The 115,343-nt window shown below is 60.3% G+C and carries 81 protein-coding genes, 5 tRNA genes and 1 other RNA gene (2 of these 87 only partly in view); 37 read left to right on the top strand and 50 right to left on the bottom strand.

Annotated elements, in window-relative coordinates; translation table 11 throughout:
- The 13 genes from AB4P97_RS05220 to uvrB all read right to left on the bottom strand — a co-directional run.
- Nucleotides 1-1,776: the 5' portion of a DUF805 domain-containing protein gene (locus AB4P97_RS05220; RefSeq protein ID WP_395602143.1), read on the bottom strand. Its footprint begins 930 nt before the window's first position; only the first 1,776 of its 2,706 coding nucleotides appear in the window; the start codon lies at nucleotides 1,774-1,776; its stop codon lies off the left edge, out of view.
- Nucleotides 1,773-2,468: a DUF1266 domain-containing protein gene (locus AB4P97_RS05215; RefSeq protein WP_042558598.1), complete on the bottom strand. Its 696-nt coding sequence runs from the start codon at nucleotides 2,466-2,468 to the stop codon at nucleotides 1,773-1,775. The genes AB4P97_RS05220 and AB4P97_RS05215 overlap by 4 nt, the downstream gene beginning before the upstream one ends.
- 182 nt (nucleotides 2,469-2,650) lie before the next feature.
- A complete protein-coding gene (locus AB4P97_RS05210) occupies nucleotides 2,651-3,097 on the bottom strand; it encodes an Hsp20 family protein (protein ID WP_042558597.1) in 447 nt (148 codons plus the stop codon).
- Between the two features lie 121 nt (nucleotides 3,098-3,218).
- Nucleotides 3,219-4,178 (bottom strand): tRNA-dihydrouridine synthase, encoded by a 960-nt coding sequence (locus tag AB4P97_RS05205; protein WP_042558596.1) that lies wholly within the window; start codon nucleotides 4,176-4,178, stop codon nucleotides 3,219-3,221.
- A 79-nt stretch (nucleotides 4,179-4,257) separates the two neighbouring features.
- Nucleotides 4,258-4,701, bottom strand: coding sequence for a thioesterase family protein (locus AB4P97_RS05200; RefSeq protein ID WP_042558595.1), 444 nt, complete (start codon nucleotides 4,699-4,701; stop codon nucleotides 4,258-4,260).
- Nucleotides 4,702-4,748: 47 nt separating this feature from the next.
- Nucleotides 4,749-5,582: an alpha/beta fold hydrolase gene (locus tag AB4P97_RS05195; RefSeq protein WP_210703912.1), complete on the bottom strand. Its 834-nt coding sequence runs from the start codon at nucleotides 5,580-5,582 to the stop codon at nucleotides 4,749-4,751.
- A gap of 30 nt (nucleotides 5,583-5,612) precedes the next feature.
- A complete protein-coding gene (locus AB4P97_RS05190) occupies nucleotides 5,613-6,152 on the bottom strand; it encodes a TetR/AcrR family transcriptional regulator (protein WP_042558593.1) in 540 nt (179 codons plus the stop codon).
- Between the two features lie 181 nt (nucleotides 6,153-6,333).
- Nucleotides 6,334-6,409: transfer RNA gene (locus AB4P97_RS05185), tRNA-Glu, on the bottom strand.
- An 81-nt stretch (nucleotides 6,410-6,490) separates the two neighbouring features.
- Nucleotides 6,491-6,566, bottom strand: a tRNA-Ala gene (locus tag AB4P97_RS05180).
- Nucleotides 6,567-6,619: 53 nt separating this feature from the next.
- Nucleotides 6,620-6,695 (bottom strand) — tRNA-Glu (locus AB4P97_RS05175).
- 79 nt (nucleotides 6,696-6,774) lie between these two features.
- Nucleotides 6,775-6,850 (bottom strand) — tRNA-Ala (locus AB4P97_RS05170).
- Between the two features lie 249 nt (nucleotides 6,851-7,099).
- Nucleotides 7,100-8,581, bottom strand: a complete 1,482-nt coding sequence (gltX, locus tag AB4P97_RS05165) for a glutamate--tRNA ligase (RefSeq protein ID WP_042558592.1) — start codon at nucleotides 8,579-8,581, stop codon at nucleotides 7,100-7,102.
- 152 nt (nucleotides 8,582-8,733) lie between these two features.
- Nucleotides 8,734-10,749 carry an excinuclease ABC subunit UvrB gene (gene uvrB, locus AB4P97_RS05160; RefSeq protein ID WP_042558591.1) on the bottom strand — a complete coding sequence of 672 codons (2,016 nt, stop codon included), beginning with the start codon at nucleotides 10,747-10,749 and terminating at the stop codon, nucleotides 8,734-8,736.
- Nucleotides 10,750-11,085: 336 nt separating this feature from the next.
- Between uvrB and AB4P97_RS05155 the strand changes: the two genes are divergently transcribed.
- The gene (locus AB4P97_RS05155; RefSeq protein WP_042558590.1) at nucleotides 11,086-12,282 is read left to right on the top strand and encodes an amino acid aminotransferase; all 1,197 of its coding nucleotides are present in this window, start codon (nucleotides 11,086-11,088) and stop codon (nucleotides 12,280-12,282) included.
- A 221-nt stretch (nucleotides 12,283-12,503) separates the two neighbouring features.
- Nucleotides 12,504-12,704 carry a hypothetical protein gene (locus AB4P97_RS05150; protein ID WP_042558589.1) on the top strand — a complete coding sequence of 67 codons (201 nt, stop codon included), beginning with the start codon at nucleotides 12,504-12,506 and terminating at the stop codon, nucleotides 12,702-12,704.
- Here the strand turns inward: AB4P97_RS05150 and AB4P97_RS05145 are convergent.
- A complete protein-coding gene (locus tag AB4P97_RS05145) occupies nucleotides 12,701-12,931 on the bottom strand; it encodes a hypothetical protein (RefSeq protein WP_042558588.1) in 231 nt (76 codons plus the stop codon). The genes AB4P97_RS05150 and AB4P97_RS05145 overlap by 4 nt on opposite strands.
- Before the next feature lie 219 nt (nucleotides 12,932-13,150).
- On the opposite strand from AB4P97_RS05145, the gene AB4P97_RS05140 reads away from it, so the two are divergent.
- A tRNA-Asn gene (locus AB4P97_RS05140) sits at nucleotides 13,151-13,226 on the top strand.
- Nucleotides 13,227-13,430: 204 nt separating this feature from the next.
- On the opposite strand, the gene AB4P97_RS05135 is transcribed toward AB4P97_RS05140, so the two are convergent.
- Nucleotides 13,431-14,957 carry a nucleobase:cation symporter-2 family protein gene (locus AB4P97_RS05135; protein ID WP_042558587.1) on the bottom strand — a complete coding sequence of 509 codons (1,527 nt, stop codon included), beginning with the start codon at nucleotides 14,955-14,957 and terminating at the stop codon, nucleotides 13,431-13,433.
- A 255-nt stretch (nucleotides 14,958-15,212) separates the two neighbouring features.
- Between AB4P97_RS05135 and AB4P97_RS05130 the strand changes: the two genes are divergently transcribed.
- Both AB4P97_RS05130 and AB4P97_RS05125 read left to right on the top strand, forming a co-directional pair.
- Nucleotides 15,213-15,497 carry a BrnT family toxin gene (locus AB4P97_RS05130; protein ID WP_047300442.1) on the top strand — a complete coding sequence of 95 codons (285 nt, stop codon included), beginning with the start codon at nucleotides 15,213-15,215 and terminating at the stop codon, nucleotides 15,495-15,497.
- A gap of 3 nt (nucleotides 15,498-15,500) precedes the next feature.
- Nucleotides 15,501-15,836, top strand: coding sequence for a BrnA antitoxin family protein (locus AB4P97_RS05125; protein WP_395602142.1), 336 nt, complete (start codon nucleotides 15,501-15,503; stop codon nucleotides 15,834-15,836).
- A gap of 3 nt (nucleotides 15,837-15,839) precedes the next feature.
- On the opposite strand, the gene AB4P97_RS05120 is transcribed toward AB4P97_RS05125, so the two are convergent.
- The 4 genes from AB4P97_RS05120 to AB4P97_RS05105 form a co-directional block, all read right to left on the bottom strand.
- Nucleotides 15,840-16,667 carry an arylamine N-acetyltransferase gene (locus AB4P97_RS05120; RefSeq protein ID WP_395602141.1) on the bottom strand — a complete coding sequence of 276 codons (828 nt, stop codon included), beginning with the start codon at nucleotides 16,665-16,667 and terminating at the stop codon, nucleotides 15,840-15,842.
- Nucleotides 16,668-16,767: 100 nt separating this feature from the next.
- Nucleotides 16,768-17,562, bottom strand: a complete 795-nt coding sequence (xth, locus tag AB4P97_RS05115; RefSeq protein ID WP_047300440.1) for an exodeoxyribonuclease III — start codon at nucleotides 17,560-17,562, stop codon at nucleotides 16,768-16,770.
- Nucleotides 17,563-17,667: 105 nt separating this feature from the next.
- Nucleotides 17,668-19,110, bottom strand: a complete 1,443-nt coding sequence (locus AB4P97_RS05110; RefSeq protein WP_261737083.1) for a mechanosensitive ion channel family protein — start codon at nucleotides 19,108-19,110, stop codon at nucleotides 17,668-17,670.
- Between the two features lie 196 nt (nucleotides 19,111-19,306).
- Nucleotides 19,307-20,173 (bottom strand): pirin family protein, encoded by an 867-nt coding sequence (locus AB4P97_RS05105; RefSeq protein ID WP_047300438.1) that lies wholly within the window; start codon nucleotides 20,171-20,173, stop codon nucleotides 19,307-19,309.
- A 368-nt stretch (nucleotides 20,174-20,541) separates the two neighbouring features.
- Here AB4P97_RS05105 and dkgB point away from each other — a divergent pair, with 368 nt between their 5' ends.
- A complete protein-coding gene (gene dkgB, locus AB4P97_RS05100; protein ID WP_042558581.1) occupies nucleotides 20,542-21,345 on the top strand; it encodes a 2,5-didehydrogluconate reductase DkgB in 804 nt (267 codons plus the stop codon).
- Nucleotides 21,346-21,362: 17 nt separating this feature from the next.
- On the opposite strand, the gene AB4P97_RS05095 is transcribed toward dkgB, so the two are convergent.
- The 9 genes from AB4P97_RS05095 to AB4P97_RS05055 form a co-directional block, all read right to left on the bottom strand.
- Nucleotides 21,363-24,581: a transporter substrate-binding domain-containing protein gene (locus AB4P97_RS05095; RefSeq protein ID WP_395602140.1), complete on the bottom strand. Its 3,219-nt coding sequence runs from the start codon at nucleotides 24,579-24,581 to the stop codon at nucleotides 21,363-21,365.
- 10 nt (nucleotides 24,582-24,591) lie between these two features.
- Nucleotides 24,592-25,218: a response regulator transcription factor gene (locus AB4P97_RS05090; protein WP_042558579.1), complete on the bottom strand. Its 627-nt coding sequence runs from the start codon at nucleotides 25,216-25,218 to the stop codon at nucleotides 24,592-24,594.
- 135 nt (nucleotides 25,219-25,353) lie between these two features.
- Nucleotides 25,354-25,776, bottom strand: a complete 423-nt coding sequence (locus AB4P97_RS05085; RefSeq protein WP_115147592.1) for a chemotaxis protein CheY — start codon at nucleotides 25,774-25,776, stop codon at nucleotides 25,354-25,356.
- An 85-nt stretch (nucleotides 25,777-25,861) separates the two neighbouring features.
- On the bottom strand, nucleotides 25,862-27,070 hold the full coding sequence (locus AB4P97_RS05080; protein WP_395602908.1) for an EAL domain-containing protein: 1,209 nt from the start codon (nucleotides 27,068-27,070) through the stop codon (nucleotides 25,862-25,864).
- Nucleotides 27,071-27,164: 94 nt separating this feature from the next.
- Nucleotides 27,165-27,554, bottom strand: coding sequence for a hypothetical protein (locus AB4P97_RS05075; protein WP_115147593.1), 390 nt, complete (start codon nucleotides 27,552-27,554; stop codon nucleotides 27,165-27,167).
- Nucleotides 27,555-27,740: 186 nt separating this feature from the next.
- A complete protein-coding gene (locus AB4P97_RS05070) occupies nucleotides 27,741-28,457 on the bottom strand; it encodes an MgtC/SapB family protein (protein ID WP_042558576.1) in 717 nt (238 codons plus the stop codon).
- Nucleotides 28,458-28,511: 54 nt separating this feature from the next.
- Nucleotides 28,512-31,211, bottom strand: a complete 2,700-nt coding sequence (gene mgtA, locus AB4P97_RS05065) for a magnesium-translocating P-type ATPase (protein WP_395602139.1) — start codon at nucleotides 31,209-31,211, stop codon at nucleotides 28,512-28,514.
- Nucleotides 31,212-31,914: 703 nt separating this feature from the next.
- The gene (locus AB4P97_RS05060) at nucleotides 31,915-33,249 is read right to left on the bottom strand and encodes a lysine N(6)-hydroxylase/L-ornithine N(5)-oxygenase family protein (RefSeq protein WP_395602138.1); all 1,335 of its coding nucleotides are present in this window, start codon (nucleotides 33,247-33,249) and stop codon (nucleotides 31,915-31,917) included.
- A gap of 132 nt (nucleotides 33,250-33,381) precedes the next feature.
- Nucleotides 33,382-33,864 carry a sigma-70 family RNA polymerase sigma factor gene (locus tag AB4P97_RS05055; protein ID WP_395602137.1) on the bottom strand — a complete coding sequence of 161 codons (483 nt, stop codon included), beginning with the start codon at nucleotides 33,862-33,864 and terminating at the stop codon, nucleotides 33,382-33,384.
- 322 nt (nucleotides 33,865-34,186) lie between these two features.
- Here AB4P97_RS05055 and AB4P97_RS05050 point away from each other — a divergent pair, with 322 nt between their 5' ends.
- The 3 genes from AB4P97_RS05050 to AB4P97_RS05040 are packed head-to-tail and all read left to right on the top strand — an operon-like array spanning nucleotide 34,187 to nucleotide 38,726.
- Nucleotides 34,187-35,350 carry an efflux RND transporter periplasmic adaptor subunit gene (locus tag AB4P97_RS05050; protein ID WP_210703896.1) on the top strand — a complete coding sequence of 388 codons (1,164 nt, stop codon included), beginning with the start codon at nucleotides 34,187-34,189 and terminating at the stop codon, nucleotides 35,348-35,350.
- Nucleotides 35,351-37,324, top strand: coding sequence for a MacB family efflux pump subunit (locus AB4P97_RS05045; protein WP_150601406.1), 1,974 nt, complete (start codon nucleotides 35,351-35,353; stop codon nucleotides 37,322-37,324). It begins immediately after the preceding gene.
- Nucleotides 37,325-37,331: 7 nt separating this feature from the next.
- On the top strand, nucleotides 37,332-38,726 hold the full coding sequence (locus AB4P97_RS05040) for an efflux transporter outer membrane subunit (RefSeq protein WP_395602136.1): 1,395 nt from the start codon (nucleotides 37,332-37,334) through the stop codon (nucleotides 38,724-38,726).
- A gap of 189 nt (nucleotides 38,727-38,915) precedes the next feature.
- Here AB4P97_RS05040 and AB4P97_RS05035 read toward each other — a convergent pair whose 3' ends face one another.
- A complete protein-coding gene (locus AB4P97_RS05035) occupies nucleotides 38,916-40,541 on the bottom strand; it encodes a PvdJ/PvdD/PvdP-like protein (protein ID WP_395602135.1) in 1,626 nt (541 codons plus the stop codon).
- 208 nt (nucleotides 40,542-40,749) lie between these two features.
- Here AB4P97_RS05035 and pvdM point away from each other — a divergent pair, with 208 nt between their 5' ends.
- The 5 genes from pvdM to AB4P97_RS05010 all read left to right on the top strand — a co-directional run bounded on the left by pvdM (nucleotide 40,750) and on the right by AB4P97_RS05010 (nucleotide 48,682).
- Complete coding sequence (gene pvdM / locus AB4P97_RS05030) at nucleotides 40,750-42,120, top strand: pyoverdine-tailoring dipeptidase-like protein PvdM (RefSeq protein ID WP_395602134.1); 1,371 nt, start codon at nucleotides 40,750-40,752, stop codon at nucleotides 42,118-42,120.
- Nucleotides 42,117-43,403, top strand: coding sequence for an aminotransferase class V-fold PLP-dependent enzyme (locus AB4P97_RS05025; protein WP_395602133.1), 1,287 nt, complete (start codon nucleotides 42,117-42,119; stop codon nucleotides 43,401-43,403). Before pvdM ends, AB4P97_RS05025 begins: the two co-directional genes overlap by 4 nt.
- Before the next feature lie 37 nt (nucleotides 43,404-43,440).
- Nucleotides 43,441-44,328 carry a formylglycine-generating enzyme family protein gene (locus AB4P97_RS05020; RefSeq protein WP_042558566.1) on the top strand — a complete coding sequence of 296 codons (888 nt, stop codon included), beginning with the start codon at nucleotides 43,441-43,443 and terminating at the stop codon, nucleotides 44,326-44,328.
- Between the two features lie 108 nt (nucleotides 44,329-44,436).
- Entirely contained in the window at nucleotides 44,437-46,086 is a 1,650-nt protein-coding gene (locus AB4P97_RS05015; protein WP_395602132.1) for a cyclic peptide export ABC transporter, read from the top strand.
- A 115-nt stretch (nucleotides 46,087-46,201) separates the two neighbouring features.
- A complete protein-coding gene (locus AB4P97_RS05010) occupies nucleotides 46,202-48,682 on the top strand; it encodes a TonB-dependent siderophore receptor (RefSeq protein WP_395602131.1) in 2,481 nt (826 codons plus the stop codon).
- Nucleotides 48,683-49,360: 678 nt separating this feature from the next.
- On the opposite strand, the gene AB4P97_RS05005 is transcribed toward AB4P97_RS05010, so the two are convergent.
- The 7 genes from AB4P97_RS05005 to AB4P97_RS04975 all read right to left on the bottom strand — a co-directional run bounded on the left by AB4P97_RS05005 (nucleotide 49,361) and on the right by AB4P97_RS04975 (nucleotide 77,156).
- Nucleotides 49,361-50,317 carry an alpha/beta hydrolase gene (locus AB4P97_RS05005; RefSeq protein ID WP_042558563.1) on the bottom strand — a complete coding sequence of 319 codons (957 nt, stop codon included), beginning with the start codon at nucleotides 50,315-50,317 and terminating at the stop codon, nucleotides 49,361-49,363.
- Nucleotides 50,318-50,392: 75 nt separating this feature from the next.
- Entirely contained in the window at nucleotides 50,393-62,719 is a 12,327-nt protein-coding gene (locus AB4P97_RS05000) for a non-ribosomal peptide synthase/polyketide synthase (RefSeq protein ID WP_395602130.1), read from the bottom strand.
- Nucleotides 62,720-62,732: 13 nt separating this feature from the next.
- The gene (locus AB4P97_RS04995) at nucleotides 62,733-70,562 is read right to left on the bottom strand and encodes an amino acid adenylation domain-containing protein (RefSeq protein ID WP_395602129.1); all 7,830 of its coding nucleotides are present in this window, start codon (nucleotides 70,560-70,562) and stop codon (nucleotides 62,733-62,735) included.
- Nucleotides 70,559-73,960, bottom strand: a complete 3,402-nt coding sequence (locus AB4P97_RS04990; RefSeq protein WP_395602128.1) for an amino acid adenylation domain-containing protein — start codon at nucleotides 73,958-73,960, stop codon at nucleotides 70,559-70,561. The genes AB4P97_RS04995 and AB4P97_RS04990 overlap by 4 nt, the downstream gene beginning before the upstream one ends.
- Before the next feature lie 188 nt (nucleotides 73,961-74,148).
- Nucleotides 74,149-75,132: a TauD/TfdA family dioxygenase gene (locus AB4P97_RS04985; RefSeq protein WP_273877091.1), complete on the bottom strand. Its 984-nt coding sequence runs from the start codon at nucleotides 75,130-75,132 to the stop codon at nucleotides 74,149-74,151.
- A 39-nt stretch (nucleotides 75,133-75,171) separates the two neighbouring features.
- Entirely contained in the window at nucleotides 75,172-75,912 is a 741-nt protein-coding gene (locus AB4P97_RS04980) for a thioesterase II family protein (protein ID WP_395602127.1), read from the bottom strand.
- Between the two features lie 71 nt (nucleotides 75,913-75,983).
- Nucleotides 75,984-77,156 (bottom strand): MFS transporter, encoded by a 1,173-nt coding sequence (locus AB4P97_RS04975; RefSeq protein WP_273877092.1) that lies wholly within the window; start codon nucleotides 77,154-77,156, stop codon nucleotides 75,984-75,986.
- Between the two features lie 242 nt (nucleotides 77,157-77,398).
- Between AB4P97_RS04975 and AB4P97_RS04970 the strand changes: the two genes are divergently transcribed.
- The 3 genes from AB4P97_RS04970 (at nucleotide 77,399) to AB4P97_RS04960 (ending at nucleotide 80,661) form a co-directional block, all read left to right on the top strand.
- On the top strand, nucleotides 77,399-78,199 hold the full coding sequence (locus AB4P97_RS04970) for a glucose 1-dehydrogenase (RefSeq protein ID WP_395602126.1): 801 nt from the start codon (nucleotides 77,399-77,401) through the stop codon (nucleotides 78,197-78,199).
- The gene (locus AB4P97_RS04965; RefSeq protein ID WP_395602125.1) at nucleotides 78,192-80,018 is read left to right on the top strand and encodes a glycoside hydrolase family 15 protein; all 1,827 of its coding nucleotides are present in this window, start codon (nucleotides 78,192-78,194) and stop codon (nucleotides 80,016-80,018) included. The genes AB4P97_RS04970 and AB4P97_RS04965 overlap by 8 nt, the downstream gene beginning before the upstream one ends.
- A gap of 253 nt (nucleotides 80,019-80,271) precedes the next feature.
- Nucleotides 80,272-80,661 carry a hypothetical protein gene (locus tag AB4P97_RS04960; protein ID WP_395602124.1) on the top strand — a complete coding sequence of 130 codons (390 nt, stop codon included), beginning with the start codon at nucleotides 80,272-80,274 and terminating at the stop codon, nucleotides 80,659-80,661.
- 39 nt (nucleotides 80,662-80,700) lie between these two features.
- Here the strand turns inward: AB4P97_RS04960 and AB4P97_RS04955 are convergent, their stop codons facing one another.
- The gene (locus tag AB4P97_RS04955; protein WP_395602123.1) at nucleotides 80,701-81,696 is read right to left on the bottom strand and encodes a GlxA family transcriptional regulator; all 996 of its coding nucleotides are present in this window, start codon (nucleotides 81,694-81,696) and stop codon (nucleotides 80,701-80,703) included.
- 89 nt (nucleotides 81,697-81,785) lie between these two features.
- Here AB4P97_RS04955 and inhA point away from each other — a divergent pair, with 89 nt between their 5' ends.
- The 3 genes from inhA (at nucleotide 81,786) to AB4P97_RS04940 (ending at nucleotide 85,176) form a co-directional block, all read left to right on the top strand.
- Nucleotides 81,786-82,472 (top strand): isonitrile hydratase, encoded by a 687-nt coding sequence (inhA, locus tag AB4P97_RS04950; protein WP_261735646.1) that lies wholly within the window; start codon nucleotides 81,786-81,788, stop codon nucleotides 82,470-82,472.
- Nucleotides 82,473-82,717: 245 nt separating this feature from the next.
- Nucleotides 82,718-83,509, top strand: a complete 792-nt coding sequence (locus AB4P97_RS04945; protein WP_047300414.1) for a CPBP family intramembrane glutamic endopeptidase — start codon at nucleotides 82,718-82,720, stop codon at nucleotides 83,507-83,509.
- Between the two features lie 101 nt (nucleotides 83,510-83,610).
- Nucleotides 83,611-85,176 carry a PAS domain-containing methyl-accepting chemotaxis protein gene (locus tag AB4P97_RS04940; RefSeq protein ID WP_042558549.1) on the top strand — a complete coding sequence of 522 codons (1,566 nt, stop codon included), beginning with the start codon at nucleotides 83,611-83,613 and terminating at the stop codon, nucleotides 85,174-85,176.
- Nucleotides 85,177-85,449: 273 nt separating this feature from the next.
- On the opposite strand, the gene AB4P97_RS04935 is transcribed toward AB4P97_RS04940, so the two are convergent.
- Together AB4P97_RS04935 and AB4P97_RS04930 are read right to left on the bottom strand one after the other, a co-directional pair.
- Nucleotides 85,450-85,815 (bottom strand): DUF6124 family protein, encoded by a 366-nt coding sequence (locus AB4P97_RS04935; RefSeq protein WP_200610490.1) that lies wholly within the window; start codon nucleotides 85,813-85,815, stop codon nucleotides 85,450-85,452.
- A gap of 962 nt (nucleotides 85,816-86,777) precedes the next feature.
- Nucleotides 86,778-87,458 carry an alpha/beta family hydrolase gene (locus tag AB4P97_RS04930; RefSeq protein WP_395602122.1) on the bottom strand — a complete coding sequence of 227 codons (681 nt, stop codon included), beginning with the start codon at nucleotides 87,456-87,458 and terminating at the stop codon, nucleotides 86,778-86,780.
- Nucleotides 87,459-87,552: 94 nt separating this feature from the next.
- On the opposite strand from AB4P97_RS04930, the gene ccoN (AB4P97_RS04925) reads away from it, so the two are divergent.
- The 8 genes from ccoN (AB4P97_RS04925) (at nucleotide 87,553) to ccoP (AB4P97_RS04890) (ending at nucleotide 94,449) form a co-directional block, all read left to right on the top strand.
- A complete protein-coding gene (gene ccoN / locus AB4P97_RS04925; RefSeq protein ID WP_042558546.1) occupies nucleotides 87,553-88,977 on the top strand; it encodes a cytochrome-c oxidase, cbb3-type subunit I in 1,425 nt (474 codons plus the stop codon).
- A 10-nt stretch (nucleotides 88,978-88,987) separates the two neighbouring features.
- Nucleotides 88,988-89,596 carry a cytochrome-c oxidase, cbb3-type subunit II gene (ccoO, locus tag AB4P97_RS04920; protein ID WP_042558545.1) on the top strand — a complete coding sequence of 203 codons (609 nt, stop codon included), beginning with the start codon at nucleotides 88,988-88,990 and terminating at the stop codon, nucleotides 89,594-89,596.
- 3 nt (nucleotides 89,597-89,599) lie between these two features.
- Nucleotides 89,600-89,797 (top strand): cbb3-type cytochrome c oxidase subunit 3, encoded by a 198-nt coding sequence (locus AB4P97_RS04915; protein WP_042558544.1) that lies wholly within the window; start codon nucleotides 89,600-89,602, stop codon nucleotides 89,795-89,797.
- On the top strand, nucleotides 89,794-90,744 hold the full coding sequence (gene ccoP / locus AB4P97_RS04910) for a cytochrome-c oxidase, cbb3-type subunit III (RefSeq protein WP_395602121.1): 951 nt from the start codon (nucleotides 89,794-89,796) through the stop codon (nucleotides 90,742-90,744). Before AB4P97_RS04915 ends, ccoP (AB4P97_RS04910) begins: the two co-directional genes overlap by 4 nt.
- Before the next feature lie 483 nt (nucleotides 90,745-91,227).
- A complete protein-coding gene (gene ccoN, locus AB4P97_RS04905; RefSeq protein ID WP_042558542.1) occupies nucleotides 91,228-92,670 on the top strand; it encodes a cytochrome-c oxidase, cbb3-type subunit I in 1,443 nt (480 codons plus the stop codon).
- Nucleotides 92,670-93,278, top strand: a complete 609-nt coding sequence (gene ccoO / locus AB4P97_RS04900) for a cytochrome-c oxidase, cbb3-type subunit II (protein WP_042558541.1) — start codon at nucleotides 92,670-92,672, stop codon at nucleotides 93,276-93,278. Before ccoN (AB4P97_RS04905) ends, ccoO (AB4P97_RS04900) begins: the two co-directional genes overlap by 1 nt.
- Before the next feature lie 5 nt (nucleotides 93,279-93,283).
- Nucleotides 93,284-93,469 (top strand): CcoQ/FixQ family Cbb3-type cytochrome c oxidase assembly chaperone, encoded by a 186-nt coding sequence (locus AB4P97_RS04895; protein WP_003175465.1) that lies wholly within the window; start codon nucleotides 93,284-93,286, stop codon nucleotides 93,467-93,469.
- Nucleotides 93,466-94,449 carry a cytochrome-c oxidase, cbb3-type subunit III gene (gene ccoP, locus AB4P97_RS04890; protein WP_042558540.1) on the top strand — a complete coding sequence of 328 codons (984 nt, stop codon included), beginning with the start codon at nucleotides 93,466-93,468 and terminating at the stop codon, nucleotides 94,447-94,449. Before AB4P97_RS04895 ends, ccoP (AB4P97_RS04890) begins: the two co-directional genes overlap by 4 nt.
- 72 nt (nucleotides 94,450-94,521) lie before the next feature.
- Here ccoP (AB4P97_RS04890) and AB4P97_RS04885 read toward each other — a convergent pair whose 3' ends face one another.
- The gene (locus tag AB4P97_RS04885) at nucleotides 94,522-94,899 is read right to left on the bottom strand and encodes a hypothetical protein (protein ID WP_395602120.1); all 378 of its coding nucleotides are present in this window, start codon (nucleotides 94,897-94,899) and stop codon (nucleotides 94,522-94,524) included.
- Between AB4P97_RS04885 and ccoG the strand changes: the two genes are divergently transcribed.
- The 6 genes from ccoG to hemN all read left to right on the top strand — a co-directional run bounded on the left by ccoG (nucleotide 94,876) and on the right by hemN (nucleotide 101,913).
- Complete coding sequence (gene ccoG, locus AB4P97_RS04880) at nucleotides 94,876-96,291, top strand: cytochrome c oxidase accessory protein CcoG (protein ID WP_042558538.1); 1,416 nt, start codon at nucleotides 94,876-94,878, stop codon at nucleotides 96,289-96,291. The two genes, AB4P97_RS04885 and ccoG, sit on opposite strands and share 24 nt — an antisense overlap.
- 11 nt (nucleotides 96,292-96,302) lie before the next feature.
- Complete coding sequence (locus tag AB4P97_RS04875) at nucleotides 96,303-96,842, top strand: FixH family protein (protein ID WP_150596845.1); 540 nt, start codon at nucleotides 96,303-96,305, stop codon at nucleotides 96,840-96,842.
- A gap of 129 nt (nucleotides 96,843-96,971) precedes the next feature.
- Nucleotides 96,972-99,422: a heavy metal translocating P-type ATPase gene (locus AB4P97_RS04870; RefSeq protein ID WP_395602119.1), complete on the top strand. Its 2,451-nt coding sequence runs from the start codon at nucleotides 96,972-96,974 to the stop codon at nucleotides 99,420-99,422.
- A 22-nt stretch (nucleotides 99,423-99,444) separates the two neighbouring features.
- Nucleotides 99,445-99,657 (top strand): cbb3-type cytochrome oxidase assembly protein CcoS, encoded by a 213-nt coding sequence (gene ccoS, locus AB4P97_RS04865; RefSeq protein WP_042558535.1) that lies wholly within the window; start codon nucleotides 99,445-99,447, stop codon nucleotides 99,655-99,657.
- Nucleotides 99,650-100,333 carry a sulfite exporter TauE/SafE family protein gene (locus AB4P97_RS04860; RefSeq protein ID WP_042558534.1) on the top strand — a complete coding sequence of 228 codons (684 nt, stop codon included), beginning with the start codon at nucleotides 99,650-99,652 and terminating at the stop codon, nucleotides 100,331-100,333. Before ccoS ends, AB4P97_RS04860 begins: the two co-directional genes overlap by 8 nt.
- Before the next feature lie 197 nt (nucleotides 100,334-100,530).
- Nucleotides 100,531-101,913: an oxygen-independent coproporphyrinogen III oxidase gene (gene hemN / locus AB4P97_RS04855; protein WP_042558533.1), complete on the top strand. Its 1,383-nt coding sequence runs from the start codon at nucleotides 100,531-100,533 to the stop codon at nucleotides 101,911-101,913.
- Here hemN and AB4P97_RS04850 read toward each other — a convergent pair.
- Nucleotides 101,910-102,392, bottom strand: a complete 483-nt coding sequence (locus tag AB4P97_RS04850; RefSeq protein WP_042558532.1) for a hypothetical protein — start codon at nucleotides 102,390-102,392, stop codon at nucleotides 101,910-101,912. The two genes, hemN and AB4P97_RS04850, sit on opposite strands and share 4 nt — an antisense overlap.
- Before the next feature lie 154 nt (nucleotides 102,393-102,546).
- On the opposite strand from AB4P97_RS04850, the gene fnr reads away from it, so the two are divergent.
- Nucleotides 102,547-103,281 carry a fumarate/nitrate reduction transcriptional regulator Fnr gene (fnr, locus tag AB4P97_RS04845; RefSeq protein ID WP_042558531.1) on the top strand — a complete coding sequence of 245 codons (735 nt, stop codon included), beginning with the start codon at nucleotides 102,547-102,549 and terminating at the stop codon, nucleotides 103,279-103,281.
- Nucleotides 103,282-103,359: 78 nt separating this feature from the next.
- Nucleotides 103,360-103,908, top strand: coding sequence for an adenine phosphoribosyltransferase (locus AB4P97_RS04840; protein WP_028621413.1), 549 nt, complete (start codon nucleotides 103,360-103,362; stop codon nucleotides 103,906-103,908).
- Nucleotides 103,909-104,042: 134 nt separating this feature from the next.
- Here AB4P97_RS04840 and AB4P97_RS04835 read toward each other — a convergent pair whose 3' ends face one another.
- The 5 genes from AB4P97_RS04835 to dnaX form a co-directional block, all read right to left on the bottom strand.
- On the bottom strand, nucleotides 104,043-105,191 hold the full coding sequence (locus AB4P97_RS04835) for an acyl-CoA dehydrogenase family protein (protein ID WP_042558530.1): 1,149 nt from the start codon (nucleotides 105,189-105,191) through the stop codon (nucleotides 104,043-104,045).
- A gap of 280 nt (nucleotides 105,192-105,471) precedes the next feature.
- Entirely contained in the window at nucleotides 105,472-106,074 is a 603-nt protein-coding gene (gene recR, locus AB4P97_RS04830; RefSeq protein ID WP_042558529.1) for a recombination mediator RecR, read from the bottom strand.
- A gap of 66 nt (nucleotides 106,075-106,140) precedes the next feature.
- Entirely contained in the window at nucleotides 106,141-107,175 is a 1,035-nt protein-coding gene (locus AB4P97_RS04825; protein ID WP_042558528.1) for an NADP-dependent oxidoreductase, read from the bottom strand.
- Nucleotides 107,176-107,466: 291 nt separating this feature from the next.
- Nucleotides 107,467-107,805: a YbaB/EbfC family nucleoid-associated protein gene (locus tag AB4P97_RS04820; RefSeq protein WP_042558527.1), complete on the bottom strand. Its 339-nt coding sequence runs from the start codon at nucleotides 107,803-107,805 to the stop codon at nucleotides 107,467-107,469.
- Between the two features lie 68 nt (nucleotides 107,806-107,873).
- Nucleotides 107,874-109,943 carry a DNA polymerase III subunit gamma/tau gene (gene dnaX, locus AB4P97_RS04815; RefSeq protein ID WP_042558526.1) on the bottom strand — a complete coding sequence of 690 codons (2,070 nt, stop codon included), beginning with the start codon at nucleotides 109,941-109,943 and terminating at the stop codon, nucleotides 107,874-107,876.
- A 145-nt stretch (nucleotides 109,944-110,088) separates the two neighbouring features.
- Between dnaX and AB4P97_RS04810 the strand changes: the two genes are divergently transcribed.
- Nucleotides 110,089-110,838 carry an ABC transporter substrate-binding protein gene (locus AB4P97_RS04810; RefSeq protein WP_042558525.1) on the top strand — a complete coding sequence of 250 codons (750 nt, stop codon included), beginning with the start codon at nucleotides 110,089-110,091 and terminating at the stop codon, nucleotides 110,836-110,838.
- A 209-nt stretch (nucleotides 110,839-111,047) separates the two neighbouring features.
- Here AB4P97_RS04810 and ffs read toward each other — a convergent pair.
- From ffs to zipA, 4 genes are all read right to left on the bottom strand, one after another.
- An RNA gene (gene ffs, locus AB4P97_RS04805) (signal recognition particle sRNA small type) lies at nucleotides 111,048-111,144 on the bottom strand.
- Nucleotides 111,145-111,332: 188 nt separating this feature from the next.
- Nucleotides 111,333-112,499: a putative zinc-binding metallopeptidase gene (locus tag AB4P97_RS04800; RefSeq protein WP_210622368.1), complete on the bottom strand. Its 1,167-nt coding sequence runs from the start codon at nucleotides 112,497-112,499 to the stop codon at nucleotides 111,333-111,335.
- Between the two features lie 182 nt (nucleotides 112,500-112,681).
- A complete protein-coding gene (gene ligA / locus AB4P97_RS04795) occupies nucleotides 112,682-115,030 on the bottom strand; it encodes an NAD-dependent DNA ligase LigA (RefSeq protein ID WP_395602118.1) in 2,349 nt (782 codons plus the stop codon).
- A gap of 86 nt (nucleotides 115,031-115,116) precedes the next feature.
- Nucleotides 115,117-115,343, bottom strand: partial view of a cell division protein ZipA gene (gene zipA / locus AB4P97_RS04790; protein WP_042558522.1) — the 3' end only. Its footprint extends 634 nt past the window's final position; 227 of the gene's 861 nt are visible here — the last part of the coding sequence; its start codon lies off the right edge, out of view — the gene reads right to left on this strand; the stop codon is at nucleotides 115,117-115,119.

The following is a 115,343-nucleotide window of genomic DNA, read 5'->3' as shown; positions in this document are numbered from 1 at the left end:
GCCCTCGCAGTTACCCTGTTCACGCAGTAAGCGTTGCAGCAACGGCTGCAACCGGCTGAGCGGATGGGCCGGGTTAAAAGGCAGTTGCTCCAGCCATCGCGCATCGATCAATGGCAACCAACGCTCGGTTTGCCCCAGCAATGCCAACAGGAACAGCGTTTGAGCGTGCCATTGCCATAGCGCCTCTGCCTCCCCCGGCGGCGGCAACTGCACATCGCCCTGGCTCAGTTGCAGCAGCAGCGCCAGCTCTGACAAATCGAGGGTGGCGTGCGCATCGTTCAGTTTGAAATCTTCGGCAATGCGCTCGAGCGCGGTGCGACTGTAAGGACGCAATCTGCGTAACCAGAGTCGGCAGAGGCTGTGCGCAAAACCTTCCTTCAGGGCTTCGGGCAGTTGGGGCGAATCCGCGTTCGCATCGGTGTAGGCGCTCATCGCCAACGGAATCGGTGCTTGCGTCAACCAACGCACATGCTGCTCAGCCTGTTGCTTGAATCCGCTCAGCACCAACGCCTCAAGGGCATCCACCGGCAACGGTTCGTCGAGCATTTGCTGTAACAGCGGCACGTCACCGCGATGCAGTGCCCAGGCATGTCGATAGAGTCGCTGTAACCTTGGGTCGTCATGATTGCCAAGCAACAGTGCCAGCAACGGCAGCTCATCGTCGCTCATGCGCCAGTCGACGAAGGCCTTGGCCAGACCCTGAAGTTCGAGACTGCCAATGCCCATCCATCGCGCCAGGGTTTCCGGCCTTTGTGAAGGACTGCCATATTGCTGACTGACATGGTCGAGGTCGCGGGACCAGTCACTGAAAACCTGCGCTCGATCAAATGCCTGAATCAGCAGCGGCAGAAAGTCCGGCTGACGTTCTGCGCACATTGCCATCAAGTGGCTTTCGGCCGTCGGATGACGATAGTCCTGCCAGAGCCGGATCCAGCACGGCCACGCCTGATCGTCCAGGCCCAGTAGAGTGCTTTGACAGGCGAGCAGGTAGAGCCAATCGACATCCTCAGGGTTTTTGCCCTGCTGCTCTTCGCAACATTGCAGCAGCCCTACCCCACCCATGCCCGCCTGAGTGAACTGCGTCACGAGCCGTTTGATGTACATTTCATCGTTCGGCAACGGCAGGCAGGTGTGCCGACTGGCAAAGTCGACGAATTCATGGAGCGGACGGTGGGCGAAGATAAAATCGAGACTGCGCGCGTACCACAGGGATTCGGTCTGCGCGGCTTCTGACCAGGCGCTCATCAGATCCGTATCGAACGGATCACCCGCCTTGATCCGTTGCAGAAATGCTTCAACACGCTGAGCGTCGTCAAACGACAGATCCAGCAACTGTTGGTCCCAGGCCATGCGCTCGGCCAACAGGTTTGCGCAACGATAGGACAGCGGCCCGGCGTCAGCCAGCCGATGGTACAAGCTCCAACTGAGGTCATCGAGAGACTCGAGAGGCAGTTGATCCAGACCTCGGATAAACGACTGCCAGGCTGCGAAGTCGAAGCGCCGTACAGGATCGTCAAGCAACTCGCAGAAATCCACGAAGGCCTGCGGCACCTCGATGATTGTCTGTTCCGGCTCTTCGTATTCCTCGAATTCTTCTGGTTCTTCTTCATCGCCTTCGCGTGCCAGACGAAGCGCTTTTTCGTAGGCCATGCGCAGCGCCTGAAAACCTTCGGGATCGCTCTCCGGGTGATGTTCCGGCAGGCGCGTGCGGTAGGCGTTGCGAATGAGGGTTTCGTCGGTGGTGGGTTCGATGCCCAAGCGGATCCAGCAACTCATGACCAGTCGAACTCCTTGAGCGATTCGGGACGTTGCGACAGATCAAGCGCCATCTGCCAAGGCAAGTCCGCGAGGAACTGCGGGATGTTCCGGTCGAGCCCACGGGCAATCAGCAGGTTATGCGAACTCTGCCCTTGTCGATCCAGTTCAAACGCCAGCTCATCGTCACTTTTACTTAAGCAACACCAGAAGGAACGGCCGACAAGGAAGCCATTGAAGTAAGCCATCCAGCTGCCGTAATGGTATTGCGCTCTGACGGCCAGACGACCATGCAACCAATTGCTTTCTACCAGATCGATCCACTGGTTGCGCACGGCGCAACGCAAGAGAAACCCCATCCGCCCGTAGTCCCAGGACAAGATCCCACCCGGCCCGCAACTGCCAAACGTGCGACTGGCAAACTCATGCAGGATGCGCTCTCGCGGTTCGAGGCGCTCAAGCAATGCCTGCCACTCACCCGGCAGACAACGCTGCCACGCCCGATAAGCCGCTTCGAGGTGCGTGGCATGGCCGTCATCGGCCATGCGCTCGATCATGTCGAACAGCTGCTGCCGGTTGTCGATGCCCCAGCTGTCTTTAAGATCGATGTAGTTGTCGTCGCAGAAAGCCGGATCGTCGTACCCGGCTCCAGGATTGAGCGCCGCCATCGGTGCAGACAGGGCACACAGCCAACGCTGTTGAATCTCATCCATGAAAAAGGCTCCAGGCCGACCGAGTGAGTAATAGGAGGTCGGCAAAACTGCGGCGGATTGTAGAGAAACCGCCGCCGGGCGGCAAAGCCGGTTTTCAGCGCGCACAAAAAAGGCCCCGACGTATCGGGGCCTTCGTTCAGCGGCTCATCGCTTGTTCAGACGATTGTGTGTCTTCGCGTGAATCAGTGCTGCAGAACCGGTTTTTGCGTCCCGTTGATCGGGATGCGTTTGGCCTTCGCCTCTTCCGGGATCACTCGCAACAGGTCGATGCTCAGCAGACCGTTGCTCAGATCGGCAGCCTTGATCTCGATGTGATCGGCCAGACGGAAGGACAGCTTGAAAGCACGCTGGGCGATGCCCTGGTGCAGGAAGGTCACGTCTTCGTTGGCGTCACGCTTGCCGCCACTGATGGTCAACACGCCCTTCTCGACTTGCAGCTCCAGGTCTTCTTCCTGGAAACCGGCGGCGGCTACGACGATGCGGTATTGATCGTCACCGTGTTTTTCCACGTTGTAGGGTGGATAGCTGCTGCCTGGTTCGTTGCGCAGGGCCGTTTCGAACAGGTCGTTGAAGCGGTCGAAACCTACCGAGGAACGGAACAGTGGCGCGAGGGAAAATGCAGTACTCATGGTTCAAATCTCCTGAAAACAATCAGCAAGGTTTTTTATCTCCGCGACCCGAATTCGGCATCGCGTAACCCTTAGATAGGGACCGCTGATTTGATTTCAAGAGAGTATTTGCAGATTTTTTTCAGGCCACTTCGGCGACCGGCAGACCAAGTAAACGCGAGACGTGATCCAGTTCCGTCTCACGGCGCAGCACGGTAAACAGCTCGGTGGCTTCAGGGTAATTGCGGGTCAACATGGCCAGCCACTGCTTCAAACGGCCCGGCGATTGACGTGCGGTCATCTGCGCTTTGGCTTGCAACCAGAAATCCTGGATCAGTGGCAGCAGCTCGGCCCAGGTCATCTCGACCACCTCCTCACCGGCGCGTGCAGCGGCGATTTGCCTGGCCAGATCCGGCCGAGAAACCAGACCACGGCCGAGCATGATGTCTTCCACGCCGCTGATTTCGCGGCAACGACGCCAGTCCTCGACGCTCCAGATATCGCCATTGGCGAACACCGGCACCTTGACCACTTCCTGCACACGCGGGATCCATTCCCAGTGCGCGGGCGGTTTGTAACCGTCCATTTTGGTCCGGGCGTGCACCACGATGTGCTCGGCGCCGCCTTCGGCCAGTGCCGTGGCACAGACGAGCGAGCCATCCGGGCTGTCGAAGCCCAGCCGCATCTTGGCCGTGACGGGAATGTGCGCAGGCACGGCGCGACGCACGTGCTCGACGATCTGGTTGAGCAGTTCGGGCTCTTTGAGCAGCACCGCACCGCCACGGGATTTATTGACTGTTTTGGCCGGGCAGCCGAAGTTGAGGTCGATCACTTCGGAGCCGAGTTCGCAGGCCAACGCAGCATTTTCCGCCAGACACACCGGGTCAGAACCCAACAGCTGCACACGCAACGGCACGCCGGACGCGGTGCGGGCACCGTTGAGCAGTTCCGGGCCGAACTTGTGGAAGTAGGCTGGGGTGAGCAACTGGTCATTGACGCGAATAAATTCGGTCACGCACCAGTCGATGCCGCCAACGCGGGTCAGCACGTCGCGAAGGATGTCGTCGACCAACCCCTCCATGGGCGCCAGAGCAATTTGCATGGGGAAAACACTACTTGAGGAAAAACGTGCGGCAGTTTACTGGATTGCGCAGGTTAAACCCACGACCACCTACAGGGATTCACGCTGATTCTGGGGTTTGGATGGCCGGGCCGTAGCCTTCGATGAACTCCGCCGGCATGCGCTTGGGCTTGCCGGTGGACAGTTCGATGCAGACGAACGTGGTCTGGGCGCGCAGCAGCGTCGCGTGGTCGCTTGGGCGGATCAGCTGGAAATGCCGGGTCATTTTCAGACGTTGATCCCAATCGACGATCCAGGTCGCCAATTGCAGCTCGTCGCCTTCATAGGCCGCCGCCAGGTAATCGATCTCGTGGCGCACCACGGCCATTGCGCGATCCAGCCGCCGGTACTCGACCAGATCCAGCCCCAGACGCTGCGAGTGGCGCCAGGCGCAACGTTCGAGCCAGGTCACGTACACCGCGTTGTTGGCGTGCCCCAGCCCGTCGATGTCCTCGGCGCCCACTTGCAGATCAATGGTAAACGGCGTCGCCCGATCCCAGCTCATGCCCCACTCCCGGTCAGATTATTCAACCGGGGCAGTGTAACGGATGCTCACGCCGATTGGCGCGCCTGAAGGCTGCGACCGGTCAGCAGTGATAACACGCCATCAATCACCCGAGGGTCGGCCAGCACGCGTTGATGACCACCGCTTTCGAGGCGCAACAAGCGGCTGTCGAACCAGGATTCGTGGATCAATTGCGATTCCTTGACCGAGACAAAATTGTCGTCCTCGGCATGCACGATCAGCCCTGGCATATCCAGTTGATAGTGCGCGACGTCGAGGGTGGCGGCGCGCATGCCGACATCTTGCTCGACCTGGCGAATGAATGCGGAACGCGCTCGGGGCGGCATCCCCACGTAGCGGGCAAATCCGCGCAGCACGCCAAGAATGCGGGCGGGAGCGGCAATGCTGACGAGGGTTTCGGTGCGCAGGCCCAATTGCACGGCGAGCATCGCACTGGCGCCGCCCATGGAGTGACCGATAACAGCCTGCAAGGGCGGCAGCTCGGCAGCAGCTTCAAGCATGGCGCGGGCAAACAACACAACGTTGGCCTCACGCCCCGGCGACCGACCATGGGCCGGGCCGTCGAGTGCAACCACCGTGTAACCGGCGTCGACCAGAGCGGTGATCAGCGCAGCAAATTGAGTGGGTCGCCCTTCCCAACCGTGCATCAGCAGCACCGTCGGACCGTGCCCCCAACGCAGCGCGGAGAGGCCGAAGCGCAAAGTGATCCGTTCTGAGCTGGCCAGCAGCGGCAACTCCCAATCGCGCAGTGGCAGCGCGCGCGGCGTCATGAACGCCAGGCGCATTTTGCTCGCCACCCGTTGCGGTGCAATCCAGCCCAAGGTGCCATTTACGCCACGAACCCACTTCAACGTGTTCATCGCTCTCTCCTCAGGCGTGCTGCCTTCAGGTCAACGCACCGCCGACTTGGCGGCGCGCAGCAATCGATCGGATAAGTCTCCCGGGCCGAGCGCTCTTGCGAGTGCCAGACCACCCACCATCAAGGCCACGTCGGCCAAGGCTTTGTCGGTGTCCTCAGGGCTGGACGCCAACTGCGCAATCATTAATTCCAGGTGCTCGTTCAGCGCGGTGCGGAACGACTCCGGCAAACGACCCAGTTCGCCAATGGAGGCAGGAATCGGACAGGCCGATTCGCTGGAATCGCGGTGCTTGCGCGACAGGTAGAACGCAGCGACCAGCGCGCGGCGCTCTTCGCCAGTCAATTCGGTGTCCATGTCGGCAATCAGGTCGCGACGCCGGCCCAGCAACTGCTTGAACGCTTCGAGCATCATCGCGTCCTTGCTTTCGAAGTGCGCATAGAAGCCACCGACCGTCAGGCCGGCTGCGCCCATCACTTCGCCCACGCTTGGGTCTGCCGGGCCGCGCTGGATCAGTGCGGCGCTGGCAGCCTTGAGGATGCGTTCGCGGGTTTGAGCTTTTTTATCGTTCATCGTCGCCTCCGAATATTACGACTAGAATATTATTCTCATAATAATATTCTGCAAGTCAAGGATATGACCGCTGGTCTGAAGCACAGTGTAAGGAAAAAGGAGAGTTGGCCAAACGCCAGACAAACAAAAGGGCCATTCAATAATTGAATGACCCTTATAAATCCCGCAGAGCGGGTAATCGTGGCGTCCCCTAGGGGACTCGAACCCCTGTTACCGCCGTGAAAGGGCGGTGTCCTAGGCCACTAGACGAAGGGGACACAAACCCTTCTATACAACTGATCAGTGCTGAGAGCTGATCGATTCAAGGCCGGTGTGGCCAGACCTTGAACTTGTAAAATTGGTGGAGCTTAGCGGGATCGAACCGCTGACCTCCTGCATGCCATGCAGGCGCTCTCCCAGCTGAGCTAAAGCCCCGGATTTTTCGCCTCGCGGCGGAGTGACATCTTGCAACATCACTTCTGTAAAACTGGCGTCCCCTAGGGGACTCGAACCCCTGTTACCGCCGTGAAAGGGCGGTGTCCTAGGCCACTAGACGAAGGGGACGCAAACCCTTCTATACAACTGATCAACGCTGAGTGTTGATCGCTTCAAGGCCGGTGTGGCCAGACCTTGAAGTGTAAATTGGTGGAGCTAAGCGGGATCGAACCGCTGACCTCCTGCATGCCATGCAGGCGCTCTCCCAGCTGAGCTATAGCCCCTCATCGTTGATGTCATCGCTGAGGACGGGGCGAATCTTAATGGCGCTTCGGAGGGCTGTCAAACTTATTTTTAAAAAAAATCAAAGTTTTTTGCCGACATAACAATCACTTACCGCCCTCCCCCCGTAAATTCGGGAGGTTTACAACCTGCGCAGAAGGGTAGGAGCTGCCGAAGGCTGCGATCTTTTGATCCTGTTTTTAAAAACCAACGTCAAAAGATCGCAGCGTGCCGCCGCGCCAACAGGGGAATCAGGCGATGGCGCCCAGCAGTTTTTCCCACTCTTTGTTTTCTTTCTTCGACACGCCGCCCAGCAGGTCGATCGCCTGACGCAGACGGAAGCGGGTCAGGTCCGGCCCGAGGATTTCCATCGCATCGAGCACCGACACCGAACTCGCCTGCCCGGTGATTGCCGCGAACATCAACGGCATCGCATCACGCAGTTTCAGCTCCAGCGACTCAACCACCGCCTGAATCGTCGCAGTGATGCTGTCCTTTTCCCACTGACGCAGGCTTTCCAGCTTCCACAGAATCAACTGCATCAACTGCCGAACCTGATCACCCGAGAGCTTTTTCGATTCAAACAGCTTGGCATCCGGATTAACGCCGCCGGCAAAGAAGAACCCGGCCAACGGTGCGACTTGGCTGAAGGTTTCAACACGACCCTGCACGTGCGGCGCGATCTTCATCATGTATTCCGGGTTCAGCGCCCAGGTCTGCAAACGGCTGGCGAACTCTTCGACCGGCAGATCACGCAGCCACTGGCCGTTGAGCCACGACAGTTTCTCGATGTCGAAGATCGGTCCGCCGAGGGACACACGCTTGAGGTCGAAGTTGTCGACCATTTCCTGAAGCGAGAACTTCTCGCGCTCGTCCGGCATCGACCAGCCCATGCGGCCCAGGTAGTTGAGCATCGCTTCCGGCATGAAGCCCATGCGCTCGTAGAACGTCACCGAGGTCGGGTTCTTGCGCTTGGACAGCTTGCTCTTGTCCGGGTTACGCAGCAGCGGCATGTAGCACAGCTCTGGTTGTTCCCAGCCGAAGTACTCGTAAAGCAGGATCAGTTTTGGCGCCGACGGCAGCCATTCTTCGCCGCGCAGTACGTGGGTGATGCCCATCAAGTGATCGTCGACCACGTTGGCGAGGAAGTACGTCGGCAGGCCGTCGGTCTTCATCAGCACTTGCATGTCCATGCGGTCCCACGGGATCTCGACATCACCACGCAGCATATCCGGCACCACACAGACGCCTTCGCTCGGCACTTTCATGCGGATCACGTGAGGTTCGCCAGCGGCCAGGCGAGAAGCGACTTCTTCTTTGGACAGCAGCAGCGCGCGGCCGTCGTAACGTGGAGTTTCGCCACGCGCCTGTTGCTCGGCGCGCATCTGGTCCAGCTCTTCTGCCGTACAGAAGCACGGGAACGCGTGACCCAGCTCAACCAGTTGCTGGCAATATTTCTGGTAGATATCGCCGCGCTCGCTCTGGCGATACGGGCCGTGCGGGCCGCCGACGTCCGGGCCTTCGCTCCACTCGATGCCGAGCCAGCGCAGGGCGTCGAAGATCTGCTGTTCGGACTCGCGGGTCGAACGCAACTGATCGGTGTCTTCGATCCGCAGGATGAACTCACCGCCATGCTGCTTGGCAAAGCAGTAGTTGAACAATGCGATGTAAGCGGTACCTACATGGGGATCCCCGGTAGGCGATGGCGCGATGCGAGTGCGGACGGTGGTCATGGCATGTCTCGAAAAGAATGAAAAGCAAAGATCAATAAGCGGCGAATGGTAACAGGCGACACCCGCCCCGCTCCAGCGGGCAGGGTATTTAAGCCAGGTTTGTGTCCGTCAGGTCCGTTGGCCGCGATGAGGGCGGATAGCTCACCGCACAATTACACAGCCAAAAGACGCTCGCGCAGCTTGGCAATTTCATCACGCATCTGCGCCGCCGCTTCAAACTCCAGGTCCCGAGCAAGCTGATACATCTTCTCTTCCAGCGCCCGAATCCGCTTGGTGATCTCGCTTGGCGAGCGCAATTCGGCCTCGTACTTGGCGTTTTCTTCGGCGGCCTTGGCCATGCCCTTGCGCTTCTTGCTGCGCGAGCCAGGCACCGTGGCGCCTTCCATGATGTCGGCAACGTCCTTGAACACACCCTTAGGCGTGATGCCATTGGCCAGGTTGAAAGCGATCTGCTTCTCGCGACGGCGTTCGGTTTCGCCAATCGCGCGTTCCATCGAACCGGTAATGCGATCGGCGTAGAGAATCGCCCGGCCATTGAGATTACGCGCCGCACGGCCGATGGTCTGGATGAGCGAGCGCTCGGAGCGCAGGAAGCCTTCCTTGTCCGCATCGAGGATCGCTACCAGCGACACCTCCGGCATGTCCAGGCCTTCACGCAACAGGTTGATCCCGACCAGTACATCAAAGGTGCCGAGGCGCAGGTCACGGATGATTTCAACCCGCTCGACTGTGTCGATATCCGAGTGCAGATAACGCACACGCACGCCGTGGTCGGCGAGGTAATCGGTCAAATCCTCCGACATGCGCTTGGTCAGCGTGGTGACCAACACGCGCTCTTCCAGCGCCACACGCTTGGTGATTTCCGAGAGCAGATCATCAACCTGAGTCAACGCCGGACGGATTTCGATTTGCGGGTCCACCAGACCGGTCGGACGCACCAGTTGCTCGACAACGCGACCGGCGTGCTCCGCCTCGTAATTGCCCGGCGTGGCCGAGACAAAAATCGTTTGCGGGCTGATGCCTTCGAATTCGTCGAAACGCATAGGCCGGTTGTCCAGCGCCGATGGCAGACGAAAACCGTACTCCACCAGGGTTTCTTTACGCGAGCGGTCACCTTTATACATCGCGCCGACCTGCGGCACGCTGACGTGGGATTCGTCGATCACCAGCAAGGCGTCGGCCGGCAGGTAGTCGAACAAGGTCGGCGGCGCCTGACCGGAGTCGCGACCCGAGAGGTAACGCGAGTAGTTTTCGATACCGTTGCAGTAGCCCAACTCGAGAATCATCTCCAGATCGAAACGAGTGCGCTGCTCCAGACGCTGGGCTTCCACCAGCTTGTTGTTGCTGCGCAGGTATTCGAGACGCTCCTGCAACTCGACCTTGATGCCCTCGATGGCGCCAAGAAGGGTTTCGCGCGGCGTCACGTAGTGGCTTTTCGGGTAAAACGTGAAGCGCGGCATCTTGCGGATGACTTCGCCGGTCAGCGGATCGAACGCGGAAATACTCTCGACCTCGTCATCGAACAGCTCGATGCGGATGGCTTCCAGATCCGATTCCGCCGGGTAGATGTCGATCACATCGCCGCGTACGCGAAAGGTCGCGCGGGCAAAATCCATGTCATTGCGGGTGTATTGCAGATCGGCCAGACGCCGCAGCAGCGCACGCTGATCAAGTTTGTCGCCGCGATCGACGTGCAACACCATCTTCAAATAGGTTTCCGGGCTACCCAGACCATAGATGCAAGACACCGTGGTAACGATGATCGAGTCCTTGCGCTCCAGCAGCGCTTTGGTCGCGGAAAGGCGCATCTGTTCAATGTGGTCGTTGATCGACGCATCCTTCTCGATGAAGGTGTCGGACGACGGCACATACGCTTCGGGTTGGTAGTAGTCGTAGTAGGAAACAAAGTACTCGACCGAGTTGTTCGGGAAAAACGCCTTGAACTCGCCGTACAGCTGCGCGGCCAGGGTCTTGTTCGGCGCCAGCACCAGAGTCGGGCGCTGAATTTGCGCGATGACATTGGCGATGCTGAAGGTCTTGCCCGAGCCGGTCACACCGAGCAGCGTCTGGTGCGCCAACCCGGCCTCGATGCCCTCAACCAACTGGCGGATGGCTTCCGGCTGATCGCCGGCGGGCTCAAAGCGGGTGACTAGCTGGAATTCGGACATACACACCTCTGGGATCGCGGGGTTCCGAGTAAAGCGGAACACCACGGGGACGACCGCAAACGACCGATGTCGCGCAAGAAAAATCTGGATTGTGCTGAATGTGGTGGCGATTGCCTTGGCTTTCAAGGCAAACGTCCTACATCCGGTAAAAACTCTGACACGTTCAATCGACTAACGGTCAAGAAATAATCGGAAAAACTTACCCTAAAAGCCGAATCGCCTGTCGCCATCGCTCGGTGATGGCCTCTATACTAGCTCCCCGTTTGTGCACCGCTCTAGTGCATCCGGCTGGAGCGCGACACGTCCCTCCACTCTCCATTCAGAGCCGCCGCAAAAATGAGCCTGTTCTCCGCTGTCGAAATGGCACCCCGCGATCCAATCCTGGGCCTCAACGAAGCATTCAACGCCGATACCCGGACCACGAAGGTCAACCTGGGCGTAGGTGTTTACTGCAACGAAGAGGGGCGAATTCCACTTCTGCGCGCCGTTATCGAAGCCGAAACGATCCGCGTCGCTCAACACGCTTCGCGCGGTTACCTGCCGATCGATGGTATCGCTGCCTACGACCAGGCCGTGCAAAAGCTGCTGTTCGGTAATGATTCGCCGCTGATCAGCGCCGGTCGCGTCATCACCACTCAGGCCGTCGGCGGGACCGGCGCACTGAAAATCGGTGCCGACTTCCTCAAGCAACTGCTGCCGAACGCGGTTGTGGCGATCAGCGACCCGAGCTGGGAAAACCACCGTGCGCTGTTCGAAACCGCCGGTTTCCCGGTGCAGAACTACCGTTACTACGATGCTGCCACCCACGACGTGAACCGTACTGGCATGCTCGAGGACCTCAACGCCCTGCCAAACGGCTCGATCGTTATCCTGCACGCCTGCTGCCACAACCCGACCGGTGTCGACCTGACCCCGGCGGACTGGAACAACGTGCTGGAAGTGGTCAAAGCCAAAGGTCACGTGCCGTTCCTCGACATGGCTTATCAGGGCTTCGGTGACGGCATCGACGAAGACGCCGCGGCTGTGCGCCTGTTCGCAGAATCGGGCCTGACCTTCTTCGTTTCGAGTTCGTTCTCCAAGTCGTTCTCGCTGTATGGCGAGCGCGTGGGTGCACTGTCGATCATCAGCGAGTCGAAAGAAGAAAGCGCGCGCGTGCTGTCGCAAGTCAAACGCGTGATCCGCACCAACTACTCCAACCCGCCGACCCACGGTGCAAGCATCGTCGCCGCCGTGTTGAACAGCCCGGAACTGCGCGCGCAGTGGGAAGCCGAACTGGCGGAAATGCGCCTGCGTATTCGCGGCATGCGCGAGCAAATGGTCAGCCTGCTGGCAGAAAAAGCACCGCAGCGCGACTTCAGCTTCGTCGGCCGTCAGCGTGGCATGTTCTCCTACTCCGGCCTGACCACTGAACAGGTTCATCGCCTGCGCAACGAGTTCGGCATCTACGCCCTGGACACCGGCCGCATCTGCGTGGCGGCTCTGAACCAGAGCAACATCAAGGCTGTAACCGATGCGATTGTTCAGGTCATCTGATTTCGCATTGTTATGAAAAACGGGAAGCCTTCTGGCTTCCCGTTTTTATTTGTCCCGGCAAACAGTCCACACCCTCTAAACTGCACACAGATTTAACTGTGGGAGCGAGCCTGCTCGCGAAAGCGCTGTGTCATTCAACTTATTGTCGACTGACACAAAGCCTTCGAGCAGGCTCGCTCCCACAGGGTATGAGTCAACCCGAGAATTCTGCGAGAGCCAACATGAAAAACGACAACCTGCGCGCCGACCGTGACGAAATGGATGATTTCATCCCGCGCGCCCCGGCCAAACGCGAAAAAAGTCTGGTGCTGCAAGTGGCGGCCGGGGTGTTTCTCGGCGGCCTGGTCTTGTGGCTGGTGCAACTGGCGACCACCGCGGCTTACGCCAAGTTGATGATGGGCACCATCACCTTCGGCAGTTAAGCCAGTTCGCTCGCACGCTGGCTGGCCGCATCGTCATAGACAACGTACAGCGATTCGGCAATCTGGCTTTTGATGGCCTTGGCAGTTTCCAGGCCGAGGACAAAACCCTCAGCCTTGCCGCCAGCGCGGTTCAATTCTTCAGCGGTGCTGGCCTGAGTGATTGCATCGAAGAGTTTTTCGGCGTGCGGGCCGACGCCTTTTGGCAGGCTGATTTGAGCGGTGGTCATGCGAGCACCTCGATGTACAGTGATGTGTGATTCATGGCGCGTACCTTTTCGGCGAATGGCCGGCAGCGCGTGTGACCACTTCCGGGCGGCCATGGTAGACCCCTGAGGCGATTCTGGTAACCGCCAATTGCCGGTAAACCACCGTCCGTCCTGACGAATTGCAAAATTCAACAACAGACGCTTGACTTCTCTTTTTGAATCAGTAACATACGCACCAATTCCGCAATAGCTCAGTTGGTAGAGCAAGTGACTGTTAATCACTGGGTCCCTGGTTCGAGTCCAGGTTGTGGAGCCAAATAGCAAAGCCCCTGAATCGAAAGGTTCAGGGGCTTTTTTGTGGGCGCTCGGAAAGATCAAAAGATCGCAGCCTGCGGCAGCTCCTACAGTTTGAATGCATTCCCCCTGATGGAGTTGCCGAAAGCTGCGATCTTTTGATCTCCACGAAAACGAAAAGGCCGATCTGTCTTCCGACAGATCGGCCTTTTTATTCGATCAGCGATCAAACATGCTCGCTGCTTTTCATCTGCACCTTCGGTGCACCGTGACCATGGTCGTGATCCGTGTCCACTTCGATCACCGGCACTTCCTTGCCATCGCAGTCATGCAGTTTGCCGTCGCTGAAGTAGTCACCCTCACGCAGCGCCGCCAGATCGCGATAGCGCAGAGTTCGCTCCTCCGCCACCGCAAACACCGACTGCTGGTCAGAGTTGCCGGTAGTGAAGTGGTTGAACGCCAGGTTAAGCAGGATCGCCATGATCGCCGACGAGCTGATGCCCGAGTGGAAAATGGTCGCGAACCAGCTGGGGAATTGATCGTAGAAGCTCGGCGCAGCAATCGGGATCATGCCGAAACCAATCGAGGTCGCAACGATGATCAGATTGACGTTGTTACGGTAGTCAACCTTCGACAACGTACGGATACCACTCGCGGCCACGGTGCCAAACAACACAATACCTGCGCCGCCGAGTACCGAGGTCGGCACTGCCGCGATCACTCGGCCCATGAATGGCAGCAGGCCGAGGACCACCAGAAACAGACCACCGGTGGCGACCACAAAGCGACTCTTGATCCCGGTCACCGCCACCAGCCCGACGTTCTGGGCGAAAGCGCTCTGGGTGAACGAGCCGAAGATCGGCGCAAACATGCTCGACAGCATGTCCGCGCGCAGTCCATTGCCCAGACGTTTGGAATCGACCTTGGTGCCGATGATTTCACCCACCGCGAGAATGTCCGCCGAGGTTTCCACAAGCGTCACCATGACCACGATGCACATCGACAGAATCGCTGCGAAGTGGAAAGTCGGCATGCCGAAATGGAACGGCGTCGGGAAGCCGAACATCGGGCCGGTGGTGACGCCAGAGAAGTCGGCCATGCCAAGGAACACGGCCAGCACCGTGCCGATCACCATAGCCAACAGGATCGACAAGCGCGAGATGGTCGAGCTGCCGACCTTGCTCAGCAGTAACACCAGCACCAGCGTGACCGCCGCCAGACCAATGTTCTGCATGCTGCCGAAGTCCGGCGCCTGGCTATTGCCGCCCATGGCCCAGCGCGCGGCCACCGGCATCAGCGTGAGGCCGATGGTGGTGATCACAATGCCGGTCACCAGCGGCGGGAAGAACTTGGTAATGCGCGAGAACACCGGGGTAATCAACAGACCGATCAGCGACGCGGCAATCACCGCGCCAAGCACCGACTGGAAGCCACCCTCCCCGCCGCTGCTGACGATCGCGACCATGGTCGCAACGCCGGAAAACGACACACCCTGTACCAGCGGCAACTGACAGCCGAAAAACGGTAGACCCAGGGTTTGCAGCAGTGTCGCCAGCCCCCCCGCAAACAATGAAGCAGCAATCAACAAACCAATGTCTGCGGGCGACAGCCCGGCCGCCTGACCGATGATCAGTGGCACCGCGACGATACCGCCATACATGGTCAGAACATGTTGCAGGCCGTAAGCCATATTCGCGCCGACCCCGAGGTTTTCGTCCTCGGGCCGTTGGTGTGAAACATGGGGCGTTTTCATGGTGGGGGGGTTCCCTGGTTTTTGTTATGCGCACACTGTATTCAATACTCGTGACAAATGTCCATAGAGTTGTATACAACTTATCAGTCAGATAATGGATAGGTAGCCACCCAAGCTTCTATCCCGCAGCTTCCATCCCCCACAAATCCGGCAACACATCCCCTCCTGCCCCTGCTCTATCTACCACTAGGCTGAAGTGTCCATGGCGACCGACGGTGCGGTCGCGCCCTTTTTTATACATATAAAGTATGCATAATGAAGTCATTCGACATTCAGTACGACAAAAGCAAGAACGCAGCCAATAAACTCAAGCACAGGGGTGTCAGCCTTGCAGAGACTGAAGCGGTTTTTCACGATGAACGCGCACTGACCATTGAGGACAACGACCATGACGAACAACGCTGGATCACCCTCGGCCTCGATGCCAGGGGACGTTTATTGGTCGTTGCGTACAGTTACCGCGAAGCGAATGTCGTACGCGTTATTTCTGCACGTTTCGCCACCCCGAGCGAACGTTGCGAGTATTTTCTGGAGGCTTGACCGATGAAAGATGAATATGACTTCTCTCAGGGCAAACGTGGCGCAGCGGTGTCCACCAAGGGCAAAACCCGCATCACCATCATGCTCGACGATGCCGTTATCGACGCCGCGCGCACGGTGGCGGAAAACGAGGGGTTTGGTTATCAGACAGTGATCAACAACACCCTGCGCCATGCGCTGCTCGATAGCGCTGGTGATAAGGGCCAAGCCGAAGACTCGGCCCATTCCGGGCAGTTCAAGAAAGGCATCACGGCCGCCGACCTCAAGAGCCTTGAGAAGAAACTGTCGGCAGCGGTAGGGGAAATTCGCCGGGTATTGGAGCCGGATGCGAAGCCATAGGCCTCAGCCCGGGACAATCAACCGCGCCAAGGTGTCGCGCACATGCGGCCGCTCAGGCAAATGTAGATCGAACTCCTGCAGCAGCAACTCAATCAGTTCATCGACGTCGATGACATCACGCCGCTCGCTCTCGGCACCGATGCGGTGGATCGCGAAACTGCCATTGTTCAATGTGCGCCGCCAGCCATCGCCAGTACGCGCAACCATCAGGCGATTGGCAAACGGTGATTGCGGATGCGTCGAGACGTACCAGTTGCCGATGGTGAAATCGATGTCTTCCTGGCGTTGCAGATCGAACAGGTACATCGGCCGCCATTCGCCCCCGACATTGGCGCGCAGCATGTAGCCATCGGGTTGTTTTTCGATCCGATAAGGTTCGTGCGGTGTGGCTTGCTCGGCCTCGGTATCCAGCATCAGCGGTGCGGTCGGCACCATGCCGCCGAAGCCGACATCGGTGACGTAGCGCACGCCGTCGAGGGTGACCAGACTCAAGCGGTGGGTGCGCGCGGTCCAGGTGCCTTCGGGCTGATTCATGACCACTCGCCCGCTGATGGCACGAACGTCGAAGCCCAATTCAAGCAACAGGGCAAAAAACAGATGATTGAGTTCATAGCAGTAACCGCCGCGACCACCGTGCAAGACCTTCTGCTCAATCGAGGCAAGATCGATCAATACCGGGGCGCCGGTGACCGTTGCGAGATTTTCAAAGGTGAACGCGCCGGTATGGCGCCATTGCAACTCGCGGAGGGTTTCCAGGGTCGGCGGCGGTGGCGCCTCGAAACCCAGGCGTTGCAGGTATTGTTTCAAATTCGTCAGACGTGGCTCACTCATTGCTCAGTCCTTATGCATGGGGCCGCAAGTCACTGCGTTGATGGTCGCCAGGTATACGGTATGGGGCGTTGAATTCGACAATTGATTTCACCAATCGCCTCTAGCGTTTTTTCCGTGATCCGATGCGAATCCATGTCGGTGCATGGTCGCTGGCGTGCGGTTCATTGCGCACCCAGGCATCTACGCCGGCCTCGTGCAGGTAAGGGCTCAGCGCCGGATTGAGTAACAGATGATCGATGCGCAGGCCGGAGTTGCTTTGCCAGTGCTGGCGGAAGTAATCCCAGAAGGTATAGAGCCGCTCTTCGGGATACAGATGCCGCAGCGAATCGGTCCAGCCCTGATCCAGCAATCGCTGATAACACTCGCGGCTTTCGGGTTGCAGCAACGCATCCTTCAGCCATGACCGAGTGTTGTAGATGTCCATGTCGGTGGGCACGACGTTGTAGTCGCCGGCCAGCACCACGGGGTGATCACTGCTTTGCAGGTCTTTCGCATAGGCGATCAGCCGTTCGAACCATGCCAGTTTGTAATCGAATTTCGGCCCCGGCTGCGGGTTGCCGTTGGGCAGGTACAGGCAACCGACCAACACGCCGTGCACCGCCGCTTCCAGATAACGGCTGTGCTTGTCCTCGGGATCACCGGGCAAGCCGCGCCGACTCTCCAGTGGTTGCGCATCGCGGGCGAGGATCGCCACACCGTTCCATGCCGCCTGACCGTGCCAGATCGCGCCGTAACCGGCCGCTTCCAGTTCGGTGGCGGGGAACGCGCTGTCGAGCGATTTGAGTTCTTGCAGACAAACGATGTCCGGCTGCTCGCGCTTGAGCCACTCCAGCAGATTGGGCAGCCGCGCGCGCAGGCCGTTGACGTTGAAGGTGGCGATCCGCAGGTTTTTCATCGTCCGGGGCTCGTGTCAGAGGTTGTGAAAAATCTGACCTGATCGCCCCCGCACTGGTTGCATTGAATCGTTCCGCGACGGCGTGCGACAACAGCGCTCAAAGGCTCAGGCGCGACTGCGCAGCCACTGCAAAAAGCCTTTCTTTGGCACCACCACCGGCGCTTCCTCGGTCAGCGATTGCGCCTTGTGCAGACGGTAATCAAACAGCGCCGTCATTGCATCGTTGATGTCGTGCCGCGCATCGAGACACGGCTTGAGATAGGACTTCTCGATGCGATACAGGGCGCAAAAGGTTTTTGCCGTGAAATCCGCCGGCAACGACGTATCGGCGAGAATTCCGGCCTCGCCGATCACTTCCCCCGGGCCCATGCGCCCGGACTCGAACGGTGTGCCGTTACGTTTCAATGTCACCGAGACCACCCCCGACTCGACAATGAACAAGTGATCGCTGACCTCCCCGCCCGCCAGAATCACCTCACCGGCGCGGAAAGTTTGCAGGACCATGTTCTGGCTGAAGGTGTCCTTTTCTTCCTGGCGCAACGTCGAAAAGATCGGTGAGCTGTCGAGCAACGCACGCGGTCGCGACGAATGGGTCGGTGCGTCACCTTCATTGCTCGACAGCAGATTGACCCCGGATGCCTGCAAGTGCCGATACGCCAGATCAAACAGCTGATTGCGTACCAACCGCTTCTCGCTCATCGAGGCAACGAAACCGCTGATCTCGTATTCGGCGCCACTGCTGCCAGAGCTTTTCAACGCCACGCTCGGTGCGGGCGTGTCGAGCAGTTGCCGACAGCCCTGCATCGCCCGCTCCAGCGCGTCGATCACCGAATGGGGCCGCGCATTGGGGCTGACCTGCACGCTGACCGATACGCCGAACATATTGCTCGGCCGACTGAAGTTGATGATCTTGGCCTTGGCCGCCAACGAATTGGGAATCACCGCCATGCTGCCCTGACTGGTTTGCAGACGCGTGGCACGCCAGTCGATATCAGTGACGCGGCCTTCGGTGCCGTCGATGGAAATCCAGTCATCCAGCTGATACGGCTTGGTGGTGTTGAGGACAATGCCGGAAAACACGTCGCTCAGTGTGCTCTGCAAGGCCAGACCGACGATGATCGCCAGTGCGCCGGACGTCGCCAGCACTCCTTTGACCGGCAGATCCAGCACGTACGCCAATGCCGCGATGATTGCGATCAGGAAAATCACCGCGCCGAGCAAATCCTGGAGCAGCCGCCCGGTGTGCCCGACCCGCTGCATCATGACCGCACCGATCAACACCGTTAGCGTGCGCGCGCCGAATAACCACCAGCCGATCTGCAACCCGGTCGCCGCCAGGTGCAGAGGAACGTTGTCGGCCCATGGCGCAGGCTCCATCGGATTGAGCCCTTCGTTGAACAGCAAAAGGCTGAACACCGCGAAAATCAGCACCCGCACCAGCAGTTTCCATTCACTGCCATGGGAGCTGATCAGACGCCAGAGTCCGAGATCGAGCAGGATCAGGATAAACGCGCAAAACAACGGATGTTCAGTCAGCAGAGACAGCATCAAACAACTCCGACGAAGGCTAATCGCGCGAAGATCGCACAGATTGGGGACAGTGTAGGAGTAATTGATTCCAACCCTCGCAAAAACAAAAAACCCTGTAGGAGCTGCCGCAGGCTGCGATCTTTTGGTCTTTAAAAACCAGATCAAAAGATCGCAGCCTGCGGCAGCTCCTACAGGGGGTGTGGTGTGGCTGGAATTACCCGTGCATTCGGCCAAAACGCCCGGACTGGAAGTCGGCGAAGGCCTGGTGGATTTCCTGCTCGGTGTTCATCACGAACGGGCCGTGACCGACGATCGGTTCGTCGATCGGCTCGCCGCTCAGCAGCAACACCACGGCGTCGGTTGCAGCTTTGAGAGCCAGTTGACGGCCGTCGCGCTCGAACAACACCAGTTGCCCCTGCTCCGCCGATTCTTGTTCATTGATCTGCACCGAACCTTTCAACACCACCAGCGCAGTATTGCGTCCTTCGTGCAGATCCAGCGCCAGCAACTTGCCAGCGTTCAGGCGCAGATCCCAGACATCAATTGGCGTGAAGGTGCGCGACGGACCTGTATGGCCGTCGAACTCACCGGCGATCAAACGCAGGCTGCCGGCATTGTCCTTGAGCGCAATGCGCGGGATGTCACGATCGAGAATTGTCTGGTAACCCGGCGCGGCCATCTTGTCCTTGGCGGGCAGATTGACCCACAGCTGAACCATTTCCAGCTTGCCACCGGTTTTGGCGAAGTTTTCCGAGTGGAACTCTTCGTGGAGTATTCCGGAAGCGGCTGTCATCCATTGCACGTCGCCCGGGCCGATGGTGCCACCGCTGCCCGTGGAGTCGCGATGCTGCACCTCACCATCGTAAACAATCGTCACGGTTTCAAAACCACGATGCGGATGCTGACCCACGCCGCGCTGCTCGGTGGTCGGCGTAAATTCGGCAGGTCCCGCGTGATCGAGCAGCAGGAAGGGGCTGATGTGTTGGCCGAGGTTGTCGTAGGAAAACAGTGTGCGAACCGGAAAACCATCGCCGACCCAATGGCCGCGAGGGCTGGTGTAAATACCGATGATGTTTTTCATGATTGGCTCCAAAGGTGTGGATGACGCAATGGATTAAGCTTAATTGCATGACGATGATTGCACTAGACGGCAAAAATCAGCTTCAGCGTTCTATCTGGAGGACAGTGAACTTCGGCAGCCTCAAGACCGAGTCGCGGCAATCGCAGGCAAGCCAGCTCCCACAGGTTTTCGGGATGTAAATACAATTCAACACCAACACAATTCCCTGTGGGAGCGATCTTGCTCGCGAAGAGGCCAGGCCAGACATCACAAGTCTCGGAATTGATTCATGATTTCTGATCAACAATGCTTTGCGCTACCAACGGTTTTTCCCACGAAAGCAAACGCGGATACTCCCGGCCATTCCCACTGCAACCCCTGGAGTCTTCATGTCTGTTCCCGCTTTCGGCCTTGGTACGTTCCGCCTGCAAGGCCAGGTGGTCATCGATTCAGTGAGCACCGCCCTCGAACTCGGCTATCGGGTCATCGACACTGCACAGATCTATGAGAACGAAGCCGACGTCGGCCAGGCCATCGCCGCTAGCGGCATTCCGCGTGAAGAGCTGTTTATCACCAGCAAGATCTGGGTTGCCAACTTCGCCAAAGAGCGCCTGATCGACAGCCTCAAAGAGAGCCTGCAAAAACTGCAGACCGACTACCTCGACCTGACGTTGATCCACTGGCCATCGCCGGACGATCAAGTGCCCGTCGAAGAGTTCATGACGGCCTTGCTGGAAGCCAAGCGTTTGGGCCTGACCCGGCAGATCGGTATTTCCAACTTCACCATCGACCTGATGAAACAGGCGATTGCTGCCGTCGGTGCCGACAACATCGCGACCCATCAGATCGAGCTGCATCCGTACCTGCAAAACCGCAAAGTAGCCGGGTTCGCCCAGAGTCAGGGCATCCACATCACCTCATACATGACCCTCGCCTATGGCGAAGTGCTGAAAGACCCTCTGATCCAGCAGATCGCCGAACGCCTGCACGCCACCCCGGCGCAAGTCACTCTGGCCTGGGCCATGCAGTCGGGTTATGCGGTGATTCCGTCATCGACCAAACGCGCCAACCTGCAAAGCAATCTCGGCGCCACGACCCTGACGTTGAGCGATGCCGACATGGCGCAAATCGCCACACTGGATCGCGGCCATCGCCTTACCAGCCCGAAAGGCATTGCGCCTGACTGGGATTAATCAGCGCGATTGAATGCTCAGCCCTGAAGACGCTGCGCGAGACCATTCATGGCCTCGCGCAGCGTATGGATCGCCATGACCACGGTATCGGCTTCGGCCTCGATACACGCCTGTTCAAGACCCGCGCAAGCTGCCACCACACGCGCTGCGCCCACCATCTGCGCGCCGCCCTTGATGTGATGGGCCAGTTCGCGCAACCCGTCGCTGTCATGCTCGTGGTTCAACTCGTCGAGGCGTTGCAGATCGTGATGCAGGCTGCGCAAAACTTCTTCACGCAGGTGATCAATCATCGAGTGATCATCGCCGGCCATCTGCTCCAGCGCGCTCAGGTCGATTTCTGTCAGGGCCATGTCTTCGACCGGTTCGACACCACTGTCGCAATGGCTGGCCCCCGTCAACGCCTGCTGCAAATCGTGCAAGCGAATCGGTTTGAACAGGCATTCGTCCATGCCGGCATCGAGGCAACGAACCGTCTCCTCGACCTGAGCATTGGCGGTGAACCCGATCAACAGACAAGGCGCGCGGCCGCTCGCGGCTTCTTCGTCACGGATGGCCCGCGCCAGTTCATAGCCGTTGCGCCGCGGCATGTTGCAGTCGGTGATGACCACGTCGAAGGGCTGTGTCCGCCAACGTTCCAGTCCTTCATGGCCATCTTCGGCGGCAATCGTTCGATGGCCCAGCTCACTCAACTGCCAGCACAGCAACAAACGGTTCACCGGATGATCATCCACCACCAGAACGCTCAGTGGGCACACAGGCATATCCTGCGTCAGCGGTGTTGCCGGGGCATGCGCGATACCGGCCAGCAGCGGCAGTTCGAGGTTGACCTGCACTTGCGTACCGCGACCCGGCTCGCTGTCGAGGTGCAACCAGCCGCCCATCATTTCGCAGAGGCTGCGACTGATCACCAAGCCCAATCCGGAACCACCGCGCGCCGATTGAGCGTTATTGCTCGCCTGTACGAAAGGGCTGAACAACCGTTGCCGATCCTGCGCACTAATGCCAATCCCGCTGTCTTTGATGACCACTTTCACGGCCAGTCGCTCAGCCGACACCGCTGTCACTTTCAGCCACAGGCTCACCTCGCCGTCTTCAGTGAACTTGATCGCGTTGCTGAGCAAGTTCGACAACACTTGTTTGAAGCGCGTCGGGTCAATCAATACATCGACGTCACTGTGCTCACCCAACTCGACGTGCCACAACAGGCACTTCTGTCGCGCCAGTCCTTCAAACACCCGGCACACCGACACCACCAGTTCCCGCAGGTTGGCCCGCTCGGGAGCCAGGGACAAATGCCCGGTTTCAATACGCGCGATGTCGAGGATGTCGCCGATCAGTGCCAGCAACTGTTGCCCGGCATTGGATGCCACCTGAATGGCCAGGCGATCGGTCACGCCCTCATCGGCACGTTTGAGCGCCAGCTCGAGCATCCCGATCAATGCATTCATTGGCGTACGAATTTCATGGCTCATAGTCGCCAGAAACGTGGTTTTGGCCCGATTGGCGTCGTCCGCGGCGTCCTTGGCCTGCTGCAATTGTTGTAACCACTGCTGACGCTGACGGATCTGTCTGCGCTGCAAACCGATCCAGATCAGCGCCGCCAACAGCAGGCTCGCCGCCCCTGCAAAACCCAGCAGAATCTCGCGGCGATGTCGTAGCCAATAGCTCTCTTCCACCACCACATCATGACTCCAGCGTGCAACCAGTTCGTCCATCTGTTGCGGAGCGATGCTCAGCAATGCCTTGTTCAGGATCGAGTGAAGCATCGAAGATTGTGGCGCGGTGGCCAGGGCAATACGGGCCGGTTGATCGCCAATGGTGCTGGCAATACGCAGACGCTCGCGATGCTGACGGGCAATCACAAATCGCGCCACCAGCAACGAACTGACGGTGGCGTCTGCCTGCCCCCTGGCAATCAACGCTATGCCTTCGGCGGGGCTTTTGACTTCGACAAAACGTAATGCCGAGACCCGTTCCTGCAAATAGCCGCGCAACGGGTGGCCGCGATAAATCGCCAGCCGTTTACCCACCAACTCATCGAGGTTGCGCGGGCTTGCCTCGGTTGTCGCACTGACCAGCACAAACGGATTGCTCATGTAGGCCCGAGTGAATCGCAGTTCGTTTTCACGCTCGCTGCTGGGCGTCACCACGGGTAGCACGTCAAGCTCACCGACCTGCAGTTGCTCGATCTGTCGATCCAGCGACTGCCCGCGCACGACCTCGAAATTCAGCCCGCTGCGCTGACTGATCAGGCTCAACAGTTGCGCCGCCAGCCCACTGAAACGCCCATCTGCGTCAAAAAAACTCAGCGGGGCAAAATCTTCGACACCGCCTACCCGCACCACCGGATGTTGATCCAGCCACTGCTGCTCTGCGGCACTGAGCTGCACCCGTGTTTGTTCAGCCATCTCGGCAAGACCGACGCTCCAGCGCTGTTCGATACGTTGCCGATGCTCCATGGGAATCGCCGCCAACGCGTTGTCGACGAGACGTTTGAGGCGCACATCGCTGCGCATCAGCGCAAAGCCGAACGGGTTGGCATCAAGTCCCGCGGGCCCTGCCAATTGCAGGTCATTTCGATAATTGGTGTTGATCAAGTAACTGGCACTGATGAAATCGCCCAGATAAACATCATCCGCACCGAACGCCACGGCTCCCAGTGCATCCATTGCCGAGGCGTAAAGTTGCACGCTCGCTTCAGGGTAGAACGCCTGCACCGTCGCCAGCTGCATGTAATCCTCGACCATGGCGACACGCTTGCCCGAGAGATCCATCGGCATGGATTCTTCGAGCCGGGTAACCAGCATTGGCTGATCTTCAGCATAGGGTCGGGACAGAACGATCGCAGGGTCGGCGATCTCAAAACTGTTGGATGTCCCCAATACATCGAGATCGCCACGTTTGAGTGCCGCCATCACCGCATCCCGGTTGGCAAAACGCCGGACTTCGACTCTGAGGCCCAGCAGTTGCGCCAGCAGGTCGGCGTAATCGGCTGTGAGCCCTTCCAGTTCATGCTGATTGCGGGTGATCTCGAACGGTGGGTAATCGCGACCTGAAATGCCCATCCGCAACACCGGATGCTGACGCAACCATTGGCGGTCTTGTTCGTCCAGACGGATCTGGACATTATCCAGCCCGGAGCGAGTCAGCACCTCGAGAACCTGCGGCGCTTCACTCGCCCAGCAAGAGGTAACAAGGCTAAGCCACAGCCAAAAGGCACGCCCTCCCTGGCTCATGTCCGGCTACTCAGATCAAATGATTGCGCTTGGCGAAATCGCGCAAGTGCACCGCTGTACCCATCCCGAGCTTCTTCATCAGTCGGGTTTTATATGTACTGACCGTTTTATGGCTGAGGTGCATGTCCTCGGCAATTGTCTTGTTGGGCTTGCCCTGCGCCAGTTGCACGAAAATGCTCAACTCTCGATCGGAGAGCTGATCGATCATCTGTTTTTCCGTGGTTTGCACTGCATTCAACACGCTGAAGTTGTCCGGCATCGCGGAAAAATAGGTGTAGCCCGCCATCACTGCCTGAATGGCTTTGTGCAGCTGTTGCAGTTGATTGGTCTTGGTGACGTAAGCCATCGCCCCAGCGCGCAGACACCGCTCCTGGAAAAACAAGGCTTCGTGAGTACTGAACACCAGAAGTTTGCACTTAAGGTCGTTGGCCTTGATTCGAGCCATGACGTCCAGCCCGTCGAGTGCTGGCAGACCCAAGTCAAGCACGACCAACCGGGGCTGGTGCTCGCGGATCATTTGCAGCACCTCGTTGCCACTGGACGCCTCGTGAATCTCCTTGAAACCCTCGGATTGCAGCACGATTCGGATGGCGGCGCGCACCACTGGGTGGTCGTCGACGATCAGCGCTGACTTCATTTCCACTCCCACTAAAAAATCTGGCAATAAGATCACCGGGATCGGCTGATCCAGACTCAATGGCTGCGCAGCGACTGTTGCACGCAATGGAATGGAAATCACCTGTCAGATCTGACAGTTGCGGCGCGAGTATTTTTATGCATAGGCCCGACGCTGCTCAACCACGGCCTGTTTCCACTGGGGTGCGTCGACCAACGCCATCAAGTGCCTGATTGCCTGTTCATTGGGCAGCGCCGCATGACTGATCTGCACGTTCTCCTGCGCGAAACCTGATTTCACCTGCAACGGCGCCGAAGGTTCGTTGTAAATCAGCGCATGCCGCACCTGGGGGTTGTCGAGAAAAAACCCCAGCAGATCCAGCGACCCCATCGCCAGTTCAGCGTTGATAACCACCACGTCGAACGGTTCGCAGCCGTAGTCCACCAGCGTCAACAGCTCGGCGATACTCTGCACCGGGGCAACGCGGTAGTAGTTGAGGCCGTTGAACAGACGCTCGACTTTCATCCGGTGAAAATGCTGCGGATCGGCGATAAGGATACGCAGGGCTTTATTGATCATGGTCAATCTCCCGGTGATCAGGTTTTTCAGTGCGGCAAGACTACGCAACCTCAACGGCAGGTTCTGTAGGACATTTCCTAAAAAGTCATTCGCCCGAGATCTGCCGATAACTGCGCCGTTGCAGCCAGTTCAGCAAATCGGTTCCGGCCATCGGTCTTGCGTACCAATACCCCTGCCCTTGCGTGCATCCCAGTGCCAGCAGCTCGCGGCGCTGCGCATCGGTCTCGATGCCCTCGATCACCACGGTCATGCCGAGGGTTTCGCCAAGCGCCAAGGTGCTGCTGATTGCTGCCCGGCAACGGGGTTCACGCTCAAGGTTACGAATGAAATCAGCGTCAAGCTTGATCTCGTTGAAGGGCAACTGACACAAGCGTTGCAGCGAGGAAAACCCGGCCCCGAAGTCGTCGATCGACAAGCGACACCCCATCATCCGCAACCGCACCAGGCTTTCCAGGCTGGTAGCCGGCGCTTCCAGCAAACCGCTCTCGGTCAGTTCAAAGGTCAGGCCCGCGCCTTGAGCGGCGTGGCGCGCCAAAATGCCTTTGAGGGAGGCGGTCAGCTCAGCGTTGGCCAACTGCACGGCTTGCAGGTTGAACGCCAGATTCAGGAAGAAACCCTGCTGCCGGGCGCTTCGCTGAATATCCAAAGCCTGATCGAGCTGAGAGAACAGCAACGCGTCGAGCAGGCCACAGCGTTCCAGCACCGGCATGAACAGCGCGGGCGAAATAATGCCGCGGGTTGGATGCAGCCAGCGGCAGAGCACTTCTACACCGCAGACTTCACCACTGCGCAGATTGAATTTTGGCTGATACCAGGCGTGCAACTGCCCATCGGCCAGTGCCCGCCGCACGGACACTTCACTCGCCAGAGTGACGAACGCAGGCGCAGCCTCGAGAAGGCTCGGCCGCTCAACATATTTGTCCAGCAGATCACCCAGCACCTGGGCATGCAGTGGTTTGCCGACATCGCCCAGCAGGTCCAGACCTAGCAGCGTCACCATTTGATGCACCGCGCGGCGCAGATCGGCCGACAACGAGCTGCTGATGATGACCGACTTTACCTGCCGGGACGCGCCTACGCGTTGCAAGAACTGCAGGCCGTCCATGCCCTCCATTTGCAAGTCGCACAGGGCAATGTCTACGCAGCCGATGTCCTTCAACAGGGCCAGTGCCTGCGCGCCGTCACTGGCTTCGTAAATCTGCCGGAACCCCAGGCTTTGCAAGATGCTGACCGCAACCGAGCGTTGGAACGCGTGATCTTCAAGCACCAGAATTCGAAGCGGCTGAAGGGGCATGATCGTTGCCTCGAGGATGGTGGAATTGGCACAAGTGTCCGGCGTTTCCGCGCAGAACTCGTTAGGAAAAGTCTCAAATCTCATGGGACTTTTCCTAAATATCGAGGTGTTCAAGGAGTGCAGCCAGGGTTTGCCGATCCGGCGTACGGATCAGCGTCAACTGGCGTCGCTGGTTGGCATAAATCGTTTCTGCCTGTGCCTGGCCACGACGTGCGTCATAAATCACACCGTGACGAATCTGCGAGTTGCTCTGGAAAAACCGCACCGGATCAATCCCGGCGGCAGCGATCAGCTCACCGTTGATGACCAGCAGATCAAAGTGCTCGAACGGTTCGAACGAGTAATGGGTCACGCCCAGCAGTTCACGAAACGAACGCACCGGTGTGAGCGTGCGATATCCCAGTTCGTTGAGGGACTTGCAGATTCGGTTGCGCTCGATGAGTTGCTCTTCAGCAACGAGAATTCGCCAGTGTTTGTAGGACATTGATTTCGCCGGCCGTAGGAAATGTTTCCAATCAGCGGAACACTCTAATCAATGCACGCAGCAAAACATGTAGGACAAGTCTGATAAACGAGCGGGATTTCTGGAGGCGAACCAAGAAGAAAGCCACACCGCAATCACCGGCGTGGCTTACTTGATTGATCAAAGGCAGTGGGTGTCCTAGGAACGTCATTCAGTCGTACTCGGACTCCAGAATGCCTGCACCACGAGCGCCGACGTCGAGATCCGCGCGATCAGTGCATCCAGCTCATCGCCGTCCACCGAAGTGGTCGCCAGCGTCGCTTCGATCTCGACTTCGTCGGCGCCAAAGGCGTGCACATCGACGTCGCTGGCCGGATAGTTGCTGCGTTCCAGCTCGGCTTCGAGTAAGGCGAGCACAGCTTTTTGCTGTGAACGTCGGGCGATCACGTAGACGATATTGGTGACTTCGGCCGAGACCACGTCCAGTGGCTGGCGGTTGATGTTATTGACGATCGGCCGCAGCAACGTATTGGCGGCGAGGATGAACAGCGTGCCCAGCACGGCTTCGGCCAGCAGGTCGGCACCGGCGCAGGCACCCACTGCAGCGGAGGTCCACAAGGTGGCGGCGGTGTTGAGGCCACGCACGTTGCCTTCCTCACGCATGATTACACCGGCACCGAGAAAACCGATGCCGGAGACAACGTAGGCCACCACGCGCACCGCGCCCTCGGCCCCGGCGAGACGGTTGGCCATGTCGACAAAAATCGCCGCGCCGACCGCCACCAGCACGTTGGTCCGCAGGCCGGCGGTGCGTTGCCGGTACTGTCGCTCGAAGCCGATCAGGCCGCCGAGAAGGAATGCGGCGCTGAGGCTGATCAGGGTGTCGAGCAGCGAGGTGAGGTTGAGGTTGTTTATGGCTTGCATAGTCTTGTCCTTGAAAACATACCAATCCCCTGGGGGAACAGCGTTGTACTGCTGTTACTGCCAGCCAAACCGGCGGATGTAGAAACCTTTCACCGCCTGAGTCAGCGCCATGTACGCCAGCAGAATCACCGGCAGGAACACGAAGTACATCGACGGCAACGCCTGCAATTTGAAGTAGTGCGCCAGCGGCCCCATCGGCAGGAAAATGCCGACCGCCATGATGATTCCGGTCATCACCAGCAGCGGCAGGGCTGCACGGCTTTGCACGAACGGAATCTTCGGCGTGCGGATCATGTGCACGATCAGCGTCTGGGTCAGCAGGCCCACCACGAACCAGCCGGACTGGAACAGCGTCTGGTGATCCGGGGTGTTGGCATCAAATACGTACCACATCAAGGCGAACGTTGTGATGTCGAAAATCGAACTGATCGGCCCGAAAAACAGCATGAAGCGCCCGACATCGCCCGGCTGCCAGCGTTGCGGTTTCTTCAGCATCTCCTCATCGACGTTGTCGAACGGAATGGCAATCTGCGAAATGTCGTAGAGCAGGTTTTGCACCAGCAGGTGCATCGGCAGCATCGGCAGAAACGGAATAAACGCACTGGCAACCAGCACCGAGAACACGTTGCCGAAGTTGGAACTGGCGGTCATCTTGATGTACTTGAGCATGTTGGCGAAGGTGCGGCGCCCTTCGAGTACGCCCTCCTCCAGCACCATCAGGCTCTTTTCCAGCAGGATGATGTCTGCCGCTTCCTTGGCGATGTCCACCGCGCTGTCCACTGAAATACCGATGTCGGCGGTGCGCAACGCCGGTGCGTCGTTGATGCCATCCCCCATGAAGCCGACTACATGACCGTTACCCTTGAGGATGCGCACGATGCGTTCCTTGTGCGACGGCGTCAGCTTGGCAAAAACGTTAGTGTTTTCCACCGCCACGGCCAGTTCGGCGTCGCTCATGCGCTCGATGTCGTTGCCCATCAGCAGGCCTTGCTGAGCGAGGCCGACTTCGCGGCAGATCTTCGCCGTGACCAACTCGTTATCACCGGTCAGCACTTTCACCGCCACGCCATGTTCGGCCAAAGCCTTGAGCGCCGGTGCGGTGCTTTCCTTCGGTGGATCGAGAAACGCCACGTAACCGATCAGCGTCAGTTCCTGCTCATCAGCCAGGCTGTAGGTGTCGCGCCCCTCAGGCATCGAGCGGGCCGCTACTGCCACCACGCGTAAGCCTTCAGCGTTGAATGCTGCGGTGACCTGACGAATCCGGGTCAGCAATTCATCGCTCAAGGCTTCATCGACGTCGCCGTGACGCACACGGCTGCACACCGCCAGCACTTCTTCCACCGCGCCTTTGCAAATCAGTTGATGCGCCTGGCCGCGCCCTTCTACCACGACCGACATGCGCCGGCGATTGAAGTCGAACGGGATCTCATCGACCTTGCGAAACGCTGTGCCGACCTTCAGCTCACGGTGGACTTCCACATGTTCCAGCACGGCGACGTCCAGCAGGTTTTTCAGGCCGGTCTGGTAGTAGCTGTTCAGGTAAGCCATTTCCAATACGTCGTCAGAATCTTCGCCCCAGACATCAACGTTGCGTGCAAGGAAGATCTTGTCCTGGGTCAGCGTGCCGGTCTTGTCGGTGCACAGCACGTCCATGGCGCCGAAGTTCTGGATCGCGTCGAGACGTTTGACGATGACTTTTTTGCGTGACAGAAATACCGCGCCTTTGGCCAGTGTCGAGGTGACGATCATCGGCAGCATTTCCGGGGTCAGCCCGACCGCAACCGACAGCGCAAACAGTAGTGCTTCGGTCCAGTCGCCCTTGGTGAAGCCATTGATGAACAGCACCAGCGGCGCCATCACGAACATGAAGCGGATCAGCAACCAGCTGACTTTATTGACGCCTTGCTGGAACGAAGTGACCGCACGATCGGTAGCACCGACACGCTGCGCCAGCGCACCAAAATAGGTGCTGTTGCCAGTGGTGAGAATCACCGCCACCGCAGTGCCAGACACAACGTTGGTGCCCATGAACAGGATGTTGTCCAGCTCCAGCGGATTGCGTGTATCGCGATCAGCCTGACGCGGGAATTTCTCCACCGGCATCGATTCACCAGTCATCGCGGCCTGACTGACGAACAGGTCTTTGGCGCTGAGCACCCGGCAATCGGCGGGAATCATGTCGCCGGCCGACAACACAATCAGATCGCCTGGCACCAATTGTTTGATCGGCAACTCGCTGCGCGGCGCATCACGTCGCATTACTGTGGCGGTGTTGCTGACCATCGCTTTAAGCGCGTCGGCAGCCTGGTTGGATTTGCTTTCCTGCCAGAAGCGCAGCAGCGTCGACAGCACCACCATGGAGAAAATCACCACGGCTGCTTTAAGGTCTTCGGTCAGCCACGAGATCACCGCAAGCAGCGTCAGCAGCAGGTTGAACGGGTTTTTGTAGCAGTGCCACAGGTGGGTCCACCACGGCAGCGGCTGCTCGTGTTCGACTTCATTGAGGCCGTATTGCGCACGCAGTGCATCGACTTCGAAATCGGTAAGGCCATCGGAGTGCGTGCCCAGTGAAGAGAGCAATGCCGAGCTGTCGCTGTGCGCCGCATCGACCAGCGTATTGGCCGGGGTTGGCGGGACTTCACGGCTGACCGTGGTGTCGTTGATGGTTTCCAGCAACGCCAGGCGACGGAAGTGCCGGGCGATGTGGCGGGTACGCAGAAAACCTGCGAAAAATTCCTTGAGCGTAAATTTCATGGCTGTTGCCCCTGTGGTCAGCCGGGAAACCGTCAAGCAGGTACGACCGCGCCTCGTCCACCGGAAAAACCGGCACGGCAAGGCATGGCGCGCCGGTCAGAAAAGACAGGCGTGTCGATAGGGCTGCGATGGCGACTTTAAAGTCGACATCACGCTCTGTTCAGCGTCGATGAGAAGGACATCAAGACATGACCAAGGACTGGTCATGTAGGGGATGCCGCTGCTCGCTTTTACGGCGAGACAACGGCAAAAAAAATGCGCGTTATCTTGCCGAGAATCTGCCGGTTACCGAGACCGGCCGACAACTGTCACTCGAACAAGTACCCACTGTGGGTCTCCGCTATTGATGAAAACGCGCGAAGCTTACGCCTCGATGTCTGGAGAGTAAACCCGTGAAAAGCAGTGTGGCGGGGAATGTGCTGGATCTTCAGGAAGCGTTCAGGAAGGACTTTTTGCTGTTCTTGAGGGCCCCTTCGCGAGCAGGCTCGCTCCCACAGGGAATCTCCAGCGAACACGGTTTTTGTATTCATCGAAGATCCAAATGTGGGAGCGAGCCTGCTCGCGAAGGCGGTGCCTGATCTGCCGCCATCGCTGGCAAGCCAGCTCCCACAGGGATCAGTGTTGAGTAAGCGATAGCTGACATCGCACAAAATACTGTGGGAGCTGGCTTGCCAGCGATGGCGGTGTATCAGGCGGCGCAGATTCAGCTGGCAGTCGCCAACAGCAAATCCGCCATCGAACGGTGCCCACGATGCTTGCCATGTTCATACAGCGAGCCCGCAATCTCATCGGCCCGAATCGGCAGCACCGACAGCAACGTGTCACTCAAACCATGGCTGGCCTGGCAGAAGCCCTGCATGTAAATGCCAGCCTTGCAGCGCTCATCGGTGATCAGTTTGTAGTTGCGATCAACCTCGAACTCGCCCAGGTATTCTTCCAGCGGCGCCAGCAATTTACGGTGCATCTGACGCTCGTAACCGGTGGCCAGCACCACGGCGTCGTAGAGGCGCACGCTGACTTCGCCAGTGGCGTTGTTGCGTACCGCCAACTCGATGCCGTGTTCGGTGGCGATAGCACTCTCGACGGTGGTCAGGGTGCGGTACGCATGACGGGCAATTCCGGAAACCTTCTGGCGATAGAAGATGCCGTAGATGCGCTCGATCAGGTCAATGTCGACCACCGAGTAGTTAGTGTTGTGGTACTCGTTGACCAGACGCTCACGCTCGGCGCTGTTCTGCTGGAACACCAGATCGGTGAACTCCGGCGAGAACACCTCGTTGACGAACGGGCTGTCGTCCGCAGGCTTGAGGGCCGAGCCGCGCAAGATCATGTCGACCTGCACCGAGGGGAACGAATCGTTCAGGTCGATGAACGCTTCCGCCGCGCTCTGCCCGCCACCGATGATCGCAATGCTCATCGGCTGATTGTTGACGCACGGCTGCCTGGCCATCTGCGACAGGTATTGCGAATGATGGAACACACGGTTGTCGCCCTTCAGCGCCTTGAACGCCTCCGGAATACGCGGCGTGCCACCGGCACTGACCACCACCGAACGGGTGGTGCGTACATGTTGCTGGCCATCGCTGCCACGGGAAATAACGCGCAGTGCTTCAACCTGATGGTTGTGCAGCACCGGCTCGATGGTCAGCACTTCTTCGCCATAACGGCTCTGCTCGGAGAACTGTCCGGCGACCCAACGCAAGTAATCGTTGTATTCCATGCGGCACGGATAAAAGGTGCCGAGGTTGATGAAGTCAACCAGACGACCGTGGTACTTGAGGTAATTGACGAACGAGTACGGGCTGGTCGGATTGCGCAGGGTCACCAGATCCTTGAGGAAGGAAATCTGCAACTCGCTCTGGGTCGAAAGAGTATTGCCGTGCCAGCTGTAGTTGGCCTGCTTGTCGAGGAACAGCACATCCAGTTCGCCCTGGGTCGGCCCGCGCTCTTGCAGCGCGATGGCCAGCGCCAGGTTCGAAGGGCCGAAACCGACGCCGATCAGGTCGTGAACGATGGGCGATGCAATTGCCTGTGTCATTTCCAGTGTCCTCTGGATGAACCCCTCAACCTCGGGGATAAAGCCTGAATGACCTGACCGGCCCGAAGCAGGACAGCAGGTCGTCTGTTGAGTAGGAACGAGGACGGTGAAAAAAAATTTAACGGGGAAAGATCAATGGGCGTCCCATTGTTGGATCCGTACCCGGCAATGTTTCATGGCATTGACGATGTGTTTTTCCACCAGCGCTTTGGAAATACCGAGGCTCTCGGCAATTTCGTTGTGGGACAGACCTTCGATCTTGCGCAACAGAAAACTGTCACGACACAGCGGTGACAATTCTGCCAGCGCTCGCTGGAGCATCTCCAGGCGTTGACCGTGATCGAGGGTGCCGTGGGGAGACGGGGTGAAATAACGCTCTTCATTGTCGAGCACTTCAAGGGGTTCGACCTGCCGCAAGGCATTGCGTCGATGATCGTCGATGACCAGATTCAGCGCGGTGCGATAAAGAAACGCCCGGGGTTGTTCGATCGGCGTGTCGCTGGAGCGTTCCAGCACCCGCAGATAAGCGTCATGCACCACATCTTCGGCAACCTGACGGTTGCCCAGCTTGGCGTTCAGGAAACACACCAGCTCGCGATAGTAGTTTTCCAACATGACTCCTGGCCGCAACGACGCGGTTTTTGTCCTTGGGCTCACCCATCCGCCCTGCACTAACAAGCAGTAGCAAGATAGTGGCAACTTAAGTGCGTAATTTATAGTAATTCTCATATAGATTTAAAGTCTTGTTTCCACATACCAGCCGAATAGTGTCGGACGGGCACCTGTTACCTGATGTGTTAGCGCTTAAATTCCCTCGTACATTCATCGTTTACATGACAGCTCCCCGTTTCTGTCGTGCCTTGCGACAGCGTTCAAGTGCCCGAACATTCCGTGCACCTGCTGAACGTCGGGCCGAACCCACTGGCCGGAACCCTGCATGAAACGTCCCCGCCCCGCCCGACGCGCCTTGTTCGCCGCCCTCTGTCTGATTCCCGTGATCGCCGTCGCGGCATGGCAAGTCCTGCCGCCGGGACGCGACACCCTGGCGACCGTACAAGTGACCCGCAGCAATATCGAAAACAGCGTGACAGCACTGGGCACTTTGCAGCCGCGACGCTATGTAGACGTCGGCGCACAGGCCTCGGGGCAAATCCAGAAGATCCACGTCGAGGCAGGTGATGCGGTCAAGGAAGGCCAACTGCTGGTGGAAATCGATCCGTCGACGCAAAAAGCCAAACTTGACGCAGGTCGTTTCTCCATCGAAAACCTCAAGGCCCAATTACAGGAACAGCGCGCTCAGCACGACCTGGCGCAGCAGAAATACCAGCGCCAACAGAAACTCGCCGCCGGCGGCGCCACCCGCGAGGAGGACGTGCAGACCGCCCGTGCCGAAGTCCGCGCCACCCAGGCACGCATTGACATGTTTCAGGCACAGATTCGTCAGGCCCAGGCAAGTCTGCGCAGCGACGAAGCGGAACTCGGCTACACGCGCATCTTTGCACCAATGAGCGGCACCGTCGTCGCTGTGGGCGCGCGCGAAGGCCAGACACTCAACGCGCAACAACAGACGCCACTGATCCTGCGCATCGCGCGGTTGTCGCCAATGACGGTGTGGGCCGAAGTTTCCGAAGCGGACATCGGCCACGTCAAACCCGGTATGACCGCCTACTTCACCACCCTCAGCGGTGGCAGCCGGCGCTGGAGCAGCACGGTGCGGCAGATTCTGCCGGTGCCCCCGCGCCCCCTTGAGCAAAACCAGGGCGGCAGCCCCACCGGCGGTCGCAGTGGCAGTGAGCGAGTGGTGCTCTACACCGTACTGCTCGACGTCGACAACACAGACAACGCCCTCATGACCGACATGACCGCTCAGGTGTTCTTCGTCGCACAAAACGCGCAGAACACCCTGACAGTGCCGAGCACTGCCTTGCAACCGGGCTCGCGCCCGCAATGGCAACTGGCGCAGATCGTCGCTGCCAACGGGGAAATCCAGTCGCGCGAAGTCCGCACCGGCATCAGCGACCGGTTACGTACACAAGTCCTCGAGGGCCTGGCCGAAGGCGATCACATTCTCAGCGCTCCCGCTGTAGGCAACGGAGGCTGAATGCAAACGCCCCTGATTGACTTGCGCCAGATCCGCAAAGCCTACGGCGGCAACGACAGCCCGCTGGTGGAGGTATTGCGCGGCATCGATCTGTCGATTCACGCCGGCGAATTCGTGGCCATCGTCGGCGCCTCCGGCTCCGGCAAGTCGACGTTGATGAACATCCTCGGGTGCCTCGATCGCCCGACCAGCGGCGAATACCGCTTTGCCGGTGAAGACGTTGCGCAACTGGACACCGACGAACTGGCGTGGCTGCGTCGCGAGGCATTCGGCTTTGTGTTTCAGGGTTATCACCTGATCCCGTCCGGCTCCGCACAGGAAAACGTCGAGATGCCGGCCATCTACGCTGGCACGCCTGCGGCCGAACGACACGCCCGGGCCAGCGCATTGCTGGAACGCCTGGGGCTGGGCAGCCGCACCGGCAATCGCCCGCACCAGCTCTCCGGCGGTCAACAGCAACGCGTATCAATTGCCCGAGCACTGATGAACGGCGGCCACATCATTCTCGCCGACGAACCTACCGGCGCCCTCGACAGCCACAGCGGCAAAGAAGTCATGGCCCTGCTCGACGAGCTCGCCAGCCAGGGCCATGTGGTGATTCTCATCACTCACGATCGCGAGGTGGCGCAACGTGCCAAGCGCATTATCGAAATTCGTGACGGCCTGATCATCAGCGATACCGCCGAGCAACCGGGTGCCCCTGCCCGTACCGCCAATTCCGGCGCCCTGCAGGCAGTGGATCTGCGCCAGCGCCTGAGCGCCGGCAGCACCGAGACCGGCGCCTGGAGGGGCGAACTGCTGGATGCCGTGCAAGCGGCCTGGCGGGTGATGTGGATCAACCGTTTCCGCACCGCGCTGACGCTGTTGGGGATTGTCATCGGTGTCGCGTCAGTGGTGGTGATGCTGGCGGTCGGCGAAGGCAGTAAACGCCAGGTGATGGCGCAAATGGGGGCGTTCGGCTCCAACATCATTTACCTCAGCGGCGCGGCACCCAACCCGCGCACGCCACCGGGCATCATCACCCTCGATGACGTTGCCGAACTTGCAACCCTGCCCCAGGTGGAACGAATCATGCCGGTCAACGGCTCGACCGCCGGCGTGCGCTTCGGCAACGCCGACCACTCCAGCTACGTCGGCGGCAACGACACCAATTTCCCGATCATCTTCAATTGGCCGGTGGTACAGGGCAGCTACTTCACTCAGGCCGATGAAGACAGCGCCGCCGCAGTCGCGGTGATCGGCACCAAGGTTCGCGACAAATTGCTCAAGGACGTGGCTGACCCGATCGGTCAATACATCCTGATTGAAAACGTTCCGTTCCAGGTGCTCGGCGTGCTGGCGGAAAAAGGCTCAAGCTCCGGCGACTCGGACAGCGACAACCGGATTGCCGTGCCGTACTCGGCGGCCAGTACGCGCCTGTTCGGCAGTCGCAACCCGGAATATGTCGTGATCGCCGCCAGGGACGCACGCAAGGTCAAAGACGCCGAACAGGCCATCGAGCAATCGATGCTGCGCCGGCACAACGGCAAAAAGGATTTCGAGCTGACCAACAACGCCGCCATGATCCAGGCCGAGGCTCGCACCCAGGGCACGCTGTCACTGATGCTCGGCGCCATCGCCGCCATTTCCTTGCTGGTCGGCGGCATCGGCGTGATGAACATCATGCTCATGACCGTGCGTGAACGCACCCGCGAGATCGGCATTCGCATGGCCACCGGCGCCCGTCAGCGCGACATCCTGCGCCAGTTCTTGACCGAAGCGGTGATGCTCTCCGTGGTCGGTGGCATTGCCGGCATCAGCCTGGCGATGCTGGTCGGCGGCGTTCTGTCGTTCAGCGGCGTAGCAATCGCATTTCAATGGATGGCCGTAATCGGCGCCTTCGCCTGTGCCTTGGTCACCGGTGTCATCTTCGGCTTCATGCCTGCCCGCAAGGCCGCCCGGCTCGATCCGGTCACAGCCCTTACCAGTGAATGATCAACCTATGAAAGCGCAACTGACATTGATTGCCGCCAGCCTGTTACTGGCGGCCTGCAGCAGCCCTGCGCCACGCCCTGACAGCGGCGTGCAATCACCGCCCGCCTGGCAATCGCCAGACCATCGCGGCGCGGTGCAAAGCAATCGCCAATGGTGGACGCAGTTCGGCAGTCGCGAACTCGATCAACTGGTCGAACAGGCACGACTGGGCAGCCATGACCTCGGCGCGGCCGTTGCCCGCGTCAGACAGGCGCAGGCCAGCGCGACGGTTGCCGGGGCCCCGCTGCTGCCCGAACTCAAGGCCGGAATCAATGCCAATCGGCAGAAGCTTCTGCACGGCAAAGGCTACAGCCAACTGGATGTCAACCCGGACAATCGCTCGCTGGATTACTACGACGCCGAGCTGAGCGCCAGTTACGAAATCGATTTCTGGGGGGGTAAACGAGCCGCCCGTGACAGCGCCGTGTTCGGTGTGCAGGCCAGTGAGTTTGATCGCGCCACGGTCGAACTGACCTTGCAAAGCGGCGTCGCCAACAGCTACACCCAGGCGCTCGCCTTGCGTGAGCAGGCGCGCATTGCCGAACTCAATCTGGCCAACGCGCAAAACGTGCTGCACCTGGTGCAAACCCGCTTCGACGCAGGCAGCGCCACCGCGCTGGAACTGGCCCAGCAAAAAAGTCTGGTGGCCGAGCAACAGCGCAAATTGCCGCTGGTGCAGCAACAGGCCCGCGAAGCGCTGATCACCCTCGCCGCCCTGCTCGGTCAACCGGTGCAGGCGCTGTCCTCGCCTCAGCAGGCATTCGCGCAATTGCAGTGGCCAAACATCGCCAGTGGCGTGCCCAGCGATCTGCTGAGTCGACGTCCGGACATCGCCAGCGCAGAAGCCAGACTGGCGGCGGCCCAGGCTGATGTCACCGTAGCCCGCGCGGCCATGCTGCCAAAAATCACCCTCACCGCCAGCCTCGGCACCGGTGCCGATCTGGCGGCGGATCTGCTGCGCACAACGTTCTACAACCTGTCATCCGGATTGACGGCGCCGATCTTCAACAACGGGCGCTTGAGCGCCGAACGCGACAAGGCCAAGGCCCGTCAGGATGAATTGCTGGAGACCTATCGCGGGGCGATCATCAATGGCTTCGCCGATGTCGAAAAAGCCCTGAGCACCATCCGTGGCCTCGATGAGCAACGGCAGTGGCAAAGCGAAGAATTGGGTCAGGCGCAAACCGCGTTCGACATCGCGCAAAGCCGTTATCAGGCGGGTGCCGAAGACTTGCTCACCGTACTGCAAACCCAGCGCACCTTGTATGCGGCGCAGGACATGAACGTGCAACTGCGCCTGTCGCGACTGCAGGCGAGCATTGCCTTGTACAAAGCGTTGGGCGGTGGCTGGCAAGTTATCTGACAGCGAACACTCACACTCTCTTTTACCGAACCAAAAACCTGTAGGAGCTGCGGCACGCTGCGATCTTTTGATCTAGAAAAACAAGTCAAAAGATCGCAGCGTGACGCACCTCCTACAGGGGGTATTGCGTTGTGTCGGATGGGTGACGGGCAAAAAGAATCGTAGCTTCGGGCTGCGATTTTTTTGCGCTTAAAGTTGCCGGCCTTTCACCTTCAAATGCATGGCGTACCACGGTCGCTGCGGCACCTTGCGAAACAGATCGGCCATGTTGTCTTCGTCGCCGAAAGTGATGCGCAGCGCCAGTTTCATGGTCTCCGGATCCATCTCCACCGAACGCCCGACTTGCAGGCCGGGCACGCTGCTGCAGCCATGGGTGTCGGGGCCCAGCCAGGGGTCATCGACTTCCACCCAACGCCCCGGCGCAAACCACGGCACGCCGTTGACCTCGAGGCGACTGACTTCCCCCGGGTGAAAACGCTCGTGGGCGCGGAACCAGTCTTCAAGCCGATCATCGATCCAGCCATGAAAACGCCAGAACACCGGGTTCACATGGGAGGAAAATGGATCGCCGAGAAAGTCGTTTTCCGGGGCATACCAACGCGCGGCGAAATCCGCCTGATCCCGCGCCATTGGCACTGGAATGTTGTTGGACGGGTCGCGGGCCACCGATGCCCAGCGCATATGCAACCAGTCGTGCAGGCCCAGTTCGACTTCCGAGCCGAACTGGCCGAGGGTGAGTTTCGACAAGTAGCGCGGATCGCGGTACTGCGACTCCCACACCTGAAAATTACTGTGATAGGTTTCGGCCGCTTTGATGTCGCTGACCCACTTGGTGTACTCGTCGTCGCCTTCGGTCAGCCACGTTGGCGGCAATGCGTTGCCGTCGTGATTGTCGAAGTAGCGGGCGAAGCCCTGACGGTCACGCTCCAGCTCCGGCTGTGGCATGGGGAATGCCTGCCATGACGGCAAGTCTTGCATCGAACGGGCTTTGCCCAGCATGTGTCGATGCATGAAGAAAAAATCGATGCCCGAGCCGTTGCGATCCTTACGCGGCCCACGGGCATCACGCTCCTTGTCCCGTGGGCCAGGTTGCCAGCCGATACCACGTAACGCATCACGTTTTTTTTCGGAGAGTTTGTGCCACTTGTCCCGCGACGCGTGCCAGAGCTGATGGAACAGCCGATGTTCGGGCGCTACCAGCCACGCCAGAAACGCCGGATTCAACCCGACTCTTTCTCGGGCTTCGGGAAACCGTCGCTTGATCGCGATGAAGTGATTGTCGAGTTCTGGTAAACCCAGCGCGCGATCCAGTCGCAGCACTTGCCCGGTAAACGTGCCGCTGCCAGCGTTGCCGAACGCGGCCCAGACTTCGTCCAGTTTTACTTTGAATTCGTACACCGCTGGCGCTTGCGGCGCATCGCTGCGCATCAGACGCCAGAACATCTCGGCGCCATTACCCGGTGCCAGATCGCCGATGACTTGATAACGCACTGGCGCCTCGGAACGCAGGTTAGCCCCCGTGTCGAGATAACCGCGCAAACCGCGACCACGGTGGGCAATGTCGAGAAACAGCTCCAGACCTTCATTGGGCAAGCCATCCAGTCCAGCGGCAGCACCAGTGAAACGAATGTCCCACACGCCGCGCAAACTGTCCGCCAACTGCTGACCGGCCGTGTCTGCCAGGTCGACCGTGGCCTCTCCCGGGGTGATCGGAAACTCCTCACGGGTCAGTTCACGATGTGCATAAAAAGCGGCAGGCAGCGCGGCGCCCGTGAGTGCCATGCCCGCCATGAACCAGCGTCGAGAGATCGTCATTGCCCTACCTGTGTCAGCCATGAAGCAGGCTTTATCCAAGCTAGAACGTTTGCTCGCCGAGGAAATTTATGGCCGCGGCGAAAGATCCCGGCATTCGCCGTCGCCTTTTCACCTTCCGCCCCTAAATTACCCGCTCCGCCGCTCGTTCCTCCCAGATAGCAAAGGCCCCTGCGCCTGAACCTCGACGGCGAACCTGAATGAGATGGCAATGACAAAACCGCGTTCGAAAAAGGCTCTATTTATCGGCCTGCCGCTGGCCTTGGCGATCAGCGCCGGCGCAGGGTTTCTGGCTTGGGATTACTGGTTTCGGGACAACCCCGGCTATCCGGTCAAAGTGATGAAGCAGGCGACCGAACTGCAGGATCGCATCCTCTCTTTCGACAGCCACATCACCGTGCCGTTGAGCTTCGGCACTCACGGCAACGAAGCCGACAAGGATGGCTCGGGGCAGTTCGACCTGATCAAGGCCAACCGTGGACGGCTGTCCGGCGCGGCACTGACCGTATTTGGCTGGCCGGAAATGTGGAACGGCCCGAATGCACCGCACCGCCCGACCGAAGGTTTTGTCGAGGAAGCGCGCAATCAGCAGGAAGTGCGCTACAAGATCATTTCCGGGATGGTGCTCGACTTCCCCAATCAGGTCGGCATCGCCTATACCCCGGATGATTTCCGCCGTCTGCACGGTGAAGGCAAATTTGCGATTTTCATCAGCATGCTCAACGCCTATCCACTGGGCAACGACCTGAGCAAACTGGATTTGTGGGCCGGACGCGGCATGCGCATGTTCGGCTTCAGCTATATCGGTAACAACAGCTGGGCCGACTCTTCGCGCCCGCTGCCCTTTTTCAATGACTCTCCCGACGCGCTCGACGGTCTCTCGGACATCGGCAAACAAGCCGTGCATCGCTTGAACGATCTGGGGGTGATCATCGACGTCTCGCAGATGTCGACCAAAGGTCTGGAGCAAGTCGTGCAGTTGAGTCGTACGCCGATTGTCGCCTCGCACTCGGCACCGCGAGCGGCGGTAGATATTCCACGCAACCTCAGCGACAAAGAGCTGCAACTGATCAAAAACAATGGCGGCGTAGTGCAGGTGGTCGGCTTTTCGCAGTACCTCAAACCGCTGACTCAAGGCACCCAGGACAAACTCAACGCCCTGCGCGCACGCTTCGACCTACCGCCACTGCCGAACCTGGCCATGGCCCTGATGCCGGGCGATCCGATCATCACCGCCTGGTCCGAACAGAAGCTCGGCCAGTACGCCAGCGGCCTCTACGGCATTCTTGAAGAGGAGCCGAAAGCGACCCTCAAGGATCTCGGCGACGCCATCGATTACACCGTGCGCAAGATCGGCATCGACCACGTCGGCATCGCTTCGGACTTCAACGATGGCGGCGGCATCAAGGGCTGGGAAAACGTCGGCGAAATCCGCAACGTCACCGCCGAGCTGATCCAGCGTGGCTATTCCGAAGCGGACATCGCCAAGCTGTGGGGCGGCAACTTCCTGCGCGTTTGGGATCAAGTGCAAAAGGCTGCAAAACCTGCACTGGTTTCTCGTCAGGATGCGGCCAAGCCATGACTGACCGTCGTACATTCCTGAAACAGGCCGGCGTACTCGCCGCTGCCCTGCCCCTGGGTTCCAGCCTTGCCTGCGCGACCGCTGCCACCCCTCACCCTGCGCTGCCGGGCAACAAATGGGCGCAATTGCGCCAGTTGTTCGATCAGGATCCGCAGGCCATTCACTTCGCCAATTTCCTGATCACTTCGCATCCCAGGCCCGTGCGCGAGGCCATCGAACGCCATCGCGCAGCGCTGGATCTGAATCCGGGACTGGCGATGGACTGGGACCTGGGCGTCACCGAGCAGCACGAAGAAAACGTGCGGGTCTGGGCCGGCAAGTACCTGCAAGCCAAACCGAGCCAGATCGCTCTCACCGGCAGCACCACCGAAGGCCTGGCGATGATTTATGGCGGCGTACATGTTCGCCCGGATCAGGAGATCCTGACCACAGTTCACGAGCATTACTCAACCCGCAACATTCTCGAATTCCGTAGCCGGCGCGACGGCACACAAGTTCGCAAACTCAAGCTGTTCGACACTGCGCAAAGCATTTCGCTGGATCAGGTACTCGACACCATCAACCGCAACATCCGCCCGCAAACTCGTGTGCTGGGTATGACATGGGTGCATTCGGGCAGCGGAGTGAAGTTGCCGATCGCCGACATCTCGCGTCTGGTCGATGAACACAATCGCGGACGCGACGACAAGGATCGGCTGATTTACGTGGTCGATGGTGTGCACGGATTCGGTGTCGATGACCTGAGCTTCGCGCAGATGAACTGCGATTTTTTCATTGCCGGCACCCACAAGTGGATGTTCGGCCCACGCGGCACCGGCATCGTCTGCAGCCGCAGCGAAGAGGTGAAATACGTCAGCCCCAGCGTGCCGACGTTCTCCGAAGCCACGACGTTTGGCACCACCATGACCCCGGGCGGTTACCACGCCTTCGAACATCGCTGGGCGCTGGACGAAGCCTTCAAGTTGCATCTGCAACTGGGCAAGGCCGACGTGCAGGCACGCATCCATCAGCTCAACAGCTACCTGAAACAGCGCCTGCGCGAACAGTCGAACATCGAACTGGTAACCCCGCTCGATCCGAAGTTTTCCGCCGGTTTCAGCTTCTTCCGGGTCAAGGACCAGGACAGTGATGAAGTGGCCGCTTACCTGATGAACAACCGGGTGATCTGCGATGCCGTCAGCCGCGATGTCGGTCCGGTGATTCGTACGTCACCAGGGCTGCTGAACAACGAAACCGAAGTCGACCGGTTCATGGACATCCTCGGTAAAAAACTGCGCGCCTGATTCCTCGACTCCAGTTTTCCTTTCACAGAGACGACTCATGAAAAAGCCTCACACCCGCTTCACTTTCAAGGCGCTCCCCGCCCTGGCTCTGACTGCGCTGTGCGCCGGCCTGTTGCCCGGCGCCGCTCAAGCTGCCACCCCGCCGGCACCCGGAAAAGTGTTCAAAGACTGCAAGGACTGCCCGGAAATGGTGGTGTTGCCGACCGGCAGTTACACCATGGGCACCCCGGACGACGAAGTCGGTCGCGAACCGGACGAAGGCCCACGCCACGAAGTGACCTTCAGCAAACCGTTCGCCATCAGCCGCTTCCAGGTGCTGGTGGGCGAATGGGACGCGTATGTGCGCGAAACCGGCAACAAACCTTATGACTTCGATGATCGTCCGGGTCGTCGCTGCACGGCCGGCAAACCCGAATTCAAACAGACGGCGCGCGATCCGGCCGTGTGCATGAACGTCGCTGAAGCCCAAGGCTACATCGACTGGCTGTCGAAGAAGACCGGCAACGCTTATCGCCTGCAGAGCGAATCGATCCGCGAATACGCCGCCCGCGGTGGCAGCACCGGTCCCTTCCCGTTCCCGTTCGATGAAGGCAACAACTACCAGATCTCCAAACACGCCAACACCTATGGCGCCGCCGACGGCTACAACTTCACCTCACCGGCCGGCACCTTCCCGGCCAACGCGTTTGGCGTTTATGACGCCCACGGCAACGTCTACGAATGGACCGCCGATTGTTATCACAAGGATTATTCCGACGTACCGAGCGACGGTAGCTCATGGACGCAGGAAAATTGCGAGCGCCAGGTCATGCGCGGTAACGACTGGGGCGAAGCGCCGGTGTTCTCCCGTTCCGGCAACCGCAACAGCAGCTGGCCAACCAGCAAGGGCGACTGGCTCGGGTTTCGAGTAGTGCGCGACCTCTGATCCCGCCTCACGCGACCGCAGCCCACCTGCGGTCGTTTAAAGAAAGTCCGTGACCATTCGTTTTCCTTAAGTACCGGCACTCCCTCCGCATCGAAGCAGGAATCCTCCATGACCAAGCCTACGCGTGGGGCGATCAACGAATTGTTCGCCCTGCTCAAGCCCTTCCGCCTGATCGTCTCTGCGTCCATCGTGCTTGGCATGATCGGCGGCCTGAGTGTCACTGTGCTGCTGGCGACCATCAACAATGCCCTGCACTCCGACGACGGCCTGACCCGCACCGTAGTCATGATCTTCGCCGGTCTGTGTGCACTGGCGCTGCTGACGACGATTCTGTCCGACATCGGCACCAACTATGTCGGCCAACACATCATTGCCAAGCTGCGCAAGGAACTGGGGGAAAAAGTGCTGTCGGCGCCGATCGACCAGATCGAACGCTATCGCAGCCATCGCCTGATCCCGGTATTGACTCACGACGTCGACACCATCAGTGACTTCGCCTTCGCCTTTGCGCCGTTGGCGATTTCGATGACCGTCACCCTCGGCTGCCTCGGTTATCTGGCGATGCTGTCGTGGCCGATGTTCCTGATGATGCTGGTGGCCATCGCCATCGGCACGACCATTCAGGCGATTGCCCGGGCCAAGGGCATGCGCGGTTTCTACGCCGCCCGTGATTCCGAAGACGAACTGCAAAAGCACTACAACGCGATTGCCGAGGGTGCCAAGGAACTGCGCATTCATCGTCCACGGCGTCAGCGCATGTTTGTCGCCGGGATTCAGAAAACCGCAGAAAAAATCTGCGACACCCAGATCAAATCGATCAACACCTTCGTCATCGCCAAGTCGTTCGGTTCGATGCTGTTCTTCGTGGTGATCGGCATGGCGCTGGCCCTGCAATCCTTCTGGCCTAGCGGCGATAAAGCGGTGATGAGCGGTTTTGTCCTGGTACTGCTGTACATGAAGGGGCCGCTGGAACATCTGGTCAGCACCTTGCCGATCATCAGCCGCGCACAAATTGCCTTCCGCCGCATCGCCGAGCTGAGCGAGCAGTTTTCCTCGCCCGAGCCGCATCTGTTGCTGGAGGATCACGACAAGAAACCCGGTGTCGTCAACAGTCTGGAACTGAACAATGTGCGCTACGCCTTCCCTCCAGTGGAAGGCAGCGAACCGTTCCGTCTGGGGCCAGTCAACCTGCGCATCGAACAGGGTGACATCGTGTTCATTGTCGGCGAAAACGGTTGTGGCAAAACCACGTTGATCAAACTGTTGCTGGGCCTCTATGCACCGACCGAGGGCGAAATACGCGTCAACGATCAACCGATCACCGCGCTCAACCGCGATGATTACCGGCAGAACTTCACCACCATCTTTGCCGACTATTACCTGTTCGATGATCTGATTCAGGGCGACCGCGAAGTCCCGCAGGACGCCACGCGCTACCTGGAGCGTCTGGAGATTGCGCACAAGGTCAGCGTGCGCGACGGCGCCTTCAGCACCACTGATTTGTCCACCGGCCAACGCAAGCGACTGGCGCTGGTCAACGCTTGGCTCGAAGAGCGTCCGGTGCTGGTGTTCGATGAATGGGCGGCGGATCAGGATCCGACGTTCCGGCGCATTTTCTACACCGAACTGTTGCCCGACCTGAAACGTCTGGGCAAAACCATCATCGTGATTTCCCATGATGACCGTTACTTCGACGTTGCCGATCAGCTTGTGCGCATGGAGGCCGGCAAGGTCAAAAGCGAACTGCAAACTGCTTGATTGAAGAGGCCGTGGCCAGGCTGGAAAAAATAATTTTCCGGTTTGCCGCGGCTTCCTCGTCTTAATGAGATGAATAAGAACCATTAACAACTATACCTGCCAAGGTCTTAACCTCATGTCCGCATCCCGTTTCATGCTTCGCCCTCTGACTCGAGCCCTGCTGATGCACGGCGCGACACGCTCCCGACTGGCCAGCACCGGTCTGGGTCTGGCACTGACTGTCGCTGCCGCCCCTTACGTCCAGGCGCAGGAATGGACCCTGAACATTCCGGCTCAGCCACTGGCGCAGGCGCTCCAGGCGCTGGGCCAGCAGACCAGCCTGCAGATCATCTACAGCCCGGAAAACCTGCAAGGTCTGCACTCCAGCCCGCTCAGCGGCCGGTATCAGGATGACGACTCGCTCAAAGCCATCCTCAAGGGCACTGGCATCAGCTATCAGCGCGACGGCAATACCGTCACGGTACTCGGCCCGACCACAGGTGATGCAATGGAGTTGGCACCGACCAACGTCAACGCCCAGCACCTGACCGCCACCACCGAGGGCAGCAACTCCTACACGACAGGCGGAGTGACCATCGGCAAGGGTGTGCACTCGCTGAAGGAAACACCGCAATCGGTCACGGTGATGACCCGCAAAATGCTCGACGACCAGAACCTCAACACCATCGAACAGGTGATGGAAAAGACGCCGGGCATCACCGTTTACGACTCGCCAATGGGCGGCAAGTATTTCTACTCCCGCGGTTTCCGCATGACCGGTCAATATCAGTACGACGGCGTGCCGCTGGATATGGGCAGCAGCTACGTACAGGCCGACAGTTTCAACAGCGACATGGCCATCTATGACCGCGTGGAAGTCCTGCGCGGTGCGGCGGGCATGATGAAAGGCGCAGGCGGCACAGCCGGTGGCGTCAACTTCGTGCGCAAGCGCGGCCAGGACACTGCGCACACGCAACTGTCGCTGTCGGCAGGGACGTGGGACAACTATCGCGGTCAGGTCGATACCGGCGGCCCGCTGAACGACGCCGGCACCATCCGTGGTCGCGCCGTGGTCACCGAACAGACCCGTCAGTATTTCTATGACGTGGGCGAACGCAGGGACCAGATCTACTACGGCGCGCTCGACTTCGACCTGAGCGACTACACCACCCTGGGTCTGGGCATGGCCTATGAAGACGTCGATGCCACGCCGTGCTGGGGCGGTCTGCCGCGTTACGCCGACGGCTCCGACCTGCACCTCAAGCGCTCCACGTGCCTGAACACCGCGTGGAACAACCAGCGCAGCAAACGCGCCACCTACTTCGCCGACCTGAAACACCAATTCAACGACGATTGGTCGCTCAAGGTCGCCGGCGTCTACTCGCGCAACACTCAGGACATGGAATACGCCTTCCCGAGCGGCGCAGTACCGATCGGTGCCACCGCCTCCAATACGCTGATGCTGGGCAGCATTTACGACTACGACCAGCGCGACTACGGCTTCGATGCCTACGTGGATGGCAAATTCGACGCCTTCGGCCAGCAACACGAACTGACGGTCGGCGCCAACGCCAGCCGCTCGCACAAGGATGACTTCTACGCGGTAGCCGCCCTGCCCCAACGGCAGAACGTGCTCAACCCCAACCACCACATCCCGCAACCGGACGAAAGCTACTACCTGGCCAATGCCTCCCGTGGCGGCCCGGTGGACATGCACATCAAGCAGTACGGCGCTTACTCCATCGCCCGCCTGAAACTCGCCGATCCGCTGACCCTCGTACTGGGCAGCCGTGTGAGCTGGTACAAGTCCGACACCGACTCGGTGCAGTACTTCCGCGGTGTGGGCACCCAGGTCAACACCAAGTCCACGGAAACCGGGCAGGTCACGCCGTTCGCCGGTGTGCTGTTCGACCTCAACGACAACCTGACTGCGTATGCCAGCTATACCGACATCTTTACCCCGCAAGGCGCCTACAAGACTATCGATGGCAGCACCCTCAAGCCATTGGTTGGCCAGAGCTACGAGTTGGGGATCAAGGGTGAGTGGTTCGACGGACGTCTGAACAGCACCTTCAACCTGTTCCGCACCCTTCAGAAAGATGCTGCTCAGGATGACCCGCGTTGCGAAGACAGTTCTTGCTCGATCAACTCCGGCAAGGTGCGCGCTCAGGGCTTTGAAGCGGAAGTCAGCGGTGAAGTGATTGATCGCCTGCAATTGTTGGCTGGCTATACCTATACCCAGACCAAAGTGCTGAAGGATGCTGACGCCACCCAAGACGGCGTGATCTATAACTCCTACGTGCCTCGCCACTTGTTGCGTGTGTGGGGTGACTACAGCCTGAGCGGGCCGCTGGATCGCGTGACGATCGGTGCGGGTGTCAACGCGCAGACGGGCAACTACCGGACTTCGCCCTTGGGCGGTGACAACATTGATGGTGCCGGGTTTGCCGTGTGGAACGGTCGCATTGGCTACCGTATCGATGACACCTGGTCGGTTGCGTTGAACGGGAACAACCTGTTTGACAAGCGTTACTACTCGACCATTGGTACCGAAGGGTTCGGTAACTTTTATGGTGATCCGCGTAATTTCGTGATGTCGGTGAAGGCTGACTTCTGATTTTTCGCTTTTAAGAAAGCCCTGCCTTGGTGGGGCTTTTTTTTGGCGGCCTTCGGGCCGACCATGTTCTTGGGGGTTGGGTGAATATCCGTTGCTGCGGGTGTTGCTGATTAGGGTTCCGCCCTTACGGCGGGTCACTTTTTCCAGACGCCCGGAATGCCGGCCCAGAAAAAAGTAACCAAAAAGGCTTTACCCTGACGTACGGCCCTCGCTTAGGCTCGGGTTCCTTCGCTGCGGGATTGATCCGGGCGCAGCGTTTCCGGTTTGCTTCGCTGCACCTCCTTCCGCTGTATACGACTGCGTCGTACGGTCGCTGCGCTCCCACCCCCGGATCAATCCCTCCACTCAGCCTGCCGATGGGCCTGGAGATCAAAAGCCAAAGCCAAAGCCAAGCAGATCAAAAGATCGCAGCCTTCGGCAACTCCTACAAGGGGTTGAGTACATCTGTCAAAACTTGGTCGGCTGTCAGGCCGCCATCGCTGGCAAGCCAGCTCCCACAAGAAACTAAGTACACCCCGCACGCGGCGCATGCCGCCCCACTCAACACAATGAGCGTTAGCTCGAATGCAGCTCTTGATCTTGATCTGGAAGCCCGAGTGACCCGCCGTAAGGGCGGAACCTTAATCAGCAACACCCGCAGCAACGGATATTCACCCCAACCAAACCACCAAAACACAATCAACCCAAAGCCCGCGCCAAAACCCGGCTCAGGCGTTCATGCACCTGCAAAACATCAGGCATAACGCAAGCCATACGCAGCAAGTCATGGGTCAACCCCGAACAATGCTCAAGCTCAACACTCACACCGTGCTCACGCAATTTATCCGCATAAGCCTGCCCCTCATCCAGCAACGGATCAAATCCGGCCAACAGCACAATCGCCGGAGCCACACCACGCAAGTCCTCCGCCAACAATGGCGAAAAGCGCCAGTCTAAATAGTCCTGCGGGCTGCGGGCATAGTGCTGATAGAACCAGTCCAGCGTATCGTTCTCCAGCAGATAACCCTCGCCGAACAGCAAGCGTGAATCATGAGTGCGCGACGCATCGGTAACCGGATAACACAACAACTGCACCTTGGGCGCGATGGCCACCGTCGACGGCTGTACCACCGCTTGCACAGCCAGCACAGTGGCCAGGGTAGCACCGGCACTGTCGCCGCCAAACGCTACGCGCGAGGTGTCGAGACCCAGGCCCGCAGCGTTTTCCGCCAGCCACGACAAGGCATCCTCGCCATCTTCCAGCGCCGTAGGAAAGCGATGCTCCGGTGCCAGCCGATAACCAACCGAAAGCACCGCACAGGGCGTACGTCGGCAGAATTCACGACACACACCATCATGGGAGTCGAGGCTGCCGACGACGAAACCGCCGCCGTGAAAATACACCAGCACCGGCATCGGCGCAGACGCACCATTGGGCCGGTACAGACGCAACGCCAATGGCGCACCGTCGCGAGCCAGGGTGTCGACCGGTGTAACGTGCAGATCTTCGGGCACAGGCCAGCGCAACTGCGCCGTGGTCTGCTCGAAAGTCGCCCGGGCTTCGCTCGGGGTCAATTGGTGCATGGCCGGCAGGCCGGCGTCCTGGCTGTCTTGAGCGAGGTCGAGGAAGGCTTCCAGATCAGGGTGTAACGACATCGATAAGGTCCTTGTATGAGCAAACAAGGGGCGCGCACGGGCGACGCCCCCCACAAGAGTCAGTTCAATTGGCGATCAGCCCACGCGTGCCATGCAATGCTCGATCAACGCCTCCAGCTCACGCTGGAAATCGTTCATCAAGGCATCCATGGTGCCGGCGCGATACCGCTGGCTGCTGTAGATGCAGCGCATGGCCAACTGACCGTCATAGACCTGGCCGACAATTTCCAGCCAGTTGCCCAGGTTGGCTTTGAGGCTGTAGTTGTCACCGGTTTCTTCCAGCGCCGGCACCAGCAACGCCTGCTCGTCGAAGCTCTGGTCGAACTGGCCCAGGTAGTTGAACGTGACCCGCGCTTGCGGCAGCTCGGCCAGTTGCCGGGATACCTCGGCCCCCGCCAGATGACGCAACACGCCGTAGCCGATGCCCTTCTGCGGCACCGCTGCCAATTGCGCCTGCACGTTGACGATCGAACGGCCGATGTCATCGCTGTCTGGACGCAAACGCACCGGGAACATGCTGGTGAACCAGCCCAGACTGCGGCTCAGATCAATGGTCTCGAACAGGTCTTCGCGACCATGGCCTTCGAGCAGGATCAGCGCCGACGGTTGTTGACTCCAGCGGCACAGCGCGCGACTGAGTGCCGACAGCAGCAGATCGTTGATCTGCGTGCCGTACACCGCAGGGGCCTGTTTGAGCAGTTGTTCGGTGTGTTCGCGTGACAGTTTGAGCCGCGCCTGCGCTTGTTGGCGCACGAGGTTTTTGCCGCGCGGGTTGTCGCACGGCAGATCGACGCCCGGCTGATCCAGTTGCTCCAGCCAATACGACAGCTCCTGCTCGGCGATCACCGGCGCCTGGGTCTGTAACGCCTCGGCGAACGAGCGATAACTGCTGGTGCGAATCGGCAGTTTCGGCTCCTGCCCCTGCACGCACGCCTCGTAGGCCACTTTCAAATCGTCGAGCAGAATCCGCCAGGACACGGTGTCGACCACCAAGTGATGAATCACCACCAGCAATCGCGCCTGGCCATCGGGCAAGGCGACGTGCATCACCCGCCAGACCGGCCCGTCGTCGAGTTTCAGGCTGCGCTGGGCGAGGTTGGCCAGCGCTTCGACCTGCTCGCTGTTGTCCGCTTCTCGACGCCAGAGCAACACTTCGCCCTGTTCGTTGAGGTCACAGTAGCGTTGCAACCAGCGCCCGCCTTCGTGGCTGAAACGCAGACGCAACGAGTCGTGATGTTGCTCGACCCAGCTCAGTGCTTGCTCCAGTGCGTCCAGATCCAGCGGCTGGCGCGCGCTCAGCAGCAGCGACTGATTGTAGTGATGCGCCTCGGCCATGCCTTCGGCAAAGAACCACTCCTGAATCGGCAAGAGATTGAACAACCCCTCGGTGGCCACTTGCGTGACGTCCGTCTGTGGCTGGGCCGTGCCCTCCTTCGCCACTTCCTGCTCGACGATGCCGGCGATGGTCTGATAACGCATCAGGTCGCGCAGCTTGAGATCCATCTGCAACGTCGGGTGGTTTCTGACGCGGGAGATCACCTGCAAACTCAGAATCGAGTCGCCGCCCAGTTCGAAGAAGTTATCGCTGATACCCACCTGCTCGACCTGCAGCACCTGCGCCCAGATGTCCGCGAGCAAGCTTTCCTGCTCGTTGCGCGGCGCGATGTATTCCTCGGTTTTGAATTCCGGTTCCGGCAACGCCTTGCGATCAAGCTTGCCATTTGGCGTGACGGGGAAAGCATCCAGGCAGACGATCTGCGCCGGCACCATGTATTCCGGTAACGAAGCACGCAGGCCAGCCTTGAGTTCATCGCCGATGTCTTCGCCAGTTGCGGTGACCACATAACCGATCAGTTGCTTGCCAGAGGCATTGTCACGGGCGATCACCAGTGCATCGGTGACCGATGGCAATTGGCGCAGACTGGCTTCGACTTCGCCCAGTTCGATGCGGAAGCCGCGCACCTTGACCTGATGGTCGATACGGCCGACGTAATCGACCACACCGTCGGTACGCAAACGCACCAGATCGCCGCTGCGATACAAACGCTCACCCGCCGCGAACGGGTTCGGTACAAAGCGCTCGCAGGTCAGGTCCGCACGCCCGTGATAACCCCGGGCGACACCGTACCCGCCGATGTACAGCTCACCGGCAAAACCGGGCGGCAACGGGTTCAGATCCTCGTCCAGCACGTACAACGAACGCGCGCCGACGGCGCGGCCGATCGGAGCATAGGCCGCTTCGCAATGCTGGCTGACCGGGACTTTCCAGAGCATCGGCGTGACCACGGTTTCGGTCGGGCCGTAGCCGTTGGTGAAGTACTCGGGACGCAGCGCAGCCTTGACCTGCTCGAAAGTCTGATCCGGCACCGCATCACCGCCAAAGCAATAGATCCGCACGGGCGGCGGCGCAATGCCGCTGGCCGCCGCATATTCAGCCAGTTGTTTGAGGTAGGCCGGAGGGAAGCAGGCGATGGTGATGCCGTAATCGTGCAGCGCCTGATAGGTCTGCTCCGGCGTCCACAGGCAACCGTCACGGATCACCAGGCGACCACCACTGTACAAGGTGCTCAGCCAGCGCTCATGGGCGCCGTCGAAGGCGAACGACATGAAGTGCAGCTCGCAACTGCTGGCGTCCATTTCGTACAGTTCGGCAATCGCCTGACAGTGCATGCTCAGCGGGCCTTGGGTGACCGCGACGCCTTTTGGACGCCCGGTGGAACCGGAGGTGTAGACCAGATACGCCAGACCCTGCTCGTGAACGCGGCAGTCGGGAACGTGGTCGGCGTAGCGGCTCTCGTCGAGGTGATCGATTTCCAGGCGCAGCAGGCCTTCCGGCGCCGGCAGCGTCGCGCGCAGGCTGCTCTGGGTCAGCAGCAGTGCCATGCCCGAATCTTCGATCATGTATGCCAGACGCTCCGGCGGATACTCAATATCCAGCGGCACGTACGCCGCACCGCTCTTGAGGACGGCGAGGAAGCTCACCACCATCTCCAGCGAACGCGGCAAGGCCACGCCGATCACTACTTCCGGCCCGGCACCGTGTTCGATCAGACAGTTAGCCAGACGATTGGCCCGCTGTTCGAGTTCGCCGTAGCTCAGGCTCATCCCCGCGCATTGCAAGGCAATCGCCTGCGGCTGCTGTTGCGCGTGACGGCTGATCAGTTCCGGCAACAGGGCCGTTTGATGCGAGTGAGCCGGTTCGGCGCTCCAGGCTTGCGCTGCTTGCCATTGCTCGTTGCTCAGGCGCTGCAAGTTGCCGAGGCGCTCGTACGGTGCCGCCAACATTGCGGCAATCGTGTTTTCCATGGTCTTGCGAATACCGACAACGGCCTCGGCACTGAAGTGGCTGCGCAGATACAGGTATTCGATCGACAACTCGTCGCCGAGCATCACCGCGAGGTCCATCGGCACGTTGGTCACGCCATGGCCGATGGATTTGCCGAAGGTCAGGTCGGTGTCGTTTTCTTCCTGCAAACGGTCGTCGATCGGGAAGTTTTCGAACACCACGATGCTGTCGAACAGCGCCTGCCCACCGAGGTTGGACCAGCGTTGTACATCGGCCAGCGGCGCCTGGGAATAATCGCGAATGTCGAGGTTGTAGGCCTGCACTTCGCCCAGCCAGTCCGCCAGACGCTGGTCCGCTTGCGGCGTCTGAATGATCGGCAAGGTGTTGATGAACAGACCCAGCATGTTGCCGACATTCGCCAGGTTTTCCGGACGTCCCGACACTGTGGCACCGAAGGTCACCGTCTGCTGGCCGGTGTAGCGCTGCAGCAGCAGCAGCCATGCGCCCTGAATCAGCGTGTTGGGGGTGATGCGCAGATCGCGGCAGAACTGCAACAGGCCCGCGGTTTGCGCTTTGTCCCAGTTGGAATAGATCGCATCGTGGCCGGCGACATCGACGCTGTGGCGCGGATGCATCGCTTGGCTCAGGGCCGTCGGCTCGTTGACCGCGGCCAGACGCGCCTTCCAGAACAGCTCCTGAGCGTCCTGATCCTGCGCCTGCAACCAGGCGATGAAGTCGCGGTAACGACCGTTCTCGCCGATGATTTCGCCCTTGCCGTAGTACTGCAAAACCTCGCCGAACAGCCGCGAGCTGCTCCAGCCATCCATCAGGATGTGGTGGCTGGTCCAGATCATTTGATACTGATCGTCGCTCAGGCGCAGCAGGGTGATCCGTTGCAAGCGCGCATCGGCCAGGTCGAAGCCCAGGGCGCGGTCATCGCTGGCGAACTCGGCGATAGCCGCTTCGCTGAAGTCGCGTTCGCGCCAGTCGATCACCTGCATTTGCAACGGCGCGTGGCGATGCACCACCTGCAACGGTTTGGCCAAGCCATCCTGCCAATGAAAACTGGTGCGCAGAATCGCCTGACGCACGATCACGAACTCCCAGGCCTTGCGGAAACGCTCCACGTCCAGGCCCTTGATCGGCAGGCTGACCTGTTGCATGTAAAGGCTGCTGCCGTTATCCGACAGCGTGTGGAAGAGCATGCCTTCCTGCATCGGCGACAGCGGGTAGACGTCCTCGATCATGTCAGCCGGCATCGGCAAGGCATCGAGCTGCGCTTGATCCAGTTGGGCCAACGGATAGTCCGCCGGGGTGTCGCTGAGGGAGTCGGCGTGATCGACCGAGACCACCGTGGCGAGTTTCTGCACGGTCTGCTGCTGGAACAAATCTTTCGGGGTGAAACGAATCCCCTGCTGACGCGCGCGGCTGACCAGCTGAATCGAGATGATCGAATCGCCGCCCAAGGCAAAGAAGTTGTCGGTGACGCCGACGCGTTCGATTTTGAGAATGTCCTGCCAGACTTCAGCCAGTTGTTGCTCCAGCGGCGTCGACGGCGCCACGTAATCACGCTGCGACTGGCTGGCGTCAGGTGCCGGCAAAGCCTTGCGGTCGAGTTTACCGTTCGGGGTCAGCGGCAACTGCTCGAGGAACAGCCACTGCGCCGGCACCATGTACTCCGGCAGATGCGCCTTGAGCACGTCCTGCAACGCCTGGCTCAGAGCGTCCTGCTCTTCGAGGCTCAGGTTGCTGTCGCTCGGGACCACGTACGCGACCAGTTGCTGACCGCTCGGACCATCCACGGCCAGCACCACGCCGTCGCGCACGCTGTTGCGGGCCAGCAAACGCGCTTCGATTTCACCCAGTTCGATGCGGAACCCGCGCACCTTCACCTGATGGTCGATGCGCCCGACATATTCGATACGGCCGTCGTCAGTGAAGCGGGTCAGGTCGCCGGTGCGATACATGCGCTCGCCGGTTTTCGACAGCGGGTTCGGCACGAAACGTTCAGCAGTCAGACCCGGGCGGAACAGATAACCACGGGTGATGCCGTCGCCAGCCAGATACAGCTCGGCCGCCACTCCAATCGGCGCTGGCTGTAATTGGCCGTCGAGCATATACGCGGTGGTGTTGACCAGCGGCCGGCCAATGTTCGCTTGGCCACCGAGTTCACGGCGAGTGCAGGTCGAATACGTGGTGTCTTCCGACGGGCCGTACAGGTCGTAGACGTGCGCCACTGCCGTCTCGCGGTAGAGCGTGTCGACCAGACTTTGCTTCAGTGGCTCACCGGCCAGGTTGATGATGCGCACGCCCTGCGGAATCTGCCCGATGCGTTGCAGTGCGGCAATCGCCGACGGCACGGTGTTGATCAGGCGTACCTGATCACGCTCCGGCAAGTCCGGCAACTCCAGTGCATTGCGCGCCATGACGATCGAGCCGCCGCGTGCGAGGGTGACGAAAATCTCCCACACCGACAGGTCGAAGCACACCGACGTCGAGGCCAGTACACCTTGCAGATCGTCTTCGCTGTAGACCTCGGCAGACCAGTGAATAAGCGCCTGCACATTGCGATGAGCGATGGCCACGCCCTTCGGTTTGCCGGTGGAACCGGAGGTATAGATGACGTACGCCAGATTGGCGGAGTCGCCCTGCGCTGGCAGATTGTCCGAAGACAACTCGGCAAACGCCTGACCGCCCGCCTCGACCAATACCACTTCGGCGTCGGTCTGCGGCAATTGCGCCAGCAGCGACTGTTGCGTCAGCAGGACTTTTGCCTGGCTGTCGTCGAGCATGTAGGCCACGCGATCAGCCGGATAATCCGGGTCCAGCGGCACATAGGTGCCACCGGCCTTGAGCACCGCCATCAAGGCGATTACCAGCTCCGCCGAACGCGGCATCGCCACGCCCACGCGGATTTCGGGGCCGACCCCGAGCACCTGCAGATGACGGGCCAACTGGTTAGCGCGCTGGTTGAGTTCGGCGTAGCTCAGGGCCACGCCGGCGTGACTCAGGGCCTGTGCGTGCGGATGCATTTGCACGCGGGCTTCGAAGCTTTGCGGGATCAGACGTTCAGCCGGATACGTGGCGTGATTGTCGTTCCACTGCGCCAGTGTCTGGCGTTCAGCGACCGACAGCAGGCCGATCTCGCCCAACAGCCGTTGCGGCGCCTCAAGGAACTGACGCAGCACTTCTTGCATATGCGCCGCCAGCCCCTGCACGCTGCGCTCGGCAAAGTGTTCGGTGAGGTAATTGAAGTCCAGATTCAACACGTCGCTGGCCCCGGCGATCAGGGTCAGACCGTAGTTGGTTTGCTCGCGGTGCTCTAAACCTGCGAAACGCAGGCCACCGGGGTTGGCTTCCAGCGCTTCGGACACCGGATAGTTTTCAAACACCAGCAAGGTGTCGAACAGCGCTTCGCCGCTCAGTTGCGCCAGACGCTGGATGTCCTGCAACGGCGTCTGCTCGAAGTCACGCAGCAACAGGTTCTTGTCCTGCACGCTGCGCACCCAGTCGCCGACGCTGACCGTGGCCTGCGGGCTGGCGATCACCGGCAAGGTATTGATGAAAAGACCCAGTTGCTGCTCGATGCCCGGCAGATCCACCGGGCGCCCGGACACGGTTGCGCCAAACGCTACGGTGGCCTGGCCGGTGTAGCGTTGCAGCACCAGCAACCACGTCGCTTGCACCAGGCTGTTGAGGGTCACTTGCTGCTGACGGGAGAAACTGTTCAGGCGCTGAGTAAAGACTTCGTCGAAATGCAGACGATGCATTTGCTTGCCCGGCCCCGGCACGGTACGCCCATGGCAGGCCGAAGCCAAACGGGTCGGCTCGTCCAGTTCAGCCAGTTGCCCGCGCCAGAAATCCTCTGCGCCGGCCTTGTCCTGACCCTGCAGCCAGACCAGGAAGTCGCGGTAACGACCCTGTGCACTCGGCACCGGGTGACCGGCGTAATCCTGCAATACCTCGCCGAACATCCGCGAGTTGCTCCAGCCATCCATGAGGATGTGGTGGCAGGTGAAAATCAGACGATGACGGTCATCGGCAGTACGTAGCAGGCACAGGCGCAACAGAGGCGGGTTCTGCAGATCGAAACCGCGCTCACGGTCGGCCTGCGCCCGCGCTTCGAGCACGGCCGGCAGATCCGTCACACCGCGCACATCGACTTCCGGCATTTCCAGGGTCAACTGCCGGTTGATCACTTGCAGCGGCGCATCGAGGCCGTCGCGACCCCAGATGAAACCGGCGCGCAGCACTTCATGGCGATCCACTACGCGCTGCCAGGCTTGCTGGAAGCGCGCCACGTCGAGGCCGTCGATGTCCAGCAGCATCTGATAGACATAGGCGCTGGCATCGGCGTCGTACAGGCTGTGGAACAGAATGCCCTGCTGCATTGGCGCCAGCGGATAAATGTCCTCGATGCGCTGGGCAGCGATCGGCAGGCTGTCCAGATGCGCTTGGGACAACCCCGCCAGTGGCACGTCGGACGGCGTCAAACCACCGCTCGGGTGGCTAAGGCAATGGTCGATCAACTCGCCCAGCGCCACTTCATACGCGCGGGCCAGCGCGTTGATGGTTGCCTCTTCAAAGACATCGCTGCTGTAGGTCCAGGTCAGGCTCAGTTGGCCCTGATAGACCCGACCGTCGATGGTCAGCCAGTTGGCCATCGGCGCGTTTTCGTCCTGGCCGGCGCCCTTGTCTTCGGTGGCCGGCACCCACAGGGCGTCGGCGTCGAAGTTGTTGTCGAACTGGCCGAGGTAGTTGAACGTCACCTTCGGTTGCGCCAATGGGTTCAGGGAAGCTTGCGCCTCGGGGCTCCCCAAGTGACGGAGCAAGCCATAGCCGATGCCTTTATTGGGGATCGCGCGCAGTTGCTCCTTGATGCCCTTGATCGACGCTTCGAGATTGACCTCGGGGCTCAGGCGCACCGGGAACATGCTGGTGAACCAACCCACCGTGCGGCTCAGGTCGACGTCGTCGAACAGGTCTTCACGACCGTGACCCTCAAGCTGCACCAGTGCGCTGTCGGTGTGGGTCCACTGGCACAAGACCCGGGCGAGCGCGGTCAGCAACAAGTCGTTGACCTGGGTGCGATAAACCGCTGGCGCCTGCTGCAGCAACTGACGGGTGCGTTCGGCGTCCAGACGCGTATCGACACTGCGTTCGAAACAGTTGCTCAACTGGCCCTGCGGGTTGTCCAGCGGCAGTTCGACCGACTCATCGCGCAGCTGCCCGCGCCAGTAATCCAGTTCGCTTTCCAGTTCAGCGCTGCGGGCATACTCCTGCAGACGCTTGCCCCACTCCTTGAACGCGCTGGTCTTGGCCGGCAGACGCACGGCTTGCTCGGTGCTCAGTTGTTGATACGCGGTTTGCAGATCTTCCAGCAGGATCCGCCACGACACACCATCGACCACCAGGTGATGGATCACCAGCAGCAAGCGCTGGCTGGCGTCCGGCAAATCGACCAGCGCCGCGCGAATCAGCGGGCCATCGAGCAAATCGAGGCTGCGTTGCAAGTCCAGGCACAAGGCCGGCAATGCCGCGCTGTCGTCCAGCGTAAAGGTGCGCAGCAACGCTTGCGCTTGCTCCGCAGGCGCATGGCTCTGTTGCCAGCCATCGCTGGATTGGCGATAACGCAGGCGCAGGGCGTCATGGTGCCGTTGCAGATGCTGCAAAGCCTGCGCAAGCGGTGCCGCTTGCAGCGCGGTGGCCGGGGTCAGCAGGATCGACTGGTTCCAGTGATGCCGCACCGGGATGTCGCTGTTGAAGAAATAATGCTGGATCGGCGTCAGGACCGCGTCGCCCAGTACCTCGCCCTGCTGGGTCTGCACCGCATCGCTTTGTTGCGCGACGGTGGCCAGACGCTGCACGGTCTGGTGCTGGAAAATGTCCTTGGGGGTGAAGCGAATGCCCGCCTGACGGGCGCGGCTGACCACCTGAATCGAAATGATCGAGTCGCCGCCCAGCTCAAAGAAGTTGTCGTTGAGGCCGACCCGCTCGACCTTCAACACGTCCTGCCAGATCTCGGCCAGACGCTGTTCGAGTTCGTTGCGCGGTGCCGCGTACGCTTCCTGCACCTGGGCGACGTCGGGCTGTGGCAGTTGCTTGCGATCGAGTTTGCCATTGGCCGTCAGCGGCAGACGTTCAAGGAACGCCCAACTGACCGGAACCATGTAATCCGGCAGGGATTGGCGCAGGTGAACCTTGATCGATTCGCGCAGCGCGCCCTGCCCTTCGGCGTCCAGCGTCTCGTTGGCGACAATCCAGGTCGCCAGTTGCTGACCGCTGAGGCCATCGACCGCCAGCACCACCGCCTCGCGCACTTCGGGGTGCTTGAGCAGTTGCGCTTCGATTTCCCCGAGTTCGATACGAAAGCCGCGGATCTTCACCTGATGGTCGATACGGCCGATGTATTCGATCACACCGTCGCCGCGCAACCGCGCGAGGTCACCGGTGCGATACAGACGCTCACCCGCCTGCGGATTGAACGGATCCGGCACGAACCGCGTAGCAGTCATTCCCGCCTGATTCAGGTAACCACGGGCCAGGCCGGCGCCGGCGATGTACAACTCGCCGATGCAGCCTTGCGGCACCAGGTTCAGCGAGTTGTCGAGCAAGTACCACGACAGGTCGACAATCGGCTCGCCGATCGGGCTGCTGTGGCTATGCTGCAAGTCGGCCAGCGACAACGGCCGGTAAGTCACGTGCACGGTGGTTTCGGTGATGCCGTACATGTTGATCAGCGTGGGGGCACAGTCGCCAAAACGCTCGAACCACGGACGCAGGCTCTGCACTTCCAGCGCCTCGCCACCGAACACCACATAACGCAGCGCGTTATCGCGTGTCGACTCGCTGGCCACCTGCATCAACGGCTTGAACGCCGACGGCGTCTGGTTCAGGACGGTGACATTTTCGTCGCACAGCAGGGTGTAGAAATCCTCCGGGGAGCGGCTGACGTCGTGGGGCACCACCACCAGTTTGCCGCCATAGAGCAGCGCACCGAAGATCTCCCACACCGAGAAATCGAAGGCGTAGGAATGGAACAGTGTCCAGCTGTCCTGTGGACCGAAATCGAACCAGTGTTCGGTGGCGCTGAACAGGCGCATGACGTTGCTGTGCGGCAGCAGCGCGCCCTTCGGTTTGCCGGTGGAGCCGGAGGTGTAAATGACGTAGGCCAGATTATCCGGCGTAGTCAGGCACACCGGGTTGGTGTCGTTGCCATGTTCTGGCGTTTGATTCAGATCGAGGCACGCCAGCCCCTGCGGAACCGGCAATTGCGCCAGCAGATGTTCTTGGGTCAGCAGCAACTCGATGCCGCTGTCTTCGATCATGTGGCTCAGACGATCATCCGGGTAACCCGGGTCCAGCGGCACATAGGCGCCTCCGGCCTTGAGCACCGCGAGGATGGCGACGATCATGTCCAGCGAACGCTCAACGGCGACACCGACGCGCACGTCCGGGCCGACGCCACGCTCGATCAGCACATGCGCCCACTGGTTGGCGCGGCGATTGAGTTCTGCGTAGGTCAGGCGTTGCCCGTCGCAGGTTACGGCCACCGCATCGGGATGACGTTCGGCCTGGGCTTCGATGGTTTGGTGAATGCATTGCTCGACCGTTTGCTCGACCAACGCCGGGTTCCACTGTGCGAGCAATTGTTGCTGCTGGCTGCCATCGAGCATCGGCAACTGGCCGATGCGCTGCGTCGGCTCGGCGACGATGGCCTGCAACAGTGCGGTCCAGTGTTGCGCCAGACGCTCGATGGTTGCCGCGTCGAACAGATCGGTGGCGTACTTGAGCACGGCTTCGATGCCATGCGCCTGTTCGGTTGTGTTGAGGGTCAGGTCGAATTGCGCGGTCTGGCTCTGCCATTCCAGTGGCTCGATGCTCAGGCCGTTCAGACGCGTCTCGACGCTCGCGCGGCGTTCGGCCTGGTGGTTGAACATCACCTGGAACAAAGGACTGTGGCTCAAGCTGCGGCCCGGCTCCAGCGCTTCGACCAGTTGCTCGAACGGCAAGTCCTGATGGGCTTGCGCTTGCTGCGCGGTTTGCTTGACCTGACGCAGCAGATCGACAAACGGCAGTTGCCCGTCGATGTCGGCCTTGAGCACCTGAGTGTTGACGAAGAAGCCGATCAGACGCTCGATTTCCACCCGCCCACGGTTGGCCACCGGCACACCGACACGAATGTCGGGCTGTCCGCTGTAACGGTGCAACAAAGCCTGGAACGAGGCCAGCAGCAAGACGAACAGCGTGACGTTTTCCTTGCGCGCAAAGGCCTTGAGCGCGTTGCTCAGCGTCGGGTCGAGAATCAGGTTATGGCTGGCGCCGGCGAAGCTTTGCTCGATTGAGCGCGGGCGATCCATCGGCAGTTCCAACACCGGTTGCTCGCCGCCCAGCTTCTCCTGCCAGTACGCCAGTTGCCGCTCCTGCTCACCGGCCTCCATCCACTGCCGCTGCCACAAGGCGTAGTCGGCGTATTGAATCGGCAAGGCCGGCAGACCGGCGTCGTGACCGAGATTGAAGCCAGCGTAAAGCTGCACCAGCTCTTCGATCATCACTTGCAGCGACCAGCCATCGGACACGATGTGGTGCAGGGTCAGCACCAGTACATGATCATGCGGGGTGACTTGCAGCAAGGCCGCGCGCAACAGCGGGCCGTGCTCCAGGTCGAAAGTTTTCTGGCTCTGGGTCTGCACGAACGCCTGAATTGAAGCCTCAGGGTCGTTCGCCAGCGCAGCGCTCAGTTGATGGATCTCCAGTGCAAAGGGTCCTGCGGGCAGGACCACTTGCAAGGGTTGCCCGGTTTCCTGAGTGAACACCGTGCGCAGGGTTTCGTGTCGTTCGATCAGCGCCTGGACGCTGCGCTCCAGCGCAGTCACATCCAGCGGCCCCTGCAAACGCAGGGCCGTCGGAATGTTGTAGGCCGCGCTGTGCGGCGCCCACTGCCAGAGAAACCACTGGCGTTGCTGAGCGTAGGACAGCAACAGCGGCTCTTCAGCCGTGCGCTTGAAAACCGGGGCAATGTCAAAGAGGTTGACGCCTTTCTGCTTGAGCAGAACCGCCAGAGCCTTTCTTTGCTTAGCCGAAAGTTGTCCTACCGACTCGATTAACTCTTGCACGCGTTTTTCCCTCTCAAGAAATCAGTTTTTCCAGATCATCGAGGGATAGACGTTTGAGGGCCTCCAGGGATTTAGCCAATTCATCCTGAACGGGCGACATTTCGACGCGCAAGGCCTCGATCCGCGCACAGAACGCCTTGAGGGTGTCGGTTTCGAACAGCTCTTTGAGCGGCACCTTGTCGCCCAGACGCTCCTTGATCCGGGTCACCACCAGCGTGGCCAGCAACGAGTGGCCGCCGAGCTGGAAGAAGTTGTCGGCCAGGCCCACCTGTTCGACCTCCAGCACCTCTTGCCAGACCGTCGCCACCTCCCACTGCAAATCGGTCTGCGGCGCCTGATAATGCTGCTGTGTCGGGCTGTCGCCCAACGTCATCAAGGCCTTGCGATCCAGCTTGCCGTTCGGGGTCAGCGGGATGGCTTCGATCAGGTGCAAGTGTCCCGGCACCATGTGCGCCGGCAAGCGGCTGGCCAGCGCGTTGCGCAAGCGTTCCGCCAATGCGTGCTGATCCGTCACCGCCTGCGCCGCCACGACGTAGGCATGCAGGTGTTTGCCGGCGGCACCGTCCTGAGCGAGCACCACCGCTTCGCGGATTTCGTCCTGCTCCAACAGCCGCGCTTCGATTTCGCTGAGTTCGATACGGAAGCCGCGAATCTTCACCTGATGGTCGGCCCGGCCGATGTACTCGATGTTGTCATCACTGCCCTGGCGCACCAGGTCGCCGGTGCGGTACAGCCGTTCGCCGTTGCTGGCGTACGGGTTCGGCACAAAGCGTTCGGCGGTCAGTGCCGCGCGCATCAGATAACCACGGGTCACCCCGGCACCGCCCAGATACAGCTCGGCGGCCACGCCGTTCGGCAGCACCTGCAACTGGCTGTCGAGCAGATAAGCCACGGTGTTTTCCAGCGGCCGACCGATGTTGGCCTGCCCTTGCGCGGTACGCAGGGTGAAAGTCGAGTAAGTGGTGTCCTCTGACGGCCCGTAGAGGTCGTAGACCTGCTTGACCGATGTGCTTGCGTACAAACTGTCCACCAGATTTTGCTTGAGCGGTTCGCCAGCCAGATTGATCGTGGTGACCGAATCTGGAATCTGCCCGGCGCGTTGCAATGCAGCAATTGCCGAAGGCACTGTGTTGATCAACGTGACCTGCTCGCGGGCCGGCAAATCGGCCAGCGCCAGCGCGTTGTCCGCCAGCACCAGGCAACCACCGCAAGCGAGGGTGACGAAGATCTCCCAGACCGACAGGTCAAAGCAGATCGACGTCGAGGCCAGCACGCCGCGCAGCTGCTCCTCGCAATAGACCCCGGCCGACCACTGAATCAGCGCCGAGAGGTTGCCATGGGTGATGGCCACGCCTTTCGGTTTGCCGGTGGAACCGGAGGTGTAGATGACGTACGCCAGATTCTGCGCCGACACTTTCGCCAGCGGAGCCGTGGACGGGAATTCGCTCAGCTCGCCCTCTTCCACCAGCAGCACCTGTGCGCTCAGTGCTGCGGGCAACATCGCCTGCGCCGCCGGCTCGGTGAGCAGCACCGCGGCGCGGCTGTCATCGAGCATGTGCAGCAAACGTTCCTGTGGATAATCCGGGTCTAGCGGCACATAAGCGCCACCGGCCTTGAGAATTGCCAACAGGGCCACGAGCATGTCCGGTGTGCGTCGCATGCACACACCCACGCGCACCTCTGGCCCGACCCCCAGCGTTTGCAGCTTGTGCGCCAAACGATTGGCCCGGACATCGAGTCCTTGGTAATCGATCCGTTGCTCGGCGAACACAATGGCGTCCGCCTGCGGTTGCCGCTGCACTTGCGCGGCGATGTGTTGCAGCACGCTGCGTGAATCCAGCGCCTTGACATCGGCCCGCCCCCAATCGATCGCGTATTGAAGCTCAGGCTCTGCGAGCAATTGCAGGGTTCCCAACGGTTGCGTGGCATCAGCCAGGAACTGCGCCAACAAACTCTCAAGCTGTGCACTCAATGCAACGACTGTCGTCGCCGCGAAACTGGCCTGATCGTAACTGACCCCCAGACTCAGCTCGCGACCGGTGACCGCTACCAGCGTCAACGGGTAGTTGGTCTGCTCCTGACGGCGAATCGCCGAGAACGTCAGGCCGGTGGCCGGACCTTGTTGCAGGGCTTCGGCCATCGGGTAGTTCTCGAACACCAGAATGCTGTCGAACAACGCCCCATTACCCGCTCCCGCCCAACGCTGGATATCGTAGAGCGGCGTGTGTTCGTGCTCGCGCAGCGCCAGATTGAGGCTCTGCACCTGTTGCAGCCACTGGCTGACAACGATGTCGGCGGACGGCGCTGCCACCACCGGCAAGGTATTGATGAACAGACCGATCTGCTGCTCGACGCCTGGCAAGTCGGTCGGACGGCCGGCCACCGTGGCGCCGAACGCGACGTTGTCCTGACCGGTATAGCGCTGCAACAGCACCAGCCACGCCGCTTGCACCAGAGTGTTGAGGGTGACTTTCTGCTCGCGGGCGAAACGGTTCAAATCAGCCGTCAGTTGCTCACTGAACACATGCTCGTGATCGGCGTAACCACTGGCACTGCACTGCCCGCCAGACACGGCATTGGCCAGACGCGTCGGCTCTTCAAGGTCAGCCAGGGCCGCCGTCCAGAAATCGCGGCTGGCTTGCTGATCGCGCTGGCCGAGCCATTCAATGTAGTCGCGATAGCGTCCCTGCCCGACCACCGGGGTCATGCCGGCATAACGCTGCAGCACTTCACCGAACAACTGCGAGGTACTCCAACCGTCCATGAGGATGTGGTGGCAGGTGTAGATCAAGTGATGCGTCGAGTCGTCCGTGCGCACCAGCGTCACCCGCAACAGCGGCGCGGCGGTCAGGTCGAAACCACTGGCCAGATCGTCGCTGGCCAGTTGATCCAGAGCCGTACCGAGGTCATCGCGACCACGCCAATCCTGCAAGCGCCATGGCATCTGCGCACTCTGGCGAACCACTTGCACCGCAGCGGCGGCATCTTGCGGCCAGACGAAAGCCGTGCGCAGGATTTCGTGGGCGTCGACGGTTTGCTGCCAGGCCTGACGGAAACGCTCGGTGTCCAGATTCCGTACATCGACACGCAGTTGGTTGGTGTAGGCCGGGCTGTCCGGATCGTTGACGCTGTGGAACAGAATGCCCTGCTGCATCGGCGACAACGGGTAGAGATCGACGATGTCGCGGGCCGGGATCGGCAGTGCCGACAGTTGCGCCTGAGTCAGCGTCGCCAGACTGAAGTCCGACGGCGTGACAGCGGCCTCGCCACTGTCGCAGCAATGCTCGATCAAACGCTCCAGCTCACGACGATAGGCTACGGCCAGGGCTTCGATGGTTTCGGCACGGTACATGCCCGTACCGAAAGTCCATGTCAGTTCCAGCTCACCGCCATAGACCTGACCGTCGATGCTCAGCCAGTTGCCCAGCGGCGCCGCGGCGTCCTGATTGGCCCCGGTGCTTTCACCTGCCGGAATAAACAAGGCGCCTGCGTCGGCATTGAACGCGCCGTCGAACTGGCCCAGATAGTTGAACGTCACCCGTGGCTGAGCCAGCCCCTGCAACTCGGCGGATCGGGTCAAATAGCGCAGCACGCCGTAACCGATGCCTTTGCCCGGCACCGCACGCAATTGCTCCTTGATCGCGCAAAGAGATGCGCCCGGCTGCGCTTGGGGGGTCAGGCGTACTGGGAACAGGCTGCTGAACCAACCGACCGTGCGACTCAGATCGACTTCATCGAACAAGTCTTCGCGACCGTGCCCTTCAAGTTGCACCAATACCGAAGGCTGTTCACTCCAGTCGCACAACACCCGCGCCAGCGCGGTCAGCAGCAGGTCGTTGATTTGTGTGCGATAGGCAGCAGGGGCGACTTTGAGCAGCTTGTGAGTCAGCGCCTGGCTCAGGCGCGAACTGGCCCGGGCCGCTTGCCCACGGGCCTGACGCTCTTGCGGGAAATCCTGCGGCAGTTGCGCGTCACCCGCCTCCAGGGTTGTGCGCCAGTATTCGCTCTCAGCAACCAGCGCCTCGCACTGCGCATAACGCTGCAGGTGTTCAGCCCAGCTGTGCAGCGAAGTGCCTTTGCCCGGCAAGACCATCGCGGTACCGGTGGCGAGCGCGGTATAAGCGTGCTGCAGATCTTCCAGCAGAATGCGCCACGACACGCCATCCACCACAAGGTGATGGATGACCAGCAACAAACGTTGCTCGGCGTCCGGCAGGTTCACCAGCACGGCGCGCAGCAAACGCCCCTGTTGCAGATCCAGACTCCGCTGGGCCTCATCGGCAAGGGCCGGCAACGACGCCAGACTGTCCAGTTCGCGCACCCACAACAACTCCGGGTCACGCTGGGTCTGCGGCAGTACCTGCCACGTATCGCCCGACGCCTGGAAATTCAGCGCCAGCGCGTCATGCTGTTCAACCAGCGCCGTCAGCGCGGTGCGCAGGTGATTGGCGTCAAGAGTGGTAGTCGGCTGCAACATCACTGACTGGTTCCAGTGCTGACGCCGGGCAATCTCGGTCTCGAAGAAGCGCGCCTGAATCGGCAGCAATGGCAGCGGCCCACGCGCCGGCTGCGCGCTGGCAACCGCTGGTTTGGCTTCGATCAGTTTTGCGACGGCGGCCAATTGGCCGACCGTCTGTTTTTCGAACAGTTGCTTGGGGCTCAACTTGATGCCTTGGCGCTTGGCCCGAGCAATGATTTGCAGACTGAGGATGGAATCACCGCCCAGCTCGAAAAAGTTATCGGTGCTGCCGACGCGCTCAAGCTTCAGCACATCAGCCCAGATCGCCGCCAGCTTCTCTTCGATCTCACCCACCGGCGCGACGAAATGCTGAGTGACCACCCCCGGCACCGGTAAGGCACGTTTGTCGAGTTTGCCGTTGGCCGTCAGCGGCAGTTGCTCCAGCAGGACGATCTGCGCCGGCACCATGTAATCGGGCAAACACGCTTGCAGTTGCTCGCGCAGCGCCTGCGCCTGCAATGTCAGACTCGCCGCCGGCACGCACCACGCCACCAGTTGCAGCCGCGCCGGATCGTCATCCAGTGGCAGCGCCAGCACCGCCGCCTCACTGACACCCTCGAGCCCGAGCAGCACCCGCGCGACCTCCGCCGGCTCCACGCGATAACCGCGCACCTTGACCTGATCGTCGGCGCGGCCGATGAATTCCATCGATTGCTGACGATTGCGACGTACGCGGTCACCGCTGCGGTAAACCCTTGCACCCGGCGCGCCGAACGGATCCGGGAGGAAACGCTCTGCGGTCAGCCCCGGCTGGTTCAGATAACCCAGCGCCACGCTGTCACCACCGATGTACAGCTCGCCGGCTACCTGATCGGCAACGTTGTTCAGTACGTCGTCGAGCACATAAACGTGAGCACCGGCCAATGCGCTACCGACCGGTACGCTGCGCGTCAGGGTCAGATCACCGACTTCATGGGCCAACACGCCCACCGTGGTTTCGCTCGGTCCATAGTGGTTGATGACGCGGCAGCCCGGTTTAAGCTGACGCACGCGCTCCACCAGTGCCGGCGCACACGCCTCACCGCCGACGATCAGCGCGTGTTCCGGCAGTACGTCGGCAGCCCGTGAGGCCTGCAACAAAGCGGTCAGATGGCCCGGGACGATTTTCAGCATGCCCACTTGATGCGCGGCCATGTACTCGGCAAAGAGATCCGGATCGAAGCCCAGTTCCTCCGGCAATACATGCAGCAGCCGCCCGGAGCACAGCGCCCCGAACAGCACGGTAAAACCGAGGTCCGCCGCGATGGTGGAGACGAGCGCCATGCTGGCGTCCGGTGCCGGCGCCAGACGCTCCAGCACACCGCGCACATAGCTGGCCAGCGCACCGTGGCTGACCAGTACACCTTTGGGTTGTCCGGTGGAACCGGAGGTGTGGATGACGTACGCCGGCGATTGAGCGCACAACGTCACGGCTGGACAGGTGCCCGCCGCCATTGACTGCCACTGCTGCGGTGTAAACGCGATGCCCTGACAGCCGTCAACCGCCAGCCCGCAAACACGTGCATCGCCTTCGGCGCATAACAGTACCCGCGCGTTGGCAGCGCCGAGCATCTGCTGCAAGCGTGCGTCCGGCGCCTTGACGTCCAGCGGCATGTACACCGCGCCAGCCTTGAAGATCGCCAGCACACAGGTCAGCCAATCCAGCGAACGCTCCATCAGCACTGCCACCGGTTGGCCGTCGCGCACGCCTTGGGCGCGTAAATGATGGGCCAGGCGATTGGCCGCCTGATCCAGCGTCCGATAACTCAAGACTTGATTCAAATCGCGGGCAGCCGCCCCTTCAGGCTGGCGGGTGACTTCACGATCCCAGTGCTGCAACACCGACAGTGCCGGCTCGGCAACTGCTGGCAGTGCCACAGGTGAGATCAGCGCGACGCTGTGCAGCGGCGCTTGCGGCGCTTTCAGCAATTCACTGAACAGACCGAGCAAGGCCGGCACAAAACCGACAACAGTCTGCGCGCGATAGAGGTCGCTGGCATAAGTCATCTGACCGTGAATCAGCGTGCCGTCGTCGGTGATGTCCAGCGCCAGATCGAAGTGGGTGCCGTCCTTGTCCAGCGAATATTCCGCCACGCTCAATCCGGGCAGGGCCATCGCACGCTGCTTCTGCATGCCGACGTTCTGGTTGAACTTGACCTGAAACAGCGGGTTATGGCCCAGGGTTCGCTCTGCGACCAACTCGTCCACCAGTTGCTCGAACGGCAGCTCCTGATGCGCCTGGGCGCCGAACGATGCTTCACGCACCCGCGCCAGTAGATCCGTGAAACTGCCGCGCTCATCCACCTCACAACGCAGCACCTGAGTGTTGACGAAGAAGCCGATCAGCCCTTCGACTTCGGCACGTCCACGGTTGGCATTCGGCACACCGACACGAATGTCGCGCTGCCCGGCGTGTCGCGACACAAACAGCGAAAAACCCGCCAGCACCAGCATGAACAGACTGATGCCCTGACTGCGGGCAAACGCGTTGAGTTGCCGCGACAGGTCCGCACCAAAGTCAAAGCTCAGAGTCTGGCCTTCGAAGCTCTGTGTCAGTGGCCGGGCGAAGTCCGGCGCCACTTCCAGTAGCGGATGCTCCTCGCCCAGCTGCTGGCGCCAGTAATCGAGTTGGCGCTCGCCCTCGCCGGCTTCCAGCCAGCGCCGCTGCCAGATCGCATAGTCGGCGTATTGCAACGCCAGTGCCGGCAATTGCGGCTCGCGCTCCAGGCTGAACGCCTGATAGCACTGCACGAACTCCTTGACCATCACGTCCATCGACCAACCGTCGGAGACGATGTGGTGCATGCTCACCACGAGCACGAACTCTTCGGCAGCCAAGGCAAACAGACTGGCTCGAAGCAACGGCCCGTGGCGCAAGTCGAACGGCCGCGCCGTGACGGTTTGCACCTGTTGCGCCAAGGCCGGCTCGCGCTCAGAAGCAGGCAGCGCCGTGAGGTCGATGCGTTCCAGCGCAATCGGTTGTTGATCCAGAATTACCTGATGCGGTTGATCGCCGTCGGTCTGGAACACCGTGCGCAGCACTTCATGGCGCGCCACCAGAAAATCGAAGGAGCGTTGCAGCGCCGCTTCGTCCAGACGCCCGTTCAGACGCAGGCCGGCCGCCATGTTGTACGCGGCGCTTTGTGGTTCCAGCTGCCAGAGAAACAACAAGCGCTGCTGCGCGAACGACAACGGAATCGGCGTGACTTCGTGACGGCTGACTGGCAGTGGCAACAGGCTGAAATCCTTGCCGTCCTCGCGCAGTTTGGCCAGAAACAGACGACGCTGCTCCAGCGGCAAGCCGACGAACCTTTTCGCGATGCGCTCCGCCATAGTGCCGCTCATACTTCTTCTCCTTCCAAAGCATTCATGAACTGATCCATGTCGGACCAGTCGTCGTCCGTTGCACTGTCAGCCAGGTGCGCCAGCACCGCCGCCAGATCAGCCAGCAACGGTTTTTCGAACAGGCTGCGTAGCGGCAACACCACGCCCGATTGACTTTTGATACGCGCAATCACTTGTGCGGCCAGCAGCGAGTGGCCGCCCAGCTCAAAGAAGTGATCATCCAGACCGACCCGCGACACTTGCAGGACCTCTGCCCAGATCTGCGCCAGTTGCTGTTCGGTGTCCGTTTGCGGTGCGCGATAGTCGCCTTGCAGTTGGCTCGGATCCGGTGCCGGCAACGCCTTGCGGTCGAGCTTGCCGCTTGGCGTCAGCGGCAGATTCGGCAACAACAGCAAGTGCCCCGGCACCATGTAGTCCGGCAGATGGGCTTGCAGCGCGGCGCGTATTTGCTGGCGGAACGCCGACTGAGTGGCGGCGCTTTCCAGCACGGCCTGATCGCAGACCACGTACGCCACCAGTTGCTGACCACCGCTGAGCGGCACTGCCAGCACCACCGCTTCGCGAACCCCTGAGCACTGCTGCAGGCGCGATTCGATTTCGCCCAGTTCGATGCGGAAACCGCGAATCTTCACTTGATGATCGACCCGGCCGACGTACTCCAGCGCACCATCGGCACGCAGTCGCGCACGGTCACCGGTGCGATACAGGCGTTGGCCAGCGGCGAACGGGTCGGCGATAAAGCGCTCGGCACTGAGCATCGGCTGACGGTGATAACCACGGGCGAGGCCCGGGCCGCCGATGTACAACTCGCCCACCGCGCCTTGCGGCAGCAGGTTCAAATGATCATCGAGCACGTACAGGCGACGGTCATCCAGACCTTGGCCGATGGGAATGCCGCGCCACGACACAGCGTCCGCCGTCAGTGCCGTGCAGTCATGAATCGTCGAGACCACCGTGGCTTCGGTCGGGCCGTAGGTATTGAGCAAACGCACATGGCCCAAACCGGCCTGTTGCCACAGACGCAAACCGTCCACCGCCATGGCCTCGCCACCGACGTGAATCTGGCGCAACGCACCGAAATCGGCCGGTGGATTAGCGGCGTATTCCTGCACCAGCCAATACCAGTACGCGGCCGGCAAATCGGCCAGAGTGATGCCGTGGTCGACTATCACTCGATGCAACGTCGCGCTGTCCCACAGCTGTGCATCGCGTAGCACCACGCCAGCGCCATGGCACAGTGGTGGAAAAAACTGCTCGACGAAGCCATCGAAACTGCTGGTGGCGAACTGCAGGACGCGGTCACCTTCGCGCAGGTCGCTGTAACTGATGGCGCGGGCGATGAACTCACTCAGCGCACCGTGGCTGACCGCGACGCCTTTCGGCCGCCCGGTGGAACCGGAGGTGTAGATCACGTAGGCGAGGTTTTGCGCTTCGACCGTCACCGACAGATTGTCGACGTCGTCACTGTCGGCCAGTTGCTCCAGGCACAGGCAATCGACACCATCGAGGGGCGGCAGGCTGGCGAGGCTGACGCTGTCGGTCAGCAGCAGTTTCAGGCCGCTGTCATCCAGCACATGGCGCAGGCGTTCGGCCGGGGTTTGCGGATCCAGCGGCACATAGGCGCCGCCGGACTTGAGCACCGCCAGCAAAGCCACCGCCAGTTCCAGCGAGCGCCCTAACGCGACGCCGACCAGCACGTCAGGGCCGACACCCCGCGCACGCAACTGATGCGCCAGACGGTTGCTGCGGGTGTTCAACTCGGCATAGGTGAGTGACGGCAACGGTCCGGTCGCCAGAATCACCGCCGCTGCCTGCGGCGTGCGCACCACTTGCGCGTCGAACAGGGTTTGCACGCTGGCGAAATCAGGTTCCGACGCAGTGGCCTGAATCAGCTGTTTACGCTCGGTATCTGCCAGCAGCGCGACGTCGCCGACGAATTGCTGCGGGTCGTGGCAGACGGACACAAGAATGTTGCGCCAATGCCCGGCCATTGCGGCGATGGTCGCGGCATCGAAGATATCGGTGGCGTAGGTGAAGGCGGCGAACAGTTGCTCGCCCTCCTCGCGGGTGTCGAGCATCAGGTCGCTGGTGGCCGCGTGTTGCCGACCGCTGCCGGCCAATTGCGCTTCGCTCAGATAGTCCACCTGCAAACCGGACTCAAGCTGCACGTGCTGCAAGTCAGTCACCAGCGGCTGGTGGTTGAACATCACCTGGAACAGCGGATTATGGCTCTGACTGCGCGCCGGTTGCAGGGCTTCGATCAGGGCGTCGAACGGTAGCTCCTGATGGACCTGGGCGCCGAGCGCAGCCTCGCGCAGGCGCTGCAACAGCTCGGCGAAGCGGGTTTGCGGGGTGACTTCGCTGCGCAGAATCTGCGTGTTGACGAAGAAGCCGATCAGGCCTTCGGTCTCGCTGCGGGTGCGGTTGGCAATCAGACCGCCGACGCGAATATCGGTCTGGCCACTGTAGCGATGCAGCAAGGTCTTGAACGCGGCCAGCAGTACCACGAACAGGGTCACGCCCTGACGCTGGGCAAGGCTTTTCAGTTCTTGGCGCAGCGCGGCATCAATCACCGTTTCCAGACGCGCGCCCTGATGACTCGATTGTGCCGGATAGGCGCGGTCGGTCGGCAACTCCAATACGGGATGCTCGTCGCCCAGCTGTGTGCGCCAGTAATCCAGTTGCCGCTCGCGCTCACCCGCCTCCAGCCAGCTGCGCTGCCACAGCGCGTAATCGCGGTAATGCACAATCAGCGCCGGCAACGACGGCTCACGCCCCGCAACGAGGGCGTCGTAGGTGCGCATGAACTCATCGATGAGAATGTTCATCGACCAGCCGTCGGCAATGATGTGGTGCAAGGTCAGCAGCAGCACGTGTTCCTGCTCGGCCAGACGCAACAGCCGCAGGCTCAACAGCGGGCCGTGTTCCAGGTCGAACGCTTGCGTGGCCTCGGCCATCATGTGCTGTTGCACCAGCGGCCAACGCTGCGCCTCGGGCACGCGGCTCAAATCAGTGAGCGGTAGTTGCAATGCCTGCGGCTCGGCCACACGCTGGAAGGCACGTTCGCCGGCCTGACCGAAGGTGGTGCGCAGGCATTCGTGCCGCGCCACCAGCAGGCTGAACGCCTGCTCCAGGGCCTGCACCTGCAACGCGCCGTTCAGGCGTACCGCCATCGGCAGGTTATAGGAGGCACTTTGCGGGTCCAGCTGCCAGAGAAACCACATCCGCTGCTGCGCGTAAGACAGCCCTTCGCGCTCGGCGATTCCCTCACAGGCCGTCATGGGCAGCTGCGCAAAATCAATGCCTTCGCGAGCCATACCGGCGAGAAACAAACGTCGTTTGTCCTGCGGTAATTCGATAAAACGGCGGGCTAGTTTCTGTGCGTCTGCGGCATTCATGCATGGGGTCCTTGCTGATCGGCGGCGTGACCAGGAGGCCCGGTCGTATCAACAAGAACGAATGACAAACGCAATGATTTAGCAACCTGGCGCAATACCGGCCCGGCAGCAACCTGCGCCAGACGCACAAATGCCGAAGTCGCTACAGGAACGGCTTCGGCATTTATTCAAGCAAACCACCGGATCGTTCAGCGCACGTCCATCGTATGCCCCTCGGCCATGGCGACAATAACTTTGCGCGGGCCTTCGAACGGGGAACGGGCGTGAGCCGACAACATGTTATCGAGCATCAGCACATCGCCTTCCTGCCAGGCAAAGCTGATCGCGCACTCGTCGAGTACCGCGCGAATCTGAGCCAGGACTTCATCTTCGATAGGAGAGCCATCGCCGTAATAAACGTTACGCGGCAAGTCTTCTTCATCGACGATGTCCAACAGGCTTTCACGCACCTCCGCTTGCAGGTTGGAAATGTGGAACAGATGCGCCTGATTGAACCAGACCATGTCCCCCGTCACCGGGTGGCTGGCCACTGCCTGGCAGGTTTGCCGGGTGCGCAACTCACCGTCATCCTTCCACTCGCAGAGGATGCCGTGAGCTTTGCAGTAAGTTTCGACGATATCGCGGTCGTCGGTGTTGAACACATCTTCCCAGGCCACATCCAGCCCGTTGCCGAAGTTGCGCACATACATTAGGCCTTTGCTGACGAAGCGTTCACGAATGGCCACCGGAATACGCCGATAGACTTCGCGACTGTCGGCAATCGGTGTTTCGCCACCGGACTTCGCCGCGATCATGCTGTAGAACCAGATCTTCATCGGCCAGTCGCGGGAGTAGGCCTGCTCGTTGTGCAGCGGAATACTCTGGTGCGCCGGGTATTCGGTGGAGGTGTAAACCCCTTGCGTCACGTTGGTGCGCGGCGTGGAACCGAACTCGTAATTCAACAGCGGATGACCGAAGCTGGCCGCGAACTGACGAAACGGCTCGGCCCCGTCCAGGCGAAATCCGCGGAACAGCAACCCACCGTCGCGCAACAAATGTTCGTCGACCAACACTTTCAATTCGTCGAACACCGCCAACAGGTCGGTGTCCGGATCGGTCGCTTCCACCAATAGCGGCAAGCGCCCCCGATGCGGCAACAGCGGCCGAACGGAAAATCCCACAGCAACAGCCATGACTGGCCTCCAGTAATCATTTGATAGGAGAGCCGCGCGTTAATACGCGGGCGCCACCGATTGCGCATGGCGCCGGTGATGGACTTCCAGATGGGTCTTGATCGTGCGGATGACCCGGACCTCGTGTTCATGAATAAAGAAGTGCCCTCCGGTCATCATGTCCACCGAGAAGCTGCCCTGGGTCTCTTTGCTCCAGCCGATCAGTTGTTCGGTGGTCGCCCGGTCTTCCTTGCCACCCAATACGTGCACGGGGCAATTGAGCAGCGGTCGGTCGATCGGAGTGAAACGCCCGCACATCATGAAGTCGGCACGCAGCACCGGCAGCGTCAGACTCATGAGTTCCTGATTGGCGAGCACTTCTTCGCTGGTGCCTTGAAAGGCGCGCAACTGCTCGATCAGTTCTTCGTCACTGCGCGGCTCGGCGAAACCTCGGTCGTAATCACTGCGCATGCTTGGCGCCGCGGTTCCGGAAGCAAACAGCGCCACCGGCTCAGCAACGCCAAGTTCGCGAAAGGCGTGAGCCATTTCACAAGCCAGCAGTGCGCCGAGGCTATGCCCGAACAGCGCGTAGGGGGCCTGCAAACCGGGTTTGTGCTCACGGGCCAGTTGCCGGGCAAGCTCACGCATATCGATTTGCAGGGGTTCGTCGTAACGGGCGCCGCGCCCGGGCAATTCCACCGGCTGCAGTTGCATCCACGACGGCAATTGGCGCCGCCAGCGGCTGTAAACCATAGCGCTGGCGCCCGAATAGGGCAGGCACAGCAGTGTCAGCTTTGTCACCGCGTTTACCTCAATGGGTTATCTGTAAAAGAGAACGTATGAGGCCTGACCGGAATTAGTCCGCGGATCGATCACTTCAAATGCCGGAAACTCTGCACCGCAGACACCAACACCACTGCCCCCGCCGCAATCGCCAGCCAGAACCCACTCCGAGCGCCGTAGGCATCCACTAGCCAACCCGACCCGGCGGCGCCCACCGCCACGCCAATACTCAAGCCGGTCACCAGCCAGGTCAGCCCTTCGGTGAGTTTGGCCGGTGGCACGATGCGCTCGATCAACGCCATCGCCACAATCAGCGTCGGCGAGAAGAACAGTCCGGCAATGAAAACCGCTACCGACAAGCCAAAAATGTTGCTCGCCAGCAACAGCGGCAACGTGGTCACTGCTGTCGCCACTCCGCCGTACAGAAACAGTCGCGGCAACGGCAGTTTCGAACGCATCGCGCCGAACGCAATTCCGGCCAGACAGGAGCCGATCGCATACACCGACAGCACAATACTCGCCGCCGCCGGTTGCCCTTGGTGCTGAGCGAACGCGACGCTGACCACATCGATCACACCGACAATGATGCCCATGGCGATCATCAATGCCAGCAGCCATTGAATGTCGGTCGAGCGAATGATCGAGGCATGATCCCCGGACGCATGCGGGTGCACGGGTGGCTCGGTGCTGCGCTGCGCTACAAATGCAGTCACGCCAATCGTCAGCGCCAGCAGCGCCGCCAACGGTCCGGCCTCGGGAAACACTGCAACGCACAGCCCCACTGACAGCGGCGGGCCGACAATAAAACAGACCTCATCAAGCACCGACTCCAGCGCATAAGCCGTCTGCAATTGTGGCTGGCCGCGATAGATTTCAGTCCAGCGCGCCCGCACCATTGCCGACATGCTCGGCATGCAACCGGCCAGCGCGGCGAAAATGAACAGCGTCCAGGTTGGTGCCTGCAGCCGTGTGCACAGCAGCAACATCAGCAGCGCCCCGCCGCCGATCAATGCCGAAACCGGCAGGACTTTGCCTTGGCCAAACCGATCGACCAGCCGTGACACCTGCGGCGCGCAAAACGCCGTGGCCAGGGCAAACGTCGCCGCCACCGCACCGGCCAACGCGTACCCGCCGTACAACTGCGAAAGCATGGTGATCACGCCGATACCGGTCATGGAGATCGGCATGCGCGCGATCATCCCGGCGAGGACAAAATTCCGGGCGCCGGGGGCGGTGAACAATTCGCGGTAGGGGTTTGCCATCGATCACAACCTCGTCAGGGGCGGCCAAGTTGCCATATGGATGAGGGGTGTGGAAGCGGGGAATTGTTGGTGGAATGTGAAGGGCCTAAAGATCAAAAGATCGCAGCGTGCCGCAGCTCCTACAGGTGAATGTGGTCATCTGTAGGAGCTGCGGCACGCTGCGATCTTTTGATCTTCTGGCTGAACTCTCAAGGCTGGCCGTCGGTCAGCTAAATAGGTCCTCACTCAAGGCGAAAATTCGCATGCAGATCTCCCTCGCCCGCCAGGTCGCACTCATTACCGGCGCCAGCTCCGGCATCGGCCACGCTGCCGCCAAAGCACTGGCCGCTGCGGGTGCAGCGGTGGTCATCAATTACAACCGTCAGGCCGAACCCGCCGAAGCCCTCGCCCGGCAAATCATCGCCGACGGTGGCCAGGCCATCGCGATTGGCGCGGACGTGTCGAAGGAAGATGAGGTCGAGCGGCTGTTCGCCCAGACCCTCGAAGCCTTTGGTTCGCTGGACATTCTGGTGGCCAATTCCGGACTGCAAAAAGACGCCGCAGCGGTGGACATGACGCTGGATGACTGGAACGCGGTGATCGGCGTCAACCTCACCGGCCAGTTCCTCTGCGCCCGCGCTGCACTGCGGATTTTCAATCGCCAGGGCGTTCGCGAAGGCGTGTCCCGCGCCGCCGGCAAGATCATTCACATGAGCTCTGTGCACCAACGCATTCCGTGGGCCGGGCATGCCAATTACGCCGCGTCCAAGGGTGGTGTTGATCAGTTGATGCAGACCCTGGCTCAGGAAGTCAGCCATCAGCGCATTCGCATCAATGGCATTGCGCCGGGGGCGATTCGTACGGCCATTAATGAAGAAGCCACCGAAGGTGCAGCGGGTGAAAAGCTGCTTGAGCTGATTCCCTATGGGCGTATCGGCGACGTCGATGACGTCGCCAACGCCGTGGTTTTCCTCGCCTCCGACGCCGCTGATTACATCGTCGGCACCACCCTGTTCATCGACGGCGGCATGAGCCTCTATCCGGAGTTTCGCGGCAATGGCTGAGCATCATCAAGAACAACAAAGCCCGATCGACGCCCACGGCATCATCGGCGACATGCGCAGTGCAGCGCTGGTCAACGACAAGGGCAGCGTGGATTTTTTCTGCTGGCCGGAGTTCGACAGTCCGTCGATTTTCTGTTCGTTGCTGGACACACCCGACGCGGGGATTTTCCAGCTTGCGCCGGACTTGCCCGATGCGCGACGTGAGCAGATTTACCTGCCGGACACCAACGTTCTGCAAACCCGCTGGCTCAGCGAATTTGCCGTGGTGGAAATTACCGACATGCTGCCAGTGGGCGATAGCGAAGATGACCTGCCGCTGCTGATGCGCCGCGTGCGCGTGGTCAGCGGCGAAGCGACGTTCCATATGCGCTGCGCCGTGCGCCACGACTACGCCCGCGCCGACACCCGCGGGCAGGCCGATCAGAAGGACGTGCTGTTCAGCGCAACCGGCCAACCGACACTGCGTCTGGCGTCGGATCAGCCGATGCAGGTTGACGCAAATGCAGCCGTCGCCCACTTCACGCTGACACAGAACCAGACCGCCGCTTTCATGCTCGGCGCGACTGACGACCCGCGTTTCGCCGAGGGCGCCGGCGATTTCTGCATGGAGCGCACGCTGAAGTTCTGGCGTGACTGGATCGGCCAGTCGACTTACCGCGGACGCTGGCGCGAAATGGTCAACCGCTCGGCGCTCGCGCTCAAGCTGCTGACCTCACGCAAACACGGCGCGATCCTCGCGGCCGCCACTTTCGGCCTGCCGGAAACCCCGGGCGGTGAACGCAACTGGGATTACCGCTACACCTGGATCCGCGACGCCTCGTTTACCGTTTACGCATTCATGCGCCTGGGGTTCGTCAGCGAAGCCAATGCCTACATGCGCTGGCTACGCGGACGGGTCAGCGATTGCAACTGCCAGCCGATGAAACTGAACATTCTGTATGCCATCGACGGCCGTCAGGAACTGCCGGAAACCGAGCTTGCGCATCTGTCGGGGCACGGCGGCGCGAAACCGGTGCGCATCGGCAACGGCGCGTATGACCAGATTCAGCTGGATATCTTCGGCGAATTGATGGACGCGGTGTATCTGGTCAACAAGTACGGTGACGCCATTTCCCACGAAGGCTGGAAACATGTGCGCGAAGTTGTCGATCAGGTGTGTGAGACATGGCAGACCAAGGATGTAGGCATTTGGGAAATGCGCGGTGAGCAGCATCACTTTTTGCACTCACGGCTGATGTGCTGGGTGGCGCTGGACCGAGCGATTCGCCTCGCCTCGAAACGTTCATTGCCAGCACCGTTTGCCCAATGGGACCAGACCCGTCAGGCGATCTACGCCGACATCTGGGACAACTTCTGGGATGAAGAACGCGGGCATTTCGTCCAGTACAAGGGCGGCACCGCACTCGACGGTTCCATGCTGTTGATGCCGCTGGTGCGCTTCGTCAGCGCCAAGGACCCACGCTGGCTATCGACACTTGAGGCCATCGAAAAGAGTTTGGTGCGCGACGGCATGGTTTATCGCTATCGCAACGAAGAGGCAGGCATTGATGGTCTGGCCGGCACCGAAGGCGCATTCGCCGCATGTTCGTTCTGGTACGTCGAATGCCTGGCCCGCGCCGGCCAGGTGGAAAAGGCCCATCTGGAATTCGAACAACTGCTGCGATACGCCAATCCGCTGGGGCTGTACGCCGAGGAATTCGACAGCCATGGACGACATCTGGGCAATACACCGCAAGCGCTGACACATCTGGCATTGATCAGTGCGGCGAGTTTTCTCGATCGACGTTTGAGTGGGGAAAAGAGTGAATGGCAACCGTAAAAGTCGCCGGAGTCTGTCGGAAACTTCCCTGAAAAAACCTTCTCTGTAGGACGCAAGCCTGCGCCTGAAGCAGCAAACCCCAGTCCCTCCAGCGAGGGACTACAAACTCGTAACAATTGTTGACCCTTCCCTCCCCTGCCACTTGCACTTACACCCCGAAATACCTTGTTGCCAGCTGTTACATCCGCCCCTACCATCCACCGCAACGGGCACAGCGGAGCTGTCCAACAAAACCCGAATTCAAGGAAGCAGAATGTCCCAGCACGTCCAGCGCAACATCGACAGCGCCCTGCGCACCGGCCTGAGCCGCACCCAGCTCTGGGAAGCCGCCGATAAAGGCCTGATCAAATGCTGGGAAATCGGCCGCCAGCGCGCCGCCCGTTTCCCCGACCTCGCCCAACGCTGCATCGCCAATGAACTGCCCGTCCTCGGCTGGAAAGGTGGCGTTAGCCGCAGCCTGAAGAAGAACGAAAAATACGGCTCACTGAAATACCTCGCGCAGTGGCAAGGCTTGCGCGGGGAAGACCTGGATATCGATCTGAGTGTGGAGCGCACGCTGACATGCTCGCGGACGAAAATGGTGGTGACGTTCACGCCGGATCGGACGAAGTATTTTAATCAGGTGGCGGAAGCCGAGGCCTGAATCATTTGCGGCGAGGAAGCTCGCTCCCTCGCCGCAGGTTCAGCTTCGCGCCACAACTTCAGAGCTGATTGTTGCAGCGCTAACCGAAAACCGCTCCCGATACGCCTGCGGCGTCACCCCAATCGCCCGCAGAAAACTACGACGCAAGGTCTCCTCACTGCCAAACCCGCAGTTTGCCGCGATGCGTTTTACAGGGAGCCCGGTATCGCAAAGCAAACGCCGAGCCGTTTCGACGCGGATCAGTTCGATCGCACGCGCCGGGGTCTGGCCGGTGTCGGCGCGGTAATGGCGGACGAAGCTGCGTTCGCTCATGCCGGCCTGTTCGGCGAGGGTCGGCACACCGAGGTCGCAGGTGAGGTTTTCGGCAATCCATGCGTGCAGGTCATCAAAACGATTGCCCTGGTTTTGCAGCGACAAGGTCACGCTGAACTGTGATTGCCCGCCCGGGCGCTTGAGGAACACCACCAGATGTCGGGCGACGTCCAGCGCAATATCGCTGCCGAGGTCTTCCTCGACCATCGCCAGAGCCAGATCGATGCCGGCGGTGACGCCCGCCGAGGTCCAGACCGGGCCGTCGTTGATGAAGATCGGATTGGCCTCGACCTGCAACTTCGGATGCTGCTGCGCCAGTTGCTCGCAACGCGTCCAGTGAGTGACGACGCGCCGACCATCGAGCCAGCCGCTGGCCGCCAACAGAAACGCGCCGGTACACACCGAAGCCACGCGCCGGCATTTCGCCGCGTGTTTGCGCACCCAATCCACCAGCGGCCTATCCTCCGCCGCCGGATAAATGCCCCAGCCACCGGCGATGATCAGCGTGTCGCTGGCCTCCAACGGCAGCGGTTCGGCGAGCACCGCCAGCCCCGCCGACGACATCACCGCCCCGCCCTCGCGGGCAATGACCGTCGGCGCATATGGAACAGGCAGGCCACGTTGACGGCAAAGGTCATTGGCTGAGGCAAACACCTGCAACGGGCCGGTGACGTCGAGGATCTGCATGTTGGCAAACGCGAGTACGTGAATGGCTTTGGGCATTTGGCGTAATTCGTGGGGTGATTGGCGTATGCGCCAGAACGTACGCGCCTAGAGTGAAGCCGTCCACCCCCCTAATGGAGAAAAACACCATGACGTTGCAGATCGGCTTTCTGTTGTTTCCGCAGGTACAGCAACTCGACCTGACCGGCCCATATGACGTGCTCGCCTCGTTGCCTGACGTGAAGGTGCACCTGATCTGGAAAGACCTGATGCCGATCACCGCCAGCACCGGGCTGCTGCTGAAACCGACCACCACATTCGAGGACTGTCCGGATCTGGATGTGATCTGTGTGCCCGGTGGCGCTGGCGTCGGGCCGTTGATGGAGGATGAGCAGACGCTGTCATTCATCAAACGTCAGGCGGCGCAAGCGCGTTACGTGACCTCGGTATGCACCGGCTCGCTGGTGCTCGGCGCGGCGGGTCTGCTGCGAGGCAAACGCGCGACGACACACTGGGCTTATCACGATTTGCTGCCGACGCTGGGGGCGATTGCCGTGAAGGATCGGGTGGTGCGTGACGGCAATCTGTTGACTGGCGGCGGGATTACGGCCGGGATTGATTTTGCCTTGGTGCTGGCGGCTGAACTGGTTGATGCCGACACGGCGCAGTTGGTGCAACTGCAGCTTGAGTATGCTCCGGCACCGCCATTTAACTCGGGCTCGCCGGATTCAGCGCCGAGTGTAATCGTCGACGAGGCCCGGTTGCGTGCGGCGCCATCGTTGAAACTGCGCACGGAAATCACCGCGCGTGCTGCGGCGAAACTCAACCTGCGCTGAACCTTCAGCCAAGTCCTGATGGAATAAACATCCCCTGTGGGAGCGAGCCTGCTCGCGAATGCGGTGTATCAGTCGATACATCTATTGCCTGTCACACCGCATTCGCGAGCAGGCTCGCTCCCACATTGGGATTTGTGTTTGGCCACCGATATTGGTGTTGTACCGACTTCCCGCCTCACCTTTACTTGTCCCCCGCCGCCCACCCGTGTAGAAAGCCCTTCCACCCATTTTTACAGGGACTTTCGATGAAGGCTTTGCCTTGGCTTTATCTGGCGCTGCTCAGCCTCGGCTACGGAATGGCGCTCAGCTACGGCCAACTCGGCTGGCTGGCACTGATTTCCGTTGGCCTGCTGCTGTTTGCCGGGTACGCGGTACGCCAGCAAGAAGTGCCGTTCGCACGCTATCTCGGCCACGGCCTGTTCATTGTGATGACCTTGGCGTTGGCGATGCATTGGTTGCCGGGTTTTTACAACGGTCGCGCTATTGATCCGCAGCGTTTCACTGATAACGCTGCGCGCTTTTCGATGTACCTGAATCAGGACAAACCACTGGTCGGCTTCTGGCTGTTGCTGGTCTGCCCATGGATTGTCGCGCGGCGCCCGTTGCGCCTGACGGTGTATGCCACCGCCCTGGGCCTGACGTTAAGCGCGGTCCTCGCACTCGGTGGTGCGGTGTTGCTTGGCGTTATCGCCTGGGCGCCGAAATGGCCGGATCAGGCGTGGTTGTGGGTGCTGAACAACTTGCTGCTGGTGACGCTGGTCGAGGAAGCGTTGTTTCGCGGCTATATACAAGGTGGCTTGAGCCGGCGCTTCAAGCATCTGCCGTATGGAGAAAACCTTGCCTTGCTGCTGGCGTCTTCACTGTTCGCACTGGCGCATGTCGGCGCTGGCTGGACTTGGGTATTACTGGCGGGCCTGGCAGGTGTCGGCTATGGTCTGGCCTACCGTTTCGGCGGACTCGGGGCGGCGATCGCCACACACTTCGGGCTGAATGTGCTGCATTTTGGCTTGTTCACCTATCCGATGCTTGCCGGTTGATGCAAGCCGCGTTTTGCGACGCCGTGCTGATTACTGAAAGAAAAATTCAATAATTTCCTGACAGCGCCGACAACCTTTCAAAGCCTTGCGGATTGAAAAACATGCGTAACAACCAGCCCATTACACAACGCGAACGGACCTTCCCGGCTCAGCAACGGTTGATTTCCACAACCGACGCCAAGGGCATGATCACCTACTGCAACGACGCTTTCGTCGAGATCAGCGGGTTTTCGCGTGAGGAACTGATCCGTGCGCCGCACAACCTGGTTCGTCACCCCGACGTCCCGGCTGCGGTGTTTTCGCACATGTGGGGCACACTGAAACAAGGCTTGCCATGGATGGGCATCGTCAAGAATCGCTGCAAGAGCGGTGACCATTACTGGGTTAACGCCTATGTAACACCGGTGTTCGACGGCAATCAGGTGATCGGTTACGAGTCGGTGCGGATCAAACCCACCGCCGAACAGATCCGCCGTGCCGAAGCGCTTTACCAACGCATCAATCAGGGCAAGTCGGCGATTCCTTCCAGCGATAAATGGCTGCCGGTGCTGCAGGACTGGCTGCCGTTCATTCTGGTCAGCCAACTGAGCTTCATGATCGGTGCCACGCTGACTTCACAGTGGGGCTTTGCCCTGGCGGCCGCTCTGTCGGTGCCACTGGGCCTGATGGGCCTGCAATGGCAGCAACGCGGGCTCAAGCGCCTGTTGCGTCTGGCCGAGCAGACCACCTCCGACCCGCTGATCGCGCAGATGTACACCGACAGCCGTGGCGCGCAAGCACGTCTGGAAATGTCGATCCTCAGTCAGGAAGCCCGTCTGAAAACCTGCCTGACCCGTCTGCAGGACACTGCCGAGCACCTGACCGATCAAGCCAAGCAGTCCGATGCTCTGGCACACAGCAGCTCGACCGGCCTGGAACGTCAGCGGGTGGAAACCGAACAGGTCGCCACCGCCGTCAACCAGATGGCCGCGACGACTCAGGAAGTTGCCAGCCACGTGCAGCGCACCGCCGACGCGACTCAGGAAGCCAATCGCCTGACCGGTCGCGGACGCGACATCGCCGGCGAAACCCGCGAAGCCATTCAGCGCTTGTCGGTTGTTGTGGGTGAAACCGGCCTGACCGTCACCCAACTGGCGAAAGACAGCGACGAAATCGGTGGCGTGGTCGATGTGATCAAAGGCATCGCCGACCAGACCAACCTGCTCGCGCTCAACGCCGCCATCGAAGCGGCCCGTGCCGGCGAGATGGGTCGCGGTTTTGCCGTGGTAGCGGATGAAGTTCGTCAACTGGCGCAACGCACCAGCGAATCCACCGGGCAGATCCATGCCCTGATCGCCAAGCTGCAGCAGACTGCTTCGAGCGCTGTGCAAACCATGGAAGCCGGGCATCGCCAGGCCGAAGAAGGTGTCGCGCGGGTGCTGGAAGCGGACCAGGCGCTGGTCGGTATCAGCGAAGCGGTGGCCAACATCACCGACATGACCACCCAGATCGCCGCCGCGACCGAAGAACAAAGTGCTGTGGCCGAAGAAATCAGCCGCAACATCAGCAACATTTCGGAACTGGCGGATCAGACTTCGGAACAGGCGCACAACTCGGCGTTGCTGAGTGAAGAGCTGACCAAGACTGCCAATACACAGTACTCGTTGGTGGAGCGGTTTAACCGCTAAAAGCAAAAGATCGCAGCCTGCGGCAGCTCCTACAGGAACATGCATTCCAATGTAGGAGCTGCCGAAGGCTGCGATCTTTTGATCTTCAAAGCCCGGACGGCGAAAGCTTCCGGGTTTTTTGTTGCTTGTCTGAAAGTGATAGTGCTTGGCAGAGCGCTTTCGCGAGCAGGCTCGCTCCCACTTTGGAACGTAGTGGGATCACAGATTTGTGTCCAACGACAATCCCTTGTAGGAGTGAGCCTGCTCGCGATGAGGCCATAACAGCCAGCGAAATTACTGAGGCAACTTCAGCTTATCCAGCAGTCGATTGACCAACAGTTCGTTGAGCATGATCACCTGTTGCAGCGCCAGCAGCGGTTTGCGCTCCGGGCCGCCGATCGAGTGGGCGATGTTACCGGCCATGGCATGGGCGTAAGACAGCGACTCGCAGGCTTCGACGAGCAGGGTTTCGTCATCCAGTGTCGGGTCGACGAGAAAGACGGGGCGAAACTTGGGCGAGGTTGGCGGAGCCGCGAGGTCGTCGGGCTTGAGGTAGTAATCGAGGGCGCGGTCGGTTGCTTCTTTGATCTTTTGTGGGCTAAGCGCTGGGTCGTGGGGGATTGGATCAGTGGCTGGTGGGTTTGGTGTGATTTTGAACATAGGTGTAACTCCAGTTTCGAATATTAGGAGCCATCACCCTCGCTACCAAACGAGTGGGTGGTGGCCATACGTGGGTTGGTAGACCGGTCGAAACGGGAAACCCGGCGCTCACGAATGAGCCCCACGCATGTCCACCATAAAAATCTGAGCCCCAAAAAAGGGACTGCGTACGGTGACACCATACGGTTTCGAAGCGGGCTACCAAACCCGATCACTGTTTTCCAGTGACAGGGAAACGATACAACCCACCTCATAGCCGCGTAAGCAGGCGGATTCTGGCGTACGCGTAGGTAACGGCGCAAGGAGTTGTAGGCCCGATGGCGTAACGGGTTGTGTGATTTAAACGTGCTTGCAGGATTGCGTTTACTGATAGAGAAAACTGGAAATTCCCCTGTTGTATTGATGTTGTTTCTTAGGCCGCTTTCGCGAGCAGGCTCGCTCCCACAGTTGGACCGGGTGCGTCAGTTAGAGATTGGTCGGCTGTCAGGCCGCCATCGCTGGCACCGCTTCTGCTCTTCACCACTCAACAGGATGAGCGTTAGCTCGGCTGCCGCTCTTGATCTTGATCCACGGGCGACGTCGGAAGGCTGAGTGGAGGGATTGATCCGGGGGTGGGAGCGCAGCGACCGTTTGGCGAAGCCAAACACAGCGAGAGGAGGTGCAGCGCAGCAAACCGGAGACGCTGCGCCCGGATCGATCCCGCAGCGAAGGAACCCCGAGCCCCAGCGAGCGGGCCGTACGTAGGAGCAAGCGTTTTTTTGCTTACTTTTTTTAGGCGTTTGTAAAAAAAGTGAGTCGCCGTCAGGGCGAAACCCTAAGCGGCCGTTACCGCAGCAATGGATATGTACCCAAAAAATATGTCGTAGCTGAAATCGATCCCCCTCACCCCAGCCCTCTCCCCCAAGGGGGCGAGGGGAAAGGGAGCCGATCTTCATGCAGTTCAAAATCTCAGCCCGCCTCGGTCACTTGCTGAGAAACTCGGCTACTTTCTGCGCGGCACTGGCCAAATGCTGCTCATGGGTAAAACCGGAAACCTTCAACGGCTTCAAATCATGATCCCCGGCCACTAGCCACGCCACCTCAATACTCGGTGACAAGGTGTAAGCCTCGACAGCTTCACGATTGCCAAGCGCATCCCGATCCCCCTGCACAATCAACGTCCGCGTCTTCAAACCAGCCAAATGCTCAACCCGAGGCTTCTCCGGCTTGCCCACCGCATAAAACGGATACCCCAAACACACCAACGCATCGGCAGCCAATTCGTCAGCCAAAAGACTCGCCATCCGCCCCCCCATCGACTTCCCACCAATGGCCAAAGCCCCAGCGACATGACGTCGCACCTCAGCGAACACCTCACGCCAACATTCCAGCAGTTTCGGCGCAGGATTCGGCGGCCGCTTCACCCCATCAACCCGCCGCTGCGCCATATACGGAAACTCAAACCGCAACACATTGACCCCAAGTGCAGCAAGGCGCCCAGCCATATCCGTCATCCAGTCACTGTCCATCGGCGCCCCCGCCCCATGCGCCAGGATCAACGTCGCCGAAGCCTCGCCACTGGCGGCGTTCCAAAGCCACCCATGATCACGTACGCACTGCGCCCATTGATCCCCGTCAATACTGGCCTTGTGCTGTTTGTTCATGCTTGCCTCGCTTTTAGTCTGCCTATAACTCCAGGCGAAGGATTTGCGGCTCTTTTGCGCGCGGTCACTTCGGCTGAACCGTGGATGGGGAACCATGAACACTTCTATCAGTACCGCCTACAACTACAAGGTGGTCCGCCAATTCGCCATTATGACGGTGGTGTGGGGCATCGTCGGCATGGGGCTCGGGGTTTTTCTCGCGGCCCAATTGGTCTGGCCCGAGCTCAACTTCGATTTACCCTGGACCAGTTTCGGCCGTCTACGCCCTCTGCACACCAACGCGGTGATCTTCGCGTTCGGTGGCTGCGCGCTGTTCGCCAGTTCGTTCTACTCGGTACAACGCACCTGCCAAACCCAATTGTTTGCGCCAAAGATTGCCGCATTCTGCTTCTGGGGCTGGCAACTGGTGATCCTGTTGGCGGCGATCAGCCTGCCATTGGGTTACACCAGCTCCAAGGAATACGCCGAGCTGGAGTGGCCGATCGACATCCTGATCACCATTGTCTGGGTCGCCTACGCGGTCGTGTTCTTCGGCACGATTATGCAGCGCAAGACCAAACACATTTATGTGGGCAACTGGTTCTTCGGCGCGTTCATCATCACTGTGGCGATTTTGCACATCGTCAACAACCTGGAAGTTCCGGTCAGTTTTACCAAGTCCTACTCGCTGTACTCCGGCGCGACAGACGCGATGGTGCAATGGTGGTACGGCCACAACGCCGTAGGCTTTTTCCTCACCGCCGGTTTCCTCGGGATGATGTACTACTTCGTGCCGAAACAGGCAGAGCGTCCGGTGTATTCGTATCGTCTGTCGATCGTGCACTTCTGGGCACTGATCACCCTGTACATCTGGGCCGGCCCGCACCACTTGCATTACACCGCGCTGCCAGACTGGGCGCAGTCGCTGGGCATGGTGATGTCGCTGATTCTGCTGGCACCGAGCTGGGGCGGCATGATCAACGGCATGATGACCCTCTCGGGCGCGTGGCATAAGTTGCGCAGCGACCCGATCCTGCGCTTCCTCGTGGTCTCGCTGGCGTTCTACGGCATGTCGACCTTCGAAGGTCCGATGATGGCGATCAAGACCGTCAACGCCCTCTCCCACTACACCGACTGGACCATCGGCCACGTTCACGCCGGCGCTCTGGGCTGGGTGGCGATGATTTCCATCGGCGCGCTGTATCACATGATCCCGAAAATCTTCGGCAAGGCGCAGATGCACAGCGTCGGCCTGATCAACGCGCACTTCTGGCTCGCCACCATCGGCACCGTGCTTTACATCGCCTCGATGTGGGTCAACGGCATCGCCCAGGGCCTGATGTGGCGCGCGGTCAACGAGGACGGCACGCTGACCTACTCCTTCGTCGAAACCCTGGTGGCCAGCCACCCAGGCTTTGTCGTGCGGCTGGTTGGCGGGGCGATCTTCCTCAGCGGCATGTTCCTGATGGCTTACAACACCTGGCGCACGGTGCGGGCCTCGCAGCCTGCTGACGTCGTTGCCGCCGCGCAGATGGCCTGAGGAGTCCGCCATGAAACACGAAACGATTGAAAAGAACGTCGGCCTACTGATGCTGTTGATGGTGTTCGCTGTGAGCATCGGCGGCCTGACCCAGATCGTCCCGCTGTTCTTCCAGGACGTCACCAACAAACCGGTGGAAGGCATGAAGCCCTACACCGCGCTGCAACTGGAAGGTCGCGACATCTACATCCGTGAAGGCTGCGTCCAGTGCCATTCACAGATGATCCGGCCGTTCCGCGCTGAAACCGAGCGCTACGGGCATTACTCGGTGGCTGGGGAAAGCGTTTGGGATCACCCGTTCCTGTGGGGCTCGAAACGCACCGGGCCGGATCTGGCACGGGTCGGCGCACGTTATTCGGATGACTGGCACCGCGCGCATTTGTACAACCCGCGCAACGTCGTGCCGGAATCGAAAATGCCGGCCTACCCATGGCTGGTCACGCAAGCGGTCGACAGCAGCCACACCGAAACCAAGCTCAAGACCATGCGCACCCTCGGCGTGCCGTACACCGACGACGACATCAGCGGCGCGGTGGCCAGCCTCAAGGACAAGACCGAAATGGACGCACTCATCTCCTACCTGCAAGTGCTCGGCACTGCAATCAAGAGCAAGAGGTGAGCCATGGTCTTTGAAATGAGTGCAGGACTGATTCGTGGCTTAGGCACCGTTGTGGTGTTCGTCGCCTTCGTTGGCTTGACCCTGTGGGTGTTCAACCGCAAGCGCAATCCGGAATTCGCCGAAGCGCGTCTGCTGCCGTTCGCCGACGAACCGCAACCCGACACTACACCAGCATCTGAAACAAGGAGTACCCGGCCATGACCACCTTCTGGAGTACGTGGATCTGCGTACTGACCATCGGCAGCCTGATCGGCCTGACGTGGCTGCTGATCGGCACCCGCCGGGGCGAAACCAAGGGCAGCGTCGACCAGACCATGGGCCACAGCTTTGACGGCATCGAGGAGTACGACAACCCGCTGCCGCAGTGGTGGTTCATGCTGTTCGCCGGCACCCTGGTGTTTTCTGTGGGCTACCTGATCCTTTATCCGGGTCTGGGCAACTGGAAAGGCGTCCTGCCGGGTTACGAGGACGGCTGGACCGGCGTGCACGAGTGGGAAAAGGAAATGAACAAGGCTGACGCCAAGTTCGGGCCGATCTTCGCCAAGTTTGCCGCCATGCCGGTGGAAGAAGTGGCGAAGGATCCGCAGGCGCTGAAAATGGGTGGCCGTCTGTTCGCTTCCAACTGCTCGGTGTGCCACGGCTCCGACGCCAAAGGCGCGTTCGGCTTCCCTAACCTCGCCGACAGCGATTGGCGCTGGGGCGGCAATGCCGACACCATCAAGACCACCATCATGGGTGGCCGGGTGGCAGCAATGCCGGCCTGGGGCGAAGTGTTGGGCGAAGCGGGCGTGAAGAACGTCGCGGCGTACGTGCGTCACGAACTGGCCGGCCTGCCGTTGCCTGCCGACAGCAAGGCTGATCTGCAAGCCGGACAGCAAGCCTTCAACACCACTTGCGTGGCGTGTCACGGGGCAACCGGCAAAGGCACTGAAGCCATGGGCGCGCCGAATCTGACGCACCCGGCCGGGTTTATCTATGGCACCAGCCTCACTCAGCTTGAACAAACCATTCGCCACGGTCGTCAGGGCCATATGCCCGCGCAAAACGAACTGCTGGGTAACGACAAGGTGCAATTGCTCGCAGCTTATGTATACAGCCTTAGCAATGGATTGAGCACAGAAAAACTTATAACTGAAGACAATAAATAGACCACATTGGCTACGCCTATGCCGCACCGATTAAGGTGCGGCAGTTTCCTGCCCCTTTGCGACGCATTGTCGCACCCTTCACTCCCTCGCCTTTCGGTTCCCCTGATTCGGGTCTACGCTTGCTCGATGAGGACTGGCTCGTGCCGGTTCCAGGCCGACGCTAACCGCTGTGTTCTGCGAAATGGCTGACTGATGTGGCCGCAAACGCCGGTAGATACCGGCTGTCGAGCCGATTGCCGTCCGTCAGCCGAACTGAGCGTTTGAACACACCTCGTTACACGCGACCTGAACCCCTCGCTTTTTTCTTCGGCTGCGACATTTTGTCCGAGGCCGATTTTGTCCTTACGCGGCGCATGGAAAGGCCGCAGAATCAGCGTTGGAAAGCATTGACCCAGGTCATGGCGCGTTGCAATGACCCCCTGCTTTCCCCATACTTGCGGCCGAATTAATCCTAATAAAATACCCAAACCGTGGAACCTTAGAATGAGCACAGCAATCAGTCCGACTGCTTATAACTATAAGGTAGTCCGCCAGTTCGCCATCATGACGGTGGTCTGGGGGATCCTTGGCATGGGGCTCGGTGTTTTCATCGCCTCGCAACTGGTCTGGCCGGAATTGAACTTCGGTCTGCCGTGGACGAGCTTTGGACGCCTGCGCCCGTTGCACACAAACCTGGTGATTTTCGCCTTCGGTGGTTGTGCACTGTTTGCCACTTCCTACTATGTCGTGCAGCGAACCTGCCAGACGCGACTGATTTCCGACAGCCTCGCCGCCTTCACCTTCTGGGGCTGGCAAGCGGTAATCGTCGGCGCGATCATTACCTTGCCGCTGGGTTACACTACCACCAAGGAATACGCGGAACTGGAATGGCCGATCGCCATTTTGCTGGCCATTGTCTGGGTGACCTACGGGCTGGTGTTCTTCGGCACCATCACCAAGCGCAAAACCAAACACATCTATGTCGGTAACTGGTTCTACGGTGCGTTCATCGTCGTGACCGCAATGCTGCACATCGTCAACCATGCCTCCCTGCCGGTGAATCTGTTCAAGTCCTACTCCGCCTACTCGGGCGCGACCGACGCGATGATCCAGTGGTGGTACGGCCACAACGCCGTGGGTTTCTTCCTGACCACCGGCTTCCTGGGGATGATGTATTACTTCGTGCCGAAACAGGCCGAACGTCCGATCTACTCCTATCGCCTGTCTATCGTGCACTTCTGGGCACTGATCACCCTGTACATCTGGGCCGGCCCGCACCACTTGCACTACACCGCGCTGCCGGATTGGGCACAATCGCTAGGCATGGCGATGTCGATCATCCTGCTGGCGCCAAGCTGGGGCGGCATGATCAACGGCATGATGACCCTCTCGGGCGCCTGGCATAAGCTGCGCACCGACCCGATCCTGCGCTTCCTCGTGGTATCGCTGGCGTTCTACGGTATGTCGACCTTTGAAGGGCCGATGATGGCGATCAAGACCGTCAACTCGCTGTCGCACTACACCGACTGGACCATCGGCCACGTACACGCCGGCGCTCTGGGCTGGGTGGCAATGATCTCGATCGGCGCGATCTACCACATGATCCCGAAACTGTTCGGTCGTGCGCAGATGCACAGTGTCGGCCTGATCAACGCGCACTTCTGGCTCGCGACCATCGGTACCGTGCTCTACATCGCGTCGATGTGGGTCAACGGCATCACCCAGGGTCTGATGTGGCGTGCAATCAACGATGACGGCACCCTCACCTACTCGTTCGTCGAAGCGCTGCAAGCCAGTCACCCGGGCTTTATCGTCCGTGCCCTGGGCGGTGCGTTCTTCGCCAGCGGCATGCTGCTGATGGCTTACAACGTCTGGCGCACCGTGCGCGCCTCGAACCCGGCTGAAGCCGAAGCCGCTGCCCAGATCGCTGTCGTTGGAGCTCACTGATGAAGCATGAAGCTGTCGAGAAGAATATTGGCCTGCTGGCCTTCTTCATGGTCATCGCCGTCAGCGTCGGTGGCCTGACCCAGATCGTACCGCTGTTTTTCCAGGACGTTACCAACAAGCCGGTCGAAGGCATGAAGCCGCGTACCGCCCTTGAACTGGAAGGCCGCGACGTTTACATCGCCAACGGCTGTGTCGGCTGCCACTCGCAGATGATCCGTCCGTTCCGTGCCGAAACCGAACGCTACGGCCACTACTCGGTCGCTGGTGAAAGCGTCTGGGACCACCCGTTCCTGTGGGGTTCCAAGCGTACCGGTCCGGACCTGGCCCGTGTCGGCGGTCGTTACTCCGATGACTGGCAACGTGCGCACTTGTACAACCCGCGCAACGTGGTGCCTGAGTCGAAAATGCCGGCTTACCCGTTCCTCGTGGAAAACAAGCTCGACGGCAAGGAAACTGCCAAGAAAATGGAGGTCCTGCGTACGCTCGGCGTTCCTTACACCGATGAAGACATCGCCGGTGCTCAGGATGCCGTGAAGGGCAAAACCGAAATGGACGCGCTGGTGGCCTATCTGCAAGGCCTGGGCACCATCATCAAAAGCAAACGGTGATTTAGATGGATATCGGGATGATTCGTGGCCTGGGCACCGTTGTTGTGATGGTGGCCTTTATCGGTCTGGCGTTGTGGGTGTTCAGCCCCAAGCGCAAGTCGGAGTTTGAAGACGCGACCTTGCTGCCTTTTGCGGATGATCCCGAAGCCATCAAGCACGTCGAGCAAGCTTCTAGGAGTAACAAAGAATGACTACATTCTGGAGTCTGTACGTCACAGTCCTCAGTCTTGGCACCATTTTCGCCCTGACCTGGCTGTTGCTGTCGACCCGCAAGGGCCAGCGCTCCGAGCAGACGGACGAGACGGTCGGCCACTCGTTCGACGGGATCGAGGAGTACGACAACCCGCTGCCTAAATGGTGGTTCATGCTGTTCGTGGGCACCATCATCTTTGCGCTGGGTTATCTGGTGCTGTACCCGGGCCTGGGTAATTGGAAAGGCCTGCTGCCAGGCTACAACTACCTCGATACCGAGAAGCAGACTGCGTTCGCCAACGGCCAGACCGGCTGGACTGGCGTGCACGAGTGGGAAAAGGAAATGGCTCGCTCTGACGCCAAGTTTGGCCCGATCTTCGCCAAGTTCGCTGCCATGCCAATCGAAGAAGTGGCCAAGGACCCGCAAGCGCTGAAGATGGGTGGTCGCCTGTTCGCTTCCAACTGCTCGGTCTGCCACGGTTCCGACGCCAAGGGTGCCTATGGCTTCCCTAACCTGACCGACGCCGACTGGCGCTGGGGCGGTGAAGCGGAAACCATCAAGACCACCATCATGGGCGGCCGTCACGCGGTCATGCCGGCGTGGGCTGAAGTGATTGGCGAGCAAGGCGTGGCCGATGTCGCTGCGTTCGTGGTCACCAACCTCGATGGTCGCAAGCTGCCGGAAGGCGCCAAGGCAGACGTCGCCAATGGCCAGAAACTGTTCGCCGCCAACTGCGTGGCCTGCCACGGCCCGGCGGGCAAAGGCACGCCAGCGATGGGCGCACCTGACCTGACCCACCCAGGCGCATTCATCTACGGTTCGAGCTTTGCGCAACTGCAGCAGACCATCCGTTACGGCCGCCAGGGCCAGATGCCTGCACAAGAACAGCTGCAAGGCAACGACAAGGTTCACCTGCTGGCGGCTTATGTTTACAGCCTGTCCCACGGTGAAAAAGCACCGGAAGCGAACGCTGAGTAAGGCCAACGCTTGAAGCAAAAAAACGGCCCCGTCATTTGACGGGGCCGTTTTCGTTTCAGTCCATGGTGACTGTCAGCGCACCGCGACAGTGGCGATCACCTTGCGTGATGGCCAGTTATTGTCAGACACCTGATGCACATTGAACGACTTTCGATCAGTAGCGAAGCTTGCTATCAAGTAGCGCAGCATCTCTCGCTGCGCTTCGGTTGAGACGGTAGGCGGCACGAAGGATTCGTCTATAGTCAATTGATCTGCATCATGCTTTGTTACATTCGCTACACCATTCAGGATTTTTCCCCAACGCGACCAAAGGTCGCACCCGTTCATCGGCGTTACAGGCGTATCATTGCGCCACCGCAACGCCCCTTCTGACCCCGGTTGGCACGTATCGACCGAGGCATTTTTCCACTGCCGTGGGATGCAATGATGAGTAACCAGATTCCGGTACACGACGTCACGCCACCGAGTAAAAACGCGAACAACAGCGTCGACCTTTACGCCTCTCGAGAAAAAATCTACACCCGTGCCTTCACCGGCCTGTTCCGCAATCTGCGGATGATGGGCGGTGCCGGCCTGTTCCTGCTGTATTTCGGGACGGTGTGGCTGAACTGGGGCGGCCATCAGGCCGTGTGGTGGAACCTGCCGGAACGCAAGTTCTTCATTTTCGGCGCGACCTTCTGGCCGCAGGATTTCATCCTGCTGTCGGGGATCCTGATCGTCGCCGCGTTCGGACTGTTTTTCATCACCGTTTATGCCGGGCGCATCTGGTGTGGCTACACCTGTCCGCAAAGTGTGTGGACGTGGATTTTCATGTGGTGCGAAAAAGTCACCGAAGGCGACCGCAACCAACGCATCAAGCTCGACAAAGCGCCGATGAGCGGCAACAAGTTCCTGCGCAAGCTCGCCAAACACACGCTGTGGTTGCTGATCGGCTTTGTCACCGGTATGACCTTTGTCGGCTACTTCTCGCCGATCCGCGAACTGGTGTTTGAGTTCTTCACAGGGCAAGCCGATGGCTGGTCGTATTTCTGGGTTGGTTTCTTCACCCTCGCCACTTATGGCAACGCTGGCTGGCTGCGCGAGCAGGTGTGCATTTACATGTGCCCGTACGCACGCTTCCAGAGCGTGATGTTCGACAAAGACACGCTGATCGTTTCCTACGACCCGCGCCGTGGTGAAAGCCGTGGCCCGCGCAAGAAAGGCGTCGATTACAAGGCCATGGGCCTGGGCGATTGCATCGATTGCACTATGTGCGTCCAGGTCTGCCCGACCGGCATCGACATCCGTGACGGCCTGCAGATCGAGTGCATCGGCTGCGCCGCGTGCATCGACGCCTGTGACAGCATCATGGACAAGATGGATTACCCGCGCGGACTGATCAGCTATACGACCGAACACAACCTGTCCGGCCAGAAAACCCATAAACTGCGGCCACGCCTGATCGGCTATGCCGTGGTGTTGCTGGCAATGATCAGCCTGTTGGCTGCGGCGTTTTTCATGCGCTCGCTGGTGGGTTTCGACGTCAGCAAGGACCGCGTGCTGTACCGCGAAAACGCCGAAGGCCGGATCGAAAACGTCTACAGCCTGAAGATCATGAACAAGGATCAGCGCGACCACACCTATCTGCTGCAAGCCAGTGGTCTGCCGGACCTGCGCCTGCAAGGCAAGCGCGAGATCAAGGTCGCCGCCGGGGATATCTTTACCATGCCGGTCGAACTGTCGAGCGCGCCGGAACAACTGCCGTCGAGCACCAACGAGGTGAAATTCATCCTCAAGGATGCCGATGACGACAGCGTCCACGTTGAAGCCAAGAGCCGATTCATCGGCCCACAAATTCGTTGAGAGAACTGAACATGCCCGCAGCAAACGCCGCAAGCCCTTGGTACAAACACCTCTGGCCATGGATCATCATCGCGATACTGGCCTGTTCGGTGACGCTGACCCTGTCCATGGTGACCATCGCGGTGAACAATCCGGACAATCTGGTCAACGACAACTATTACGAGGCTGGCAAAGGCATCAACCGTTCGCTGGATCGCGAGTTGCTGGCGCAAACCCTGAAGATGCGCGCGGCGGTGTTTCTGGATGACGTGACCGGCGAAGTCGACCTGCGATTGAGCGGCGACAGCCAACCGAAAACCCTCGAGCTGAATCTGATCTCGCCGACTCAGCCGGAGAAGGATCGCAAGATCGTCCTGACCCGCAGCGAAACTGAATCGGGGCGCTACATCGGCCAGTTGAACGATAAAGTCGAAGGTCGCCGCTTTGTGGAGTTGCTGGGCACGCAGGACGAACACATCTGGCGGATGTTCGAAGAAGAACTGGTCAGCCATGACAAGGATCTGCTGCTGGGTGATGAACCGCTGCAAGGCGCGGAAGACCTGAAAAAGTAAACCGCTCCCTGTAGGAGCTGCCGCAGGCTGCGATCTTTTGACCTTGCTTTAAAAACAAAATCAAAAGATCGCAGCCTGCGGCAGCTCCTACAGAGGCGGTATTGATTCAGCAGTATTAGTGAATATCCGATGACCACCCCACTCCCCTGCTATCACTGCGCCCTGCCCGTCCCGTCCGGCAGCCGCTTTACCGCCGTCGTACTCGGGGAGCCGCGCGAATTCTGCTGCCCTGGCTGTCAGGCTGTGGCTGAAGCCATCGTGGCCGGCGGGCTCGAAAGCTACTATCAGCATCGCAGCGAAGCCTCGGCCAACCCCGAGGCGCTGCCGGTGCAACTGGTTGACGAACTGGCGTTGTACGACCGTGCCGACGTGCAAAAACCTTTCGTCCGCCACGAAGGCGATCTGGCCGAAACCACTCTGTTGATGGAAGGCATCAGTTGCGCCGCCTGTGGCTGGCTGATCGAGAAACACCTGCGCACGCTGCCCGCCGTGGCCGAGGCGCGATTGAACCTGTCCAACCACCGCCTGCATGTGAGCTGGGCCGATGGGCAATTGCCACTCAGCCAGATCCTCGCCGAACTGCGCCACATCGGTTACGCCGCGCACCCGTATCAGGCTGACCGCGCCAGCGAGCAACTGGCCAGCGAAAACCGTCTGGCCCTGCGCCAACTCGGCGTGGCCGGATTGCTGTGGTTTCAGGCGATGATGGCGACCATGGCCACCTGGCCAGAATTCAACATCGACCTCAGCCCCGAACTGCACACCATCCTGCGCTGGGTCGCGCTGTTCCTGACCACGCCGATCGTTTTCTACAGTTGCGCACCGTTTTTCAAGGGCGCCATGCGCGATTTGCGCACGCGGCATCTCACCATGGATGTCTCGGTTTCACTGGCGATCGGTAGCGCCTATATCGCCGGAATCTGGACCTCGATCACCGGCGTCGGCGAGTTGTATTTCGATGCGGTCGGCATGTTCGCGCTGTTCCTGCTCGCTGGACGTTATCTGGAACGTCGCGCCCGGGAGCGCACTGCGGCCGCCACCGCACAGCTTGTCAATCTGCTGCCAGCCTCGTGCCTGCGTCTCGATGAGACCGGCCAGAGCGAGCGCATCCTCCTCAGCGAGTTGCGGGTGGGCGAGCGAATTCTGGTGCAACCCGGGTCGATCCTGCCGGCGGACGGCAAGATTCTCGACGGCCAGTCGAGCATCGACGAATCACTGTTGACGGGCGAGTACCTGCCGCAACCGCGGGCACCGGGTGATGCGGTCACTGCCGGAACGCTGAATGTCGAAGGCGCGCTGACCGTGCAGGTGCTGGCCATGGGGCAAGACACCCGGCTGTCAGCCATCGTTCGTTTGCTGGATCGCGCTCAGGCCGAAAAACCGCGACTGGCGGAAATCGCCGACCGCGCCGCGCAATGGTTTTTGCTGTTGTCACTGATCGCTGCGGCCGCCATCGGCCTGTTGTGGTGGGAGCTGGATTCGTCGCGGGCGTTCTGGATCGTCCTCGCCATGCTGGTCGCCACCTGCCCCTGCGCGCTGTCACTGGCGACACCCACTGCACTCACCGCTGCCACCGGCACCCTGCACAAACTCGGCCTGCTGCTGACGCGCGGCCATGTGCTGGAGGGTTTGAATCAGATCGACACGGTGATCTTCGACAAGACTGGCACGCTCACCGAAGGTCGCCTGGTGCTGCGCTCGATTCGTCCTCTGGGCGCACTGAACAGTGACCAATGCCTGAGCCTCGCCGCCGCGCTGGAAAACCGTTCGGAACACCCGATTGCCCGCGCGTTTGGCCGGGCACCGTTGGCCGCTGAAGACGTCCACAGCACGCCGGGGCTTGGCCTCGAAGGCATTGTCGGCGAGCAACGTTTGCGCATCGGCCAGGCTGATTTTGTCTGCGCCCTCAGTGCCGCCGCAGCCCCGGCGATGCCGGATGAGCCAGGCCAATGGCTGCTGCTCGGTGATGGTTCGGGACCGCTGGCGTGGTTCGTGCTCGACGATCGCCTGCGCGACGATGCGCCCGCCCTGCTCGCCGCGTGCAAGGCGCGTGGCTGGCGCACATTACTGCTGTCCGGCGACAGTTCGCCGATGGTCGCCAGTGTCGCCGCCGAATTGGGCATTGATGAGGCCCGTGGTGGCTTGCGTCCGGATGACAAGCTGCAAGTGTTGCAACAGCTGCACAAGGAAGGTCGCAAAGTGCTGATGCTCGGCGACGGCGTCAACGATGTGCCGGTGCTGGCTGCCGCCGACATCAGCGTGGCCATGGGATCGGCCACCGATCTGGCCAAGACCAGCGCCGATGCGGTGCTGCTGTCCAATCGCCTCGATGCGTTGGTGCAAGCGTTCACGCTGGCGCGGCGCACCCGTCGGGTAATCATCGAGAACCTGCTGTGGGCCGCGCTGTACAATGGCCTCATGCTGCCGTTCGCCGCCCTCGGCTGGATCACCCCGGTGTGGGCCGCGGTCGGCATGTCGATCAGTTCGTTGACCGTGGTGCTCAACGCCCTGCGCCTGACTCGCCTGCCGAGTTCGCCGCAAGCCTGCGCCCGATCAGAAACCCGTCCGCTGCCGGCCTGAGCCGCGCGGGCATGGAGTACAGATGCCAGCTCTCTACGTGATGATCCCGGCCGCCCTGCTGATCGTGGCCATCGCCGTGTACATCTTCTTCTGGGCGGTGGACAGCGGCCAGTACGACGACCTCGACGGTCCGGCCCACAGTATCCTGTTCGATGATCAGGATCCGAACCACACCGCTGCGGTGGACGAAGCCCGCGCGCAGAAACCGGACGACAAGGCCCCTCCTCATGCTTGAACTGGCACCACTGCTGGTGTCGGCGCTGATCCTCGGATTGCTCGGTGGTGGCCATTGCCTGGGGATGTGCGGCGGCTTGATGGGCGCGCTGACCCTGGCGATCCCCAAGGAACAACGCAGTCGACGCTTTCGCTTGCTGCTGGCGTATAACCTGGGACGCATCCTCAGCTATGCCACGGCCGGATTGCTGATCGGCCTCGCCGGGTGGGCGGTGGCCAACAGCCCGGCCGCGTTGTTCATGCGTGTACTGGCCGGGTTGCTGCTGATTGCCATGGGCCTGTACCTGGCAGGCTGGTGGAGCGGTCTGACCCGTATCGAAAGCCTCGGTCGCGGTTTGTGGCGCTACATTCAGCCCGTGGCCAATCGTTTACTGCCAGTGTCGAGCTTGCCCCGTGCTTTGCTGCTTGGCGCACTATGGGGCTGGTTGCCGTGCGGACTGGTTTACAGCACGTTGCTGTGGTCAGCGAGCCAGGGCAATGCGCTGGACAGTGCGTTGCTGATGCTCGCCTTCGGGCTCGGCACATGGCCGGTGCTGCTGGCCACCGGCCTCGCCGCCGAACGGGTGACGGCGCTGTTGCGCAAGCGCAGCGTGCGAATGGTCGGCGGTTTGCTGGTGATTCTGTTCGGGATCTGGACATTGCCCGGGCCGCATCAGCACTGGTTGATGGGGCATTAAACGGCGGCGCGGCCTTCGCGAGCAGGCCCGCGCCAGCACGGTTCCTGTGCAAACCACACACCTCCTGTGGGAGCGAGCCTGCTCGCGAAGAATCCCTCAATGCTCCTACCAATGCACCCCGTTGATGCAAATCAAGACACCCCGCCGCGCCCGCCCCTAGACTCGCCACACTGCCAGCCTATCCGGGGAATGCCCGCATGCTCGACGCCATTCGTTGGGACACCGATTTGATCCGCCGCTACGATCTGGCGGGGCCGCGTTACACCTCATATCCGACGGCCGTGCAATTCAACAGTCAGGTCGGCACGTTCGATCTGTTCCATGCCCTGCGCGACAGCCGTAAAGCCCAGCGCCCGCTATCGCTGTACGTTCATGTGCCGTTCTGCGCGAACATTTGCTACTACTGCGCCTGCAACAAGGTCATCACCAAGGATCGCGGCCGCGCCCTGCCGTATCTGCAACGGCTCGAGCAGGAAATCCAGCTGATCGCCTGCCACCTGGACCCGGCGCAAAAGGTCGAGCAACTGCACTTTGGCGGCGGTACGCCGACCTTTCTCAGCCACGACGAACTGCGCCAATTGATGGCACATCTGCGCAAGCACTTTAATCTTCTGGACGATGACTCCGGCGATTACGGCATCGAAATCGACCCGCGAGAAGCCGACTGGTCGACCATGGGCCTGCTCCGTGAACTGGGCTTCAACCGCGTCAGCATTGGTCTGCAAGACCTTGACCCGGCGGTGCAGCGCGCGGTCAATCGCCTGCAAAGCCTGGAAGAAACCCGCGCGGTGATCGACGCCGCACGCACGCTGCAATTTCGCTCGATCAACATCGATCTGATTTACGGCCTGCCCAAACAGACCCCGGAGAACTTCGCCCGCACGGTGGAAGAAGTCATCAGCCTGCAACCGGATCGGCTCTCGGTGTTTAACTACGCGCACTTGCCGGAACGCTTCATGCCACAGCGACGGATCAACAGTCAGGAACTGCCGAGCCCCGCGCAAAAACTGGAAATGCTCCAGCGCACCATTGAACAACTGACCGCCGCCGGTTACCGCTACATCGGCATGGACCACTTCGCCCTGCCCGACGACGAACTGGCGATCGCTCAGGAAGAACAAACCTTGCAGCGCAACTTCCAGGGCTACACCACCCACGGTCATTGCGATCTGGTGGGGCTGGGCGTGTCGGCGATCAGCCAGATTGGCGACCTCTACTGCCAGAACAGCAGCGACCTCAACGAATACCAGAACACCCTAGCCTCAGCGCAATTGGCGACCAGCCGCGGCTTGGTGTGTAACGCCGACGACCGACTGCGGCGGGAAGTGATTCAACAGTTGATCTGCAATTTCAGCCTGGACTTCGCCGAGATCGAGCAACAGTTCAACATCGATTTTCAAGGTTACTTCGGCGCTCTGTGGCCTCAACTGCAAGAGATGGCCAAGGATGGCTTGATTACCCTTGATCGCGAGCGAATCGAAGTGTTGCCGGCCGGACGACTGCTGGTGCGCTCGGTGTGCATGGTGTTCGACGCTTACCTCGAACAGCAGAATCGCCAGCGTTTCTCGCGGGTAATCTAGTTTTTCATCAACAACGAACCCACTTTCATGTTCTGATCAGAGGTCAGACCCGACTGCCCCACCACTTTGGACAAAGCCAGATTGGCGGTAATGAGACCAGTGTTCAACGCGGCAATGGCGCCACGCAGAGCGGCAACCTTGATGATCTTTTCTTCGTTGGAAAGGCGCTTGTCGGCCATGATCTTTTCGATGAGCGCCTTTTTCTCGGCGATCTCTTTTTGCAATTTACGGATCATCTTCAGCAGTTGCTGGATATTCTCGGGCAAGCCGCTCTCTTCGATGTCGCGATTATCGCCACCGGAACCTGCCGATCTCTCGATTGAAGCACCGGACAGCGACACTTTGACGCCTTCGACCAAGGTCGGGGTTGCCTGTGTAGTCGATTCGGCGTCGCGGCCTTTGTCGTCGGCATTTTTAAACGGGTCCGACAGTGCCTCAACACCGCTGCTAGCGTGGCCCAGCGTACCAATGGCAGCCATTGAATCGGTTCCTTCCAAAGCTCTGATAACAGTTTATCGGCCAGTGGCCCTGCGGCTTTACGCCCGCGGGACAAACTCGCCATTGACTGGCCTGAATGTCCTCCCGTGAGTTACCCTTACGGCTTATGTGTGTTTTCCCACAAGGATTGAAGAAATGTCCGAGCCAGTCAAACTGCGCGCTCACAACCAGGCCCATTGCAAGGATTGCAGCCTGGCACCTCTCTGCCTGCCACTTTCTCTGAATCTGGAAGACATGGATGCGCTGGACGAAATCGTGAAACGCGGCCGCCCGTTGAAAAAGGGTGAGTTCCTGTTCCGCCAGGGCGACACGTTTGATTCCGTTTATGCAGTACGCTCCGGCGCCCTGAAAACCTTCAGCCTGAGCGATTCCGGCGAAGAACAACTCACCGGCTTCCACCTGCCGAGCGAACTGGTCGGCCTGTCCGGCATGGACACCGAGAAACACCCGGTCTCGGCCCAGGCACTGGAAACCACTTCGGTTTGCGAAATCCCTTTCGAACGCCTCGACGAACTGGCCCTGCAACTGCCGCAGCTGCGCCGTCAGTTGATGCGCGTGATGAGCCGCGAGATCCGCGACGACCAGCAAATGATGCTGCTGCTGTCGAAGAAAACCGCCGACGAGCGTATCGCAACCTTCCTGGTCAACCTGTCGGCACGCTTCCGCGCTCGCGGGTTCTCGGCCAACCAGTTCCGCCTGAGCATGTCGCGCAATGAAATCGGCAATTACCTGGGCCTGGCGGTGGAAACCGTGTCCCGCGTATTCACCCGCTTCCAGCAAAACCAACTGATTGCTGCAGAAGGCAAAGAGATCCACATTCTCGATCCGATCCAGCTCTGCGCCCTGGCTGGCGGTTCGCTGGAAGGCTGATCTCGACCCGCGGCCGAGCGAACCGATTCAGCCGCGGGTATACTGCGCCGTTTGCAGCCCTGCCAGGACACCTCGACGATGGTCTTCGACTCCTTCGACATCAAATCCCTGATCCGCCCCGTGATCGACTTCCCGAAACCGGGCGTGATCTTTCGCGACATCACCCCGCTGTTCCAGTCGCCAACGGCCCTGCGTCTGGTGATGGACAGCTTCGCTCACCGCTACGTCGAAGCCGACTTCACGCACATCGGCGCGATGGATGCTCGCGGTTTTCTGATCGGTTCGGTACTGGCCTATCAGTTGAACAAGCCGCTGGTGCTGTTCCGCAAGCAGGGCAAACTGCCGGCCGACGTATTGGCTGAAGGTTACGCGACCGAGTACGGCGAAGCCTTCCTGGAAGTGCACGCCGACAGCCTGTGCGAAGGCGACTCGGTGGTGATGTTTGATGATTTGATCGCCACCGGCGGCACTTTGATTGCGGCAGCCAACCTGATTCGGCGCATGGGCGCACGGGTACATGAGGCGGCGGCGATTATTGATCTGCCGGAGCTGAACGGTTCGCAGCGTCTACAGGATATGGGGATTCCGACCTTCTGCCTGACGCAGTTTGCCTTGACCGATAAGTAAGCGGCGCCTGTACTGACGCTGTCGCAGGCAGCCAGCCCCCACAGTGATTTCGGTCGTTCACAAATATCGTGTATGCCCCAAAAACCTGTGGGAGCTGGTTTGCCAGCGATGAGGCCAGCAGCCTCACCCAGGATTCAAAGCCCCATTTGCTTGGCGATGATCTCGTTCATCACCTCCCGCGTCCCGCCGCCAATCGACAAGATGCGGTTATCCCGATACAGCCGCTCCACCAGACTTTCACGCATGTAACCCAACCCGCCGAGTATCTGCACTGCCTCCGTGGTGATGCGGTCCGAGGTGTCCGTAGCAAAGTTCTTGGCCATGGAAATCTCCTTGATCACACTCTGCCCCGCCGCCATTTTCGCCGCTTGCCGGTAAGTGAACTCACGCGACACCTCCAGCGCCGTGGCCATTTCGGCGAGACGATGCTTGATAACTTGAAACTTGCCGATCGGCTTGCCAAACGCCTCACGCTCGCGTGCCCACTTCAGGCTCTCCTCGAGCGCAAGCTGCGCGGTCATATTGGCCATCAGTGCCAACGCCAACCGTTCGCTCTGGAAGTTGCCCATGATGCAGGCGAAGCCCATGTTCTCAGCGCCGATCAGGTTTCCTACAGGCACCCGGCAATCGTCGAAGAACAATTCAGCCGTGTCCGACGCCCACCAGCCCATTTTCTTCAACTGTCGGCCAACGGTGAAACCCGGCGTGCCCTTCTCGATCAGTAGCAGGCTGATGCCGCCAAAACCCGGCGCACCAGTGCGCACCGCGACAGTGTAGAAGTCGGCGCGAACGCCGCTGGTGATAAAGGTCTTGCTGCCGCTGACGCGGTAGAAGTCGCCGTCGCGCACGGCGCGGGTTTGCAGGTTGGCGACATCGGAGCCGCCGCCGGGCTCGGTGACGGCCAGCGCGCTGATCTTGTGGCCGCTGAGCACTTGCGGCACAACGCGATCGCGCACTTCAGGTCGCGCCCATTTGACGATGGGCGGCAGGCCGATATCCAGCGAACCCAGCCCGGCTACCAAGCCGCCAGAGCCGCAGCGCATCAGCTCTTCACTGGCGGCAACCTTGGCGAACAGATCGCCTTCATGGCTGCCGCCCAGTGCTTCGGGGTAGCCAATGCCGAGGATGCCGGCGGCACCCGCTTTCAGGTACAGCTCTCGGGGGAAGCTTTCGGCTTCTTCCCACGCATCAATATCCGGCAGGACCTCGCGCTCGACGAAACGTCTGACGCTGTCGCGGACCATCTGGTGGCTGGGGTCGAAGTATTCCTGAAAGGCAGGCATGGGCGAGCTCCATCGAAGAGTTCGCCGACGTTAACCGAGCGCTTGCTTGGTTTTCAACAATATTGTGTGAATCTGATAGACCGAGGCGCCTGCATCGCTGGCAAGCCAGCTCCCACAGGGGCAGAGGTCGTTCACAAACTTTGTGATAAACCTCAAATTCCTGTGGAAACAATATAGCCAGCTCAAACAGGGTTCGATGTTGCTCACATATTTTGTGATCAACCCAAATCACTGTGGGAGCTGGCTTGCCAGCGATGAGGCCAGAACAGGCAATAAGGATTTAGAGAGCGATCGGTTTACGCCCGGCAAACGAATGCGCCAGCGTCCCGCCGTCCACCAGTTCCAGCTCGCCACCCAGCGGTACCCCGTGGGCAATCCGCGAAGCGATCAGGCCTTTATTGTTGAGCAACTGAGCGATGTAATGCGCCGTCGCCTCGCCCTCAACCGTCGGGTTGGTGGCGAGGATGACTTCGGTAAACGTGCCCGCTTCTTCAATCCGCGCGATCAATTGCGGAATGCCGATGGCCTCGGGCCCGAGGCCGTCCAGCGGCGACAAATGCCCTTTCAGCACGAAGTAACGCCCACGGAATCCGGTTTGCTCGACCGCATAAACATCCATCGGCCCTTCCACCACGCACAGCAACGTGTCGTCGCGGCGGGTATCGGCGCACTGCGGGCACAGATCGTCTTCGGTCAACGTGCGGCACTGGCGACAATGCCCCACCCCTTCCATGGCCTGGCTCAGCGCCTGGGCCAGGCGCGCACCGCCGCTGCGGTCACGTTCGAGCAACTGCAGCGCCATGCGCTGGGCAGTTTTCTGACCCACACCCGGCAGAATTCGCAGGGAGTCGATCAGTTGGCGAATCAAAGGGCTGAAGCTCATGGGTAAAAAGTCCGACAAAACAACGAGACGCGGTTTATACCCGCGCCTCTGGCCAGCGTCAAATACTCAGTCCTGGGCAACCCGCACGACCAGTTTGCCGAAGTTGCGTCCTTCCAGCAGACCGATAAACGCCTCGGGCGCCTGCTCCAGGCCTTCCACCACGTCTTCACGGAATTTGACCTTGCCGTCGCGCACCCACGGCACCATGTGACTGATGAACTCCGGCTGACGATCACCGTAGTCATCGAACACGATGAAGCCTTGAATCCGCACACGCTTGGTCAGCAACGTGCGTTGCAGCATCGGCAAACGATCCGGGCCTTGCGGCGCTTCGTGGGCGTTGTACCCGGCAATCAGGCCGCACAGCGGAATGCGCGCCTTGGGATTTAGCAGCGGGACGACGGCGTCAAAGACATGCCCGCCAACGTTTTCGTAATAGATGTCGATGCCATCGGGACAGGCCTTGGCCAGTTGCTCGGCGAAATCGGCAGCCTTGTGATCGATGCAAGCGTCGAAGCCCAACTCCTCGACCACGTATTTGCACTTCTCGGCGCCACCCGCCACGCCGACCGTGCGCAGGCCTTTGATCTTCGCCACCTGCCCGACCACCGAGCCTACAGCGCCGGATGCGGCAGCCACCACCAGAGTTTCGCCTTCTTTCGGCTGCCCGATGTCCATCAGGCCCATGTACGCGGTCATACCGGGCATGCCCAGCACACCGAGGGCCATCGACGGGCTCGGCAGACCCGAAGGGATCGGCATGATGTCGCGCCCGTCGCTGATGCTGTGGCTTTGCCACCCGGTGGCACCGACGACCAGATCGCCTTCATGGAATTTCGGATGACGCGAACGCTCGACTCGGCTGACAGCCCCACCGGTCATCACCTCACCGATTTGTACCGGAGCGGCGTAGGACGGTGCGTCACTCATGCGCCCGCGCATGTAGGGATCGAGCGACAGGTACAGGGTCTTCAGCAGCACCTGGCCGTCTTCGAGATCCGGCAGGGCTTCGCGCTCCAGGCGAAAGTTCTCGGGAGTCGGCGCGCCAACCGGGCGCGAGGCCAGCACAAAGCGCTGGTTGAGGGTCAGAGGGTCGGACATGTCAGCGTCTCCTGTGAATGATGAATTCGGCGGTATAGGGAGCAGACCACTGTGGCCGTGACGGGTTCGATGTTTCGTCGCTGCACACTATCCCTGTGGGAGCTACGGCACGCTGCGATCTTTTGATTTTATTAGTCCGAATCAAAAGATCGCAGCCTCGTTTCACTCGACAGCTCCTACAGGAGCCTGGCCTGGCAAAGATTTGTGACAGACGCTGAAATCAGCCAGCAACAAAAATGCCAGGCGCAATGCCTGGCATTTTGTGTAGCTCATCTGCCGCCAGATGGCGAATCAGAATGGCAGTTTCATACCCGCTGGCAGGTTCATGCCGGCAGTCATGCCGCCCATTTTTTCCTGGCTGTTGGCTTCGATCTTGCGCACGGCGTCGTTGACGGCGGCGGCAACAACGGCCTCGAGCATTTCCTTGTCGTCTTCGCTCAGGCCTTCAACCAGACTTGGATCGATGCTCACGCTTTTCACGTCGTGACGACCGGTCATCACCACGGTGACCATATCGCCACCGGCCTTACCGGTGACTTCGGCGTTGGCCAGTTCTTCCTGCATCTTGGCCATTTTTTCCTGCATCTGCTGCGCCTGCTTCATCAGGCCGGCCATGCCACCTTTCATCATGGGAATCACCTCAAAAGTACTTGGATCAAAAACAGCGCCCGGCAATTAACACCGAACGCCTTCAGTTATTAGCCCTGAGTGACCAGAGCGTCGACAGGTTCAATAGTATCGCTTCGCACGACCGCGCCGAACTGCTGAACCATCTGCTGGATGAACGGATCACCGTGGATCGATTCTTCAGCTTCGCGCTGACGGTTGATGCGCCGACGCGAGGCAGCCTGTGCCGGGGTTTCCTGCTCAGGCTTGATCAGTTCGATGGTCAGGCCCAGCGTGCGGCCATGGTACTGGTTCAACGCATCGTTGAGACGACGCTGTTGAGTGGCGTTGAACAAGGCGCTGTGCGCCGGGTCCAGGTGCAGCAACCAATGGTCGCCATCGACCGCGATCAATGTGCAGTTGGCGGCGATGCTGCCGGTCATGCCGGAGATCGGCAATTTAGGGAACAACTCCAGCCACTGCAACGCCAAACCTGTGGCCGGCATCGCGGCGGGCTCAGGCTCGGGTTCCGGGGCCGGCTCTGCGGCGTGTTCGCTGGCCAGTTCGTCGAGGTAACTGTAGGCCGAATCGATGTCCGGCTCGATGTAATCCTCGTCCAGCGGCGGCTCATCGTCCGCGTCCATGCCCGGTGTGGCGGCATCGACTTCGGCAACACTCGGCTCAGGGATCGGCGCCGCGGCCCACTCTGGCGCATCAGGAACGACGCTGTCCGGGGTCGGTAGCGGCATCGGCGGCAGGTCAGGCTGCTCGGCGGCGGTTTCCAGCATGGGCTCGACGGCAGGTTGCTGCACCGACTCGGGCTCAGGTTCTACCGGATCGTTCCAGGGCAGATCGATGACAGTTTCGACAGCGACTGGCTCGGGCTCGGGTTCCGGCGCAGGTTCCGGCTCAGCTGCAACCACAGGCTCGGGAGCCGGTGCAGCCACTGGCGTTGGCGCAACAGCCGCAGCGACCACCGGCGCAGGTTTAGGCGCGGCAGCCACGGAGTTTGCGGAATCAACTGTGGCCTGGCTGATCCCCACTGGCTTTAGCGGTTGCCTCGGGGCGTCCGCGGTGTCTGCGGGCCTGAAGGCCAGCATTCGCAGCAAGACCATTTCGAAGCCGCCACGCGGGTCGGGGGCCAGCGGCAAATCGCGGCGCCCGATCAGGCCCATCTGGTAATAAAACTGCACGTCTTCGGCCGGCAACGCCTGCGCCAATGCCAACACCCGATCACGGTCGCCATGACCGTTGTCGACACCGTCCGGCAACGCCTGAGCGATGGCCACCCGGTGCAGCACATTGAGAATTTCCGACAGCACGCCGTTCCAGTCCGGGCCCTGCTCGGCCAGGTGACGAACAGCTTCGAGCAACGCCTTGGCATCGCCTTCGATCAACGAGTGCAGCACGTCGTAGACCTGGCCGTGATCCAGCGTGCCGAGCATCGCCCGCACGTCGGTGGCCATAACCTTGCCTTCGCCGAACGCGATGGCTTGGTCGGTCAGACTCATGGCATCACGCATCGAGCCGTCAGCGGCACGACCCAGCAACCACAGCGCGTCGTCTTCGAACGGCACGTTTTCGGCGCTGAGCACGTGGGTCAAATGCTCGACCACGCGCTCAGGCGTCATGTTCTTCAGCGAGAACTGCAGGCAGCGCGAAAGAATCGTTGCCGGAAGTTTCTGCGGGTCAGTGGTCGCCAGGATGAACTTGACGTACGGCGGCGGTTCTTCGAGGGTTTTGAGCAGCGCATTGAAGGAATGGCTGGAGAGCATGTGCACTTCGTCGATCAGGTAGACCTTGAAGCGCCCACGGCTCGGCGCGTACTGCACGTTATCGAGCAGCTCGCGGGTGTCTTCGACCTTGGTGCGGCTGGCGGCGTCGATCTCGATCAGGTCGACAAAACGGCCTTCATCGATTTCGCGGCACACCGAACATTCGCCACACGGGCTGGAAGTGATACCTGTCTCACAGTTCAGGCATTTGGCAATGATCCGCGCAATCGTGGTTTTACCCACCCCGCGCGTACCGGTAAACAGGTACGCGTGGTGCAGCCGCTGGCTGTCCAAGGCATTGATCAGAGCCTTGAGCACATGGGTCTGGCCGACCATTTCGCGGAACGAGCGCGGACGCCATTTACGTGCAAGAACCTGATAACTCATCGAAAACCGTCGCAACGAAGGAAGCTGAAGCGGCTAATGCTAGCGGAGCAAGGGCAAAATTGCATCCGGTGTCCTTCTCTAATATGGCTAAGCTGCATGAGCAGAGGCTTTTATAGGCTCGGGATCGGGAATTACCGGAGCGTTTATGCGTTGGGCGGTGGGGGCAATGCTAGGGGTGAGCCTGAGCGTCACGGCAGCGGAAACACCGCTGCGTTTCGTCGTGCCCGACAGCTGGGCGATGCCCATTGTGCAACTGGAACGCGGCCGCCCGACTCAGGGCATCCTTTACGACATCATGCTCAGCCTGGCCACCCAGGTCGGCGTGCCAGCGCAGTTTGTCGTCCTGCCGCGCACGCGGGTGCAGAGCTCGATGGAACACGGCGAAATTGATGTGCGCTGCTACGCCGCACAATCGTGGCTGCCGAATCAGTCCGGCGATTACATCTGGAGTATCCCGCTGCTGTTTCAGCGTGATTTGCTGGTCAGCCGCCAGGGTTTGCCGAATAAAATCGACCCGGCTGACCTGCCCCGTCAATCGATCGGCACCGTACTCGGTTACACCTACCCCACCCTGCAACCGCTGTTCGATGCCGATCAACTGCAACGCGAAGATGCGCGCAGTCAGGAACAGGTGCTGGAAAAACTGCTGGCCGGGCGTTATCGCTACGCCGTGAGCAATCAGTGGACGCTGGACTGGTTCAACCAGCGCCTGGCGCCTGAACAGCAACTGCACGGCGTGGCGGTGCTGCAGGAGCAGCTTGTCGGCTGCTATGTGAGGAACGATCCGAACGTGCCAGTGCAGAGGATATTGCGCACGTTGCTGCGGATGAAAATGTCGGGGGAGATTGATGAGATTATTCGGCTTTACACCGGCCACTCCGACAACACCCCATAACCTTGCGGGAGCTGGCTTGCCAGCGATTGCGGATTTTCAGTGAAATAGATGAACCTGACCCACCGCTATCGCTGGCAAGCCAGCTCCCACAGGATCCTCATCAGCAGTGGGATTTGTGTCGGTACGGAAAATCCCAGGCACAAAAAAACCGCAGTGGGCGAAACCCATGCAGTTCGGTTGAAGCGTTCTATTGTTCGTTAAGGTGGTAACCCCACCAGCCACACCCCGGCACACAATGTTCCCGCTGTGGCTGCTGCCTTCCGGCTCTGACCAGGTTCACGGGTAATCGTTGCGGGGGGACCGATGGGGTCACCATAACGACGCTTGCCTATCGGCGAGCCGCGCCATTGTACCTATCTGAGACGAAGTTACAACCGTTCGGGCGGATAAAAAAATATGAGTCTGTTCAAGGACATAAAGATCGCAGCCTTCGGCAGCTCCTACATGAGGCGCACACCCCTGCAGGAGCTGCCGAAGGCTGCGATCTTTTGACTTTATTGCGCCTGAAGAACGTCGTCCGCCCTGCCGCCCGCCTGCTGGATGACCAGATGAATGAAATGCAGCTTGGCAATCGCCGGCGCCGGCAGCACGAACGGATAGAAATCCGGCTGACCCATGCTGCGTGACAGCTCATTGAGCATGCCTGCCAGTTCGATCCACGCGTTGACGAATGACAGGAACGCCTCCCCACCCGGATGTCCCGGGTCGTACAACGTACTGGTCGGAAAAGGCTGATAGTCAAAGTCCATCTCACGCGCGCTCATGCCGAAACCCAGCGCGGTGTCGACCGCGTCCATCATATGCAGGTAATGCGCCCAGGTTTCCGCCCAGTCTTCCCATGGGTGCATGGTCGCGTAGGCGCTGACGTAGTGCTGCGGCCAGTCCAGCGGCGCGCCCTGCTGATAGTGGCGGTCAAGTGCCTCGGCGTAGCTGGCGCGCTCGTCGCCGAACAGGTTGCGAAAAGAGTCGAGCCACGGGCCGTTGGCGATCAGTCGATCCCAGTAGTAATGCCCGACCTCATGACGAAAATGCCCGAGCAGCGTGCGATACGGCTCGTGCATCTGCGCCCTCACCTGCTCGCGGTGGGCGTCGTCGGCTTCTTTGATGTCGAGGGTGATCAGGCCGTTGGCGTGGCCGGTCATGGGCGCGTTGCCTTCGAGGTCGACGCCGATGAAGTCGAAGGCCAGCCCGGCGTCTTCATCCACGGTTTTCGGGATGACCTGCAGACCGAGGGTGATCAGTTGCGCGACCAAGCGACGTTTGGCGATTTCGACCTTGCGCCAGCGCTCGGGGTTTTCCGGAACGGACAGGTCGGGGATGGTGCGATTGAGGCTGCAGGCAACGCACAGGGTGTCGTGATCGTTGGCCGCCAGTAACCAGTTGCACGCGGCGGGCGTGTCGAGATTGGCGCAACGACGGAACAGGCCGGCCTCGGGGTCGGCATCGAGCGCCCAGGTGCCCTCGTACGGGCCCGGTTGCAGCGAGGTCAGGCGACTTTCTTCGGGTTGATAACCGAGCAAGGCGTTGCAGGCCAGACACTGGCTGTTGCGAAAGAACAGCGACTGACCGCAGCGGCACGGCCAGACTTTGCTGTTGCGTGAGGACTCGGCCATGAACGGCGCGACGATGCGAGAACTGAGCTGCTCGAAAAAGCGGTACATGGCGATCTCTCCCTGGGGCTTGCCAAGACTAGATCATTCCCATGACAACATCGTTCCGCGCTTCTGTTGGGGCACGTCAAAAGATCGCAGCCTTCGGCAGCTCCTAAAGAGGATCAGTGTACGGACACATAGGCGTGGCGAAACACTGACCCCGCAGGCTGCGATGCTTTGATCTTAAACGTTCAGCCGTGGGTTTTGAGGAAGGCGATAAACGCCTCTTCATCCATCACCTTCACACCCAGCTCATTGGCCTTGGTCAGCTTCGAACCGGCACCCGGCCCCGCAACCACGCAGTGGGTTTTCGCCGACACGGAGCCAGCCACTTTCGCGCCCAGGCTTTCGAGGTGATCTTTAGCGACATCGCGACTCATCAACTCGACCTTGCCGGTCAGCACCCAGGTCTCGCCGGACAGCGGCAAGCCTTCGACGACTTTCTTCTCGCTCTCCCAATGCATGCCGAAATCACGCAGCTGTTTCTCGGCGTCCAAGGCAAGCTGACGATGCTGCGGCACGGCGAAAAACTCGCGAACCGAATTCGCCTGCTTCTCCGGCAACGCCTGGCGCATGTCCAGCCAGTCGGCGTTCATCACCGCTTCCAGCGAACCGAACTTGTCCGCCAGTTTTTGCGCCCCGCCCGGGCCGACCGAGGGGATGTGCAGCTTGTCGAGAAAGCCACCGAGCGTGGTACTGGCGGCAAACTCGGCGCCCAACTCGCCCTGATCCTGAATCTGCAAACCATGGCCCAGCAATTCGCTGATCACCTGCTGGTTATGCGCGTCCTCAAAGAAGCTGTGAATCTCGTGTGCCACTTCCAGACCAACATCCGGCAGGTAGGTCAACACTTGCGGCAAAGCCTGCTGCACGCGCTCCAGCGAACCGAGCGAGCGCGCGAGCACCTTGGCGGTCTCTTCGCCGACATCGGGAATGCCCAGCGCATAGATGAAGCGCGCCAGCCCCGGCTGCTTGCTGTCGGCAATGGCTGTGAGCAATTTGTTGCTGGAGACCTCGGCGAAGCCTTCCAGATCGACGATGTCTTCAAACTTCAGTGCGTAAAGATCCGCTGGCGAACTGACCAGACCTTCGTCGACCAATTGCTCAACGCTCTTGTCGCCCAGGCCTTCGATGTCCATCGCACGACGCGAGACGAAGTGGATGATCGCCTGCTTCAGTTGCGCGCCACAGGCCAGTCGCCCGACACAGCGATACACCGCGCCCTCGCTGACGGTTTCCTTGCCTTTGCTGCGCTTGATCAGTTGCGTGCGCTCGACGTGCGAACCACAGACAGGGCAGTTTTCCGGGATCGCTACCGGCCGTGCATTTTCCGGACGGCGTTCGGTGACCACTTGCACCACTTGCGGAATCACGTCACCGGCGCGGCGGATGATCACGGTGTCGCCGATCATCAGGCCCAGTCGTGCGACTTCATCCATGTTGTGCAGCGTGGCATTGGCCACGGTGACGCCGGCAACCTTGACTGGCTTTAAACGTGCGACCGGGGTGACGGCACCGGTGCGGCCAACCTGGAATTCCACGTCGAGCAACTCGGTGAGCTCTTCCATTGCCGGGAATTTATGCGCGATCGCCCAACGTGGTTCGCGAGCGCGGAAGCCCAGTTCACGCTGATCGGCAATGCTGTTGACCTTGAACACCACGCCGTCGATTTCGTAGGTCAGCGAGTTACGCCGTGCGCCGATGTCGCGGTAGTAATCCAGGCACTCGCCAATGCCCTTGGCCAGTTTCAGTTCATGACTGATCGGCATGCCCCACTTCTGCAACTGTTTGAGGTTGCCGATGTGCGTGTCGGAAATATCGTGTGAGACCTGACCGATGCCGTAGCAGCAGAATTCCAGCGGACGGTTGGCGGTGATCTTTGAGTCGAGCTGACGCAGACTGCCGGCCGCCGCGTTACGCGGGTTGGCGAAGGTCTTGCCGCCGACTTCCAGTTGCGAGGCGTTGAGGCGCTCGAACCCGGCCTTGGACATGAACACTTCACCGCGTACTTCCAGGGTCGCCGGCCAGCCTTCGCCGTGCAGCTTCAGTGGAATATTGCGCACCGTGCGCACGTTGACGCTGATGTCTTCGCCAGTGGTGCCGTCACCGCGCGTGGCGCCGCGCACCAGAACGCCATTTTGATACAGCAGGCTGACCGCCAGGCCATCGAGCTTCGGCTCGCAGCTGTATTCCACCACCGAGCTGCCGCCGAACAGATCACCGGCAGGCAGGTCCAGACCCTCGGTCACCCGACGGTCGAACTCGCGCATATCGGTTTCTTCAAACGCGTTGCCGAGGCTGAGCATCGGCACTTCGTGACGTACCTGCGTGAACGCGGTGAGCGCCACGCTGCCGACGCGCTGGGTGGGCGAATCGCTGGTGATCAGGTCGGGGTTGGCCGCTTCCAGCGCCTTGAGCTCATGAAACAACCGGTCGTACTCGGCGTCCGGAATGCTCGGCTCGTCGAGGACGTGATAACGGTAGTTGTGCTGATCGAGTTCAGCGCGCAGCTCTAGAATGCGGTTTTTGGCGGCGGTCATGGGTGTTCTCTCATAAAGCAAAAGAGCAGCCGAGGCTGCTCAATCTATATTGCTGATTGCCCCGGATAGCGAGGCAACCTTTGGAATCAACGCTTGTGGGTCAGGGCGCGGCGCTCGAATTCGACGATGCGCTGACGGTAGTGCTCAATGGTCTGCGCGGTCAGAACGCTGCGCTGGTCATCTTTCAGCTCGCCGTTCAATTCCTGCGACAGCTTGCGGGCTGCGGCCACCATCACGTCGAAGGCTTGCTTCGGGTGACGCGGACCTGGCAGGCCAAGGAAGAAGCTCACCGCCGGGGTGCTGAAATGGTCGA

The sequence above is a fragment of the Pseudomonas sp. A1230 genome (assembly GCF_044218825.1).
GTDB classification, from domain to species: Bacteria; Pseudomonadota; Gammaproteobacteria; order Pseudomonadales; family Pseudomonadaceae; genus Aquipseudomonas; species Aquipseudomonas iridis.
This window is presented reverse-complemented; position numbering and strand designations above follow the sequence as displayed.

Excerpts from the sequence above, each read along its gene's own strand:
- AB4P97_RS05215 (WP_042558598.1), bottom strand. The coding sequence starts at position 2,468 with ATGGATGAGATTCAACAGCGTTGGCTGTGTGCCCTGTCTGCACCGATG.
- AB4P97_RS05210 (WP_042558597.1), bottom strand. The coding sequence starts at position 3,097 with ATGAGTACTGCATTTTCCCTCGCGCCACTGTTCCGTTCCTCGGTAGGT.
- AB4P97_RS05205 (WP_042558596.1), bottom strand. The coding sequence starts at position 4,178 with ATGCAAATTGCTCTGGCGCCCATGGAGGGGTTGGTCGACGACATCCTT.
- AB4P97_RS05200 (WP_042558595.1), bottom strand. The coding sequence starts at position 4,701 with ATGAGCTGGGATCGGGCGACGCCGTTTACCATTGATCTGCAAGTGGGC.
- AB4P97_RS05195 (WP_210703912.1), bottom strand. The coding sequence starts at position 5,582 with ATGAACACGTTGAAGTGGGTTCGTGGCGTAAATGGCACCTTGGGCTGG.
- AB4P97_RS05190 (WP_042558593.1), bottom strand. The coding sequence starts at position 6,152 with ATGAACGATAAAAAAGCTCAAACCCGCGAACGCATCCTCAAGGCTGCC.
- gltX (WP_042558592.1), bottom strand. The coding sequence starts at position 8,581 with ATGACCACCGTCCGCACTCGCATCGCGCCATCGCCTACCGGGGATCCC.
- uvrB (WP_042558591.1), bottom strand. The coding sequence starts at position 10,749 with ATGTCCGAATTCCAGCTAGTCACCCGCTTTGAGCCCGCCGGCGATCAG.
- AB4P97_RS05155 (WP_042558590.1), top strand. The coding sequence starts at position 11,086 with ATGAGCCTGTTCTCCGCTGTCGAAATGGCACCCCGCGATCCAATCCTG.
- AB4P97_RS05150 (WP_042558589.1), top strand. The coding sequence starts at position 12,504 with ATGAAAAACGACAACCTGCGCGCCGACCGTGACGAAATGGATGATTTC.
- AB4P97_RS05145 (WP_042558588.1), bottom strand. The coding sequence starts at position 12,931 with ATGACCACCGCTCAAATCAGCCTGCCAAAAGGCGTCGGCCCGCACGCC.
- AB4P97_RS05135 (WP_042558587.1), bottom strand. The coding sequence starts at position 14,957 with ATGAAAACGCCCCATGTTTCACACCAACGGCCCGAGGACGAAAACCTC.
- AB4P97_RS05130 (WP_047300442.1), top strand. The coding sequence starts at position 15,213 with ATGAAGTCATTCGACATTCAGTACGACAAAAGCAAGAACGCAGCCAAT.
- AB4P97_RS05125 (WP_395602142.1), top strand. The coding sequence starts at position 15,501 with ATGAAAGATGAATATGACTTCTCTCAGGGCAAACGTGGCGCAGCGGTG.
- AB4P97_RS05120 (WP_395602141.1), bottom strand. The coding sequence starts at position 16,667 with ATGAGTGAGCCACGTCTGACGAATTTGAAACAATACCTGCAACGCCTG.
- xth (WP_047300440.1), bottom strand. The coding sequence starts at position 17,562 with ATGAAAAACCTGCGGATCGCCACCTTCAACGTCAACGGCCTGCGCGCG.
- AB4P97_RS05110 (WP_261737083.1), bottom strand. The coding sequence starts at position 19,110 with ATGCTGTCTCTGCTGACTGAACATCCGTTGTTTTGCGCGTTTATCCTG.
- AB4P97_RS05105 (WP_047300438.1), bottom strand. The coding sequence starts at position 20,173 with ATGAAAAACATCATCGGTATTTACACCAGCCCTCGCGGCCATTGGGTC.
- dkgB (WP_042558581.1), top strand. The coding sequence starts at position 20,542 with ATGTCTGTTCCCGCTTTCGGCCTTGGTACGTTCCGCCTGCAAGGCCAG.
- AB4P97_RS05095 (WP_395602140.1), bottom strand. The coding sequence starts at position 24,581 with ATGAGCCAGGGAGGGCGTGCCTTTTGGCTGTGGCTTAGCCTTGTTACC.
- AB4P97_RS05090 (WP_042558579.1), bottom strand. The coding sequence starts at position 25,218 with ATGAAGTCAGCGCTGATCGTCGACGACCACCCAGTGGTGCGCGCCGCC.
- AB4P97_RS05085 (WP_115147592.1), bottom strand. The coding sequence starts at position 25,776 with ATGATCAATAAAGCCCTGCGTATCCTTATCGCCGATCCGCAGCATTTT.
- AB4P97_RS05080 (WP_395602908.1), bottom strand. The coding sequence starts at position 27,070 with ATGCCCCTTCAGCCGCTTCGAATTCTGGTGCTTGAAGATCACGCGTTC.
- AB4P97_RS05075 (WP_115147593.1), bottom strand. The coding sequence starts at position 27,554 with ATGTCCTACAAACACTGGCGAATTCTCGTTGCTGAAGAGCAACTCATC.
- AB4P97_RS05070 (WP_042558576.1), bottom strand. The coding sequence starts at position 28,457 with ATGCAAGCCATAAACAACCTCAACCTCACCTCGCTGCTCGACACCCTG.
- mgtA (WP_395602139.1), bottom strand. The coding sequence starts at position 31,211 with ATGAAATTTACGCTCAAGGAATTTTTCGCAGGTTTTCTGCGTACCCGC.
- AB4P97_RS05060 (WP_395602138.1), bottom strand. The coding sequence starts at position 33,249 with ATGACACAGGCAATTGCATCGCCCATCGTTCACGACCTGATCGGCGTC.
- AB4P97_RS05055 (WP_395602137.1), bottom strand. The coding sequence starts at position 33,864 with ATGTTGGAAAACTACTATCGCGAGCTGGTGTGTTTCCTGAACGCCAAG.
- AB4P97_RS05050 (WP_210703896.1), top strand. The coding sequence starts at position 34,187 with ATGAAACGTCCCCGCCCCGCCCGACGCGCCTTGTTCGCCGCCCTCTGT.
- AB4P97_RS05045 (WP_150601406.1), top strand. The coding sequence starts at position 35,351 with ATGCAAACGCCCCTGATTGACTTGCGCCAGATCCGCAAAGCCTACGGC.
- AB4P97_RS05040 (WP_395602136.1), top strand. The coding sequence starts at position 37,332 with ATGAAAGCGCAACTGACATTGATTGCCGCCAGCCTGTTACTGGCGGCC.
- AB4P97_RS05035 (WP_395602135.1), bottom strand. The coding sequence starts at position 40,541 with ATGACGATCTCTCGACGCTGGTTCATGGCGGGCATGGCACTCACGGGC.
- pvdM (WP_395602134.1), top strand. The coding sequence starts at position 40,750 with ATGACAAAACCGCGTTCGAAAAAGGCTCTATTTATCGGCCTGCCGCTG.
- AB4P97_RS05025 (WP_395602133.1), top strand. The coding sequence starts at position 42,117 with ATGACTGACCGTCGTACATTCCTGAAACAGGCCGGCGTACTCGCCGCT.
- AB4P97_RS05020 (WP_042558566.1), top strand. The coding sequence starts at position 43,441 with ATGAAAAAGCCTCACACCCGCTTCACTTTCAAGGCGCTCCCCGCCCTG.
- AB4P97_RS05015 (WP_395602132.1), top strand. The coding sequence starts at position 44,437 with ATGACCAAGCCTACGCGTGGGGCGATCAACGAATTGTTCGCCCTGCTC.
- AB4P97_RS05010 (WP_395602131.1), top strand. The coding sequence starts at position 46,202 with ATGTCCGCATCCCGTTTCATGCTTCGCCCTCTGACTCGAGCCCTGCTG.
- AB4P97_RS05005 (WP_042558563.1), bottom strand. The coding sequence starts at position 50,317 with ATGTCGTTACACCCTGATCTGGAAGCCTTCCTCGACCTCGCTCAAGAC.
- AB4P97_RS04995 (WP_395602129.1), bottom strand. The coding sequence starts at position 70,562 with ATGAGCGGCACTATGGCGGAGCGCATCGCGAAAAGGTTCGTCGGCTTG.
- AB4P97_RS04990 (WP_395602128.1), bottom strand. The coding sequence starts at position 73,960 with ATGAATGCCGCAGACGCACAGAAACTAGCCCGCCGTTTTATCGAATTA.
- AB4P97_RS04985 (WP_273877091.1), bottom strand. The coding sequence starts at position 75,132 with ATGGCTGTTGCTGTGGGATTTTCCGTTCGGCCGCTGTTGCCGCATCGG.
- AB4P97_RS04975 (WP_273877092.1), bottom strand. The coding sequence starts at position 77,156 with ATGGCAAACCCCTACCGCGAATTGTTCACCGCCCCCGGCGCCCGGAAT.
- AB4P97_RS04970 (WP_395602126.1), top strand. The coding sequence starts at position 77,399 with ATGCAGATCTCCCTCGCCCGCCAGGTCGCACTCATTACCGGCGCCAGC.
- AB4P97_RS04965 (WP_395602125.1), top strand. The coding sequence starts at position 78,192 with ATGGCTGAGCATCATCAAGAACAACAAAGCCCGATCGACGCCCACGGC.
- AB4P97_RS04960 (WP_395602124.1), top strand. The coding sequence starts at position 80,272 with ATGTCCCAGCACGTCCAGCGCAACATCGACAGCGCCCTGCGCACCGGC.
- AB4P97_RS04955 (WP_395602123.1), bottom strand. The coding sequence starts at position 81,696 with ATGCCCAAAGCCATTCACGTACTCGCGTTTGCCAACATGCAGATCCTC.
- inhA (WP_261735646.1), top strand. The coding sequence starts at position 81,786 with ATGACGTTGCAGATCGGCTTTCTGTTGTTTCCGCAGGTACAGCAACTC.
- AB4P97_RS04945 (WP_047300414.1), top strand. The coding sequence starts at position 82,718 with ATGAAGGCTTTGCCTTGGCTTTATCTGGCGCTGCTCAGCCTCGGCTAC.
- AB4P97_RS04940 (WP_042558549.1), top strand. The coding sequence starts at position 83,611 with ATGCGTAACAACCAGCCCATTACACAACGCGAACGGACCTTCCCGGCT.
- AB4P97_RS04935 (WP_200610490.1), bottom strand. The coding sequence starts at position 85,815 with ATGTTCAAAATCACACCAAACCCACCAGCCACTGATCCAATCCCCCAC.
- AB4P97_RS04930 (WP_395602122.1), bottom strand. The coding sequence starts at position 87,458 with ATGAACAAACAGCACAAGGCCAGTATTGACGGGGATCAATGGGCGCAG.
- ccoN (WP_042558546.1), top strand. The coding sequence starts at position 87,553 with ATGAACACTTCTATCAGTACCGCCTACAACTACAAGGTGGTCCGCCAA.
- ccoO (WP_042558545.1), top strand. The coding sequence starts at position 88,988 with ATGAAACACGAAACGATTGAAAAGAACGTCGGCCTACTGATGCTGTTG.
- AB4P97_RS04915 (WP_042558544.1), top strand. The coding sequence starts at position 89,600 with ATGGTCTTTGAAATGAGTGCAGGACTGATTCGTGGCTTAGGCACCGTT.
- ccoP (WP_395602121.1), top strand. The coding sequence starts at position 89,794 with ATGACCACCTTCTGGAGTACGTGGATCTGCGTACTGACCATCGGCAGC.
- ccoN (WP_042558542.1), top strand. The coding sequence starts at position 91,228 with ATGAGCACAGCAATCAGTCCGACTGCTTATAACTATAAGGTAGTCCGC.
- ccoO (WP_042558541.1), top strand. The coding sequence starts at position 92,670 with ATGAAGCATGAAGCTGTCGAGAAGAATATTGGCCTGCTGGCCTTCTTC.
- AB4P97_RS04895 (WP_003175465.1), top strand. The coding sequence starts at position 93,284 with ATGGATATCGGGATGATTCGTGGCCTGGGCACCGTTGTTGTGATGGTG.
- ccoP (WP_042558540.1), top strand. The coding sequence starts at position 93,466 with ATGACTACATTCTGGAGTCTGTACGTCACAGTCCTCAGTCTTGGCACC.
- ccoG (WP_042558538.1), top strand. The coding sequence starts at position 94,876 with ATGAGTAACCAGATTCCGGTACACGACGTCACGCCACCGAGTAAAAAC.
- AB4P97_RS04875 (WP_150596845.1), top strand. The coding sequence starts at position 96,303 with ATGCCCGCAGCAAACGCCGCAAGCCCTTGGTACAAACACCTCTGGCCA.
- AB4P97_RS04870 (WP_395602119.1), top strand. The coding sequence starts at position 96,972 with ATGACCACCCCACTCCCCTGCTATCACTGCGCCCTGCCCGTCCCGTCC.
- ccoS (WP_042558535.1), top strand. The coding sequence starts at position 99,445 with ATGCCAGCTCTCTACGTGATGATCCCGGCCGCCCTGCTGATCGTGGCC.
- AB4P97_RS04860 (WP_042558534.1), top strand. The coding sequence starts at position 99,650 with ATGCTTGAACTGGCACCACTGCTGGTGTCGGCGCTGATCCTCGGATTG.
- hemN (WP_042558533.1), top strand. The coding sequence starts at position 100,531 with ATGCTCGACGCCATTCGTTGGGACACCGATTTGATCCGCCGCTACGAT.
- AB4P97_RS04850 (WP_042558532.1), bottom strand. The coding sequence starts at position 102,392 with ATGGCTGCCATTGGTACGCTGGGCCACGCTAGCAGCGGTGTTGAGGCA.
- fnr (WP_042558531.1), top strand. The coding sequence starts at position 102,547 with ATGTCCGAGCCAGTCAAACTGCGCGCTCACAACCAGGCCCATTGCAAG.
- AB4P97_RS04840 (WP_028621413.1), top strand. The coding sequence starts at position 103,360 with ATGGTCTTCGACTCCTTCGACATCAAATCCCTGATCCGCCCCGTGATC.
- AB4P97_RS04835 (WP_042558530.1), bottom strand. The coding sequence starts at position 105,191 with ATGCCTGCCTTTCAGGAATACTTCGACCCCAGCCACCAGATGGTCCGC.
- recR (WP_042558529.1), bottom strand. The coding sequence starts at position 106,074 with ATGAGCTTCAGCCCTTTGATTCGCCAACTGATCGACTCCCTGCGAATT.
- AB4P97_RS04825 (WP_042558528.1), bottom strand. The coding sequence starts at position 107,175 with ATGTCCGACCCTCTGACCCTCAACCAGCGCTTTGTGCTGGCCTCGCGC.
- AB4P97_RS04820 (WP_042558527.1), bottom strand. The coding sequence starts at position 107,805 with ATGATGAAAGGTGGCATGGCCGGCCTGATGAAGCAGGCGCAGCAGATG.
- dnaX (WP_042558526.1), bottom strand. The coding sequence starts at position 109,943 with ATGAGTTATCAGGTTCTTGCACGTAAATGGCGTCCGCGCTCGTTCCGC.
- AB4P97_RS04810 (WP_042558525.1), top strand. The coding sequence starts at position 110,089 with ATGCGTTGGGCGGTGGGGGCAATGCTAGGGGTGAGCCTGAGCGTCACG.
- AB4P97_RS04800 (WP_210622368.1), bottom strand. The coding sequence starts at position 112,499 with ATGTACCGCTTTTTCGAGCAGCTCAGTTCTCGCATCGTCGCGCCGTTC.
- ligA (WP_395602118.1), bottom strand. The coding sequence starts at position 115,030 with ATGACCGCCGCCAAAAACCGCATTCTAGAGCTGCGCGCTGAACTCGAT.